Source organism: Streptomyces sp. RLA131 (assembly GCF_056270125.1).
Genome location: NZ_JBWDOQ010000002.1, coordinates 1 through 113,485 on the forward strand (window position 1 = coordinate 1; position 113,485 = coordinate 113,485).

Genomic DNA, 113,485 nt, shown 5'->3' on the forward strand with positions numbered 1-113,485 from the left:
GTGGTGGGGTTACACGCGTGGTTCGGGTCGGGGATACGGTGCGCCGTCCTGCCCAGGCGTGGAGCCCGGCCGTACGCGTACTGGTGCAGCGGCTCCGAGAGGCCGGCGTGGCGGGTGTACCAGCCTGGCATGGTGTGGACGAGCAGGGCAGGGACGTCTTCGACTATCTGCCCGGCGAGGTCGGCAACTATCCGCTGTCAAAGCAGGTGCGCACTGAGTCCGCGCTGGTCTCTGCAGCGCGGCTCCTGCGGCAGTTGCATGACGCCTCGGTGTCCCTGGCCACTGAGGAATGCCTCGCCTGGCAGTTGCCGCGGATCGAGCCTGTGGAGGTCGTCTGCCACGGTGACTTCGCCCCGTACAACTGTGTCTTTGACGGCGTCAGCGCGGTCGGGGTGATCGACTTCGACGGCGCGCGGCCCGGGCCGCGGTGCTGGGACCTGGCTTACGCGCTGTACCGCTTCGCGCCGCTCACCGACCCGGCCAACCACGACGGGTTCGGTGACACCGAGCAGCAGGCGCGCCGGGCGCGTACGTTCCTGGACGCCTACGGGTGTACGCCCGCACAGCGGCGGGTGGCGCTGGCAACAGTCCCCGAGCGGCTGCGTTCGCTCGTGACCTTCATGCAGGAAGCCGCAGCCGGCGGCGACCCGAACTTCGCCCGACACATCGCCAAAGGACACGCCGACCTGTACCTGCGCGACATCGAGTACATCGTCCGCTGCAACCAACAATGGTCAGACCTGGTAATGGAAAGCGGCCAAGAATAAGAACACGCACACGGCAGCGGAAAGGCAACAAAAAATGCCTGCAATCAAACTCAAAGAACACCAGGTAGACCAGAAAACGAGTTTCCGGAAGTGGGCTGGATTTCCTACAAGGTCGCCTGTGCCCGGAGGGGGCGCGTGCCATGGGGTGTCCGCGACCGGGTCCGGTAAGACGATCACCACCGCTGCGTCTGCTTTGGAGTGCTTCCCGGACGGGCGGATTCTGGTGATGGTGCCCACGCTGGACCTGGTCGCAGAGCGCCCAGTCCTGGCGGCGGGTCGGGCACCGCACTCCGATGGTCGCGGTCTGCTCGGTGGACAAGGACGAGGTCCTGGAGCAGCTCGGGGTGCGCACCACCACCAACCCGATCCAGCTCGCCCTGTGGGCCGGGCACGGGCCGGTGGTCGTGTTCGCCACGTACGCCTCTCTGGTGGATCGCGAGGATCCCGCCGACGTCGCTGGTCGCAAGACTGTTCCTGGGCCGCTGGAATCGGCTCTGGCTGGTGGGAAGCGGATGTACGGGCAGCGGATGGCTCCGTTTGACCTGGCCATTCTGGACGAGGGGCACATGACGGCCGGGGACATGGGTCGGCCGTGGGCGGCGATCCACGACAACGCCCGGATCCCTGTCGATTTCCGGCTCTACCTGACCGCCACCCCAAGGATTCTCGCCGCGCCCCGGCCGCAGCGGGGCCGGGACGGGCGGGAGGTGGTGATCGCGTCGATGGAGGACGACTCCAGCACCTATGGCACCCGGATTTTCGATCTCGGTCTGGCGGAGGCGGTGGAACGGCCGATCCTTGCGGGTTCGAGATTGACGTGCTGGAGATCCGCGACCCTTGACCCGATCCTGGGGCTGTCGGAGGACGCGCTGCGTGGCAGGCGCATGGCCATGCTCCAGGCCGCGCTGCTGGAGCACGCGGCGCAGCAGAATCTGCACACCACCATGGTGTTCCACCAGCGGGTGGAGGAAGCTGCGGCGTTCGCCGAGCAGATGCCGCGCACGGCCGCCGAGTTGTACGCCGCTGAGGCCTCTGCGGCGGCGCTGGACGGTGCGGAGGAAATGCCCGCGTCGTCGATCGGCGCTGAGCTGTACGAGTTGGAGATGGGCCGTCATGTGCCCGCGGACCGGGTATGGGCGGACTGGCTGTGCGGGGACCATCCCATCGCGCACCGGCGTGCGGTGATCCACCGGTTCGCCAACGGCATCGACGCCCAGAACCGGCGGGTGCACCGGGCGTTCCTGTCTTCTGTACGGGCCCTCGGAGTCGGGGTCGACATCACCGGACTACGCGGGGTCGAGGCTGTGTGCATCGTCGGCCGTGCAGCTCCCAGGTCGACGTCGTCCAGAACATCGGACGCGCCCTGCGCCCCAACCCCGACGGCACGACCAAGACCGCCCGGATCATCATCCCCGTCTTCCTCCAGCCCGGAGAGGACCCGAGGGACATGGTCGCCTCGGCCAGCTACCAGCCCTTGGTCGACATCCTCCAAGCCCTGCGCTCCCACTCGGAGCGCATGGTCGACCAGCTCGCCTCCCGCGCCCTGACCCGCGGCACCGAACGTCGGCGTATCCACGTCCACCCCTCCCACACGGCCGGGGCCGGCCCGGAAAACGGGGACATGCCCGAGGAGACCAGCCAGGCACAGCACGAGGCCGACCGGGTCACCTCGGTCGTGGTCAACTTCGCCTCCCCCCGCGACGCCGCCGACATCGCCGCCCTCACCCGCTGCCGCGTCATCCGACCCCAGTCCCTCGTCTGGCTCGAGGGTTATCAGGCCCTGGTCCGGTGGCGTGCCGAGAACGAGATCACCGGCCTGTACGCCGTGCCCTATGACGTCGAGACCGAGGTCGGAACGACGAAGGCGTTTCCGCTTGGCCGATGGGTGCATCAGCAGCGGAAATCGCTGCGCGTCGGCGAACTCGGCCTCCACCGCAAGACGCTGCTCGACGAGACCGGGATGGTGTGGGAGCCGGGCGAGGAGGCATGGGAAACCAAACTCGCCGCACTCCGCTCCTACCACCGGGCCACCGGACACCTCGCACCCCGCCAGGACACCGTCTGGGGCGAGAGCGAAGTTGAGGGCCTGATGCCCATCGGGCAGCACATGGCCAACCTCCGCCGCAGGGGCGGCCTCGGCAAGGATCCACAGCGCGCGGAGACCCGGGCCGCGCAGCTCGCGGAGATCGACCCGGACTGGAACTGCCCCTGGCCCCTCGATTGGCAACGCCACCACCGTCACCTCGCCGACCTCGCCACCGACGAAGCCGGTGGAGTGCTGCCCCACATCGCACCCGGCGTACTCATGGACGGCGACGACCTCGGGCGGTGGCTCACGCGGCAAAGAGAAGCGAGCAACTGGAGACAGCTCTCCGCCGAACAGCAGGAACGGCTGACCAGGCTGGGCGTGACGCCCGCAGAACAGCTCCACCCCGGCCCCGGCGGCCAAGGGGGGTGCCGGGAAAGCATTGGGGAAAGCAGCCGCGCCTTCCACAGGGGCGTAGCCGCCCTCACGCAGTGGGTCGAGAGGGAAGGCGCAGACCGGCCTGTACCCCGCAAGGCGGTGGAGGTCTTGCCCGATGGAACCGAGACCAAGCTCGGCATCTGGTACAGCAACACCAAATCGCGCCGGGACAAGCTCGACCAAGAGCAACTGGATGCGCTGCGGGAGCTGGGCATCGACTGGACGTAAATCAAGAGGCTGGCTTCGGAAATCGTCCCAAGTTCCAGGAAGGCAAGGTGCATGGGCACCCACATGAGGCAGACTGAACTCGCACAGCTCGTTCATTGATCAGCCCCGGGGACCTCTGAACCGCCCCGGGTTCGGTAGGGACTCGATTTCATGAAAGGATCGAGTCATGGCACGACCCTCCTCCTACCCGCTTGAGCTGCGCCGCCGTGCGGTGCGCATGGTCGCCGAAGTTCTCGGTGACTACCCGAACGAGTCCGCCGCGATGAAGGCGGTCGCCGAGAAGCTCGGCATCGGCTCTACCGAAACGCTGCGCAAGTGGGTCCGCCAGGACCAGATCGACGCCGGCTCCCGTCCCGGCATCACCAGTGAGGAATCCGCACAGGTCAAGGCGTTGAAGAAGGAAGTCGCCGAGCTGAAGCGGGCGAACGACATCCTGAAGGCCGCGGCGAGTTTCTTCGCGGCCGAGCTCGACCGGCCACACCTGCGCTCGTAGCGTTCATCGACGAGCACCGGGACCGCTTCGGCGGTGTCGAGCCGATCTGCCGCGTGCTGACCACGCACGACTGCAAGATCGCCCCTTCCACCTACTACGCCCACAAGAAGCGCCAGGAAACTCCCTCCGCCCGCAGCGTGCGCGACGAGGAACTCAAAACCCTGATCCATGAGGTCTTCGAGACCAACTACCGCGTCTACGGGGCCCGGAAGATCTGGCGGGCCCTGAACCGCCAGGGCCATGCGGTGGCCCGCTGCACCATTGAGCGACTGATGCGCGAGACCGGTATCACCGGGGCTGTGCGCGGCAGGAAGGTGATCACGACCATCGCCGATCCGTCCGCGACCCGGGCCCCGGACCTGGTGGACCGCGACTTCGTCGCCACGGCCCCGAACCGGTGCTGGGTGGCGGACTTCACCCAAATCGCCACCTCCGCCGGCGTCGTCTACGTCGCCTTCGTCGTGGACACCTTCTCCCGCCGCATCGTCGGCTGGTCCGCCTCGATGTCGAAGGAGACCCAACTCGTTCTGGACGCCCTGGACATGGGCCTGTGGCAGCGCGACCGCGACGGCCGTCCGCCCGTGCCAGGCGAGCTGATTCACCACTCCGATGCCGGGTCGCAATACACCTCGTTCCGCCTGGCCGACCATCTTGACGCGGCCCGGATCGCGGCCTCGATCGGCTCGGTCGGCGACGCCTACGACAACGCACTCATGGAATCGACGATCGGCCTGTTCAAGACCGAAGCCATCAAGCCCCAGCGGCCCTGGAAGACGCTCTCGCACGTCGAGCTCGCCACCGCCGAATGGGTCGACTGGTACAACCACCGCCGACTCCACGGTGAGATAGGGCACATCCCGCCCGTCGAATACGAAGCCAACTACTACCGAGCAACCCCGAAACACCAGGTCACAGCCACCATCTGAGTTCTCTACCGAACCCGGGGCGGTTCACCTCCCGCCACCCTGGTGAGGCGCTGAACGAGACCGCCACTGGAGGACCCGCGTGCCCGGGCCGACAGGTCGCATCTCCGTCTCACAACAAGCTGCACGCTGTGCAGTCTTCCGTTCCTGGGAGGTGACGGACACACGGCGGGCGGCAGGGGCACGCTCGCTCGCCACGTGTCCAAGCCTTCAATGCTCCATCTATCTGTGCTTGCCGACGCGTTCCCCGACTACATCGCCGGGATCGCTGTGCTGCTTACGGCCGCAGCCCCCGGTTGGATCCGTGGCAAGGTCCGTAACCGCACCGACTCCGACGACCGTCCCAACTCCGAAGGAGACAGCAACGGTAGTTCCTAATCACCCTGCAGCTACTACCACCTTCCGGCGTGACACCACGTCGGCTCCACGCCGGACGGTGGTGGCCAAGCGGACAGCAAGGGCTCCACGGCCACGAGGCTGCCCGGTGGTCGAGGCCGTCCGCGAGAGTAGGGGGCGCCTGATCGGAGACGGACGACCGTGCTCCACTCAGTGGGCAGGTTCAGTTACCTCACCCGGGCCTGAACGTGGTCCCCAGCGGTGCGCCGATGGAATTGCGAGGTCAGGGATGCGGGTGGGTACGCCAGGCATGTGAAAGGGCTTCAAGATCGCTCTGGCGTTCGGCAAGGAGATCCTGGGGGCCTTGCAGGTGGCAGTCCAGGAAGTAGGTATCTTCGCGGAAAGGGATGAAGCCGATGCGGGACCACGTGTCCGCGAGCTTGACCTTGGCTTCACGGCGTCCCGTCTTGGACAACTTGCGGCCGTCGGCCGGTGCCGGCTGGCAGACGACCGCCACGCACCCTTCGGACAGGCGGCGGATCGCCGTCCCGGCAAGCACCGGCCTGAGGCCGAACCCGCGCCAGGCCGGCTCCAAGACGACGCGGTCCATTACCAGTAGATCGCCAACCGGGTGCGCGAGCGCTTCTTCGAAGTCGGGGGCCCACTCGCCGGAGTCGCGGTCCAAGACGGCCAGGCCGATGTGGGCCAGGTCGCCGGTGTAATCATCCATGGCGTGCCAGGGATGGTCGGAACCGAACATCCGTACCCTGACGAACGACATCCTGCCCACCGGCACATCCTCGAACTCCTCCAGCGCGTCTCGGTCGACATCGGCATACGCCTCCGCCTGGGCGGCCAGAGCGTCCGCGTCAATGCGGGCGTGCACCGTCCACACCTCCCGTGTCTCCTCGAAGTCGTACGGAACGACGGGATGCTCGTGGTGATCGAGGCTCGTCACCTGACGGTGAAGGGCGTGGTTGTCTTCGGTTGCCTGTCGAAGCGTGTCTTGGAGTCGCTGATTCTCTCGGGCGAGCTGGTCTAGGCGTTCGGCCAGGTCCTTGGTGCCGAGGGCGTCGAGTTGCTGTCCGAGCTGATGTCGGAGGGCTTGCCGCATCCGCTCCTTCTCTTCCCGAAGGTCTCGGACCTCCTGCCTGGCCAGTTCGAGTTCTGTGCGCAGCGTCGCGTTGGGCGTTCGGGTGTCTGCGGGTCTGGAGGCTGAGGGTTGCTGGCGCTGCTGGGCGGCTTCGATGTGTTCGCGGATGCCTTCGGTGTAGGTGAGCCAGGTGGAGACGCCGGCGGTGCGGGCGACCGCGGTGTGCGTGATCTTCTGGCCCTGTTGTTCCAGAGTGGCGAGGGCGGTGAGGACACGCTGGCGTTTGTCGAGGCTGTCGCGGCGGCGGGCCTGGACGAGGGTGTGCGCGTTGCCGCGGGGGTTCATGCCGGGTTCGTCCTCGTGATCACGGTAAGGGGCAGGAGGGTGTGGGTGCCTGCGCGTGCTTTGCGCAGGATGGCGCTGGCTTCCTCGATCTCCTGGCGTTCGGCGTCGGGGAGGGAGGCGAGTTGGCGGCGCATGCGGTCGGTTACCTGCTCGAAGGCGCTGATCTGGGCGGTGAGGGCGGTAGTGACGAATTCGGCGGCTTCCATCGCCTGGGCTGTTTCGCGGTCGGCGCGTAGTTCGTTGATGTGCTGTTCGATCACTGTGAGGTAGGAGGGGTCGGGGCGGTAGTAGCCGCAGCCCGCGCATTGGAAGCGGATGGGGCAGGAGCTGCCGCCTGCTTTGACGTTGCTGGGTTCGGTGCAGCCGCCGTAGGGGACAGCGACGGAGCGCAGTTCGTATGCGGATTCGGAGCAGGGGCTGGGTCGGCCGTGGTTGTCGACGACGTGTGCGGAGAGTTTGGTGACGGCGTCGCGTTTTCGTTTGAGGGAGACGGTGTAGTAGCGCTGGGTGGTGCTGACGGACTTGTGGTCCATCAGTTCGCGCAGGACGTCGAGGGGGGTTCCGGCGTCTGCGTGGCGTTGTGCGTAGGAGTGACGGAAGGCGTAGGCGTAGATGAGGGCCCGGTCGAAGGGCAGGGGGTTGCCGTGTACGTCGGCGCCTTCGCCGTGGAGATCGGGGATGGAGTCGACCCAGTGGCGCAGGGTCTCGCCGAGATAGCTGGTGTGCAGGTAGGGGCGGGTGGCGAGATGGGTCAGGGCGGGGAAGAGGAAAGCTGTACCGGCTGGCGGGAGGGTGGGCTGGAGCTGGTCGCGGCGAGCTCTCCAGGTACGGATGCTGTCGGCGGTGGACGTGGTGATGGGCAGGCGTCGGCGGTGACGGCGGGTCTTGTGGTTGTTCCAGATCAGGGAGATCTGGTCGTTGCGGGTCTCCAGGCAGTCCCGGGGCAGGGAGAGGACTTCCAGGGGTCGTCGCCCGGTGTCCCTGAGCAGGACGTACAGGGTGCGGTACATCAGCTGCAGGTCTGCGGGGGCGAGGGTGCGCTGGCCTCGGGCCTTGCCCTGTCCGAGGAGGTCGAGGTGGGCATCGAGCTGGCGGATCACCGGCTCGGGGATGGCTTTGCCGATCTCGTCCTCGTTGGCTTCCTCTTGTGCGATCCGGTGGGTGGCAGAGTCGCGGACGAAGGCGGCTGAGAGGTTTTCGGTGGTCCCGGAGCGCCGGCTGTAGTCGATCAGGGCGAAAAAGTGGCTCGCGATGGACATCCGGTAGTTCCAGCCGGCGGGTTCGCCGTCCAGTTTGAGCGCCGTGCGGAACGACTCGACCACAGCGGTGACGTCGTCGTAGCGCAGCCGTGCGGGGTCGTCGCTGCCCGGGCGGGGCGCGAGGGCCCGGGAAGCGAGCTCCACCCCGCGCAGCGTGCGGCCGAACTCGTCCGCTCCGGGGCGCTGCTGAACCGTCCAAGTGCGCAGCAGATCGCGCAGCCAGCGTTGCTTGATGGTGCGCAGGTCGACGGTCTTGGGGGTTCTGATTCCCGCCGGTGTGCGGGACCGCTGGCCCAGCGCGCGCAGGTCCAGGATGTCGTCCTTGGCCGGCGCTGTTCCGGTGTATTCGGCGTGGGCGGCCTGGACCGCGGTGCGGACGCGGGTGAGGAGCCTGAGGACGGCGACGTTGGAACGCGGGCACATCTGCTCGTCGGTGACGGCACTGACGAGTGTGGCGGTGCCGGCAAGGTCGCGGACCATGCGGCGGACCTGAGAAGGCTCGAAGATCCGCAGCCAGGGTTCTGCGTGCTGCAGGCCGTAGAGGACCTCAAGGCGCAGCGGCTCGGGCAGAGGGAGGAGGCTGAACTGGTGCGGGGCGAGGTATGGGGGCTGCTGCGCAGCCCACGGGGCTGCCAGGGCGTCGGGGTGGGAACGGCGGTGTTCGCGGAAGCGCTTCGCGTGGTGACGGCACAGGCCCCGGCCGTAGAGGGCCGGAAGCGGGCAGGCGGGCGCTGGACAGGCTGGGGTGTCGGTGTAGGGGGCTGTGGTGTCTTCCCACCGGCCGGGGTGCTTCCGGCGGGTGTGGGTCTTCCACTGGGTGTAGTGCGTGAGGCACAACTGCCTGCAGTGGCGTGGGCGGACACAGCGCTGCCCGTCCTTACTGAAGCCGCATTGCTCCGGGACCCCGCCGAAAGAGACCCGGTTGCGTTCGGGCACGAAGGTGCGGGCGAACTCCTCGGCGGGCTGGAACGACGTCTTCTGTTGTTCCTTGCAGAAGGGGCAGAAGATCCCTGCTGGGGAGACCACGGTGTCGCACACGTTCGTGCGGCACAGCGACACCGAGCTCCGCGGCTCATGGACGCTGCCGGTAAACAGCCAGCAGTCCGTCCGCCACTCGGTAGGCCGCCAGACGGGGTCCAGGCGAGCCCTCAGCCACGGCCCCCACCCTGCCACGTCGGAGTCCGGCGGGACAGCGGTGCGCGGTGCGGGTACCAGTGCGGTCACGGAGGTGAGGCTCACGGATATTCCTTGAGGGAGTCGACGTGCTCGACGGCGGCGCGTGCCTCGGCGTCGTCGACATGGCGGTAGCGCTCCATCGACAGCGGTGAGGCGTGGCCCAGCAGCCGCTGCACCACATCCCGGTCCACTCCGTCGCGCAGCCATCGGGTCGCCGCCGAGTGACGCAGCATGTGCGGGCGGCACGCATGCCCCGCGGAACGGGCCAGGCGGTCGAACATCTCCTTGGTGTTCGGGTACGACATGGCGCCGCCCAGCGGTGGGCGGAACAGGTTCACGAAGACCATCTCCGACTCCGCGGCCTGGTCCACCCGGTCCCGCTCGAACTGATAGTCCGTGTACAGCGCGACCAGCTCGGCGGTGACCGGCACCATGCGGGAGAAGCGGGACTTCGCCAGGGCCCGGTTGGGGTTGTCGGTGCGGCGGCAAACATGCACGTGAGGGCCTTCGACCCCACAGCCCACCGCGCGCGAGGAGGCCAGCAGGTGCATATCGCCACGGTGCAGACCGAGCGCCTCACCGATCCGCAGACCGGTACAGGCCAGCAGCGCTACCAGGAATCGGTCCCGCGCTCTCGGGGCGATGGTGATCATGTGGCGGATCTGCTCGTCGCTGAGGTCCTCGTAGCCCGGCTCAGCGATCCTGAACCGGAATGAGGCTGCCTGCACCTCGCGTCGCTGGCCGAACTCGCCTGTGTCGTAGCCGGGTGGAGTGAAGCGCAGCAGTTTCGGCTCCGACAGCAGGGCGGTCGTGGAGGCCGGCACCCAGCCGTGCGTCGCGCCGAAGCGGAGGAACTCCGCCACCGCTGTCATCACCGCGTTCGCCGTCGCCCGGGAACGGAACCGGCTCGGCCCCGGCCGGGCCTCACCGCGGCGGGACGGCAGAGGTGCCTCGACGAGCCACTGCTGCAGCCCGGCAAGCCCGAGGAAGCCCGGCGTCTTCCAGTCCAGTCGCCGCATCAGGCAGTAGTTCAGGTAGAGGGCGACTCTGCCGGCGTAGACGCGCTCAGTGTTCGGCGAGCAGTCCCGGGCCCGCAGCGAAGCAAGACAGGCCACCGCCTCGGTCTGCAGGCCGTAAGTCCGGGAATCGACCACCACCCACCGGGTCACGCCCGTTGCCGGAGAGACAGCCCGTTCCCCTACGTAGATCCGTTCCACGTGCCGAACGTAACCACCACTCCCCCACCCCCACCCCGCAGTTCACCCGACACCATCCCCGCAGGTGACAACCCAAACAAACATCCCTCACACCCGAACCACCCCTAGATAAAGGGCCTGCGGGCCCACGACGATCGCCTCGCAGCCCGGCATCGACCCGGGCCCCGGCTACGACGGCCTGATCTGGGCTCAGCGCGCCGCTGTCGAAGGATTCGTCACCGACCACGACCTGCTGCGTCGACTGGTCGACGCAGCCAGGACTGCGGACCTGGAGTTAGCCTCGGCGTTTCAGTTGTGGCTGCTGGGCGGTTGAGCGAGGTCGTTTGAGGCCGTGTCCGCCGGTGGGCATGGTGAGGGCCCGGCGCGGGGTCGGGTTCTCCGAGGTCCTTGAGTCGAGGGTGGGCGGGGACGGCGAGTCAGCTGGGGGGCAGTGCGGCCAGGCGGTGGAATGCGGCGGCGAGTTCATGTCGCCAGGGCCAGGTCGCCGGTATCCGAAGGCGGAGGCGGAGGCCACCCCGGGTGATCCGGGCGGCGACGTGCAGGATCCGGTAGCGGAGTTTCTTGGGTTCGGCAGTCGCGAGTTCGCCGTCCAGCAGGAGGACGCGGGTCCAGGCGAGGAGGCCGATCGCGGCGAGGCTGAGTTCGAGCCAGGCGGCGTTGACCGGGAAGCGGCGGGAGGGAAAGCGTCCGAAGCCAGTGCCCTTGCCGCACCGGATGCGGTCCTCGACGGTGGCGTGTCCGCGGTGGCGGACCTCCAGGAACTGGGCCGAGCCGGAGGTGAACGGGGTGTCGGTGAGGAAGATCTGGTGCCGCAGGCCCTCGTCCTGGTCGAAGAGCGAAAGTTGGACTCCGGGGTGGGGACGTTCGCGGCGGACGATGATGCGGGTGCCGGCCGGGTAGCCGGCGAGGTCGGTCATGCCGGTGAGTTCGGCGACCTCGGCGGACGCGCGGAGGGTGCCGCCCTGGTCCAGGGCGGGTGCCAGACCTGCTCGGGCAGGGCCCGGATCGCACGGCGGACCGGTTCGGTGACCGCGTATCCCACCGAGAAGAAGGTGCGGATTCCCCGTGTCCGCAGGTCCCGGACGTGGGTGAGGAAGGCTTTCGCGGATCCGGCGCTGTCGGTGCGGACGAGGATGTCGGTGCCGTGCCGGTGGGCGTCGGGGATCTGCGCGAGAGCGTCGTCCAGCACCGCGATGTGATCCGTGGCGGTGTTTGCTCCGGCGTTCCCGGGCCGCAGCCGCCCGGACATGCCCTCGCCGGTGTTGGCCAGGAAACACAGCAGGGGATGGAAGCCGAAGCCGCCCCTTCTAGGTGGGTGCGGCCGCCTCTTTCTCGGAGTGGCAGGTGATCAGCGTGGCGTCGATGTCCAGGATCAGCCCGGGCAGTTCCCGTCCGCCGGCTTTCGCCGCCGGTATGCCGCAGCGGGCTTCGGATGCCTGCAGCCAGGCCACTTCCCTGGCCTGAGCCCGGGCTGAGCGCAGACGGTCCAGTACACGTTCGTCGACATTGGCCAGCAGCCGCCAGGCAGTCGGCATCGAGGCGACCGGGCCGAACACCTCGCCCTGGTCCCGCAGCACGGCCAGATCCGCGATCGCCTCGCCGCCATCCGCCACCATCACCGCGAGATCAGTGGCGATCCGGCCCGGGTCATCACCAGTACCGCGTGGCCGAAGTGGACTCAACGCGGTGGAGTACGAGCTGATCAGCCCGGTGGCATCGGCAAGATCAGCCAGTAGCCGCGCACGGCGCGACCAACCACCCCCGCACCGTCAGCAGAGACATGGAGCTTGGGACGCGAACCGATACCCTGCATGTAGAAAGTGCCTTCCGCCTGGACCGACCGAACCCCTAGACACAATGCCGTTGCGTTACGGGCTTGCGGGCTGGGGTCTTGTGATGAGGACCGCTTGAGGTCCGGTGCGGGTCGGCTGTGGCCAGGAACGGTGTTCAGTTCGCTTGAGGCGGTAGTTGGACATCTTGCGTTTCACCACGCGGGGCTGGCTGCGGAGGCGTCTGACGGGCAGGAGCCGTTCCAGGAGGTCCTGCTCGAGCATCACCAGTGCTCTGACCAGGAGGTCAGGGGGAAAAACTGCCCGGCGTGACGGTCACGCTGCGCCGGGCAGAGCGCAGCGTTTCGGTGAAGGAGACCCGGTCAGGGTCCAGGCCACGGGTGGCAGCCGTTCTCAGCATGAGTTCCCGCAGAGCGTGGTGGACCAGCAGGTGTGCCCAGATCTGCTGGTGAACACCGTCGGGTGTTTTACTGCTGAGCACGACGCGTGCGCCACGCTGATGGGTTTTGATCTCGGCGAAGACGGACTCGATCTCCCAGCGTTCGCGGTAGAGCGCGGCCAGCTGCCGGGCAGGATACCGTCGGGCGTCCAGCAGGCTGGTGACCAGGCGATAGTCGTCGGTCTCACCCTCACCGGCCCGGTCCTTGAGCCGGTAGGCCAGGACACGGACCACAACCGGCTCCTTGCGGGCCGGGCCGCCGCTCGCTCTGATGTGTGAGAGCCATGACCCGTCGCGGAACTGTTTGGTGACGGGCAGGACGCGGTTGGCGGGCACCCGCCACAGCAGGTCGGCGCCGGTGGCGGTGAACGCCTGCCACAACGGGACGCCAAGGAACCCACGGTCGGCCAGGACCAGCTGACCTGGGCCGGTCGAACGCGGCAGGCGGCCTACCAGAGTGACTTCCCCGGTGCGGCAGCCGGCCAGTTCCGCGTCCAGCACCGCATGGCTGCCGATCTCCACCAGAGCTGCCATCCGCACTTGCGGAAACGCGCTCCTGCCCGACCCGCGGCCACTGCCCGGACGTCCGAAGGCAGTCTCGTTGGCTTCACTGTCCGCGACGTCCCAGCACGTGCCGTCGACGGCGAGCAGCCGCAAGCCCCGCCAGAACGCGCCGGGCGTCGCCTCGGTCGCCATCGGCTTCGCGGTCGTGGCGAACAGCACCCGCAGCGGCTCGGAGCCCAGCCGCTGCCGGGCCCTGAACAGCGAGGACTTCGCCGGAACACGCCAGTTGCCCAGCAGCCCCGAGCCCCGCAAGCCCTCGACGAGATGGCGCATCACTTCCAGATACGGGGCAGGTGAGAACAGGGCCAACGCCAGCACGAAGTACACCACCAGCCGCGCGGGAAGCAGCCGCTGACGTCGCTCGGCACGGCCGCACGCCGTCACCACCCGGTCCACCAAGCCTGGCGGATACACCCAGGTCAACAGGCCGAGACCCGATAAGTCAGACACACTCGCAGCCATCCGAACCACCCCCGGGACGAACTGCCAAGCACAGTACGCCTACAGCAAAGGCAACGGCATTGCCCCTAGACAAGGTTCATCGTCCCACGCTCAGAAGGCACTTTCGCGTTCCCGCCCATGATCCGGACGGACCCCAAGTGAAAGCCCGGGGCTAATCGTTGTGGAAGACATACGACCAGGCCGGCGCGTCGCCGCCCGTGTTGTCGACGACCCAAAGGGCGCCCAGCACGTGCTGGGTCAGCAAGTACGTCTCGTCATCGTCCTCGATGGCCGCCTTGGTGCGCAGCCCGGTGATCCACAGAGCCACCATGGTGAGGAAGTTCTCCAGACCGCACGCCGCTGGAAGAGCCGCAAGGTGCCCTTCCTCGGGCTCGGTGGGGATCCGCAGTACGTGACCGGTGGGGCCGTCGACGACAAGTGCACCGCCCATCCACCAGCCGATCTGGAGGAAGGGGCCGGTCTCGTCGGGGGCCTCGATGCCCGGGTCCGAGGGCCAGGGAACTTCGGCGAGGACGTCGAAACCGTGATCGCCCGAAGGCGAGATTCCCAGCCCCCACTGGTCGTCCATGTCGGGCAGGCCGAACCGGGTCAGGGTGCGCCGCGCCGCGTCGTCGCTGAGCGTGGCGGGGAGCTCGTCGGCGGCGAAGACACGGATCGCGTCGGGTCCGTAGATCTCGGCGAGGTCGGCCGGGCCGGGCGGCGGGGCGTCCACGGGGGTGGTCTCGTCGGCGGCGGCGTACGGGCCGGAAAGCGGCGCGGTGTTCGGGGAGTTGAGGCCGGTGAACTCCGTCCCGTTGGCAGGTTCGACGGCGAAGACGCCGCCGGTGCCGCCGATGATCACCAGTTCGCCGACCGCGAGGGGAGGGCTGGGGAGCAGAGCGTGGTGGACGTCCTTGCCGTCGGGCACGGCGTCGTCGAGGTCGTCGAAGGTGACGGGCCCCTGGCCGTCGTGTTCCGAGCCGGGCGGCCAGGTCAGATCGGCGTGGTGTTCCGCCGGGATGTCCCCGCCCTCCCACGGGCCTGCGAGCAGCTCACCGGTGGCCAGGTCCCGGATGGTCATCTGCTCCGTCCAGCTGTGGAGGCCTGCCACGGCGGGGCGCCCCTGCCAGCGCACCTCGGCCAGCCCGTCCGCTCCTGGCAGGAGGTAGCGCAGGTGGTAGCCGCCCGGCGGGCGCCACTGCGTCCACTTCGCCTTCCAGGGCAGCTCCAGCCCCGAATCGGCGATCGCGGCGGCGAAGGCGTGGTCGTTGCGGGCGGTGGCCATCAGCTGGAGCCAGGACGCCCATTCGGTCTGCCGCGGCGGGATCACCCCGTACGGCCACAGGTACATCGCGTCGGCGGCGGCCGTGTTGCCGGGGGCGGCCCCGAAGCCGGGGGCGGCGTTGCGCGCGGCGTCCATCAGCGAGGTCTGCGGGATGTACGCCACAGTGCCGCCGTCGGCGAGGAGTTCCTCGAAGCGGCCGGCCTGGACGGCGTGCATGGCCAGTGCGGCGGCGGCGTACTCCCCCGAGGGCCCGGCGGCCGGCCAGCCTTCGGCGTGGCGCAGCTGTGGTGCGAGGGCACGGAGCCGGTCCAGCATGCGCTCGCCGACCCCCGTGACGACCTCGGGCTCGGTCTGCTCGCGGATCGCCTCGGCCAGGCCCTCATCCGCGAAGGCCACACCGCTCTCGTGGACGGCGAACCACTGCGGCGACTGCTCGACAAGCCGGCTCAGGGCCTCCTGGTCCTGGTCTTCGAGCCCCAGTGCCAGAGCGAGTTCCGCCCACAGATCCAGCGGTACGACCCGTGCCTCGGCGAGGGCCAGGGCACGCAGCGCCTCCGGGATGCCCTGGCGCGGCTGGCCGGTGCCCATGCCCGTGCCGGTCACCTGAAGCCCGGTGCCGGACGGCTCCAGCAGCACGGTCGTCCGCAGCTGGGCCACGACGTGCAGGCCCTCCGGGGTGCACAGGGCGGGCAGAATCCCGCGAAGGAGGCGCTCCGGCTCGTACGACCGCCGCGTCCCGCCCATCCGGTGCACGCAGGACAGCAGCACGAGCCGGCGACCGGTCAGCTTGCGCATGTCCCTCAGCCAGTTGGAGCCGCCTGCCGCGCCGGGGTCGACGCCCACCAGCTCCGACACCCTCCGCAGTACCGCCTCGCACGTCAGCCCGGTCACATCGAGCAGGACGCTGTCCGGAACCCCGTCGTGTACGCGGTCCAGGACCGTGCGCCCGTCGCCGAGCCCGTCTCCGTCCACCAGGTGTGTCCACTGCTGGCCGGGCGTCCCGTCGTGCCACCGCTGGAGGAGCCGGTCGGCGGCCTCGTCCGGTGACGTCGGTTCGAGCGCCGCTTCCGGGTCGGTCATATGGGTCGGTCCTTCCGGCGCGGGTCAGACGGCGTTGCGGGGCGAGGATACCTGGAGGCCTGGGTCTTGGCCCACAGCTCGGCGACCGCGTTGAGGTGGTGGTTCATCTCGTCGGCCATGAGCTTCTCGCTCGGCGTCCTGACCTCTTTGACCTGTCTGCTGATCTGGTCGGGCGTCAGCTGCTTGTTCCCCCCGCGAAGCCGCTTCCTCTCTGCCTCTCGGGCGGGCCGACCGGCCGTGTCCGTACGGTAGGTCGTCGAGTAATAGACAGGGAGACCCTTCGTCCGCTCGTTCAGCAGGGCGGAGCAGTGTTGGTGCCCGTCGCCCTTGCCGCAGGGTTCCCGCTCCGTGTACAGCCCCGCAATCGTGTACGGACTCTCGCTGGCGGTCACCTTGCTCGCGTTGAGCCGGTCCACCCACTCCAGCAGGTGCCGTTCGGAGTGCCGTGGCGAATACGCATTTCCGCCTGCGGGAAACGAGGCGTCCACCACGTAGGTACTTTTCCCCTGGCCGTCCATCACCTCGACCACGGCATAGTTCCTGCCCGTGAAGTCGGGGGTGTGACCGTTGGCGTCGGCGAGCATCTTCTTGATGTCGCTTGCTATGAACGTGGCTTTGGCATTCTTTTCGCGACGCTGCTTGAGGTCGGTCAGGGCAACCTCGGCAGGGCTGCCCTTCTGGCGGTGCTGCGGCGGGACTGCGTCCGTGGCCTCCGCGCGGTCCTTCGCCACCGCCGATCCGTGCTCGACGGTAGTGATCGGGTTTGGACGCGCCGGCTTCGTCTTGGTCGGCAGGAGATCAGGCGCACCCTTGTATGCGCTCTCACCATCCCGGGGCGACTCCGGGCTGCGGCCCACGCCCTGGTTTTCGTGGAAGACCTGGCTCATCCGGGCCAGGGTGGCGACGACCGCCATTCGCTGGCCATCGTTCATGCTGGCGAAGTCCGGTCCCAGGATATTCTTCAGCTGGGTTTCCGTGAACGCGGTCGACGGGATGGTCGCGTTGGGGGGCGCTGTTCCGTCCTTCTGCGCCTGCCTGGCCGCGTCAGCCGCGGCCTTCTGGGTGCCCGCATCTTGCAGAAGGGTCTTCAGCTTGCCCTCGTCGGCCCACACCCGCATTCGGTCGTGCACCGGGTCGAGGTCGATCCGGTAGACCGGGCTGTCCGCGCGGAGCATGACCTGCTCGTCGTCGGGACCCAGGTTGGCCTGCGGGTCGATCGGCGTTTCAAAGTCCGGAAGCGATTTGTTGCGTTCCTCGCGGGTGCTATCCGCCGAGCCCGCCGGAGTCTGCGTTGCCTGGGAGTCGTCCGAGAGTTGCGAGTCCTGCCTCGCCGGGGGCAGGGGGTGATCGAATTCGGAATCATCCTTGACTTCGGATTCATCGTCGGATCTGGAGTCATCCTCGACTTCGGATTCATCGTCAGATTTGGAGTCATCCTCGAATTCGGAGTCATCGTCGGATCTGGAGTCATCGTCGGCTTCGAGATTGGCGTCGCTGTCGGGTCCTGGGGAGCCGACGGCATCGATGTCCCTGGGATCTTCGGCGTCCATCTGGTCGGGATCGTCGGGGTCCATCATGGGTCTCTTGGCGCTGCGGCCCTCCTCTCGGTCCGTGTCGCTGCTCTCGTCGGATATCTCCACCCGGTTGCGCTTGTCACCTCTGGCAGCGGGAGTGGCATCCGGGCGGCGCTCCGTGGTCGCAGAACGGCTGTCGGGGCGGTTGGAGCCGGCGGCCGGGCTCGTGGGCACAGGCGCGACGGGGCGGCGGTCGCGGTTGAGGGGGACCGCGAAGACGCCGTTGTCGCCGTTGTGGAGGGGGGTGCTGGAGCGCTGGCCGGTCTGGGAGTCGATGTAGGTGATGTCGCCGTTGTGGTTGACGGCGTTCCAGGCGTGGGCGCGGCCGTTGGAGTCGGAGGTGATGATGACGGCCTGTGAGCCGTGGCCGGAGTCGCGGAGGGTGGATTCCAGGTTGGTGAAGGCGTCGCGGCCGTTGCCCATGTCGGAGAACTGTGCGCCGAGGGTGTTCTCGATGCGGTCGCGGCCTCCGGTCTCGCCCCGGTCGGAGGGGTTGCCGTCGGCGTCGGTGTCGGGGGTGCGGGAGGCGGCGGCGGTGGGGTTGCCGGAGTAGGTGTCGACGGTGGAGAGGGCGGTGTCGACGCAGTTGTTGTTGCGGCCCGGCTCGCCGGGGTCGGTGCCGTTGATGTTCTGCGTCCAGGACCCGTCGATGGGGTCGGGGTGCCGGACCGGGTTGCCGTTCTCGTCCCGGGGGACGCTGGCTTCCAGGTTGTGCTGGTCGTCGGGACGCGGACCCTCTACGCCACCGGGCTGGCCGTAGGGGCGGGAGTCGGAGGCCGGGCGTGGGGGCGCCTGGGGGGTGCCGCCGGGCTGGTTCTGCTGGGGGTGGCCGGTGGACTGCCCCGGGATGGTGGCGTGGACGTGGACGGGCGGCGGGACCGTGTGCTGGCTCTGCGAGTTGGCCGGGTTCTGCGAGTTCGGCGGACCCGACGGCGGTTGCTGGCGGTTGCCGGTGTCGGCCGCGGGCCGGTCGGGCGACTTCTGGGCCGGGGACTGCGTGGACGGGGTCTGCGGAGTGCCCGGCGTGGGCGTCGCGCCGGGCGTGGGCGTCGCGCTCGGCGGAGCGTTTCGGCCCAGGGTACCGCTGGGTTTCGCCGGGGTGGTTGTGCTCGTGCTCGCACCCGAGTTGGAGCCGGAGCCGGTGCTGGGGGTGGTGCCCGGGGTCGAGGACGGTGTCGAGTTCGTCGTCGGCGTCGCGGCCGGGGTGGCGCCCCGGCTCGGCGTACCCGTACCCGTACCCGTACCGGTGTTGGAGCCGCCGGTCGGGTTGGGGCGCGTGACCGGGGTGCTCGCCGGGGTGGGAGTCCGGGTCGGCGTGGAGTTGGACGACGACGGGGAGGCGGTGCCGGTGGCCGTCATGCTCGGGCCGCTGAGCGGGGAACCGCCGGCGGGGGTCGCCGTCGGCGTGCTCGGGCCGTTGGTGGCCGGCCGGGAGGAGGGGGCGGGGCCGACGCTGTCCAGGTTGGGGCTGGAGGGCATGCCCGAGTTGGGCGACTGGGACGCGTGGCTCGTGGAGCCGGAGTCCGGGCTCTGGTGGCCGGGGGTGTAGGTCTGGCTGAGGTCGGGCCCGGTGAAGCTGTCGGAGACCGTACGCACGGAGGAGGAGTCGGACGCCCCCGTGGAGTGCGAAACAGGCGTGTGCGTGGTCGAGTTGGGCCCGGAGAGCGAATCGGCGGACGGCGTGCGCTGGATGGGGGACGACACCGGTCCGTCGCCGGGGCCGGGACCCGCGCCGGAGCTCGGGGCCGACGTGCCCGGGTCCGCCGTGGCCAACGGCGGGTCGAACGGGCTGGGGGCGTACCCGCCGGGGGTGTTCGCGGCGGCCGGCGACGGCGTCGTGGAGCTGTCCTGGGTGCTCGCGGCGGCCGACGGCGTCGTGGAACTGTCCGGGGTGTCCGACGGCAGCGGGGAGGGGTTCGAGTCGGATCGGGCGGGGGCGTTGTCCGGCGTGGGGGTGGTGGAGGGCGTCGAGTCCGGGGTCGTCGTGCTGGGGGAGCCGGAGGGGTTCGAGGAGCCGTCGCCGTTGCCCGGGGTCCCGTTCGGCGACGTGGACGTCGTGGACGTGGACGTATCGGCATGGCTGGTGGTGCTCGGGCCCGCATTCGTGTTCGTGTTCGCGTTCGCATTCGAGCCCGAACCGCTGTTCGGTCTCTCACTCGTGCTCGGACTCGCATTCGAACCGGTCGACGACGAGGACGAGTCCGGGCTGTCATTGCTTCCGCCATTGCCATCGCCGCCGGGGCTCGCGCCCCCGCTGTCGCCGTCCCCGTCGTGCCCGTCCCCGTGCCCGCTGCTCGACCCGTGGCCGGCCGCGTTGTGCACGTGGTGCCCGGCCCGCTCCCCGAGGCCGTCGCGGAGGCCCTCGCCGATCGTCTGCGGGGTGTTCTTGATCTGATCCACGGCGGCGTCGGTGCCGGTCTTGATCGCCTGGCCGACGTCGATGCTCGTCTGGGCACCGAAGCTGACGTTCAGGGACTGGGTGATCAAGTTGGTGATCATCGCCTCGACGGCGGAGATCGCGGGCTCCTTCATGGCCTCGACGACCGCCTCGATGAGGGCGTCCTTGAGCTCTTTCAGGATCCGGCGCACGATCAGCCGTGTCGCCTGAGTCGCCCCGGCGACCGTCAGTTCGGACAGGCCGAAGCTGAACGGGGCGGCGGCCTGGGCCGCGATGATCTCGGAGGCGAGGATGGCCAACTGGACGATCACCGCGGCTTTGGCCGCGATCACGATGGCCGCCGCCGCGTCCAGCACGCCGGCGACGACCAGGGCGACGGTCTGGGCGTCGTCCAGGTACCCGGAGCCGTTGCCGGAGAACTTGTCCCAGGTGTCCTTGAAGCCGTCGATCGAGTCGCCGTAGTTCTCGGACATCACATTGCCGGCCGAGGTGACGCCCGCGTACTGGATCTGCTGCACGTCCGAGGCGAACTGCCGCCAGTGGTCGGCGGACTCGATGAGCTTGTCCTCGTCCGCCATCGGCCAGTCCATGCCGAGCATCTCGTTGAGAACCCACTCAAGCCAGTCCGGCAGCATGATGGACATGCGGTAACTCCCCCGTGGTGTGCTGTGTTGCGCTGGGAAACCGAGAAATCAGACGGCGACGTTCGGCGACTTGAACTGCTCGATCGACGTGCCCTGGACCTGTTCGTCCGCCTGCTCCTGCTGCATGAGGGCGTTGGTGAACGACTCGTTGGAGTCATGGTTCTGGCCCATGGTCTGCAGGGCGTCGCCGATGGCCCCCAGCTTGGTCGAAAGATATTCCATCGACTGGTACATGCCGTCCCGTACGCCGGTGTAGACGACGCCGAACTTCTCGCCGATGTCGTCATCGCCCCACGGAGGCGTGCCGTCCCCCTCCAAGCGGGTCAGGTTGTCCTGGAGACGGGTCAGCGCGTCGCTGAAGGACTGACCCATGCTTGTAAAGTTGGAGCCCTCCGAGTCGAGAACGTCGGTTGCCGTCTTGAGTCCGCCCTGTGGCACAACTCCCCCTCTGCGTAAGGTGATTGCGGTTGCGGTCGGTACTGGCGCACCGGCAGTTCACCGACGGTGCGGCAGCGCCGTCGGCGCGTGCATGTCACAGATTTACTCTGGGTACCGTTCAGGATTCCGCGTTGAATCGGTGGATCGCTGGACCGCCAGATCGTCCCCCGGCGCGAACGCGGGCGCAGTGGGTGGGGTTGCCACGGAGAGTGCGCAGGCCCTTGTGGAACTGGACGGCCTGGACCGGGTCCTTGGCGTCCTCCATCAGGTCGTCGGCGACCTCGCGCGCATCGCGCTCGATGCTCATGGGTGCGCCCCCGTCTCAGAAAGTACGTGCACATGTCATAGTGCCAGGCGTTCGGGGCTGAAACCATGACCATAGGATCAGCGTCCCCAGGTACCGCACGTACCGAACCCACTGACATGTGACGAACGATCTGACAGCGAAGGGCGGCAGAAGCCATGGGCGGCCAGTACGAACCGCATCCGCACATCGGCGGCCGGACGGCCGCGCTGCGCGCGCTGGCCGGATGGCGGATGGACAGACCGGGGACGCCCAGATGCGTCCTGCTGACCGGGAGTTCGGGCAGCGGGGTGTCTCGGCTGCTGACCGGCTTCCTGATGCTGTGCGACCCGGAGTACCGCGAGCGGCTGCCGCTGGACGAGCTCGACCCGGCGATCGTGCCGCCGGACCTGCCCGCGCCGGCCGTGGCGGTGCCGGAGGGGCTGACGGCGGCGCAGGTGCTGTGGGTGCTGGCGGACTACTTCGAACTCAAGGCCTCGAAGACCGAGGACGTGTACGCCGAACTGGCCGCGCTGGACACGCCGGTGACCGTCGTCGTGCCGGACGTGGACCGGGCCGGGGCGCTGCGGGTCGTGGACGAGCCGGCCCGGCTGGTGCGGGAGGTGCTGCGGCCGCTCGCGGCGACCGGGACCGTACGGCTGCTCGCCGACCTACCGCGCGAGCTGGCCGCCGAGCTGGCCGCCGGCCTGCCGCCGGGGACCGCGCAGATCATCGACCTGGACGAGCCCGAATGGGCCGACCCGGAAGGGCTGGTGCTCCAGGCTGACGCGTTGCTCGACCCTCGATTCGGTGCGCCGGAGCTGCCCTTCACCTCTGACCCGGCTGCGCGGCGGGCGCTGGCCGAGGCGATCGCCCGCCGCGCCGGGGCCGGCCGGCTGACCGTGGAGCTCGCGGTGAACGGCATTCTGATGCACCCGCAGGACTTCGACCCGTCGGACGAGAAGCTGCTGCCCGGCGGCATCGGCGAGGCCCTCGACCTGCACGCACGCCGCCTGGGCGCCGCGCCGGAGCTGCTGCGGCAGATCCTCGCGCCGCTGGCCTTCGCCGAGGGCGAGGGACTGCCGGTCGAGCTGTGGGCACCGCTGGCGAGCGCGCTCGCAGGACGGGAGATGAGCGAGGTCATCGCAGGGTCAATGGCACTGGCCGGGCCTTATGTCGCACCCGTCGAGCCCGAGGACGGCGACCCGGACGCGGACGCCGGCTCGGACGCGGACGCGGATGACGGCCGTACGCTGCTCAAGCTCCTGCACCCCGCCCTGGCCGCCGAGATCCGCTCAGGCTTCCCCGACGGCGGCCGCGCCGCCCAGGCGCAGCTCGCGGTGGCCCTGCTGGAGCAGGTGCCCGAGCAGAACTGGGCCAAGGCCGATCCGTACGTCCGCGACTACATCGCCGGCCACGCCCTCGCCGCCGGGCTGCTGCCCCAACTCCTCACCGACCCGGCCTTGTTCATTTACGCCGACCCGGTCGCCCTGCGGGCCGCCGTGGACGCCGTGCCACTGGAGGCGCTGGGCGCCCCGGCCCGTACGTACCGCAGGCTCGCCCCCCTGCTGACCCGCACCCAGGCGCCGGAGCTGCTGCGGGCGGCGCTGCTGGAGTCGGCCTTCGTGGAGGACGGACTGCGGGACTACGCGGAGGCCGTGCAGGCCCTGGGGCTGCCGCTGCCGTGGCGGACGCTGTGGAGCGTGCCGGTGCCGGGGGTGAGCGCGGTAACGGTGGGGACGCTGCAGGCGGCGGATGCGGAGGCCGAGCCCGAAGCCGGGTCCGAGACCGGGGCCGGGGCCGGCGGCGAGGCCGTGCGCGTCGCCGTGCTCGTGGTTCCCGGCGGCACACCGGGTGCGCTTCCGCTGAGCGAGGACGTGTCGGTCCAGGTCCTCGGACTGGACGACGCGGCCCCCCTCGGCGACCTCGACCCGGCCGCCGTCGTGCGCCCCGACGAGGACGAGCGGGCAGCCGCGCCGCTCGCGCTGAGCCGTGGCTCGGACTACGTACGCGTCTGGGACCGCGCCGCCGAGCAGGTCGTCGCGGCCGTGGTCTGCGACCTGCCGTTCACCGGCGCGGACCTCTCCCCCGACGGCGTACTGCTGCTGGCCACCGAGCGCGGGGCCCAGGCCCTGCGGATCAACCGATAGCCTCGTCCGTTGCCCCATGGCGTAATCGTGAGAAGGAGCCCTTCCCCGTGATCAGCCAGGCGCAAGCAGTCGCGACCGCCGAGCGTTGGCTCAACGGCCACGCCCCGCAGGAGCAGCACCGCCGGGTCGGCATCCAGGAGTTCGACCTGGGGTGGGTGGTGTGGGCGGTGCCGCCGCCTGTCGAGGTGGACCCGGTCACCGGGCGCCGCCGCCCGCCCACTTCGGCAACGCCTCCGGGGCCGTCGACCGGCGCACCGGCGAGCTGACCGTCTGGCCCTCGGTGCCGGCCGACGAAGTCGTCCGCATGTACCAGGCCAAGCACGGCTCGGGAGCCGACGCCTCCGCCGCCCCGCCGGTCACCGGTCCGGGCAACACGGCCGTCTTCTCGTACGTCGACCCGACCAACGGCGAGGAGAGCACCTTCTTCCGCACCTCCGCCCCGGGCCGGCCCCCGCCGAGTACCAGGTCTGGGCCGAACTCCAGCGCATGGGCGTGCCGGCCGGCAACGTCGTCGCCGTACACACCGATCTGCGGCCCAGCCTGCTGCCCGGCGGCTACACCGGCGAGCTGATCACCGGCGCCTTCCCCAACGCCTCCTTCTCCTGCACCCAGGACTACGGCATGCGGACCGACGAGCGCGCCGAAGGCGTCGCCGTCCTCATCGAGAGCGTCCAGTCCATGCACCACGCCGCCGGCCAGCAGCCCCCGCCCCGCCCGCATCGTCTGCCCCTGCCCTCGGGCATCGCCCCGGCGGAACCCCTGAGCGATGAAGACCTCGGCGAAGAGCTGGCCGACGCCCTGGGCGCCGACGGCGTACTGCGCTACGACGCCGGCGCCGTCACCGGCACCGAGCTCCCCCGTCGGCCGCCGCCACCCTCACCGAGGCCGGCCTCCCCGCTGACATCCCCTTCTTCTTCGCGGCCGACCGCCCCGACGCACCCCCGCCCGGCGGCTTGTTCACCGACGCCGCCACCCATCTCCGGGCCCGGGACTCCGAGGCCTCCGCCAAGGCCCTCGAGACCCTGGCCGGTCACGTCCGCATCGGCTCCGACGGCCTCTACGCCGTCACCGTCCAGTGCCGGGGCGCCGAACCCTGGCTCGGCTCCGTCTGGGCCGTCCACCCGCGCTCCGGCACCGGCCGTTTCGTCAACCAGTCCGTCGCCGCCTTCGACCGTTCCCTGGCCCTGCTCGTCGAGACCCGCGAGCAGATGGACGGCATGAACCCCGCCGAGGCAGGCGCCGCCGTCGCCGCCTTCCAGGAGCGGCTCGCCGCCCTCGACCCGACCGCCCTGGGCGACGTCGAGAACTGGCGGACGGTCGTCATCGAGCAGACGTGGCACGGGCTGTTCTGACCACGACCGACATCAACAGCGACCTGGACATCAACAGCGACTCGGCACGAAGTGCATCAGGTGCTGTTCGATCGCCTCGGCAGCCGTGCGGTAGTTCTCGGGAAGCTCCTTGACGCGCGCCTTGTACGCCCTCCAGCGCTTCTTGGGTCCGATCAGCTTCGCGACAAAGCCGTCCAGCCGTCCCCGTTGTCGTCCTCGATGTCGTAGCCGTCATCGAGAAGGTCACGAAGCTTCGGCAGGTCTTCGTGTTCGACCGCGCTGTGGCCGGCTGACCAGGACATGGGCCCCTCCAGAAGTGCAGTGCTGGTGTGTTCGAAGCGTTTCACGCAGCCGCATCATCCTTGGCCTGCCGGCGTCACGACAGCGGTTATTTGATCTTTGTGGAGTCCGGCTTGCCGCTGCCGGCGGCGTGCGGCTGTGAAGAGAGAATCTTTGACGTGGACCTGACCATTCCGTGATCGTGGTGTCCTACTGGCGGCCGGGCAGCGTCGTGTGCCGGGCCTGGCTGGGTACGGGACTGATAACTGATCCTCCTGGCAGGGCGACGGTCGGTGGCCTGCGGCGACGTTCACAGCGATGAGCCCGCCGCGGCCCGGATGCCAGGACAGCACCTCCCGTGCGGGTGCCCGTCCCGCCCCCGAACACCACACGCCTACCCCCTTCCTGAGCGCCCAGGATGCTGTCGTTCGGCAGCTGGTCGGCGCAGGACACGGTGCCGAGCTGGGCCTTTCAGCCTCCGAAGACCGTCCGGTAGGCCTCCTCGCCCTGCTGGACCACGACGTCCAGTCCGGCCGACACCGCAGTGATCGCGGCCAGGTCGCTGCGCACTCGCTCGAACGCGGCACGGACGCGGCCGGGTTCAGGGGATTCACCCGTGGTCGCTTCAGCGAGGACTTCGGCGTCGCGGATCAGCTCTGCCTGCTGGTCGTCCGGCATGCCGAAAGCCGGCGCAGCTGAGCGAGGGTGAGCAGGACATCGCCACGGATCTCCGCTTCGGCCTTCGCCGCCACCGCGGCCTTCCGGGCCCGGGACGCTTCTCCAGGTACATCAGTACTGGGAGAAGAGGAGTTGCAATCGGCCGGGACGGGCGGATAGGGGGTCTGATCAGCGACAACGGCCATACGGCGGCTCGGGGCTGCAGGGCTGGGAGAGGGGCTTGCCGCAGGGCTCGGCGGGTGGCTCGCTGTCGCAGCGGTGTCCGCCGGGGCCGACGGGGCCGGCGGCGTGTGCGGGGCGGGTGCGGTGGTCATCGCGTACTCGGGATTCTCCTGCCGTCCGCGGCCGGATCGGTGACAGGTCCGGCCCGCACGCGAAGTGGCGCGGGCCGTGGCCACCGCGCGAAGCCACCCCTTGGCTGTGTCACCTTCTCCGGGAGGCGCTTATCGCCGTCTTCGGTGTCCGTTGACAATGAAGTTGGCCCGGGGTGGGGCGGCTGACCTGCGCGGGCCTGGTTGAGTGTCAAGAGTGGCCTTGCCTGTGGCAGTGAGCCGGGCGTGCTTCCAGCGCGGGTTCCCGGTCGAGCGCGGGAACCGCGCCGCGTAGTGGCTCTTTGTTCTTGGCCGGCGGGCGATACTGTTGGGGCGTGGATCATCCCGCCCGGCAGTACTACAACCCCGTGATCTCGGCGGCCGACGAGCGCGCACTGCTGCGGAGGAACTACCTCCTGATTCAAGCTGGTCAAGCAGCGCTGGGACTGATCGGTCCGGACCTTCTCGGGATCGCGATCGAGCCTCGACCGGGCGCGATCGTCCTCCACTTCGCCATCGGCGTGCGCACTCCCGAAGTGCAAGAAGACCTTGATGACATCGTCTTCGAGCTTGAGGCATTCCTCGGCGGCGGCCCCGAACAGCGCTCGGATGTCACTGTCGAGATTCACGTCGGTCAGCCAGACGCGACGTGGTCCGGTCGCCCTCACGCTCTGCTGTTCCTCGCAAAGCCCGAGGTCCAGTAGCTGGGATCCGCTGGCTTGCGCGGCTTCTCGACCGGGTCAGGTCATGATGCAGGGCCGGTCTGCATATGGACGTAGTCCCTGATCCTGCCGTAGGAGACCGAGATGTCGTGCTCGTCCATGAGAGCCGCCCAGATGTCCTTGGGGGTGCGACCAGCTTCGATCATGGCGTCGATGAGGTGTTGGACAGGATCGATGACGCTGGAACGGCGGGGCAGCGGCTTTCGTGGACGTGGGTCCGGGTTCTCCAGGGCCGCTCGGACTGTGCGCAACCCGACGTGGTGGCGTCTGACTAGCGCTCTCATCGACAGGCCTTCAGCCTCGGCGTCATCACGGATTCGTCGGTAGAGGGCTGGCTTGTCGGTGCTCTTCGGCTTCCGGGCGGTCCCTCGCCGGCGCGGAGGGCGGGATGGTTGGGCATCGGCCAGGACGCGCTCAAGCACTTCTGGTGAGCGTCCGGTTGCGGCTGCGAGTCGTTCGAGCCGGGGCTTTCCGAACCAGTTCAGGGAGGCGGTGAGGAACCCGTGGAGGTAGCTGGGCTTGAGGTGGTTGGCGCGGGCCAGGCGGCGGATGTAGGAGTCGGTGCTCTCGCCGGACTGGAGACGGATCCGGACGGGGAGTTGTGCGACTTGATCGAAGGTCCCGAAGGGGCTGGTCATCGCTGGTTGCGGGGCTTGGTTCGGGGTCGGGTGGTCTCGGCGGTGTGGTCCAGCGGGATGGCGTCGAGGCTCTTCTTGGTGATCTTCTCGGTGCCGGTGAGGATCGCGTCGATCGCGGCTCCGCGGATCTGGTGGGACAGGGCGCCGATCATCCCTCCGGTCCGGTGGTGCAGGTAGCGGTCCAGGCCGGTTGTCGGCGTACTCGGTGAAGTGCACAGCCAAGTACAGGTGAACGGGGTCCGGCGAGCAGGAGGGGGATCTGGGCCAGCGGACTGACCGCGAACCCGATGTTGATCGTCGGTCCGATGCCGATCCGGGAGGCGATGCGCGGGGCGAGGAGGGCCCCGGCCAGGCTGCCCGCGCCGCCGACGCCCATGATCACGCCGAACGTCGTGGGGGATACGTGCAGGTCGGCGATCAAGTTTGTGTCAGCAGAGGCCGTGTCCCCCGCAGGCCGTGTCCCTTTCGGCCAGGGCCAAGCCTCTGGCGCGTGTCGCGCTAAGACGGACCATCGTGTCCGATTCTCCGTGACGGATGTGACGGACATCATGTCTCGCCGAACTTGGTGACCGACGAGGGTTCTACGGACGGGAGCCGCCCAGGCGGTTGATTGCGGTGCTGTCCGCCGGCCAGCATTCCTGCGAGTCCTGCATCCATGCCCAAGATTGTCGGGCTCTAGGGCCTGTGTGACGTCGTGATCAATCTTGCCGATCCGGATCCGCCTGGAAGGCGGATCCGGTAGGAAGACGATCGTGACGCGTAGGCAACTCACCGACGAGCAGTGGAAGTTGATCGAGCCGTTCCTGCCGATAGGCGAGTACGGCCCGTACCCCGAGCGGCTGCGTGAGCAGTTCGAGGGGGTGATCTGGCGGTTCCGTACCAGTAGTCAGTGGCGTGAGATGCCGGGCGAGTTCGGCCCGTGGCCGACGGTCTACGGCCGCTTCCGGGTCTGGAGGGACGCCGGCGTGTTCACCGCACTGCTGGAAGGCGTGATCGCTGAGGCCGCCCGCCAGGGGAAGACGGACTTGTCCCTGGTCAGCGTGGACTCCACCACCGCCCGCGCCCACCACGACGCCGCCGGGATGTGCATCGGCAGGGAGGTCATGGACGCTCTGGAGGAAGCCGCCGCCGACCAGGAGCGGGCCCGGCAAAAGGGGGCGGCCCGCCGGAACAGAACGGACAGGACGGAAGCGGCGACCCCGGCCGCGAGGCGCGGCGGCACATCAGGCGACGGCGCAAGCTCCGACTGAAGGAAGCCCTGCTCGGCAGGTCCCGTGGCGGGCTGACGAGCAAGGTTCATCTCGCCGCGGGACCGCAAGTGCCGTCCGTTGTCGTTCGTCCTGACCGCAGGACAGGCCGCCGACAGCCCTCAGTTCGTCCCCGTGCTGGAGAAGGTGCGGGTCCGGCTGCCGGTCGGCCGTCCCCGGACCCGGCCTGGGGCTGTCGCCGCGGACAAGGCCTACTCATCCCGCGCCAACCGTTCTTACCTGCGCAAACGCAACATCAAGGCCGTCATCCCGGAAAAGAAGGACCAGGCTGCCAACCGAAAGAAGAGAGGCAGCCGGGGCGGCCGGCCCCCAGGTCACGACGCCGGTCTCTACAAGGAGCGCAACACCGTCGAGCGCCTGATCAACAAACTCACGGCATGGCGGGGCATCGCGACTCGATACGACAAGACGCCCGAGAGCTACCTCGCCGGCCTCCACCTCCGCGCCTCGATGATCTGGATCAACGACCTGCTGAAGGCAACCGGTTGATCACGACGTCACACAGGCCCTAAGGGCGTGCAGATCTTTAACTCGTGGCTTTTCGTTCGGTGGTTCGTTGGTCCGGCATGAGCAAGTTGGAAGAGCAACGGGCCGTGCTGGCAGCCAAGTTCGAGGCAATACTGCCGCACCTCGACGAGCGGCAGCGTCGCCTGCTGATAGGAGCGGAGGCCCAGTCTCTCGGCCACGGCGGGATCAGAGCGGTCGCCCGCGCCGCCGGCGTCCGTGAGGCCAGGGTGTCTGCCGGAATACGCGAACTCGCCTCCGGAGAAGCCCTGTTGGGACGCATCCGTCGGCCCGGCGCCGGCCGCAAACGCGTCGCCGACCTGAACCCGGCTGTCCGCAAGGCGCTTCTCACGCTGGTCGAGCCCGACGTCCGCGGAGACCCCATGTCGCCGCTGCGCTGGACCACCAAATCCACCCGCAAGCTCGCCGAGGAACTGACCCGGCAGGGCCACCGGATCTGCGCGGATACGGTGGGCGACCTCCTGCGCGAGGAGGGCTTCAGCCTGCAGAGCAATGCCAAGACCCTGGAAGGCCGGCAACACCCCGACCGGGACGCACAGTTCCACTACCTAAACGAACAGGCCCGCGGCCACCAGGACGGCGGGGCTCCGGTGATCAGTGTGGACACGAAGAAGAAGGAACTGGTCGGCCCGTTCAAGAACAACGGCCGTGAATGGGAACCGAGAGGCGAGCCGGTACGGGTCGACACCCACGACTTCCCCGACCGCGAGCTGGGCAGAGCAGTGCCCTACGGCATCTACGACGTCGCCGCGAACACCGGCTGGGTCAACGTGGGCACCGACCACGACACCGCCGCGTTCGCCGTCGAATCCATCCGCCGCTGGTGGAACGGCGCCGGGCGGGCTGCCTATCCCACGGCCGGCCGGCTGCTGATCACCGCCGACGCGGGCGGCTCCAACGGCTATCGCACCCGCACCTGGAAGACCGAACTCGCCCGGTCGCCGCCGAGTCCGGCCTGACCATCACCGTCTGCCACCTGCCTCCCGGCACACAATGCCGTTGCTTGACTACTGAACTATTGCGGGTTGCAGGGTGATGACCTAGTAGTGCCTGGTCAGGTTGATATGGACGTTGGTATGTCGCGGTGACAGGTCGGGCAGGCGCCGGTCCAGAGGGCGAGGAGTGTCTGTAGCTCGCGGACGACTTGGTAGAGGCTCAGGCCGGCGCCGTGTCTTTTGGGGCCCGGGCCAGTCGTTGCAGGGTGCAGAAGGCGTGCGCGACGGAGACGAGGGTGACGTGGTGGTGCCAGCCGTTCCAGGTTCGGCCCTCGAAGTGGGCGAGTCCCAGGGCCTGCTTCATCTCCCGGTAGTCGTGCTCGATGCGCCAGCGGAGTTTGGCGAGCCGGACCAGCGTGGTCAACGGCATGCCGGAGGGCAGGTCGGACAGCCAGAACTGCACCGGCTCGCTCTCGCCGGCAGGCCATTCGGCCAGCAGCCAGCACACGGGCAGTTCCGGGCCGTCGACGTTCTGGCGGACCTCGCGTCCGGCGGGCCGGATGCGCAGGGCCACGAAGCGCGAGTACATCCGCCTGCGGCCCGAGCGGCCGGTGCCGGGCCGGGAGCCCTCCCGCCACTGCACCGGCCGGGCCGCCTTCCGGCCCGCCGCGGTGACCAGCTCCTTCACCGACTGCGGCTTGTCGGGATACTTCGCCACCGGCGGGCGTCCGGTCCCCGCATACGGCTCGGCCACCGGCACCGCGCCGGCGGGCTGAGCCGACAGCGTGCTGGAGATTCCCACGACGTAGTTCAGGCCGCGGGCCTGCAGTCCGTGCCGGAACGCGGCGGCGTCGCCGTATCCGGCGTCCGCGATGGCCAGCGGCACCTCGATCCCCCAGGAGCGGATCTCGTCGAGCATGTCCAGGGCCAGCTGCCACTTCTCCACATGCCCGATATCGTCCGGGATGCCGCAGGCGGCACGTCGGGCGACCTTGTCCGCATCGGCCTTCGGTGAGGCAGGGTCCCAGGTCTGGGGCAGGAACAGCCGCCAGTTGACCGCCGCCGAAGCGTGGTCGGAGGCGAGGTGGAGCGAGACGCCGACCTGGCAGTTGGTGACCTTGCCCGCGGTGCCGGTGTACTGCCGCGACACGCATGCCGAGGCCGTCCCATCCTTCAAGAACCCGGTGTCGTCGAAGACCAGGGCCTCCGGACCGATCGCCTCCTCCATCCGCCAGGCCAGCCGGGCCCGGATGTGCGCCGGGTCCCAGGGGCTGGTGGTGATGAAGTTGGCCAGTGCCTGACGATTGCCGTCCTCCCCGAGCCGGGCGGCCATCGGCTCGACCGACTTACGCTGCCCATCGGTCAGCAGCCCCCGCAGATAGACCTGCCCCCACCGACGCTGATCCTTGCGCGCAAACGGCTCGAACACCCCCGCCGCGAACGCCTCCAACTCACCACGCACCACAGCAATCTCGTCCGGAGTCACACACACTCAACGCCACACCCGACCCACAGGACACGCACCACCACAACCAACCTGACCAAGCCCTACTAGGAGCACGGCGGCGGCTCCGGCCGGGGGTGCACGGCGAGGAGAAGCTGTGCTTCAGCACGTTCGGCGGCCTGATCGTGCCTGATCGCCGGGCGGCCCATGACCGGCGGCCCGGCGATCGACTTGCTTCACGGGTCGGTCAGTGCTTCACGTAGACCTCCGGGACGTACCACCCTCCGGTTTCGAGCGGGGCGTCCTCGGTCGGCCGGTTCGACACCAGCCGGCGCCGCAGGTGCCGGCCGTCCGGGCCGTGCCGCGCGTAGTGGTCGAGCAGCAGGTCGTGACCGAGGTCGTTGTTGAGGTCACGCCAGATCGCGTGGACATGCTGGCCCGCGGCGACCGCGTTGTCGGCCTCGACGAGCAGGTCACGCGTGGAGATCCGGTAGTAGTGGGCAGTGTTCGCCTCGCGTCCGCCTGCCCAGGCGAAACGGATGTCGCGCGGGTCGGCCGCGAGAACCTGCTCGCGGTACTGCCGGGACAGCTCGTCGGGACCGGTTTCCACGTAATAAAGGAGAAGGTCGCGTACGGCATCGAGCTGATCGCCGGTCAGGTCGGCGCCGCTGATGCCCGACGGGTCGGCCTTCACGAAGCGCAGGTGCTCGCGGTCCTCGTCGGTCGTCTCGTAGCCGACGATCCCGAGGTCGACCCAGTCGGGCCATTCCTCGGCGCCGACGTAGGGCACCTGACGGGTGACGAAGTCGGCAGGCGCGACATCGTGGATGACGGCCTGCTCCTGCGCGTCGGGGGACAGTGAATGCAGGATCGTCAGAGCTCGGCGCTCGTTCTCACCGAGTGCGTCCAGCACGCCGGCGCCGACGGGCTGCGCGCCCATCGCGAGCGGCGTGACGGTGAGGTGGCGCTGCGCGACGATCGTGTAGTTGAGGGAGAGGTGGTGGCCGATGACCCGCCAGCCCCACGTGTCCTCGAAGCCCGGCCGCCCCCAGAAGCTGAACCAGTAGCCCTCGGGGTCGCGGAAGTTGCCGGCGAGGACGCCGAAGCCGCGCTCGATCACCTCGAGTTCGCGCAGCATGTGCTCTGTGGCCATCACGGAGAGCGCCTGGCTGTAGCCACGCATGCTGAGGCCGGCCTTGAGCAGCGAGTGAGCGATGACCTTCTGGTGCCGGTCGAGCGAGTGCATCGGGATGCCGGCTCGGTCGGGCTTGGGGATGAAGTCCCAGTCGACACGGCCCGGAGCGTCCATGTCGGGCACGGTCGCCGCGGCCTTGAGGTCGGGGTGGAGCGAGTCGAGCAGCGCCCAGGTGGCGAAGAGCATCCGCTTGATGGTGACGGGTGCCTCGTAGGTCACGGGGCCGGGCGAGGAGCCGCCGGGGTCGGGCAGGTGCTTCATGGTTCCTTCCTCAGTCGCTGAGCACTGCGAACAGGTCGCAGTGGACGACGGCGCCGCGGTCGAGCTGGGCCGCGATCGCCTGCCGGGCGGGGCGGTTGGCCGGGTCGGGGAACATCGCCAGCCACTCCCGGTTGAGCGCCTCGCGGTCGTTGGGGTCGGCGAGGTGGAACGTCATCTTGAGGATGTCGTCCGTCGTGCCGCCGAGCTCGGCCATCAGGGTGCGGACGTGGGCGAAGACGTGTGCGAACTGCTGGTCGGCGTCGGGGGCCATCTCGCCGGTCACCGGGTCGCGGCCGGTGAGGGCGCCGGTCGCGACGAACGGGCCGATCCGGCTGGCGGCCGGGATCGGGTTGACGTGGCAGAACCCGGGGAGGTCGATGCTGGTGCGGGTGCTCATGGCCCCTCAGCCCTCGGCGATGACGCGGTTCTCGATGTGGCCGAGGCCCTGGATCTCCGCGCGGACGACGTCGCCGATCTTGAGGAACTTGCCCTGCGTCGCGCCGATGCCGGCTGGCGTGCCGGTGGCGAGGATGTCGCCGGGCATGAGGGTGAAGACCTGCGAGAGATAGGCGATCTGCTCGTAGATGTCGTGGACCATGTCGTTCGTCGGCCAGTCCTGGCGGACCTCGCCGTTGACGCTGAGGGTCATCCGCAGGTCGTGCGGGTCGGCGATCTCGTCGTCGGTGGTCAGCCACGGGCCGATCGGGCCGTGGGTGTCGAACGACTTGCCGAGCGTGAACGTCGGCGACATCTTCTGAAGCCAGTCGCGGACCGACACGTCGTTGGTGACGAGGTACCCGGCGATGACCGAGCGGGCGTCCTCGACGGACACGTGCTTGCAGCGCCGACCGATCACCACGCCGAGCTCGATCTCGTAGTCGAGGGCGTCGGAGAGGTTGGGCTTCACGATGCCGTCGTAGGGGCCGACGATGCAGGAGACCTGCTTGTTGAACCACATCTGGTTCTCCGGTATGGGGATGCCCGCGGCGCGCGCCTCCTCGGCGTGCTCCTTGTAGTTCATGCCGATGCCGAGGTACTTCTGCGGGTTGTCGATCGGGGCCTCGAGGACCACGTCGGCCAGCTCGTGCGAAAGGCCGCCGGCCGCGAGGATCTCGTGCTTCAGCGAGGGCAGCAGGGGCAGGATCGACCGCAGCGACGTGCCCCCGACGACATCGGAAATGTCGGTGACCCGGTCACCGTCGACACGGCCCAGCCGCGTCGACCCCTCTGCGGTGTGGAAGCGTGCGATCTTCACTGCTGCTCCTCCTGAGCGATCTTGTCGAGGCCAGCCTTCTCCTCGGCGGTGGGGGTCCAGACGTGCTCGCCGTCCGGGGTCATCTGGAAGCTCACGAAGCGCCAGGCGCCGTCCTCGCAGCGCCGCAGCACCTGGATCACCTGGCCGGCGACCGTGCGCTCGGAGCCGTCCGGACTGCCGAGGCGGTTGATCAGACGGCCCGTCATGATCGCGATGTCGCCGATCACACGGATGGTGAGTTCGCCTCGGGTGGCGCCCTTGTAGGGCGCGCGGGTGGCGATGTGCTCCAGGAGTTGGGCCTTCGTGTGGGTCAGGCCGGGCGCGTGGGTGTGGATCAGCGAGTCGTCGTACAGGTCACGCAGCGTGTCGAGGTCGACCTCCAGCAGCGCCCGCTGACGGCTCTCCTCCACATCGAGGATCGCTGCGCGCGTGGCCTCGTCGGCGAGGACCACCGGGGCGACGGTCATGCCTTGGCTCCGTACTCGTCGCGGTCGTTGGTGCGGTAGCCCGTCGCCTCGCCGGCCTCGAAGCCGGGGCGGGGCGAACCGACCAGCGCGTGGTACTTGCTGAAGATCTCGTCGGCCTCCGCGAGCGGGAGAACCTCCTCGATGTCCTTGAAGGGAGCGCCCCCGGTGCGCTCGGCGACCATGCGGCGGATGACCTCGTAGCCCTCGCCGCGCATGTTCATCACGATCCGGTTGACGCCCTCGCGGCGAGCCGCGTCGTACGCGACGAAGGCCGCGCGCGGGTCGTCCGGGGTCTCGGCGAGCTTTTCCACGATGACGCGGGCGTCGAGCATCGCCTGGGTGATGCCGTTGCCGCCGCGGGGGTACATCGCGTGGGCGGCGTCGCCGAGCAGGACGACCCGGCCGTCGACCCAGTTGTCGAGCGGGTCGTGGCGGATCAGGGGGAAGAGGTATACCTCGCGGGCCTCGCGCATCATGCGCCGGACGTCGAGGAAGGGCAGCTCGACGGTGTCGAAGAGCGGGATGACCTCGCTGATGTCGCCGGCCTGGTTCCAGTCCTCGATGGTCTCCTCACCGTTGGTCTCGGCGACCCAGTTGACCAGAGTCCTGCCGGTGCCCTCGAAGTTGTCGGCGATGGGGTAGACGATCATCGAGGCGGTGTTGGGGTCCCCGATGTGCAGGATCGTGTGGCCGTTGCGGAAGGGTTCCATGACCGTGGTGCCGCGCCACATGGTGATGCCGGAGAAGTGCGGCTCGGAGAGCTCGGGGAACATCTGCTGGCGGATGGCGGACTTGATGCCGTCCGCGGCGATGACCGCCGCATGGCGCACCTGCTCCGTGCGGCCGTCGGCGTGCCGGAGGTGGAGGGTCACGCCGGTCTCGTCCTGCGAGTAGCCGGTGACACCGGTGCCGAGGCGGATCGCGTCCGTGCCGAGCCGCTCGAGCGCGACCTTGTAGAACAGCATCTGGAGGGTGCCGCGGTGCACAAAGCGCTGCTCGTGCAGGTAGCCCATGTGCACGCCGCACTTCTCGGCGTAGATCTCCTGGCCGAAGTGGTTGTAGAAGATCGAGTCCTCCGCGTCGACGGAGATCGCACGGAACTCCTCGAGCAGGCCGAGGTCGTTGATCTCGGCCGTGCCGACGGTTTTGATGTCGACGCCGACGCCGAGCGGCTTGAGCTCGGGCACGACCTCGTAGACGACCGGGCGGAAGCCTTTCTGGTGCATGCGGAGCGCGGTGAGCAGGCCGGCCGGCCCGGCGCCGATGATTGCGATGTCGAGATCGGTGGTGGTCATGTCGTTGTCCTCGTCGTTTTAGGGGGATGGATGGGTGGTCAGGAGGCCGGAGCGGAGAGCTCGGCGAGGAAGCCGGTGGTGGCCGCCCAGGCGCGCGCGGCGCTGCGCGCGTTGTAGGCGAACACCTCGGGCTCGGGGGAGGCAGCGGCCTTCGGGCTGGTGAAGGCGTGGGTGGTGCCGCTGTAGAGGTGGAACTGGTGCTCCAGCCCGGCGGAGCTCAGGTGTTCCTCGAGCCGGTGCCGCATGGGAGGCGTCGCCATCGGGTCGTCGGCGCCGATCATCAGCAGCACGGAGCCCGATCCCGGAGTGCTCCAGTCCTGGTCGAGCAGGTCGAGCCCGGGGTGCACCGCGGCGACGCCGGCGACGGCTGCCCCGGTGCGGAGGTACTCGAGCGCCGAGGAACCGCCGAAGCAGTAACCGAGGAGGGCCAGTGGACGGCCGGCGAACTCCGGCTGCGCGTCGAGCGCCGCGTGGGCCGCGGCGACGCGACCCAGCCACAGGTCGTGGTCCTGGGCCATGGCACCGATCAGCGGCCCGATCTCGGTGACTGAGGCAGGCGTGGCGCGCTCGCCCCATACGTCGGCCAGAAACACCGGATGTCCGGCCGCGGCGAGCCGCGTCGCGTTGCCGATCATCTCCTCGCTGATGCCGAAGGCGTCGTGGATGAGCAGGACCGCGGCGGCGGAGGAGTCGCCGGCCGCTCCGCCCTGAGGCGCCATGACCAGACCCAGCATGCGGGTCCCCTCGTGCTGGTACTCGACGTCACGGCCGGCTGCCTGGGTCACGGTTCCCTGCCTCTCTGCGTATGGGATATGGCATGCGCCACACGATGATCCGAAACCGTAGGCGAGATCGTGTACGATTTCAACCATGATTTGCGGTGGCGGCAGGTCTTGTGTCGCAGGCGATTCTGGATATGGTTTCGTACACGATCCTGCAGTTCGGCACCACAGCCCGTACGTACCAGCCAGGGAGTGCCCGATCCCATGTCAGAGATGCCCACGGCCGACCGGCCGACCACCGGCGTGACGTCGCCGCCTGCCCCGGCCACCGCCCCTGTGAAGCAGAGCAGCGGCGCGGTCTGGTTCGCCTCCCGCTTCGCCGTCATCGGCGTCTGGATCGCGCTCGCGGTCCTCTTCTCGGTCCTCCGTCCCGACACATTCATGACGTCGGGCAGCCTCAAGGTGATCTTCGGCAGTCAGAGCCAGGCGGCGCTCGTCTTTCTGACCGCCGCCCTGCTCTGCACGATCGTCGTCGGCGAGTTCGTCGACATGTCGGTCGCCTCCAACTTCGGGCTTGCCGCCATCATGCTGACGACCCTCCATGTCAACCACGGGTGGAGCGTCGGGGCGGCGGTGCTCGCCTCGCTCGTCCTGTCCACCGCGGTGGGCGCCGTGAACGGCTGGCTGGTGGTCAAGGTCGGCGTCAACACCATCGTGGTGACGCTCGGCATGGGAACCTTCCTCCTCGGAATCGCGCTATGGGTCTCCGACCTGATGCCGGTCAGCGGCCTCCCCACGGATTTCAAGGATGTCGCGCTCCAGCCGGTCGCCGGCCTTCCGATCAGCTTCTTCTACGGGCTCACGCTCATGCTCGGGTTCGCTTACGTTCTGCACTTCACGCCGCTGGGCCGCAACATGCGCTTCGTCGGTGAGAGCCGTGAGGTCAGCCGACTGGCCGGTGTGCGCGTGACACGGGTCCGCATCGGGGCCTTCACGACCGCGGGTCTCATCGCCAGCGTGGGAGGGGTGCTCTCCGCCGCGGCCACCGGCGGCTTCGACCCCAACGTGTCGCAGAGCTACCTGCTGCCGATCTTCGCGGCGACCTTCCTCGGCACGGCGATCCTGCAGCCGGGGCGGTTCAACCCGATCGGCACCCTCATCGCTGTCTTCTTCCTGGCGACCGGCGTGCTCGGGCTACAGCTCCTGGGCGCGACCTCGTGGGTCACGAGCGTCTTCTACGGCGGCGTCCTCGTCGTCGCCGTAACCATCTCGACCGTGCTGCGCAGCCGCTCGCGCTGATCACCTGCCGGTCGCTCTCCTGGATCAGCTACACCCCGCCACCGCGTCATTCTCAGCAAACAATGGAGTTCGCCATGAGACCCGCACGTCCCACCCCTCGTCGACGGGCCCGCACCGGGGCCGCAGCCGCAGGAATCGCCCTCCTCGCCGGTTCCCTCGCCGCCTGCGGCGCTGACTCGGAGGACACCGCGTCCGCCGGCCCCGACGGCTCGACCTCCGCAGTCGGCAACAACCTGGTCACGGCGATGAAGCCGCTGGACGCCTACCCCGTCCCGACGGAGAAGCTCGACAACGTCGACTCCGTCGACGGAAAGACGATCTTCTACGTCCCGATCACCAAGCAGGCGCCGCAGTTCACCACCACCGAGAAGACCCTCGCCGCCGCCGCCGAGACCGTGGGCCTCCGCCTCCAGGTCTGCGACGGCAAGGGAACGCCGACCGACATCGGCGGCTGCATAAGCCAGGCGACGGACGCCAAGGCCGCGGCCATCATCGCGGACGCCATCCCGTACGCGCTGGCGGCCAACGGCCTCGACGCCGCGCAGAAGGCCGGCATCCCGGTCGTCATCAGCAACCAGGTGCCCGACCCGTCCCACCCGGCCTCCAAGACGCTCACCTGGGTGCAGGTCCCCGGGAGCGAGCAGCAGATCCGCCTCTTCGACTGGATCGCCTCGGACTCCAAGGGCAAGGCCAACATCCTGGTCAACCAGAGCTCCGACGGCCTGTCGCCCGCCAGCTACGTCGCCGACGGCAAGGCCGCGCTGAAGAAGAGCTGCCCCGACTGCAAGCTGACGGTCAACAAGGTCACGTCCTCCAACTTCGCACTCATCCCCTCCTCGACCAGCGCCGTGCTGCTCAAGGAACCGACCATCAGCTACGCCGACGCGCAGTTCGAGCAGTACCTGCAGCCGACCCAGGGCGGTGTCCAGCAGACGTCGCGTACGGACATCAAGGTCGTCACCGGCGCCGCCTCCCTCGGCGGCATGAAGGCCCTCAAGTCCGGTTCGCTGGCGGCCGTCACCGCCCAGGCCGCGGCCTTCCAGGGCTGGGTCAACACCGACGCGGCGCTGCGCCTGATGCTTGGCCGGCCGGTGCCGGATTACAACATCCCGACCCGTCTGTTCACGAAGGACAACATCGGCGACATCAAGCTGACCGAGGAGGCCGAGCTCTCCGGCGAGTGGTTCGGCCCGGCCACCTTCACCGACGACTTCAAGAAGCTGTGGGGCGTCGCGTGAGCGGGCTCCGTGACCAGGACCCGGCGGGACGGACCGGTCTCCCGCCGGCCCCCCGGCTCGCTGTCGAGGGGGTCACGATGACCTTCGGCAGTGCCACGGTCCTACGCAACGTCGCCATGGATGTGCGTCCCGGGGAGATCCACGCCCTCATCGGGCAGAACGGGTCGGGCAAGTCCACCCTCGCCAAGATTCTCACCGGCCTCTACTGCCCCGACGCAGGCAGCCGTGTCACGGTCGACGGCGTCGGCCTGCAGCTCCCGATCCGGCCCGACGAGTCCCGTGCCGCGGGGGTCGCGGTCGTGCACCAGAACCTCGGCCTGGTGCCGGACGCCACCGTGTTGGAGAACACCCGGCTCGGCCGGTTCAAGGGCTCGCGCTTCCTCCGCCGGATCGACTGGAAGGCCGAGGCCGCAGCGACGCAGGCCGTCTTCGAGCGACTCGGCCCGCGCAGCGTTCCCCTCGACACCAAGGTCGCGGATCTGCATGAGGACGAGAAGGCGGTCGTCGCGATCGCCCGTGCCGTGCAGGACCTTGAGGACGGCCGCGGAGTCATCATCTTCGACGAGTCGACGCGTGCCCTCGGCCGTGAGTCGCTCGAGCGGTTCTACGCCCTGCTCGACCGCATCGTCGCGACCGGCACCTCGGCCCTGCTCATTACGCACCGCCTGGAGGAGGTCGTGGAGGCCGCCGACCGGGTCACCGTGCTCCGCGACGGCGAGATCGTCGTGGTCGGCAAGGATGTCGAGGGCATGACGAAATCCGACCTCGCTCACCTCATGCTCGGGCGCGAGGTCGAGGGCCTCGAGCACCGCACGGCGGCCGACGCCGCGAACGACGCCGCCCCCGTCGTGGTCGACCGCCTCACGGGACGCAACGTGCGCGAGCTGTCCCTGCGTATCCGACCCGGTGAGGTCGTCGGCGTCACGGGCCTCGCCGGGTCGGGCCACGACGACGTCCCTTACCTGATCAGCGGCGTCAGCAAGGCGAAAGGCGGGACCGTGACTCTGCCCGCAGGGCAGATCGCGCTCACGGGCCTGTCGCCGGCCTCGGCGATCAAGAGCGGCATCGCGCTCGTCCCGGAGGGCCGTGAGTCGGCCGGTCTCGTCGGCGGGATGACCGTGACGGAGAACATCTCGTTCCCGCAGACCTGCACCGCGAGTGCCTCCGGCAAGGTGCGGCCGCTGCGGAGCGGAGCCGAGAAGCAGCTGGCGGCCGACTGGATCGAGCGCCTCGACGTGCGACCCCCGTGGCCGCACGCGGTGCTCGAGAACATGAGCGGGGGCAACCAGCAGAAGGTGCTCCTGGCCAAGTGGCTCGCGACCGACCCGGCGCTGCTGGTGCTCCACGAGCCCACCCAGGCCGTCGACGTGGGCGCGCGCAAGACCATCGTCGAGGCGGTCCGTGGGGCTGCTCGCGAGGGCCGCGCCGTTCTCGTCGCCAGCTCCGACGAGAACGAGCTCGCGCTGCTGTGCGATCGCGTACTCGTCTTCAGTAACGGTGTCGTCGGGCGTGAGCTCACGGGTGAGCTCACGCCGCATGACATCGTCCGGACCATCTACACCGACAGCTCGCGCACCAAGCTGCGCGAGCGCAGCCCGCAAGGAGCGTCATGACCGTCGTCGACATCAACATCCACCACCTGCCCGAGGACCTCTTCACCAACGAGAAGATCCTCAACGGCTTCCTCGACAGCGCTCCGCGCGGCTTCGGCGAGATCGCCAGCGTCATCACCATGGAGGACGGCAAGAAGCAACTGGTCCTGGAGAAGCCGAAGGGCTACCCCAACCTCAACTACGTCGAGGGCGACTACTCGACCGAGGCGAAGCTGAAGGCGATGGACGACGCCGGCGTCGACTACGGCATCATGCGAGTCCCGGTCTGGCAGGAGTGGCTCGGCCTCGAGACCTGCAAGGCGGTCAACGAAAACGCCGCCAAGATCGTCGCCGAGTCCGACGGCCGCCTGTTCTCGACCGCCTGCGTCCCGCCGTGGGGAGGCAAGGAGAACATCTACGAACTCGAGCGCTGCCTCGACAACGGCGCCGTGGGCGTCCAGCTCGCCTGCCACTACGGCCAGCTCTACCTCGACGACGAGGCGTTCAAGCCCTACCTCAAGGTGCTCAACGAGAAGAAGGTCCCGGTCATCGTCCACCACACGCCGCTCCCGGTGGAGTGGAAGTCGGTCATCGACTACCAGAACTTCCGTCGTGAGTACGGCCGCATCATGGACCAGGGCATCGCGGTGGGGCGCGAGCTCTTCAGCGGCATGTTCGACGAGTTCCCCGACCTCAAGTTCATCCACACGATGCTCGGCGGCAACTGGTTCGCGGCCACGGCTCTGCTCACCCCGCGCGCACCCAAGGCCGGCGAGGCGATGCAGCGCCTGTCGACGACCGGTGGCGACAAGATCAAGCAGTACCTCGAGAACAACATCTTCTTCGACCTCACCCACCCGCACTCCTGGGGCAAGATCCAGGTCGAGGCGGCACTGCAGATCAACGGCGCCGACCACTACATGTTCGGCTCCTCGTTCCCCGTCTTCCGCTCCTGGATGAGCCAGGGCGTCGACTTCGTCAAGAACGAGCTCGACATCAGCGACGCCGATCGCGAGGCCGTGCTCCACGGCAACGCGAAGAAGATGTTCAACCTCCCGATCTGACCCGTACCCGAGCAGAGCGAGACCGATGAGCGCCACACCTGACGAGGACATCGACGGCTTCTTCACGACCTCCCGCACGACGGGCCGTGAGGAGGCGGTCGAGCTCACCGACGAGAGTTATCGCACCTTCCTGCTCGACCTCGACGACCCCAAGCTCACCGAGGTCCGCGGGATGACCTACGAGGAGTTCGCCCAGAACCGCTACCAGGCGCCCTTCCTGCGCGACCTCCTCGTCCACTGGGACGGCCTCTACCGTGAGCCGTTCGTCGGGATCACCTCCGACGGCGCGGTGCGCGAGGGGCTCTACGCCCTGCCGGGCACCGCGCCGCCGGACACCGGGAGCGAGCCCTCCGAGGCTGCCGTTCGCTTCCTCGGGATGCTCACTCCCGGTGAGCTGGACGCGGTGCGCCATGACATCGACGCACCGCAGTGGCGGGCATGGAGCAACCCCGAGTTCATGGTCTACCGCGTGGGACTGAGGATGGAGGTGCTCACCGACGACAAGACGTCGGCGATCCACGACATCCTCCGCGCGTCGCTGAGCTCCGACGGCTACGCCCAGGTCTCGGGTGCGATGGAGCTCAACGGCCACCTCGGCGAGCTGGTCGGCCTGCCCACGGTCATGAACCGGCACAGCTACTGGTTCTCAGTCTTCGGCGACCCGTCGACGGGCGCGCGGGGTGAGCCGTGGGGCTGGCAGCTCTTCGGCCACCACGTGGCCCTCAACTTCGTCTCCGTGGGGGGCCGGCACGTCATCGCACCAGTCTTCCTCGGAGGCGAGCCCGCGCTCGTGGACGACGAGGCGGGCGTCCACGAGCCGCTCTTCGTGACGCGAGAGCGGCTCGCCCTGGAACTGGCCGGTTCCCTCACGGCCGCTCAGCGCACCCGGGCCGTCGTCTTCGAGTCCGTACTCGACCCGATGATGCCGGAGGGACGACTGCACCCCGCCGACGAGCGGCACGTCGCGGGCGCGTTCCGTGACAACCGGGCGATCCCGTACGAGGGGATCCCGGCGGACGAGCTCGACGACGCGCAGCGCGACCTGCTCCGCCGCGTCGTCGCCGACTTCCTGCACCTGCTGGTCGAAGGGCAGCGCGAGCTCGCGCTGGCGGAGTACGACGCGCACGCCGACGAAACGTGGTTCTCCTGGTACGGCGCGACGGACGGCTCTCAGCCGTTCTACTTCCGGGTGCACAGCCCGGTGCTGATCGCCGAGTTCGACGACCACGCCGGGGTGTGGCTGAGCAACAAGCTGCCCGCGCGGTTCCACGTGCACACGACGCTCCGGCACCCCAACGGCAACGACTACGCCAAGGCGCTCATCGCCCGGTGGCGCGAGCGGGGCGAGTGATCCGTGCCCCAGTCAGAACCGCTGGTCGGGCAGGGCGGCCTCGTACTTCGTGACCGCCTCGATGGTGTTGATCTCGTGCTGCTTCGCGGCCGCCTCGATGGCCTCGGCCGACGCGCCCGACTCGATGAGCTCGAGGATGCCCTCGTGCTCGGCGATGGCGGCCTGCGCGCGGCCGGGGGCGTACCAGAAGGCCGACCTGCGGACGATTTCGAGCCGGGCCCACTCGTTGTCGACCATGTCGACGAGGCGACGGTCGGGGCAGCGGCACGCGAGCAGCCGGTGGAACTCCCGGTTGAGCCGGCCGAAGCGGGCCGGGTCGAAGGCGGAGAGCGCCTCCTTCATCTGCCGGTCCAGTGTGTGGGCCGCTGTCAGGTCCGCCTCGGTCAGGTGGGGCGCCGACAGCGCCGTCGCGTAGCCGCCGAGGCGCGCCACGATCTGCAGGCCCTGCTGCCACGCGTCGGTGTCGAACGTCGCCACCAGTGCGCCGACGTTGGGCACGATCTCCACCCAGCCCTCGGCCTGGAGCCGGCGCAGCGACTCACGCCACGGCACCGAGCTGATGCCGTGCTCGCGCACCAGTTGGTCGATGACCAGGCGGTACCCAGGTCCATAAGTGCCGTTCATGATCCGTTCCTTGAGGATCATGAATGCCTGCTCGGTCTTGCTCGCCATGAAGCAGATCCAACCACAATTCCGTACACGATATTGAAGCGAGCCCTCCCTTGAACACCACACCCGCCTCCTCCCTGACCCCGGCGCTGCGGGCGAAGCTCGCGTCGGCGCCCGTCGCCGGACTCTCGGCCCAGCTTCGCCGCCAGGGCCTCGAGGGCGTGTTCATCGACGGCGTCCGTCCCTTGGTGGCGGGACAGAAGTTCGTCGGCACGGCCCGGACGCTGCGTTTCGTCCCCTTCCGCGAAGACCTCTTCACCAGCCATGGCGGCGGCTACAACGCACAGAAACGTGCCTTCGACTCCGTGGAGGAGGGCGAGGTCCTCGTCATCGAGGCGCGCGGCGAGAAGGGATCGGCCACGCTCGGCGACATCCTCGCGATCCGCGCCCATGCCCGCGGCGCCGCGGCCGTCGTGACCGACGGCGGGGTGCGCGACGCCGAAACCGTCGCCACCGTAGGCATCCCCGTCTTCACGGCGGGGCCGCACCCCGCCGTGCTCGGCCGCAAGCACGTCCCCTGGGACGCCGACCTCACCATCGCGTGCGGCGGTGCCACCGTGCAGCCCGGCGACATCCTCGTCGGCGACGCCGACGGGGTCGTCGTGATCCCGCCGGGGATCGCGGCGGAGATCGCCGACGCGGCCATAGCCCAGGAGGAGGAGGACGGCTGGATCGCCCGGAAGGTCGCCGAGGGACACCCCGTCGAGGGGCTCTTCCCGATGAACGCCGAATGGCGGTCGAGGTACGAGGCCGAACGCTCCGCCCGGCCGGACACGGTGCCGACGGACACGGCACGGGCCACCTCGTGACCCGGACCCGGCCGGCACCGGCCGCGAGCAAGTCGCGGGTCGCCTACGAGTGGATCCGTGAGCGGATCACGTCCGGGTCGTTCGGTCCCGGCTACCGCCTCGTCCTGACGACGCTCGCCGCCCAGCTCGGCATGAGCGTGGTGCCGGTCCGCGAGGCCGTCAGTCACCTCACGGCCGAGGGTCTGGTGACCTCCGAGCCCAACGTCGGCGCGAGCGTCTCCATGGTCGACCTGGACCGCTACATCCACGCGATGGAGGTCATCACCGTGCTCGAGAGCGCGGCGACGGCGCTCTCGACGCCCCACCTCACCCGGCGGGACCTGGCGCACGCCCGGGAACTCAATGCGGCGATGCGCGGCGGGCTCAGCGACTTCGACTTCCGGCGCTTCGGCGCGCTCAACCAGGAGTTCCACCACACCCTCTACTCCAGGTGCCCCAACCCCCGGCTCCTCGAGATGGTCGACGCGGAGTGGTCCCGGCTGGGCCACCTGCGCGACTCGATCTTCGGGTTCGTCCCCCACCGGCCCAAGGAGTCCGTGTGCGAGCACGACGACCTGCTCGACCTCATCGAGGGGGAAGGGACGCCTGACCGGATCGAGCAGGCTGTGCGCCGGCACCGCACCGGCTCCCTCGACGCCTTCCGCACCCACAAGACCCACGGCGCCCACGGCCCTCACCGCAGCGACCGCGTCGACCAAGGAGCCTGACGATGCTTCCCGACCAGACCCTCGCCGACCTCGCCGCCGAGCTCGAGCGGGCACACGCCGATCGCACCGTGCTGCCGCGCATCACCGCCCGGTACCCCGAGGCGACGGTGGAGGACTCATATGCCGTCCAAGGGCTCTGGCGTGACCGGCGGATCGCGGCCGGCCGCCGCCTCGTCGGCCGCAAGATCGGTCTGACGTCCAAGGCCATGCAGGCGGCGACGGGCATCTCCGAGCCGGACTACGGCGTGATGTTCGACGACACCGTTTGGGAGAACGGCGCTGTCGTGCCGTTCGACGAGTTCTCCAACGTCCGCATCGAGGTCGAGCTCGCCTTCCTGCTCAAGGCGCCTCTGGAGGGCCCCCACTGCACCATCTTCGACGTGCTCCGTGCGACGGAGTACGTCGTCCCGGCGCTGGAGATCCTCAACTCGCACCTGGAACTCGAGGGACGCACGATCGTCGACACCATCGCCGACAACGCTGCCTACGGTGGCCTGGTGCTCGGCGGCACCCCCGTCGCACCCGACGCGGTCGACCTGCGCTGGATCTCCGCGCTGCTCTACCGCAACGAGACGATCGAGGAGACCGGCGTCGCCGCCGGTGTGCTCAACCACCCTGCCACGGGCGTCGCGTGGCTCGCCGACAAACTCCACCAGCACGGCACCGGCCTCCACGCCGGCGAGCTGATCCTCGCCGGATCCTTCACCCGGCCGATGTGGGTGTCGCGCGGCGACTCGGTGCTCTGCGACTACGGAACGATGGGAACGATCTCGTGCAGCTTCCGGTGAACCTCCCGGCGACCTTCCGCGCGGCGCTCGCCGCTTCCGACCACCCCCTGATCGGCATGTGGGTGTGCAGCGGCAGCCCGCTCGTCGCCGAGATCTGCGCGGGCAGCGGCCTCGACTGGCTGCTGATCGACATGGAGCACGGGCCCAGCCAGCTCGAGTCGGTGCTCGCGCAGCTCCAGGCGGTCGCCGCCTACCCGGTCAGCCCGCTCGTCCGTGCGCCGGGCCTGCTGCCGGTCATGATCAAGCAGATCCTCGACCTCGGTGCCCAGAACATCCTGATGCCGATGATCGACACTCCGGAGCAGGCAGAGGCGGCCGTGCGGGCAGTGCGCTACCCGCCGCGCGGCAACCGCGGAGTCGGATCGGCTCTCGCGCGGTCGGCCCGGTGGAACCGCGTCGACGACTACCTGGCCCACGGGGACGAGCATGTCTCGCTCTTCGTCCAGATCGAGTCGATCGCAGGCGTCGGGGAAGCCGCCGAGATCGCCGCGGTCGACGGTGTCGACGGTGTCTTCGTCGGCCCCTCCGACCTCGCCGCGTCGATGGGCCTGATCGGCCGGCAGACCCACCCCGACGTGGTGGCCGCGGTCGGGCGCGCCTTCGAGGCCGTCCGCGGCGCCGGCAAGCCCGTCGGCGTCAACGCCTTCGACCCGGCCGTCGCATCGGCCTATCTCGACCAGGGCGCATCGTTCGTCCTCGTCGGTGCCGACGTCGCCATGCTCGCCCGAGGCTCCGAAGCCCTGGCCGAGCGGTTCATCGGCGCGCCCGGCCCGGGCCGCGCCGCCAAGTGAAGGAGCACCTCTTGTCCCTCCCCCCGGACTCCGGCCGTCCCCGAGGCCAAGGCCGTCCCGGTGGCCCACGCCGCCGGCCGCCGCGCCAGGTCGAGGTCGTCGACGTCAAGCCGCTGACCCCTCGCATGGTGGCGGTGGTGTTCGCCAGCGAGTCCCTCGCCGGCTTCGCCGAGCCCACCCCGACGGCGCACATCAAGCTCTTCCTGCCCGACACCGAGGGCAACGTCGCGCGGCCGGTGGTCGGCCCGGACGGCCGCCTTGAATGGCCCGACGGCCGACCGACGATGCGGACGTACACCCCCCGACGCTTCGATGCCGAGGCCGGCACCCTCGAGGTCTGGTTCGTTCTGCACGGCGACGGGCCGGCCGCGCGGTGGGCCGCGCAGGCCGAGCCCGGCAGCCGTGCCGCCATCGGCGGCCCGGGCGGCCGCTTCTCTGTCGATCCGACGGCGACCTCATGGTGGATCGGCGGCGACGAGAGCGCCCTGCCCGCGATCGCCACGCTGCTCGAAGCGCTGCCGGACGATGTCACCGGTCAGGTGCACCTGGAGGTCGAGGGCCCCGAGGCCCGCATCGGCCTGCCGACACATGCCGGTGTCGAGGTGACCTGGCACGACCGGGCGGGCGAGCCAGGCGCCGCCCTCGTCGACGCGCTCCATCAGGCCGGCCTCGGGGACGACACGCACTTCTGGATCGCCTGCGAAGCATCGGCGGTCCGCAAGGCCCGGTCGTACCTCCTCGACGACCGGGCGCTGCCGCGCCAGCAGGTGACCACGCGTGGCTACTGGCGCGTGGGCGAGGCCAACCACCCCGACCACGACTTCGGGGACTGACGGACGTGCCCGTCGCGGGCCGGCGGATGAAGCCGTCCAGCCCCGCCCGCTGATCGCCCCCGGCCGCCCTGGCGGGGCCGTGCGAACAGTGGGGTCAGGCGTGCGCGTGCTTCCGATACCGGGGAAGTAACCTCTGAACTGCAGAGATCTTGACGTTCGCCTGACGCTCGGATCACCGGCGGATCGTGGCCTCCTGCCGCGGTGGCTGCAGGTTCTGGACCTCGGGGCACGCACGATTTTGGTGCCGATGGTGTCCTCGGCTGCACAGGCACGCGAGGTGGTCGCGGCCGCCCACTACCCGCCCCGCGGCCGGCGCGGCGTGGGTTCGGCGCTTTCGCGTTCGGCGCGGTGGAACCGCGTGGACGACTACCTGACCGAGGCAGCCGCGCACGTGTCGGTGCTGGTGCAGGTCGAAACCGTCGAAGCCGTGGCGGCCGCCTCCGAGATCGCCGCGGTGGACGGAGTCGACGGGGTCTTCGTCGGCCCGTCCGATCTGGCCGCGTCGATGGGCCTGATCGGACAGCAGACCCATCCTGACGTGATGGCAGCGGTGCACAGCGCGCTCACCGACGTAACGCCCGGCGGCGTTCCGGCCGGCGTCAACGCCTTCGATCCTGCGGTCGCCGATGCCTACATGCAGGCGGGAGCATCCTTCATCCTCGTCGGCGCCGATGTCGCGGTACTCGCCCGCGCATCCGAGTCACTGGCCACGCGCTTCATCCCGGGCGACGACACCGCGCGCTCCAGCTACTGAGAGTCGCACCGAAGTACTTGCGGCGCCGGGGCCGCCAGGTGTCACCAGGGATGCAAAAGCGCCGCTCAGGCCGACTGACGGACGACAACGCGCGCGGGCGGCGGGCGCAGGCTTCCTACGCCGAGATCAAGGGCGAGGCGGGCACTGAGCCGGCCGTGCGCCTCGGCGTCCACGTAGACAGTGGTCAACGCAGGATTGCTGTACTTGCCGTACCCGTTGTCGTCGAAGCCGATGACGGCCACGTCGTCCGGCACACGGCGGCCGAGATCTTGAAGCGCCATCAGAACGCGCAGGGCGACGTCGTCATTGAATCCAGCGATCGCGGTCACCTCAGGCTGGCGGGTCAGGTACTCCGCGACGGCTTCGGCACAGGCTGACCGCTCGGTCGGAATGACGACAGAATCAGGTCGGGGGATGCTCAGCTCACTTGCAGCAAGTCCGGTGAATTTCATGCGGGTTGCGGCGAGCGGAGATTCGCGGTCGGACAGTGCCAGGGCGATACGGGTGTGTCCGTTGTCCACCAGGTGGCGCAGCTGGAGAGCCGCGTGGGCGGCAAGGCCGTCACGCCATCCGCCGCCAAGGTCGTTGAGCTCTCGGCCAGTCAGATACGTCTCACCGAAGCGGATGACGGCACGAGGCGCGATGGCATCGAGGACCTGCTGGGTGGCCTGCGCGGTGTGGTGCCCGTGTCGCACAAGCAGGACATACCCGTGAGCGGCGAGTTCGGCATCGAGGCCATCGATGTAGCTGCGCGAGTAGTGGCTTTCCAGGCCCGCCTCGATGTTCAGGACGACGACGCGGGACGTGCCCTCCCGCAGTGCTCGAGCAATACCATGAGGTACGTAGCCAAGGGTGCGGGCGGCCTCTTTGACCCGATCGCGGGTGGCAGCCGAGATCGTCTGATGGGGATCGTCGTTGAGGACGAAGCTCACGGTGGCACGCGACACCCCGCTCGCCGCTGCCACGTCGCTCAGCGTGACCCTTCGGGAAGTGCCCATCAACTCCTGCTCTGCCGCGGTCCGCACCAACGCGCTGGTGGGACGGTGTCCCTTGATTCTAGTGACCCTGCCCACGCCCGGGATACGCCGCCGCAGCAGCGGCTCATCTTCGCGCCATTCGACGTGGAGCTTTCTGACGACCGCAGGGCCAGTTATGTCGGATTCGGACCCCGGGGGCCTTGTGGCTCGCCGAGCTCATGGATCGGGACCCAAAGTTGCCAGGTCGACGAGCGGGCCCCTCCCGCTGTCGTAAAGGAGCCTGGAGTGAGTACAGCAGTGATCAAGGAACGGACCGACCGGCGTGCGGCGACGCTGGTCATGGCATGTCTGGGGGTGTTCGTTGGTTACTTCCCGGTGACGACAGTCTCGGTGAGTCTTCCGGTCATCCAGCAGGCACTGGGCGCGTCGACCGCCGACCTCTCGTGGGTGTCCGACGCGTTTGTGCTGCCGGTGGCCGCTCTGATCTTGACCGCCGGGGTGTTCGGCGACGTGCACGGGCGCAAGAAGGTCTTCCAGGCCGGCCTCGGGTTCTGCGTGCTCGGCTCCGCAGTGGCTCTGACCGCGCAATCGATCGCACAGGTATGGGTGGGGCAGGCCTTGCTGGGGGTGGGGGCCGCGGCGCTGCTGCCGATGACGCTGGCACTCATCAGCCACGCGGTGCCCAACCCGCGCGAGCGCGGAAAGTACATCGGCCTGTGGACCACCTCCATGATGGGGTCGCTGACCGTCGGCCCGCTTATCGCAGGCGTGATCGTGGAGCATGTCGCATGGCGGTGGATCTACCTGCTGTCCATTCCCCTGTCCTTGATCACCATGGTGATCGCGTCCTTCGTGCTGACGGAGTCGAGGTCCTCGGTGCAGCGGGCCTTGGACTGGCCGGGTCAGATCACTGCCGCGCTGGCGATCGTTGCCCTGGTGTACGGCGTCATCGAAGGCGGCACGGGCTCCTTCGGCGACATTCATGTGATCGTCGCTCTCGCCATCGCGGTCTGCTCCGGCGTCGCCTTCGTCCTGGTGGAGCGACGCAGCGCCAGCCCGATGCTGGACCTGTCACTGTTCCGCAGTGCTTCGTTCACCGGGTCTGCGTTGGTTGTCATGATCAGCTTCCTCGCGCTGATCGGCTTCTTCTTCGTCCTGAGCTTGTACTTGGGCATGGTGCAGCAGCTCAGCACCTTGGATGCCGGACTGCGGCTGCTGGTGATCACCGTGCCGCCCATGGTTCTGGGCACCGCGGTGGGTCGGCTCATGCGGTTCCTGTCCGCCCGCGTGCTGATCACCGGGGGCCTGGTCATCACGGCGGTGGGTCTCTTGGTCTTGACGAACGTCGGAATCAGCACCTCCTTCGGCTCGTTGGCGTGGCGTCTGGCGCTGGTGGGTCTCGGACTCGGGCTTGCCTTCCCGTGCATCACGGCGACCGCCGTCTCGTCCGTCCCACACCATCAGGCAGGCATGGCGGCCGCGGGCAACAACGCTTTCCGGCAGGTTGGCGGCGCCCTGGGCCCCGCCATTCTGGGCGCCTTGCTGACGGGCAAGGCGGTCGACACGCTCCCCTACCACCTCGCTGCTGCCGGTGTGTCGGATGCGGCCCGCAGCCAGGTTCTGGGAGCTGTCGATGCCGACGGCCTGGGGGCTGTCGCCACTCTGCCGCTCGGCCGTTCCACGGGACCGGCCCTGGAGGCGCTGTCCCAGTCCTTCCTCGACGGGCTTCAACTGTGCCTCCTGGTATCAGCCGTGGTGGTGCTGTTCGGTGCCGCAGTAGCAGCGTGGCTGCTGCGCCCCGCGTCCAGCCAGCGGCCCGCCGCACTGGTTGCCGCCGGTGGCGCCCGGCCTCTCGCCGCAGACCAGCACCCGGTCGAGGCGGCCGCCACCGATCGGCCGTAGCCACCCAGACTCCGCGGACGCAGGGTATGCGCCTGCGGAGTTCGTCTCACTGCAGCGGAGCAGCGGACGACACCGGAACCCCCGTGGGGACGGGGACGGTTCCGGCCCAGTGGTGCCCCTGGTTCTCGGCACGAGCACGCCGAGGCCCAGGGGCACTGCGCGTGTCGAAGCAGGTGAAGAATCTCGCCATTGTGTGACGCTCCGCTTCAGACAGGTGTTCCGGAGAAAGATGGCTCGCGTGTACCAGCCCGATGCGATCGACCTGCGTCTGCTGCAAGCTCTGCAGATCGACGGTCGCGCGCCCTTCAGCCGAATCGCAGAGGTCCTCGGCGTGTCGGACCAGACCATTGCGCGCCGTTTTCGCCGGCTGCGCAACGAGACGCGGCTCAGAGTCCTGGGCATGGCCGATCACAGTCGGCTGGGACGCGCCAACTGGATTGTGCGGTTGCGCTGCACCCCCGATGCCGCCGAGTCGTTGGCGGATGCCCTCGCCCGCCGACCGGATACCTCCTACATCGGCCTGATGTCCGGCGGTACGGAGGTGATGTGCGCGATGAAACCGAGGAGCCGCCAGGACCGTGACGAACTGCTCCTGGACCAGATCCCGCGCACTCGCCGCGTCACGTCGGTCGACGCCTCCTGCGTCCTTTCTCATTTCTACGGTGGCCCGCTCGGCTGGCTGAACAAGATCGACACTCTGGACTCGGCTCAGGAGGCCGCACTGCGGCCGGACGCTCCGACGGACGCCGAAGCTCCCGTGGACCTGGAGCCTTTGGACGAGGCCGTGTTGGAACTGTTGCGCCACGATGGACGAGCCACGGTCACCGAGCTCGCGGCCGCGACCGGACAGACGGAGGCAGTGATCAAGCGGCGCGTGCGCAGACTGCGTGCGACGGGTGTTCTGTACTTCCATGTCGAGTACGACCACGAGCCGTTCGGGCACGGCACCGAGGCGGTGCTGTGGCTGAAGGTGGATCCGTCCCGACTGCGCGCGGTGGGGCAGACCCTTGCCGGCCACCGTGAGGTGCGCTTCGCCGCCGCTGTCAGCGGTAGGGCCAACGTCGTGGTCTCGGTGCTGTGCCGCACGACAGAAGAACTCTTCGCGTATCTGGCCGACCAGGTCGGAGCGATCGAGGGCGTGCAGGACGTCGAGGCGGTTCCTACATTGCGCGAGGTCAAGGCCCTCACCTACACGCCTCGCCGCTGACGCGTCGGCACGCCAGGCCCTCGTGCATCCCGCGCCTACGCGGACGAAATTTTCCCACCCGAGGGCTAGAACGATTTAGTAATCAGTTGTAACCTGCTGGCTATATCGATTTAGTGCTTGCGTGCCCGGGCAGCTGATCCGTGCACAGAGGAGGTCTCTCCAGCATGATCGACGTGAGCCAGCGCACCGTCACAGGGTGCTCACCCCCACTTCCGGGAGGATTTCCGCAGCAGGGCAGATGCCTGGTGATGGGAATCCTCAACGTCACCCCCGACTCATTCTCTGACGGCGGGCGCTACGCCGACACACGACGCGCAGTCCAGCGCGGTCTGCAGATGGCCCGCGCAGGGGCTGACCTGGTCGATGTCGGCGGAGAGTCCACCCGGCCCGGCGCCCGGCCGGTTCCACTGACCGAGGAGCTCGCACGGGTGGTGCCTGTGGTCCGGGAGCTGGCCCTGGCCGGAGTGGCGGTCAGCGTCGACACCATGCACGCCGAGGTGGCGCAAGCCGCTGTGCAGGCGGGAGCCTGTGTGGTGAATGACGTGAGCGGCGGCCTGGCCGATCCGGCCATGGCGGCCACAGTGGGCGCCGCACAGGTCCCGTACATCATCACCCACTGGCGAGCGCCGAGCCACGAGATGGACCGGCATGCCGTATACGACGACGTCGTGAGCCAGGTCGTCGGCGAGCTCCACGCCCGCGTGGAGGCCGCCATCGAAGCAGGGGTGGAAGCAGAGCGCATAGTCCTCGACCCCGGCCTCGGTTTCGCCAAGGACGCCGATCACGACTGGCAACTCCTGGCGCATCTGGGCGCGTTGAAGGACATGGGCTTCCCCTTCCTTGTCGGCGCGTCACGAAAGAGGCTGATCCGCGCCGCCCTCCAGGCGTACGGCGCGGGCGATGCTGAATCGGAGGAGCGTGACGCCGCAACGGCCGCGGTCTCAGCACTCGCGGCCGCCGCGGGAGCCTCATGCGTCCGCGTGCACGACGTCCGCTCCAGCCTTCACGCCGTGTACATGGCCGCTGCCTGGTCCGCTGAGAGCCACGCCTCCTCGATCCTGCGATCCGTGCCGCCTCACACTCGCTGAAAAAGGCGCCGCACAGACCTCGTCTGGAACGCACCTCCTCTGCTAGCTTCCGCTAGATCGATTTAGGTCACACACCCCGCACGTTCTCTGAGCCGCAGACGGCCACACACAGGAACTAGATCGATTTAGTTCCTCCTGGTCGGACCTCATCGAGGGATTGCGTCGGACCACCTCGAAAGAAGGAATCACATGACAACTCCCAGCCTTCAGGACGGCATCGACAAGGCCGGTTCCCCCATCCAGCTGCTGTGGCAGCCGGGCGCCGAGCCCTGGACGCCTGAGGTGGTCGGCCGCGAGTACGCCGGCTGGCGTGTCGAGCAGCGCGCCTGGCACGAGGGCGTGGCGCTGCTCAACCTGTCGCATCACATGTACGACATGTGGATCGAGGGCCCGGACGCCACCCAGGTCCTGGCGGACTACGGCGCTAACAACTTCGAGAAGTTCGCCGTCGGCCAGGCCAAGCAGTACGTACCGGTCAACCGCCACGGCCAGATCGTCACCGACGGGATCCTCGCCCGGGAGTCCGAGAACTCCTACTTGCTCAGCGGTGTCCCGGCCTGCCAGCACTGGGTGCAGTACCACGCCGAGAAGGGCGGCTATGACGTCGCCTTCTCCACCGACCCGTCCTCCGCGTTCCGTCCCGGCGGCGGCGACCCGAGGATCTTCCGCTACCAGATCCAGGGCCCGCTCGCGATCGAGCTGATCGAGAAGGTCTTCGGCGGTCCCATCCCGGAGACGAAGTTCTTCCACTCCACGCCGGTCACGCTCAACGGCCGCTCCTTCAAGGCCCTGCGCCACGGCATGGCCGGCCAGGCCGGCTACGAGTTCATCGGCCCCTGGGAGCACGCGGCCTACGTGCACGACGCGTTCCTGAAGGCCGGCGAGCCGCTCGGCCTGGTCCAGGTCGGTGCCCTGGCCTACACCACGCCTAGCGTGGAGAGCGGCTGGATCCCCTCGCCCGTGCCCGGTATCTACACCGACCCCGAGCTGGCGGAGTACCGGTCCTGGCTGCCGCTGTTCGGCATCGAGGGCAAGCGCCCGCTGTGCGGCAGCTTCTTCTCGAACGACATCGCGGACTACTACGTCTCTCCGTTCGAGCTGGGCTACCGCAAGATGATCCACTTCGGGCACGACTTCCACGGCCGCGACGCCCTGCTCAAGGCCAAGGAGGAGGGCGGGCTGCGCAAGAAGGTGACCCTGGTCTTCGACCCGGACGACGTGCGCCGTGTGATCGGTGGCGGCGGGGACCCGGGCTTCGTCCTCAGCTACGCCCGCCACCGGGTGGAGACGTCCTCCGGCCTGGTCGGCGTCACCATGCAGACCGCCGCGATCGACCCGGTCGGCACCGTGCTGTCCCAGACGCTGATCGACGCCGCCCACGCCGAGCCCGGCACCGAGGTGACCGTGGTGTGGGGTGACCACCCGGGCGCGGGTACCGACCCCGAGGCCGACCTCGGGTTCCCGCGCATCCGCGCCACCGTCGAGGTCAGCCCCTTCGACCGGCACGCCCGCACCGAGTACCGCCGCGACGCCTGATTCACAACGGCGTCACGCCCTGAGGCCGGTCCCCGACAGGTGATGACCGGCAGCCGCCCGACGGGCCCCATGGCCCCGGCTCCTCCCCTGCCGCAAGGCCGAGGGCCCGTCAGGCGGTCGGCCAGCCCCACCGCACACGGCGAGGGCTGCTCTCCCACCCCCGTTAGGAGCACGATGAACCCCCTCAGCTCAGCCGCTCCCGCGGTGAGTACTTCGCTGCTGGATGACTTCTCTCTCGAAATGACCGGCAAGGACATTCCGAAGCTGGAGGAGGCAGCCGGCCTCATCCCGCCGGGCACCCGGATCAACGTCACCTTCCTGGGAAACGAGGACCTCCAGATGCGGCTGGGCGCGGCCCGGGCCGTGAAGCGCCTCGGCTTCCACCCGGTCCCGCACATCTCGGCCCGGCGTCTTGGGTCCCAGGCCGACTTCGAGCAGTTCCTCGACGGACTGCGCTCCGACGCCACCGGTAGCGACGTCTTCACCGTGGGCGGAGACCCCTCCCGTCCCGAAGGTCCTTACGAGGACTCCCTGGCCCTGATCGAGTCAGGTCTGCTGTCCGAATACGGGGTGCGTCACATTGGCATCAGCGGCTACCCGGAAGGCCATCCGGCCATCGCCTCCGACGTGCTGTGGTCCGCGCTGCGCGAGAAGAACGCCGCCATCACCGCCCAGGGCCTGGAGGGCAGCGTCATCACCCAGTTCGGGTTCGACGTCGCCCCCGTGCTCGCCTGGATCGAGCGCGTCCGCAGCGAAGGCATCACCCTGCCGATTCGCATCGGCGTTCCCGGACCGGCCGGCGTGCGGCGTCTGATGTCCTACGCCACCCGCTTCGGCGTGGGCACCAGTGCCACCATCGCCAAGAAGTACGGCCTGTCCATCACCAACCTCATGGGCACGGCAGGGCCGGACCGATTCCTGCGCTCCCTGGCCGACGGATACGACCCCGGGCAGCACGGCGAAGTGAAGATTCACTTCTACACGTTCGGCGGCTTGAAGGCCACCTCTGCATGGATTGCTCAGTTCAGGAAGGAAGCTCACGCATGACGGTCACCCAGGCCTCTCCGGCCCGCACCGCCCGTACAGGCCAGGGGACGGACCACCAGGCATCCCTCATCGTCCAGGGTTCCGACGCCACCGGCATCGTCGCGGCCGTCACCGCAGTGCTCGGCCGGCACGGTGCCAACATCGTCGCTCTCGACCAGTACTCCGACAACCCGCACGGCGGCGCCTTCTTCCAGCGCACCGTGTTCTCGCTGGACGGTCTCCAGGCCGCCCTGCCCGCGCTGCGCGCCGAGCTCGACGAGAAGCTGGTCAAGAAGTACGGACTCACCTACACGCTGCGCGACATGTCGGTCCCCAAGCGCGTGGCGATCTTCGCGTCCAAATCCGACCACTGCCTGCTGGATCTGCTGTGGCGCCACCGCCAAGGGCAACTGCCGGTGAGCATCCCCATGGTGATCTCCAATCACCCGGACGTCGCCGAGGAGGTACGCAGCTTCGGTATCCCCTTCTTCCATGTGCCGTCCATGGGTGCGGACAAGTCCGCCGCCGAGGCCGAGCACCTGCGGCTCCTCAAGGGCAACGTCGACTTCGTGGTCCTCGCCCGCTACATGCAGATCCTCTCCGGCGGCTTCATCGAGAAGGCCGGCGTGCCGGTCATCAACATTCATCACTCCTTCCTTCCGGCCTTCATCGGCGCCGGCCCCTACGCCAAGGCCAAGGAACGGGGCGTGAAGCTGGTGGGTGCCACCGCCCACTACGTCACCGAGGACCTCGACGAGGGGCCGATCATCGAGCAGGACGTCGTCCGCGTCACCCATGCCGACACCGCCACCGACCTGACGCGCCGCGGCGCGGACGTCGAGCGTGCCGTGCTCTCCCGCGCCGTGCTCTGGCACGCCGAGGACCGGGTCATCCGCAACGGCAACCACACCATCGTGTTCGCCTGACGCTCTTACACACCCGGCACCTGACAGGTAAACCGCCCGGAACAGGGACAGGTGGTCTTGTCGTGCACCGGAGAGGTCACCGGGGCGACGGATACAGCGGATGGTCCGCTTTGGTGCTCACCGCCGTCGCCCCGGTCTCCGGCGCCGTACACCGTGGCCGGCACAGGCTCGCCGCGGCCCCGCATGCAGTCCTCGCCACCGGGCGAATCGTTCGCCGAGAGAAAGCGGTTCGCCACCATGACACGTACGATCAAGGGCGCGGAGATCGCCCGCCATATTCGGTCCCAGGTTGCCGAACGAGTCCGCCAGGCCAGTGCCGGCGGACGGGTTCCCGGCCTCGCAACGATTTTCGTCGGTGACGATCCGGCCAGTGCTGTCTACGTCGCCGCCAAACGCCGGGCCATCCGTGAGGCCGGGATGCGCGACGTCCACCGCCACCTGCCCCACGACTCCAGCCAGGCCGACGTCGCAACGGTCATCGACGACCTGGCCGCCGACCCGGACGTCCATGGAATCCTGCTTCAACTGCCCCTGCCCGCACAGCTCGGCGCCGCGCAGCTGATCGACCGCATTCCTGTCACCAAGGACGTCGACGGTCTCACGACCGCCAGCTCCGGCCTCCTGGCCCGTGGGGAACGCGGCCTTCGCCCCTGCACCCCCAGTGGCGTCATCGAGTTGCTCGACGCGGAAGGCATCCAGCTGCAGGGCTCATGCATCGCCGTCGTCGGCTGGGGTGAGCTCGTCGGCCGCCCGTTGGCCCAGCTCCTGCTGCGGCGCGGAGCGACTGTCACGGTCGCCCACGAGTTCACAGCCGACCTCGCGGCGGTGACCCGCCCCGCCGACGTCGTCGTCGTCGCCACCGGAGTCCGCGGCCTCATCGGCCCCGAACACATCAAGCCGGGCGCCACGGTCATCGACGTCGGCATCCACCGGACGCCTGAGGGACTGACCGGTGATGTGCGTGCGGCCGAACTCGACGGCATCGCCGGCCGCATCACACCGGTGCCGGGCGGAGTCGGCCCGATGACCATCGCCATGCTCCTCGTCAACACGCTCCAGGCCGCCGAGTGGGCAGCCGAGCGCGAAGCCGTACCCGCGTAGCCGCCGCCCCGTCTGCACGCCACGAAAGAGACCAGACATGAACAACCTCCCTGCTCTGGCGGTGTTTCGTGGCCGTGTGGCGAGCGGCCTCGTCGACGTCACCCACGATCCCGAAGCTCTCGACTCCGAGGGCTTCTGGGCCGTCGTGGCCGACTTCGAGGGCCGCCTCACTTTCGCCCGCTTCCGCCACGTCAGGCCGCTTGCGCCGGCCTCGCAGCCTGGCCCCTGGCACGGCCCCGGACCGCATCAGTGGACCAGCTCACTTGACCGCGCCTCCTATATGGCCGGCGTTGAGGAAATCCGCGATCACATCGCAGCAGGAGACGTCTACCAGGCCAACCTGTGCCGGATCCTGTCCGCTCCCGTCGGCGCCGACGCAGACATCAAGGCACTGGGCGACCGGCTGTCCGCGCGCCACCACGCCCCGTACGCCGCAATGATCCGACTGCCCGACCACGGGATAGAAGTGGCCTCAGCCTCTCCGGAGCTGTTCCTTCGCCGGGAAGGCCAGATCATCCATTCCGGGCCCATCAAAGGCACCGGCCGCACCGAGGGCGACCTCCTGGAGAAGGACCATGCCGAGAACATCATGATCGTCGATCTGGTCCGCAACGACCTCGGCCGCGCCTGTGAGATCGGCAGTGTGACCGTTCCGAGCCTGTGCGCCGTGGAGCAGCACCCGGGGCTCGTACACCTGGTATCCACCGTCCGCGGAGTGCTGGGCAAGGACACCCGTTGGGGGCAACTGCTGGCTGCCGCCTTTCCTCCAGGCTCTGTGACCGGCGCCCCCAAGCAGAGCGCTCTAGGCATCATCCGCTCTCTGGAGACCACGCCCCGCGGCCCCTACTGCGGCGGCATCGGGTGGGTCGATGCCGACAGACGTTGCGGCGAACTGGCAGTGGGAATACGCACCTTCTGGATCGACCGGGCCCAGTCAAGCCTGTGTTTCGGAACCGGGGCCGGCATAACGTGGGGATCGGATCCGGAACGCGAGTGGGACGAGACGCAGCTCAAAGCTGCCCGGCTCGTGTCCATCGCGTCAAACGGTGTGCCATCTGATCCGGACGGCCAGCATCAGTCGACCCCGGATCTTGTCCAGGTCGGCGGGGCAGCACAAAGGGGTCCGGGCAAGCCGACGGTGTCCACCACCCAGCAATAGAATGCACGAGGCCATCCGAAGGCTCGGCCCTCCGCAACGGACCCGGACCTGCGGGCCCTTCTGGGAGTGCGCCCGTTGTGGCGGCGCCGTTGCGGCGGTGCCAACAGCTCCTCCGCCCATGCGTTCGCCGGCCGCCCACGGTAGGGCCACGAGCTACCCCAGAGCTGTGTCGGCATGAAGCGTGGGCATGGGGTTCTCCTTGAACCACGTAGTGAGGAAGTCCAGCAGTTCACTCACCTTGCGCGGTACAGCGTCGCCGGGGCCGTAGATCGAGTAGAGAGATCGGTCGGCAACGCCGAATTCGGAAAGAAGAGCCTGGAGATTGCCCGACGACAAGTCGTCGTAGACCGCCCGTTCGGAAAGCAGAGCGATGCCGCGGCCGAGTGCGGTCGCTTTCTGCAACACCAGGTAGGAGTTGGACGAGTACACCACGTTGCGGATCTTGATCGGTGTAGAGGTGTGCCCCCTGCCGAGACGCCAGACCGGGTCGTTGGTATGGACGATGCAGTCATGCTCACTTAGATCGTCAGGATGGGTTGGCTCCCCGTGTCGTTCGATGTACTCCTTCGAAGCGCACAGCACGAACGGCACCGAGGCCACGCCGCGCGCCCCGTCTAAGAAGTCATCTCATTTGGTGAGTCTGCGGTAGCAGATCAGGGTGCAGGCGATGCTGGTGAAGGCCAGAAAGTGGTCGGCCTTGCGTTCGTAACGGCGGTGCAGGCGTCGGCATCCGGCGAGCCAGGACATGGTGCGTTCGATGGTCCAACGGTGGCGGCCGAGCCGTTGCGAGGTCTCAATTCCCCTGCGGGCGATGCGATGCCGGATCCCTCGGCTGGATAACCATCGACGCAGGTGGTTGTAGTCGTAGCCCTTGTCGGCGTGGAGTTTGTGGGGCCTGCGCCGCCGGGGCCCCCGGCGGGAGCGGATCGGCGGTATGCCCTTCACCAGGGGGATCAGCGCCTGACTGTCGTGCGTGTTGGCGCCCGAGATGCCGATGGACAGGGGCAGTCCCGTCCGCTCCGTGATCAAGTGGATCTTTGACCCGTACTTACCCCGGTCTACAGGATTCGGACCTGCCAGCTCCCCCTTTTCAGGGCCCGCACGTTCACCGAGTCGATCGCGCACCGCGACCAGTCCAACTCCCCACGGGATCCGAGTTCGTCAAGCACCAGGCGGTGGAGTTTGGCCCACACCCGGGCCTTCGACCACTCGGCGAAACGCCGGTGAGCCGTCGCACCGGACGGCCCGAACGACGCGGTCGGCAACTGCTGCCACGTGCAGCCCGAGGTCGCCACGAAGACGATCGCAGCCAGCACTTCGCGGTCGCCATGCCGACGTCGGCCCCCACCCTGAGGCCGCGCCGGCGCCTCCGGCACCACCCGTTGGAACAGCTCCCACAACTCATCCGGCACCAGCCGCTCAACGATCCTCGCCACGACTGGCAGCTTACCCATCCAAATGAGATGACGTCTAAGCAGCCCAGGCCGGGTAGTCAGCTACACGATCCGTACGGCGCGCTCGCTCCTGAACTGTTCGGCAGAGCACGGACATTCGACGGCGCGGCCAAGACATCGCGAAGCCGCTCGATCTCCATCCTCTGGGCGGCAATCTGCGACAGAGCCCGCTTCCTGAAGTCAGTGAGCCCACCGATCTGCGCTTCACACGCGGCGAGGCGTCCCTTCAGCCCAGCGACCTGTTCCTTGAGGCGCTCGATCTGTGCCGCCCGCGGGTCCGGGATCACGCCCGTTTCCCGGAGCTCGGCCAGCCGGCGCTCGAACTCCTCCGCCAGGTGCTGGTAGGGGCCAGGCCGCGGTGAGCCGTCTCGGTTCTTCTTGGGATAGAAACCGGTGCGGGCGACCCCGACCTGGGCCGCGAGGGCCTTGATGTCGCATTTGCCGCCCGGGGGAACGTCACCGGCAAGGAGCCGTTCCATGACGTGCCGAATGGCCGCCTCGTTGTCCCGCCGGGTTTTGTCGCTGATACGGGCCACGTCATGCCCCAGTTCCGCAGAGGGCGTCAATCTCGGCCAGCACCCGTTCATCGCGGGCGAGTTCCGTACCCAGCCGGTCCTTCTCCGTCCGCTGAGCGCGCCCGATGGTGGCGATGAACACCTTCTTGCTCTCGGCGCTTGCCGCCCACACCGGGCGATGCCCGGCATGGTGGGTGGCCTGCGGGCACCGCGCCGAATCGCACATGCCGATCAAGGGCTCTGTCGTCCCGCGGGCGTGAGCCCCTGCGAGCTTGAGGCACAGTGCCTTGGACGGGTCGAGGAACCAGCAGTAGTTCGCTGGCCCCAGGTGCAGGGCCTTCGCCCGCTTGGCGAGCAGGTTCGTTACCTCCTGGTCGCTGCGCTTGATGTTCGGCGCCCCGGAGGAATCCAGCTGTTCGTCGACGAACGCGAAGAAGTCCAGGAGGTCGTTGGCGCCAGGCCCCGCAGGGCGGATACCGTTCTGGTAGTCGTGGAAAGCGTCGAGGGCGACGCGCATCTTGTGCTCTCGCTCCTCTTGGCCGAACTCGGCCATCAGCACCGACTGGGCCCCACCGGGGCGGTCCGCGTAACCTCCGTGGTGACCACGGAAATGTGCTTGAGATGGATCTTGGCGGCCAGCAGACCACCGGGCCGGTGCGCCATTTCGACCGCGAGGGTTCTCCGTAGCATCCGCAGACTGACCGGCACCTCGGGGATCGGCGCCAGCCCAAGGCGACGGCCCTCTGGGCCATTGACCCAGGTCAGGAACCATTCGTACGGGGTGACGAAGGAGAGCGACTTGAACAGGTGACCGTCGTTTTTCACCGGGTCAGCGAGCGAGGCGGCTACGTCGGCGGTGTCGTACGCCTGCTTGATGGTCACCCACTGATCGTGTTCACCACCCAGCTTCCGGCCCTTGATGACCTTGCCCTTCAGGCGGAAGCGGACGCGGCCCTCGCCGAGCTGTTCGGGAGGCAGGCGGCAGTCGAGGGTCAGCTCAGCCAGTTCGCTCTTCCGCATTCCGGTCAGTGCGGCGAGCGCGATGAGGCAGGCTGTGCGGGCCCGGGAGAGCTGCAGTCGGGCCTCGGTGGTGTTCATCGGCAGGGTCCAGGGGACACTGCCCCGTCCGTCCGCGCGCTCCACCAGGGGGGCCGTCCGGCCCCAGCGTTTGGACAGGCCGACCTCTCTGACGGCCTTCTCCAGGTGGCCGCGCAGGGTGGGCAGCCACGTGTAGTGGAAGGCGTGCCGGCCAGTCTCGTGGGCGAGGGAGATCAGGTTCACCCGTAGCAGCAGATCGTCCGGATCCCAGCCGTCCGCCAGCCGCTCGGCTACGACGTGATCGAGGGCGACATCGAACGGATCAGCCTCCTGTATGTGGCGGTCGATGGCCTGCGGGACCTCGACCCTCCAGTCCGGACGCTCCCGGTTGTTGCGGCCCGGCCGGTTCGGCACCATCTCCTGCAACTGTTGCTGCAGCTTCATGACGTGCGGCGCCAGCACCTCCACCACGTACAGGGCCGCCGCGACGAGCGGTTGGAAGACGTCGTTGCTCAGCGGCGGTGTCGTGTTGCCCGTCCGACGGACCATCCCGGCGACGGAGTACGCCGTGCGTCGCTCCCACGGACGGAAGCGATCCAGCCTGATCACCCGCGCGCCAAAGGCGACGACGATGTCCGTAAGCGGGCTTCGGGCGGTCACCACCGCAACGCAGCTGGGGACACCGGGCAGCAGGGGCCGGACCTGGTCAACGTCGCGCGCATTGTCCAGCACCGTCAGCACACGCCTACCGGCCAGCACACTCCGGTAGAGCGCAGCCTGTCCTTCGACGCTGCTCGGACGGCAGCGCGCCGGCACCTGAAAGGAATCGAGTAGGATACCCATCGCCTCCGACGTCGACACTGGGCTTGACGGGTCGTCACCATGAAGATCGACGTACAGCTGGCCGTCCGGAAATCGATGAGCGGTCTGGTGGGCCCAGTGCACCGCGAGCACGGTCTTCCCGAGGCCCTTGGTACCGTTGATCACGACGATCCGGGCGGGCCGCACCCCTTGACCGTGCTCATCGTCGAGCAGCTTGTCCAACGTCAGGACCTCGGCCGTCCGGCCGACGAATCTGTTGACGTCGGCGGGCAGCTGACGGGGCACGACCTGAAGCGTGTGCCCGGTACCAACCGACGGGCCATCGAGTGTACGTCCTAACAATTCCTGGTAGATCTGCTGCAGCTCGGGCCCTGGATCGACCCCGAGTTCCCGGACGATCCGCACCCGGATCATCTCGTAGTACTTGAGGGCCTCGATCGGCCGGTCACACCGGTCCAGCACCGCGAGCAGCCGCGCCCACAGCGACTCCCGCAACGGAAACCGCGCCGTCAACTCCTTTAGTTGAGGCAGCAGATCGGCGCCGTGGCCCGCCGAGATCAGCCGATCGGCACGATGCTCGACCGCCGACAGGTAACGCTCGGCCATCCGCGGAGCCTCGGTATCCTCCAGCCACGCCGATTGCACGCCCTGGAAAGGGAACTCGCGCCACAGCGCCACGGCCTGGTCCGTGAGCTCCGCTTCCCGCGCGGGGTCGACGGCCCGCGCAGCGGCGTCCAAGAGATGATTGAACCGGAGGGCGTCGACATCATCCGGGCTGACCCGCAACACATAGCCGGTGGGGTCGAACACGACCGACTCCGCGCCCAGTGCGGTGCGGAGCCGGGTCATGTAGGTCGACAAGGTCCGCCGGACATCAAGAGGAAGGTTTTGCCCCCACACTGTCTTCGTAAGTTGATCGACGGTCACTGGTCGGCCCGCGGACAACGCCAGCGCCACGATGAGCGTTCGGAGTCTCCCGGTCGTCAGCTCCACCGTCCGCGCCCCGACGGTCACCTCGAGCGGTCCGAGTAATCGCACCTGAAGGCGGCTGTCTGGGGCCGGTCCATGATTGTTGGGCGATGTGGGCTTCCGACCGTCGCGATGGGACGGCATGAAAAAGTCTCCCCCGAGTCGATACGTGCGACAACGCCCTCGCGGACCCCGCAACTCCAGATTTGCCAGTACGGTCCGCGTGATCTAATCTCGAAAGATTAGCTGCCTCACGTAACAGATGTCGCCCTCGGTCGACAAAATCGAGCCGGGCCGCATGACGATCCGGACACCGCGGTTCGAGTACTGGCGGTCCACTGCCACCCCTGAATGGATGGTGGCAGTGCGTCATAACTCGCCAGGCGGCCGGACACGCCCCTTGTTGTCGCGGGTCAGGCCCCGCCGAGGTCAGTACAGTGAGCGATCGTCGCATCGTCTGCCGCCACCAAGTGACGTGCCTCCGCCTGCCGGACACGATGGATGATTTCGGCGGGTCCGCTCGACGCCAGCGTCGTCATGACTCCTGGCCAGTCGAAGAGCCGGAACCGGTCCACGATACGGCTGGCTCCATTGCTGAACAGGACGGCACTGGTCAGCTCAGAAATCGGACAGCTTCCAGTGATCGCCTCGTCTGCCGCCCGCGGGTCGTCCTTGGCCACCCAGAAACCGCCCGGCTGGTTCCGGTTGGCCCGCAGGTCTTGGAGAATTCGATGATATTCGCCGCTACCCTCAGCGGCGGCCTCGAGCGCGTGCTCGTACGACCGACTGATGATCACTTCCCGAGGATCGGAGACGACGACCGGCGCACCGTCTACTCTGTCGAGCACGAGGACTGAGTCGCCGAGCACCAGGTACTCGATGAGGCCGTCGGACAGGCGCAGGATGGCCACGGTCGCCGATGGACTGATGGGGTTGGCCACGTCGCAGGTATCTCGGTGATCGTCCGTCGCCTGCTCGATGGCCTCGGCGAGCAGCGCCGAAAGGTTGCGGTCTCGCAAGCGTGTCAAGAGGCTGAGGAGGACGCCTCCCAAGCGGCTGGCGTACCAGGCCACGCCGTGACGGCAGATCGATTCGGTGCCAGCGATTCCGGCACCGTCGATCAACACCACCGCTTTCGGTACGGCGCCGGCGAAGTCCTCGTTGGCGTGGTCAGTCCGCGCCGCAGCGCTCGCCATGATCACCCGCATGCCCTACCGCCGATCTCCCGCCGATCAAGGCGTCGACATTGTCAACTCAGAAGGCTTCGGGTGCATCCATACCCTGGTCCTTGGCCATCGCCGCGCCTGTGCCACCGTCCGCTGCGGATGGTGCACGAGCCAGCCTTCGACGGCGGGAAGACGGCTGGAGCAATTGGTCGGGAGAGGTCGCGATGAAGCCGCGGCGTCCGAGGATCTGGCGGCGCTTCACCGAGTCCTGCGAATCGGACATCCACACCCGGCAGTGAAGAGTTACGAACCGGCAACTTTTCCCATCTATCTCTGAGACAGTTGCGGCGCGGTTCGCGATGGATCATCTCGGCGCCTCACCTGGGTGTTGGTGAGACAAGAAGGGGACTGAGACATGCGAACTGTTCCTAACGGCGGTCATCTGGAGCCGACCGACACGACGCTGGTCGGCGCGGCGCTGCGGGAGTTGTCCGAGGAGACCGGCATCGACCCCGGACAGGTCGCCCTCGTCTTTGCGCACCCTGCCTATGTCGAGTTCGGCCGGGTGCCGGCCAGGCCCGCAAAGGGCGAGCCGGACCACTACCACCTTGATTTCGGCTATGTCTTCAGGACGGCCGACGCCGAGGTCGGGCGTATCCAGGAGTCCGAGGTGACCGGCGCCGCCTGGTACCCGCTGGATCTCGCGGAGCGCCTCGTCGGGCCCCGGATCGCGCGGGCGGTCACCACATCGACCGGAATCAGGTAACCCCTGCGCCACCGGAAGCTCTCGCGGCGGCCAGCTAACGGGCAGGGAACATCCCGTCGTAGAAGGCACTCGGGCGGGCGCGATCGGCGTCACGCCTCCTCCGGGAGCTCGGCGACGATCACGAGCCAACTCGTCACCGTGACGTCGTCTGGCTTGGTCCCGGCGGCGACCTCGGCGAGGATCGCCATCTTCTGCTCGTAGCCGCCTGACCTCCAGCACCCACCGGGAGCGAGACCATGAAGACCTGTGACAACACCTCGGTCGGCATCGTCATCACCGATCACCATGGCCGCTACCTGATGTTCGACCGCGCCACCTTCCCGCCCGGCACGGCACCTGCCGCCGGCCATATCGACGACCACGGGACCGCCGAGGACGCGGGCCGCGCCGAGGTTGAGGAAGAGCTCGGCCTCACCGTTACCGGCCTCACCCACGTCACCGGCGGCTGGCGGGACAACCCATGCCGCCGCCTTCCCGGCGGACGCAGCACCGACCACCGCCACGAATGGACCGTCTACCGGGCCACCGTCACCGGCGACCTCACCCCGAGCGCCCACGAGACGAAAAACGTCCGCTGGATCACTCCCGATGATCTGAAGGAGTTGGCAGACCGGACGGTCGCCTACGCCCAGGGACGCATCACGGACGCCGAGTTCGAGGCCGCGCCCGGCATCGAGCCGGTGTGGATGCAGTGGCTCGCGAACATCGCCGCGATCCATACCAGCCCCGACGACCTGCGCCGGGTGGACCAGCTCACCAGATGATCGCCGCCCCGTTCTCCTGACCGCGGCCGCCGCCCGGCTCCATCCCGAGCTCGACGCGCTGGCCCTGCGCCCTCGGCTGGCCCTTAAGTGCCCTGCTGCTACCGCGGGCCCGGACAGACGAGTTCGCTGTCCGGGGTTGCGGCTTGCGGCGGCAGTTACGCCAGCCATGGGGGTCATGAACTCAGCGAAGAGCGTCACGCAGCGCCTCCTCCATGACAGGTATTGAACTTGAACTCGTGATGTCGGCCTGACCTCGGGTGTCGGCCGACATCAATCAACTTGCAGTAGCTGACTCGGCTTACCAGGCGGGGCGCTTGTCCTGACGGTCCGTCGAGAAGCCGGTGGGCACGGTCGCTTCGGTCCGCAACAGCAGGCCCGGGTCGGGCGGAAATTCATCGGTTGTCGGCGCTGGGCCGTGCAGGCGCCTATGGCCCGGGACCGGCAATTCGACCAGCACACCGTCGCGCATCATCCACAGCCCGAAGCAGTCATCTTCCTCGTCATGGATCAGCACCTGCACGCTCGCCGGATACGGCCACGCCAGGGATTCCAAGTGCCGCAGCAGACCTGACCGCGGACGCACGCGGTTGAACTCGATCATCCACCCGTCAACAAACATGTCCAGCCGCTCGAAGTGGCCCCGCCAGCTGCGCGAGTCATCCGGCCGTGTCAGTGGCTCCATCACATCGTCCGCGTACGGCGCCAGCACGATGACCTGCGCAATTCTGCTCATGCCGAAGTATCAGCGCACTCCATGGGCCGGTGGCAATCGAATTCCGAGGCGACGGGCGAGGGAGAAGACCCGCCTGGGCAGCGGCAGCACCCAGTAAGCCGACGGGACCACATCCGCGAAGCCGATCACTTGCTGAGGGTCAGGCCCGTGCCGGCCAGGCAGCCGTCGATGACCTCCGGCCGGTACTGAAGCATCTTGAGCTTGCGTTTCACGGCGCGGGTGATCTGACTGAGGTCCGCAGCGGCAAGGTTGCCGATGTCGCGTTTGACCAGCGACCAGATGCCCTCCTGCGGGTTCAGGTCCGGGGCATACGTCGGCAGCTGGAAGACGGTGAGCCAGTCGGCATTGGCCTCGAAGAACTCCCGCAACGGCGCGACCAGATGCATGCGCAGGTTGTCCCACACGAGGACGATCGGGCCGCCCAACTGCGTGCGGGCGCGGAGAATCAGGTCGCGGTAGTCCTTCCAGCCGAAGCCCTTCGGTTCGTCCTTGCGGCCCCGGTACTCACGGATCGCGTAGATCAGCCGGGACCGCTCACCGGGCTTGTAGCAGGTCATGCCCGCCATCGACACCCGGCCCGAGCCACGTCCACGCACGCGGACAACTGGGGTACTGCCTTGGCGGCCCCAGGTCCTGGCACGCGGCGGCGTCATCGACTGGCCGGCTTCGTCCTCGAAGACCACCCAGGCGCTGTTCGCCGCCGCGGTGCTCTTACCCGCGGCCAGACCTCCCGCTTCCACAGCTCCACCGCGTCGCCATCGCGCTCGATCGCGCGCCGAGCAGGCTGCTGCCAGGACCAGCCGTGCCTCCTCAGCAGCCGCCACGTGCCCTCCACGGTGTACGAGACGTGGAACAGCCGGCCGATCATCGTCTTCACCCGGGCCAGCGTCCACCGCTGATCGGTCCACCCATGGGCCAGCGGGCCACGCTCCAACTCCCGCTCCAGCCTGGCCATCTGCGTCTCCGACAGGCGAGGCCGCCCCGGCGATCCCTTCGACGCCACACCGGCCAGGCCCTCCTCGCGCCACTGGCGCCGCCAGCGTTCCACCGACCGCTCCGAGACCCGCAACGCGGCAGCAATCTCCCGATTCTTCTCCCTGCCCTCGAAGCACGCCACGGCCTGGACCCGGACCCGCTCCCGCGCGGCCCTCTCGGCGTCGGTCAAGCCACCACCCTGCGGATATCTCACCTCACCAGGGCTACCGAGCCCACCTGCACGCTGTCCGGCGAACAGCCCGACATCACCCGATCAAGTTCAGTAGCCGGTCCAGCAGCATCAGAGCTGCCTCGTGCCGCACCCGCCCGTATGCCTCCATAGCGGCGTCGACGATGTGCGGTCGTTCAACTGGTACCGACAGCGGAAAGGCCGAGCAGAGCATGGCTGCACAGCCGACACGAAGCGAGAACAAGAGGTCGTCCACGGACGCCTTCGGGTTGGCCTCCCGGTAGGCCAGGGTGAGATCGATGTATCCGGTGAGCCAGCTTTCCGCACTGTTGTCCAGCACGCTCTTGGGGTCACAGCCAAGACGCGCAATCTCCCAGGCGAGGTACCCGCGTGTGGGCGGTCGGAAGTCCACGATCGCAGCCACCTCGTCGTTCTTGAACAGAACGTTGGGGCCGGCCATGTCGCCCTGCAGGATCTGAACGGTCAGTTGTGGAAGCGAAGCGAGGGTGCGCTCGACGTCCCCCAGGATGGCTTGTCGCCCACGCGCCGCCTGCAGCGCCCACGTCTCGAACTCCCCAAGCCTGGGTTTCTGCTGGTACGCGTGGATCAGACGCTCGAAGCGGTCCCGTGAGGCGGCCACGTCGCACACCGCGGCACCGGGTTCCAGAGTGGGCGCGGCGGCGGGGTGAGCGGCGAGCCGGCTGTGGAGGCGGCCCATCGCTGTGCCGACGGCTGCCCACCGGGCACCCCTCAGGCCGCCCTCGGCCGTCTCGGTGTGCGGCACGTACGACCACAGGGACATCGGCAGGCGGCCGTGGGTCTCGATGAGTTCGTGCTCGCGCGTGCGGGTTGCCCGCGCGGTCGCGACACCTCCGTCGGCGCAGTACTCGGACAGTTCGACCGAGGTCCGCTCCAGATTCAGGTGTTCTCGAGTGCGGTAGACCTTGGCGAAGTGCCGCCGGCCTGTCTGGTCCACGATGGCGTAGTTGTCCGTCGCGGTGCCTTCCGGGATACGCGCTATTTCTACCGGGTGCAGCCCGTACGCGAGCACCAGCGCGTCGGCGACCGCCGTGATCAACTCCTCCTCCGCGGTGCGGCTGGGTGCGGAAGAGGCGGCAGGCTTGGGAGCGGACTGGTGAGATGCGGTGGACATGGTCTCCTCGTCGAAGCGCACAGCGATAGCGGTCAGATGATGAGCGGGCGCCAGGTGGTCAGGTCGATCAGGACACGGGCACGGACCGTGGCCGCCAGTGCTCAGCGAGCCGCGGCGGGCCGCGCCGGGTGCAGCGGGGCCGCAAGATCGCCGACGGACAACACTCCGTCAATGCGGTCATCTGATCGCGCCTCCCTCGTTCGGGTTGTCCCTGCACTCGAACCCGACCCGGCACCGCCACCAGCCTGCTGGTAGGGGACCGGCCGACCAAGCCGACACCGCGGCCCCCTGCCGCGTGACGCAGCTCATCGAGACGCTGAACGCGGTAACCGGCGCCGGCTTCTCGTGGCGAAAGCGACCTGTTCGGCGTCACACAGGTGGGGCGTAGGGCCGACCGGCGGGCGCAGCGGCACCAGGTAGAGATGCTCGTCGCATAGAGTGCGGGCGCGCGGGTGGCCACGTCGTTCACGAAAAGATGATCTTGGACGCCTTCGGTCGCGTCTCCGCAGGCATCCCTCGGGCAGCACCACCAGGAGGAACAGTGACATCCCCGCAAGCGATCACCCCCGCGGACCAGCTCGCCGAGGCGAAGAAGCAGCTGAACTTCCCGCGTATCGTCGCGATCTGCGGTTCCACCCGTTTCATGGCCGAGATGGCCGAGGCCGATCTGCGGGAGACCATGGCCGGGAGGATCGTCGTCAAGCCGGGCTGCGACCTGAAGTCGCCGCACAAGCTCTGGTCCGATCCTGTCGAGGCCGAGGCGCTGAAGATTCGACTTGACGAGCTGCACCGGTCGAAGATCCTTCTCGCTGATGAGGTGCTCGTGGTCGGCGACTACATCGGAGACAGCACCAGGTCCGAGATCGCCTACGCCCGGTCGCTGGGCAGGCCCGTGCGGTTCACGCATCCCGAAGTCGACCCCGACGCCTGAGGACTCGCCCCCGCACCCTCCGCCAGCACCTCGTGAGAGTTGATCGTCTGACGGGCGGCGTGGTCGTGAGAGCGGGCTCATGGAGCTGCGGAGCGCATCGCGGCCGTGATGGCGGCGGCCAGGAGCTGCTGGTGGGTCGTCAGGTAGAAGTGGTCGCCGTCGAACCTCTCGAGTCCGCGGAAGTGCGTCGTGAACGCTCGCCAGGCAAGGAGACGGTCCTCGTCGATCAGCTTGTCGTGCACGCCCGCGAATGCCGAGAGCGGGACGGGCAGCGGCTCCGGGCTGCGGGGAGGAGCCCAGGTGTCCACGAGTTTGAAGTCGCTGCGGAACACCGGGGCGAACTTGTGCCAGACGTCGTCGTTGTCGAGGAGCTGCGGTGGGCTGCCGCCGCCGTTCCGCAGCCACGCGCGCAGTTCGGCGTCGGCCATCAGGTGAGGGCGGCTGTCGGCGCCTGCTTCGCCTTGCGGGGCGGCGTAGGCGGACACCCCCAGCCAGGTGGGGAGCGGTTCCCCCTGGCGCAGGAGTCGGCGAGTGAGCTGGTAGGCGATCAGTGCGCCCATGCTGTGGCCGAAGAACCCGAAGGGCCGGTCGAGCAGTGGTGCGATAGCGGTGTAGAAGTGGTCGACGAGCCGGTCGCAGTCGTACGCGTGAGCCGGCAAGCCGTGCAAGGTGCGGGCGACCCGGTGAGGGGCCTGGTCGGGCAGCTGCGCGGCTTCGGCGAGCGCGAGGTGCAGAGTCATCTCCTCCCCGGTGCACCCGGGCTTGGACCAGTTCCCGGCGGTGATGTCGGCGACGAGGTCGTCGAAGGCGCGGGCCATCTGCTGCCGCCAGGCCCGTCCCTGGCCGAAAGTGATCCCGGGCAGGTCGGCGAACACCCCCGCCGCCGCAGGGGCCAGTACCTCGTCCCCGAGCGCACGCGCCTCCTGCCATGCCTGCTCCGACAGGTCCTGAAGCGCCAGGCGCAGCACGGCGCCGGTGCGGGCGGTGAACTGCCACGGCTCGCCCTCGTCGTCGTCTTCGTAGGCGTCATCGGGGTCGTCGTCCTCGACGATGCCGGTGTCGAGGTCGCCGGGGCGTTGCCAGGGTTCGGTGTCGAAACCGGTCAGGGAGCGGCCGTTCAGACGGTGGCGGACTGCGGCGGAGGTGTTGATGACGGTCTGCAGGGCCGTGTCGATGAGGGCCAGGTCCTCGCCGAGGTCGTCGGCGTCAAGGAGCTGGCCGGCGTCGGGCAGCAGGTCGTCGTCGCAGGCCGGAACACGGGGCAGGACGACCGCGCAGGCGCCGCCGGCCAGGTGTTCCACGGCGTCGGCGACGATCGTGGCCGCGACGACCGGTTCGGCCCACGGGCAGGTCGGCGTCAGCGATTCGATGACCAGCACATCACCGACGGGCATGTCGACCAGGGACTCGAACGTCTTGCTGTAGCGGCCGTCGGGCATCAGCACCACCTCGGCGACCCGGGCCAGGAAAACATCGCCCTCGTCCTCCATGCGGGCCCGCAGGTTGCCTACCTGGAAGGTCCGGGCCCGGCACGCGCGCAACGTCCCCACCACAGCGGCATCGGGGTGACGGTGCCGGTCCAGCGGTGCAGGCCTCGCACCCCCGAGCGAGCAGCCCGTGACCGCTGCTGTATGTCACGGTCAGCACGGCGGGATCAGGCTGCCGCACCTGAGCCGCGACCGTGGTCTGGATGGAGTCGTCTGTCACTGGTGCGCCCTGCTGTGAACGATCGCGTAATTCCCCGGGGCTGAGTTCACGTAATTCCCCAGCTTCGGGTGGTCGAGCGTCCTGTCGTGTCTGCGTTGTGGGTCGGTGTCGGGGATCTGGTTTTCAGCCCAGCTTGTCGCCAGGTGTGGCTGGTCGTGTGGTCCAGGCTCGTATGAGTTCAGCAGCCAGCCAGTGTCCGCGAGAGTCGGCCTCGTCCGCCGGGAGGACACCGTTGGTACTGCGGAGAGGATCTGCTCCGCGGGCCAGGAGGAACGCGGTCACGTCGATGTGCAAGGGCTCGCCGCTTTGTATGTGGCCGTCGATTTCGATATCGATGGCGTGTCGCAGGAGGGTCCAGCCGTCCCCGTTGTCGTCCTCGATGTCGTAGCCGTCGTCGAGAAGGTCACGAAGCTTCGGCAGGTCTTCGTGTTCGACCGCGCTGTGGCCGGCTGACCAGGACATGGGCCCCTCCAGAAGTGCAGTGCTGGTGTGTTCGAAGCGTTTCACGCAGCCGCATCATCCTTGGCCTGCCGGCGCCACGACAGCGGTTATTTGATCTTTGTGGAGTCCGGCTTGCCGCTCGGGGTCTTGGGGCGCCGGGCGGACAGCGCCTCCACGGCCGAGTGGGACGAGATCGTGCGGGCAGGGCGGACGGTGCTGAAGACCAATCCGTCCTCGGACGAGGAGGGCTTCTTCGACGCTGGGGGCAACTCCATTCTGCTCGTCGTGTTCCAGCGGGAACCAATGAGGGAACTCGGCGTCAAGATCCCGCTGCGCGAACTGCCCGGACATCCACCAGTGTCCGGACTGCTCGCGCTGCACGGCGCTTCCGCCAATCGCAACGTCCCAGCAGTCCGCCGTCATGGCTACTCGTCGGTTGACTCCTGGGCCGTGTCTTCAAATGATCTTGGGCGGTGGATCATGGTCGGGTGATACGTCGCCATGAACTGTCCGATGTCGAGGGGGAGTTCGTCCGGCCGCTGCTGCCCGTGTCGTTGCGGGGACGGAAGCGGCTGGACGACCGAGCGGGTGCTCAACGGGATCGTGTGGAAGTTTCGCACCGGGACGGCCTGGCGGGACGTGCCCGAGCGGTACGGGTCGTGGGCTACGCTTCGCACCCGTTTCCGCCGGTGGGCGACGGACGGCACCTTCGAGCGGATGCTGCGGGCCGGCCTTGTCCGGTCTTCACATCAACCCCTGGTCTCAGCTGGCTCATACCGCTCTCCCCCGGGGCCGCATGAGCCAGCTGATGGCACCGAGAACGAGGCACGATTCCTGGACCGCTCGCGGACGCGGTCGTGGACGGTCGAAGTACGCGTCAGCTGACCCGAAGACCGACCGCCAGCGTCAGTTCCAGGACCCGGTGGGGCGATGCGAGATCCGGAAACAGCTCCCGCAGCTGCGACATCCGGTACCGGACTGTCTGGGGATGGACGAACAACGCCGCCGCCACCTCGTCCCGCCTGCCCTGGTGCAGCAGCCACGCCCGCAACGTCTCCTCCAGCCGCCGTGCGGTCGCGACGGGCAAGGTCCGCAACGGTGCGAGGGCTCGGGCACGCAGGTCTGCGAACGCGTCCGCGTCGGCGCTCAGCACCAGCTCGGGCAGGTGGTCCTCGGTGTCGCGAATGTCAGAGGAGAGGGAGCGCGCGCGTATGGCTCGTGCGTACGAGGCGGACGCACGAGTCCATGGCCGGGCCGGGCCGACCACGGCGGTGCGGTCGGTCAGCTGTCGCAAGAGATGTGATCGGTCGGCATCGGGGACGAGCAGCACACCGGTGGCGTCCGGCAGATCGTCGAGGACGAGGGTGCTCGGGTCGAGGGCGCGGTAGGCCGGCCGGGCCTGGGCGGCGGGCAGCAGGACCGCGGTCAGCGAAACCGGAGGCTGCCACCCGGCTCGTTGAACAGAGGCCAGCAGCACGTCCGGGCTCGCGCCGGCGAGGAGGTCGCGGGCCAGGTGTTCCAGGTGGCGCTCGTGGGCCCTGCCCCGGGCGGCCAGTTCGTCGGCGTGGCCCGCGGCGCTCGCGGCGGAGAGCTCGTCGATGTAGGCGAAGGTCAGCTCGGCGAACTTGGCGACCTCGGCGGCGGGCAGACCTGCGGGTACGGCACCCGCTGCCAGGCATCGCCAGGCCACGCGGGCGCCGACGCGGTAGGCGCTGAGCAGGGCGTCCATCGAACGGCCGTCGCGCACCTCGCCGCGACCCAGCTCGTAGGCTGCGTCACCGGCGTCGCCGCCCGTGGCGTTCCCGCTCGCGAGGTCCAGGTAGTGCCCCAGGGCGGTGCGGACGGCTTGGCGGATGGTGCCGCCCATGCGGCCCGAAAGGGCGTTGGCGTAGGGAGGGACCTCGTCGATGATCGCCTGGACGACCTCGTCGGCGGTGGTCTTCAGCGCGGCCCGAAGTGCGGTGACCGTCGTCTCATCCAGGGCCAGTTGGCTGGCCCTCCGGATTGCATGGTTCACGTTTTGTTCCCTGCGAACAGTTCAGCCGACCAGATTTACGTCCTGCGGTCAGGACTTTACGCCTTGAGGCGCAGCAAGCTGGAGTCATGACGAGTACAGCCCTTCGCAGCAGGGCGTGGAAACTGCTGGAGATGGTCACGACGCCGCTGCTGCCGTCGGACTACCTCGACCTGGTCAGCCCGCTGCGGGCGGGCGCTGACCTGCGTGGGCGCATCGAGGCCGTGCACCCCGAGACGGGTGACGCCGCGACTGTCGTGATCAGGCCGGGACGGGGCTGGCGCGGCCACACAGCCGGTCAGTACGTGCGGATCGGGGTCGACGTCGACGGGGTGCGCCTGTGGCGTGCCTACTCCATCACCTCGCCGACAGACCGCCAGGACGGCCGCGTCACGATCACCGTGAAGGCGATCCCGGACGGCAAGGTCAGCAACCACCTGGTCCGCAGGGCGAAACCGGGCACGCTGATCCAGCTCGACCAGCCGACCGGTGACTTCGTGCTGCCGCAGGCCAAGCCCGCCAAGGTGCTCTACCTGACGGCCGGCAGCGGCATCACGCCCGTGATGGGCATGCTGCGCGACATCGAGTTCGACGACGTCGTCATGGTCCACTGCGCGCCACAGCCGCAAGACGTGATCTTCCGCAACGAACTGCACGACCTGGTCGCGGACAAGAAGCTGCGGCTCACCGAGGTGCACACCGACACAGACGGCATTCTCGACATCGCCCGTCTCGACGAACTCGTGCCCGACTGGGCCGAGCACGAGACCTGGGCTTGCGGGCCCGCGGGCCTGCTCGACGCCGCCGAAGAGCACTGGGCCGAGCACGGCGTACAAGAGCGCCTGCACACCGAACGCTTCCGCCCCAGCATCGTCGTCGCCGGCGACGGCGGCGAGGTCACGTTCAGCGCCACCGGCAAGACCGTCGACGCGGACGGCGCCACGCCGTTGCTGGACATCGGCGAGGAGGCCGGCGTGCTCATGCCCTCCGGGTGCCGCATGGGCATCTGCTTCGGCTGCGTCACGCCGCTCAAGGCGGGTGCCGTCCGCGACCTGCGCACCGGCGAGATCACCGAGGCCGAGCCGGGTGTCCTCATCCAGACCTGCGTGTCCGCCGCGGCGGGCCCCTGCGACATCGAACGGTAGGAGCACCTTGACCGCCATCGACCCCACCGCCCACCTGACCGCGGAGCAGATCGAGGAGCTTGGCCGCGAGCTGGACGCGATCCGCGACGAGGTGATCGCCGGCCGCGGCGAGAAAGACGCCGCCTACATCCGTAAGGTCATCTCGGCGCAGCGCAAGCTCGAGCTGGTCAGCAGGGGCGTGCTGCTGTTCTCGATCTTCCCGCCCGCGTGGCTGCTCGGCACCGCCGGTCTGTCCGTGGCGAAGATCATGGACAACATGGAGATCGGCCACAACGTCCTGCACGGCCAGTGGGACTGGATGCGAGACCCGAAGATTCACTCCACCACCTGGGAGTGGGATCACGTCTCGCCGTCCGAGCAGTGGAAGCACTCGCACAACGAGCTGCACCACACGTACACCAACGTGATCGGCAAGGACAACGACCTCGGCTACGGCATCATGCGCGTCGACGAGGACCAGAGGTGGCACCCGTTCCACCTCGGCCAGCCGCTGTGGAACTTCATCAACGCCTGCTTCTTCGAGTACGGCATCGCGGCGTACGACCTGGAGCTCGCCAAGAACCTGCACAAGCGCCGCCGAAAGAACCCGGAGTTCCGCGCGCGGGCCAAGGCCGTGGGCCGCAAGATTCGCAAGCAGGTGCTCAAGGACTACGTGATCCACCCGCTGCTGTCGGGCCCGTCGTTCCTCACCACGCTCGCCGCCACGTTCACCGCGAACCTGGTCCGCAACATCTGGACCCACTCGGTGATCATGTGCGGGCACTTCCCCGAGGGAGTGCGGGTCTTCGAGCGCCGGTCGATCAAGGGCGAGACGCGCGGCCAGTGGTACCTGCGCCAGATGATGGGCTCGGCGAACATCAGCGGCAGCAGGGCCATGCACTTCATGACCGGCAACCTGTCGCACCAGATCGAGCACCACCTGTTCCCGGACCTGCCGAGCAACCGGTACGCCGACGTCGCGGTGAAGGTGCGCGCGCTGTTCGAAAAGTACGAGCTGGAGTACGTCACCGGGCCGCTGCCCAAGCAGGTGTTCTCCGCGTGGCACAAGGTCTTCCGGCTCTCGCTGCCGAACAAGAAGCCCAAGGTCAAGACGCCGGACCGCGAGCAGGAGCTCGTCGCGGCCTGATTCCCGGTATTGGTTCAGATCTTTCGGCCGTACCGGCGGCACCGCCGGGTTCGGTGAGATCCGTTGCGGACAGTGGGCGGCCGCGACATCAGACCGTACGACACGGGATCCGGGCAGCCCGGTATCCGGCTGCGCTGCCTGGACGTGCGCCAGGAGCTCAGCACACAGCCCCCGGCGAGGTGCTGTAGTGCGCTGACCTGCCGTGGTCGGGCCGGTAGCCGGGTGCGTACGCGCACTCGGTTTGCCGACGGGCGGGCTGGGTGGAAGGCATGGGCTGTGACTGTGACGTGGACACTGCCGGAACCGATGCTCACCGCCCCTGTGTCCGGCCCTGCGCTGCTGCCGGGGTGGGCGGGTGAGCCGAAATTACCGACAGGGTTTTGTGTTGTCCGTTGTCCATCGCGAACTCGGCCTCTCTGCGCCGGCCAAGGCGCCTGCATCGGGCGGTGTTGGACTGCCAGGGAGCGTTGTCCGAAGACTTTGAGCGAACGCCTGCACCCACGGGTGAAGCACGATCACCCGCTGCCAAGAGGCGCCACCGAGCGCGACGCCGGGGTCGCACGCCGGCAGTACCGGGAGACCACGGTCCCGGCTCAGCTGTCGGCCGCTGTCGGTTACCGGTAGGACCGGTCGCGCTCGCCCGTCTTCGTTGTCGGTCGAGTCACCCATACCTGCACCTGTCCCGGTAGGGCGACGTACCGGGGTCCTGGCAGCGTGAACTGGTGGTCCGGGGTTCAGGATCCGGTGCGATAGCGGGTGAGCATGAGGGCGACGGCTTCGTCCACGATCGTGGTGTCGGTGGGGTCGGGCGGGACGAAGTCGGTCCGTACGAGTTGAGGCCACAGGAGCTGGCCGCAGATCATGCCGAGGAACTGTTCGGCCACTGCGGATGCCGGCTGTGTCTGTCCGTCCGCCGAAAGGAAGTCGAGTGTGCCGGCCTGCGCTTCGGCGTCCAGGTAGTCGCGGAGCCGGTCGAAGAAGGGTCCGCGGTCGATGGCGAAGCCGGTGCCGACGATGTCGGCGAGTTCCGGCATCTGGGGAAGTTCGGTGATGATGAGGCGGCACAGCGCCGCCGTGCCGGGCCGCGAGACCAGGCAGGCGTAGTCACGGCCGATGTGGTCCAGACCGTACCGGGGATCACCGGGCGGGGGCGGTTCGGCGTACTGCACGTCCAGCTGCCACTGCTCGGAGGTGACGGCCGCGAACAGCGCGGCCTTGGAGGGATACCGCTTGAAGAGGGTGCCGGTGGAGACGCGGGCCTCCCGGGCGATCTGGGCCAGGGAGGTCTTGTCGTATCCCCGGGCGAGGAAGAGGTCGCGGGCGGCGCGGATGATGCGCGCGCGGTTCTCCGCTTTGATCTGCGCGTGATACCCGGCCTGGCACGTATCGCCACCGGTTTCCGCTCGGTCACGGTCCGCCACCGACATACCCACGCCCCTCGCCCGTCTCCCAGCCGCATCCTCGCTGTCAGAGAACGGTCTGGCCACCGTCCAGGATAAGGTCCTGGCCCACAGCGAAGGCGGAAACGTCGGAGGCCAGGTACACGACGGCTTCCGCGACCTCCTCGGGCAGACCCATGCGCCCCAGAGGAATGCCGGAGCTGATCGCCTCCAGAACCGCCGTCTGCTGCGCGGGATCCTCGATCCCGAGCTTTGAGTACAGCGGAGTGTCCACCGGGCCGGGACTGACCGCGTTGAACCGGATGCCGTGCGACCTGAGCAGGTCCGCGTTCCACGACCGCATCAGGGAACCGACAGCCGCCTTCGTCGCGGCGTAGGCGTTCGACTGCCCGTAACCGCCGTGCGCACTGTTGGACGCGTTGAGGATGACCGAGGACGGGTTGGCCAGCACGGGCACCAGGGCCTGCGTGAGAAAGAAGACGCTCTTGACGTTGATGTCGAAGAGCCGGTCGAAACTGTCCTCCGTGTGGTCCCCGAACGGCCGCCAGTCCGAGACGCCGGCGTTCAGGAACGCCACGTCCAGCTCCCCGAAATGCTCACGCACCCGCTCCGCCAGGCCGCGCTGCGCATCGAGATCGCGCGCATCGGCCTGCACCACCGGCACCTTGTCCCCGAGGATCTGCCGCGCCTTGTCGATGCTGGCCGGGGTTACGCCTGTGACCAGCACATCGGCCCCCTCCGCCACAAAACGCTGCGCGGTCTCCAGACCGATCCCACTCGTGCCGCCGGTGATGAGGGCGCGCTTGCCCGCAAGACATGTTCATTGTTCCTTGCCGAGTCGTGAGGTAAGTCGATGGACTCACCATTTGAAGGTAACTCCCGCGCCGCCCTTGAGGCAAGTCGATCCACTTACCATCGGTGGCCTGACGAGGTTCGGCCACGCCGGAGAAGGCGGCCGACACCGGCTCGAAGGCCATGTCGCTGCCGTCCGCGAGGAGCCGGGCGATGGTGGTCTTCCCGACGCCGGGCGGCCCCGCAGGATGGTGGAGCTGAGGCGCTGCTGGGCGACCGTGCGGGCCCGGCAGCGGCGTCCGCGGCCAGGAGGTGGTCCTGCCCGACGACGTCTTCCAGCTTTCTGGGGCGCAGGCGGTCGGCGACTGGCCGGGAGGGCTCCTCGCCCAGGAGCGGCAGGATCACTACGGCCGGTTCCATCGGTCTCCCGGGTCGCAGGCGGGCGTGTACGGACGGGGCGAGCCCTTTCGCGGGACGCTGACGAGCGAGGGCTCGCCGTTCGCGGGGAAGCTCGCGGCGCTCATCGGGCACCGGGGCGGTCGCGTCGCGGCAGCCGCTCGGCGACCAGGTCGTAGGAATCCTCGACCGCGTCGGTGACCAGCCGCTCGGTGATGCCGGGTCCCGGCCCCAGTGAGATCCAATGGCGTTTGTCGAGATAGCGGCCCGGTGTGATCGAGGCGTAGCCGCGTACTTGAGCGCGGGCGTGTTCGGGTTCGCACTTGACCGTGATGATCTGATCGTCCGGGTCGTCGGTGACGATCAGGAACACCTTGCCCGCGACCTTGTACACGTCGAGTCCCGGGGTGAAGGGGTAGCCGTGGCTGACGTCGGGGAGGCCCAGGGCCGCCTGGCGGGCGGCGTCCTGGAGCCGGTCACCGGCCGCGTTCACCGGGCCGCCCGCGTGCCGGTGCCGTAGGTGTGCGGGTCGACAGGCCGCTCGGCCCTGGGCAGATGGGCGACGACGAGCCGGTAGGAGTCGGTGACGAGTTCCCTGACGAGCTCCTTGTCGACGCCTTCTCCACTCTCCAGGGTGATCCAGTGCTTCTTGTTCATGTGGTAGCCGGGGGTGATGTGGCTGTACTGCTCCCGCAGGGCGTGGGCCTCGCCGGGGTCCGCCTTGAGGATCACGACGGGACGCCCCGGGACTTCGGTCATCAGCATGAACACCTTGCCGCGTACCTTGTAGACCTCCCAGTCGGGGCCGAAGGGGTGCTCCAGCCGGGCTCCGGGGAGTTCCTCCGCGCAGTCGGCGGCGGTCTTGTGCAGGGCCGATCCGTTCATGGGTGGTGAGCCTTCTCAGGTGGTGACGGACTGTGGCATCGAAGGAGGCGGAGGGCGCGCCGCGCGGGCGGGGTGGCACGTCCCATCCTTACGTCGAAGCCGACTGGAAGGGCGGTAGGCTGCGGACACGTGATGGTCGACAAGCGACACTCCGGGCCGAGCAGGCAGGCCGGACCAGCTGCGGTTCCGCTGTACGGTTTCCAGCCCCCGGTCGGTACTCCGTACGGCCTTGAGGTGAGTACCGTCGAGGATTTCTTCGCCCAGCACGACGACTGGCCGTGGAACCCGCCCCGTCCGGGCCGTGCCACCTTCCACTACCTGATCCTGGTCACCGAGGGTGAGTTGCGGCACGACGTCGACCACGTCACGCGGACCGTCGCCCCCGGCCAGTGGCTGTGGGTGCGTCCCGGGCACGCGCAGCGCTGGCATGCGCCCGGCGCGGCCCGCGGCCCGTTCATCCTGTTCGAACCTGACGTGCTGCGGCCCGACCTCGCCCGTCTCCTGGCCCCGCTCACCGCGCACGAGGCCCCTGCCGTGGTCAGCCCGCACCCCGACGACACCGCCTGGCTCCAGCAGACGGCACTCCAGCTCCTGGACGAACACCGCGCACTGGGGCGCCGCCCCCTCGACATCCACCACGCCCTGCGGCGCAGCCTGCTCGAATCGCTGCTGCTGCGCCTGGCCAACTCCCCGGGTATCGCCCCCATCGGCACGGCCACGGCCGGCGCGGGCCGCGCCGACAGGTACCGAGGCTTCCTGGACAGCTTGGAGCTGCACTTTCGCGAGTTGCACCACGCCGCGGACTACGCCGAGTTGCTCGGCTGCTCGGTCCGCACCCTGAGCCGTGCCGCCCGGGACGCCACCGGCAAGGGAGTACGCGAGCTCATCGACGAGCGGCGCCTCCTGGAAGCCCGGCGCCTGCTGGGAGGTGCCCGGTGGGACGCCCGGGCTGTGGCCGTCCACCTCGGCTTCACCGACCCCGCGAACTTCGGCCGCTTCTTCCGCGACCGCACCGGCCTCACCCCGGCCGCCTTCGCGGCCGGCGAGGCCACGACCGTCCCCCCTCCTCTCCTTGGTTGACGATCTCGGTGGTTTCCGGCTGGGTCTCAGTCGACGGCCTCGATGGTGACGTCGACCGTGCCGTCGTACTTCTTGAAGGCATCGGCCCCCGAGTCGATCTCGCCGAGGACGATGATGCCGGGGTCGGGGATGGACTGGCCGTCGTGGTCATAGAAGATGGCGATGCCGGGACCGGGTGACCAGTAGACGATGTTGCCGATCTCGTAGCTGGACCGCGGCTCGCCTCCCGCGGTGAGAGACCGGGGCAGGTGACCGTACTTCTCGCGCTTGAACAGGTCGTTCATCTGCAGCGTCAGCGGAAGCAGTGAGGCGAAGTCGCGTGCCGTCGCGTTGTCGTCGAGGGTTGCGTTGAGGACGGTTTCTCCGGCGGTCAGTCGGATTCTCATATGGGTTCTGCCCTCTGGGGTGTTGTTGGAGTGATCGTCGGTGGCCGACGGGGCTTGGAGCTGGTCGGCCATTTGTCCGGCACGGGCCGCGCCGACAGGTACGGGCGCTTTCTGGACGTCTTGGAGCCGCACTTTCGCGCACCAAGCCGCGGATTACGCCGAGTTGCTCGGCTGTTCGGTCCGCACCCTGAGCCGTGCCGCCCGGGACGCCACCGGCAAACTGGATCGTGAGTGCGTCGAGGCCGCCGGGCCGGGTGACGACGACGGCCCGCATCGTCCCCGGTGCGGCGTCACCGCCTGTTGTCGGCTGGCTCATACCGAGCTCCTTACTGTGCTCGCCCCGTGGGAAGGTCCAGCCGGGGCTCCAGGCGCAGGAACCCAGGTGATCAACCCATGGTGGCCCTGCGCTGTTCCGTATCGTCCGACGGCCGTCAGGGGCGGGCGATGTTCCCGAACAGGTCGAGGACTGCTTGGTAGTGGGCGCTGGGCTCGTAGGGAGGGTTGCCGACACTTCCCGAGGTGGGCCGGTCCGTGACGGCGGGCCACAGGCGGGTCTGCTCGCCGGTGACGAAGTCGAGGACGATGTCGCGGATACGCGTGTCACGGTCGGCCTGTTCAGGGCTGCGCCCTGGCTGTTCCTGGCCGACCAGGGCGTACATCTCGGTGCCGTGCACGGCGGGCGCACCCTCGGCGGGCCCGATCATGAGGAGATGGGCGTTGCCGCCCGCGGCGGCGTGGGCCAGAGCACCGCGAGCGGCGGGGAGCGCGAAAATGTAGTCCGTGGCTGCGGGCCCGGGGGCGGGCGATCCTGAGCCCGCCGTCAGTCCGCCAGGGCGGGGAACTGGCTGATCTTCTGCGGCAGTGGACGGCGCCGTTCGACAACGTTCCGAGCCGAGGCACACGCTTGCCCGCCCCGGCGTGTCGGAGGCGTCGCATACTAGGTGACACATACGGAGTGCCACCGCTTGCACGCCTAACGTGGCGCACCTAGCTTCGTAATCAGCGGAAACTACCCGCTCTTCGTTCGGTTTGCATAACTGATGGAGTCCTGCCGATGCCAGGCGATTCCATTAGCCCGGCTGCCAGTTATGCGCCACCTAGCCGACCACGCTGCCGCACGACCGGATCGCGGGCTGCACTGAAAGCCAAGGAGAAGGTTATGAAGAAAATGGTCCTCGTCGCGGCGGGCGTGGCAGTGGCTACGACATTCTCGGCCGTTCCCGGGCAGGCAGCTCAGGCCGTACTCGTTGTGGATGACAACGGAGCACAATGCCCGGGTGCACATTTCACCACGATCCAGGCAGCGATTACTGCGGCCTCACCAGGAGATGTGATCAGGGTCTGTGCCGGAATGTACAACGAGGTTGTCACCGTGAACAAGGCGAATTTGCAGTTGATCGGACCGGCCGCCGCCCCCACAGGGACAGCGTGCCGCCAGGCCGGAGCTCCGGATCCGTCCAGGCAGGCGATCATTCAGTCGGCGGGCGGTTCAGGCAGTGTCCGCTTGCTGGAGAACGGCATCAGATTCTCCCGCTTCACCGTTCAGAACAACACCTCCAGCTATGGCATCGTCACGAGTGCGGCACACTCAGGCCACCAAGTCCGGCAGAACATGATCCAGAACAATGTGATCGGAGTATATTTCCACTCCAGCGGCACAAGCCTTTCCGAGGTTGAACAGAACTGCATCCGCCAGAACAATAAACCAGGTTCTGCAAGCGGCAGCGGAATCTACTCAGACGCGGGCCTGAAGAAGGCGGACATCGAAACAAACACCTTTTCTGGTAACGAAAACTCCGGCGTCCTTCTGGACGCGCCGGCACCCGGAGGAGTCGACAATGTCAAAGTAAACAGCAACACCTCCTTGGAAGACAGAGCCTTTGTATTCATACTCCGGAGTAACATCATCCGGGACAACTTTGGCGCCCCCGGGATCTTCTTGGGCGATAACAACACGAACTCGAAGATCACCTCCAACATCATTGAGAGGGGATTTCTAGGCGTGCGGGCCAACGCCTTCGGCCTTTCACCCAGCACCAACGTCACCATCGCCAGCAACATCATCAGAAATTCCAAATCAAACACCGTTGGTCACGGCATCAGTGTGGCAGCGAACTCCCTCACGAACTCCGTCATCTCCGGGAACATCGCCGACGACAACGCGGGCGACGGAATCCGAATCGATGCCGGCGGCAACGGGGGCAACACCATCAAGTCCAACGTCGCCCGCCGCAACGGCATGCTCGACTGCCGCGACAGCACCAGCGGCACCGGCACCGATGGCACGGCCAACACCTGGACCGGCAACATTGGTCCGAACGCGGCCCCTCCCGGCATCTGCCTCTAGCCTCGCCCTTTCATTTGGGGATGGCTGACTCTGAAGACCGCGTTTGAGATCTGCTGAGGCGAGTGGAGACGTCGGGTAGAGATCTAGTCAGCAGGATGCTGGTGGGCGCACTCCAGCTCGGTTCCATTGCTGTCGATGACCGTATAGTCGACGATGATCTTCTTGTGGTCGCCACCTTCGAAGATCCACACGGTCACACGGTCGGCGCTGTGGACCACCATGAACTGGGCGTCGGATCCATCATCGGGCGGCACGACCGTGAACGAATCTCCAGACTTCATCCAGAAGTCCTCGCCATACGGTTCGGCGAAGGGGCAGATGAGACTCTCGCCGTCGTTCTGCACTGCAAGTTGGTTCACTCACGCCGCCCCGAGGATCGCGCCGACCAGGTCGGCCGGGTTCAGGAGGACATCCCGCACCAGATCGGTCACCAGGTCGCTGTAGACAGCGTCGAAGAGGCTGAGCTTGCTGCCGAAGTACCGGTACAGCAGAGCACCGTTCACGCCGGCTGCCCGAGTGATGCGGTCGACACGCGCGCCGGCGATGCCGTGGCGCGCGAACTCCTCCGTTGCCGCCTCCAGGATCGGCGACGTCGACGGCGGCGAGCGCGGTGTCCACCAACGGGACCCACCCGCTCCCGGATCGCCGCCCCGGCCGCCCGGCACCGCTCCAGCCCCCCGTCGACCATCTTCTGTCCGAAGCTCAGGATCGCCGACGCACGCCACCACGCGCGCAACTGCTCCAGATCCGCGCCTGTGTCGCCACCTGCGTGGCCTGCGCCCAGCCATGGACGCCTCCTGGACGGCCAGACCCTCCTCCAACGGCCGCCAGGACGCACGTCTGTGCGCGGTAGAGGGCCCGGCCGGATGAGGGCGCTACGAGCTGGTACTGCCGGTCTATGCACGAGGAGGCGTGCGTAGCGCCAGCATGGCGACGTCGTCGTCGTTGTCGCCGGGGCGGACCTGCTCCAGCAGCAGGTCGCAGAAGGAATCCAGGGGGCGGTGGGCGAGAGAGGCCGCGTGTCGGCGCAACCGTTCCAGTCCGTGGTCGATGGAGTGGTGTGGTGACTCGACCAGGCCGTCGGTGTAGAGCAGGACGGTGGTGCGGGGCGGCAGGACGGTGAAGACATCGGGGCGAGGCCGGATCATTCCGGTCCCGAGCAGAATGCCGTGGGCATCGGTGAGGTAGCGGGCACGACCGTCGTGGCTGACCAGCAGCGGAGGAGGGTGGCCGGCGTTCGTCCAGCACAGTTGCCACAGCTCGTCGTCGCCGAGAGCGAGCGTGGCCAGGATCATGGTCGCCATGGGGACCTCGGCTATGTGCTTCACGGCGTTGTCGAGCTGGGTGACGACGGCGCTGGGCGTGGCCTGGGGCTGGGACCATGTGAAGGCGCGCAGCATGTTGCGGACCTGCGCCATGCCGGCTGCGGCGTCGAGGTCGTGACCGACAACGTCGCCGATGGCCAGGGCGTGGGAGCTGTCGGTCAGGGCGAAGGCGTCGTACCAGTCTCCGCCGACGGAGGAGGCGTGCGGAGCGGGTACGTACCGCGCCGTCATGTCCACCCCGGGCACGGTGGGGAGCTGGGGCAGCAGGTGGCGCTGCATGGTTTCGGCGACCTTGCGCTGGCGCTGGTACAGCCGGGCGTTGTCCAGCGCCAGGCCGGCCCGACGGGTGATGTCCTCCAGCAGCGGCAGATCGGCGGCGGTGAAAGCGGCAGGGCGTTTCGAACGTCCCAGGGTCAGGGCTCCGAGCACGTCGCGCAGACCTCGGATGGGCGCGATGACAGCGGAGTGCATGCCCGTCTCGGTGAACAAGCGACCCTGCTCGACCGCGATTCCGGAATCGGGCGCGCCTTGATAGGTGGCAGGGCCGGCAAGAGAGGAGGCAGCGCCGCGCAGAGCTCGCGACAGAGGCATCGGGGACTCCTCCGGCACGGGGGGCATGGGCCCTTGCAGGTCCTTCCGCTCGGTCAGGATTCCGTCCTTGTGCTCCGTCACAAAGGCGCGTCGAACCTCGTCTTGTTCGGTGAGCAGATCGATCACCGCCCAGTCCGCAAGCCGGGGCACCGTCAGGGCCACCAGCCGACGCATTGCCTCGTCCACATCCAGGGTGGACGTCAGCTGAGTGGTCGTCTCCGCCAGCAAGGCCAGGCGGTCCAGCTCTGTCAGCGGTGCTGGGACCTCACCCTCGTCCGATACACCCCGATTCGATCCGTACAGCAGCACCAGCGCCCCCTCCGATCCGGAGGAGCAGGGCGCGACGAGCCAGGACAGCCGGACGAGCGTGCCGTCCCCGCGGGCGAACCACTCCGGGTCGCCGTGCTCGGTTCTCCCGGCGAGGAGCGCGTTTCTCAGCGGACAGCGCGTGCGGGGCATGGCGTGCCCGTGGCTGTCGCGGTGCAGCAGGTCGTGGGAATCCTGCCCGACGAGTTCCTCGAGGCTGCGGCCCAGCACGCTGAGGGCCGCGCCGTTGGCCGAGACGATGCGTCCGTTGGCGTTGACGACAACGACAGCCGTCTGCACGTCCTCCAGGGCTGCGGCAAGCAGGGCGCCAGAGGACGTCTGGGGACCGGGCACGGGGGAATCGCCCGTGCCGGTGCTGGCTATCTCCATGACCCTCCTCGGCGGACGCGGACCCACTCGAAAGGTACCCGCATGCGCCCGAAGGGCAAGATCAACCGCTGGGCATCTCTATCTGCTCCTGGTGGGGCGACGGTCGGTGGCCTGCGGTGATGTTCACAGCGATGAGTCGGCCGCGGCCCGGATGCCAGGACAGCACCCCCTTGCGGGTGCCCGTCCCGCCCCCGAACGCCACACACCTACCCCCTTTCCTTTTTGGCCGCCTTCCTCCGAGCGGATGCGGCCCGAGCCACTCGTTCGCCGTGCACACCGGACTCAATGCCGAGCAGCACGGGCACTACACCCAAATCTTCGGCGACCCGTTGGACTGGGTCCGCCGCAGGCACGGATACCGGTTGATCCTGACGACCTTGATCTCTCTGCACGCCCTGCAGGAGTTGGTGGCTTCGTTCACTTCAACCGACAGCGTTTGCACGTGGGTTCCGGTGGCGTTCAGTGATCATCGGCACTCTGGATGTTCACGGGAAACAGCGGCAGCGTCTTGGTCGTCCCGCTCGTCGACCTGCCTCGCAGCTCGACGTGATCGTTCAGCGAAAAAGGAGCCGTGCTGTCTGTGACAGAGGTGACACCATGCGGTGTCATGACAGATGACAGCACCAGTGCGTTTCAGGCGGGCCTGACGGGGCTCATCGTCCGGATCCCGGAGGCGGAGCCGGCCGTCCGCAGATGGCGTGAACGGCTCGACCCCTCGGCCCAGGCCGGGGTCCCAGCACACGTCACCGTGCTCTTCCCGTTCCTCGACGAGAGCCGAATAGATGCGCTCGTCTACTCCGCTCTCGCGGACGTGCTGGGTAGCCACCGCGCCTTTGACCTGCGGTTCGAGAGATGCGGACGGCTCCCGGAAGTGCTGTATCTCGTCCCCGAGCCTGACACGCAGCTGCGCCAGCTCACGGAGGCGATCGCTGATCGTTGGCCTGAGGCTCCGCCGTATGGCGGCCGGTTCCCTGAGATCGTGCCGCACCTGACCATCGCTCAAGGTCAGGAAGACGCTGTCCTGGAGGAGATCGAGGCCGACCTCGTCGGCAGGCTCCCGTTCACGTCTCACCTCGCGTCGGTTGAACTGATGGCGCACGACGGCGTGAAGTGGCAAGAACGGGCGTCGTTCGCACTACGCGATACGTCCGCCTCACTCCAGAGGGCACCGTCCTAATGGGTTGCAGTGGGGACTGTCATGGTGCGGACGGTGTGGGGTCCGGTGGTGCAGGTCCAGGCGACGCCGTCGTCCGTGGGTGCGGGGTGGGTGCCGGTGCGGTGGTCGGGGCAGACGGGCCACACGGTGAGGAGGCGTCGGGCGAGGTAGTCCTGCGTTGCGCCCGCGACTTGACCCGGGCGGGCGCGGGCCCATCCCTCCGACATGACAGACGCGGAGTGGGCGGCGGTGCGCGGCCTGCTGCCCGTGCCGGCGTGGATGAACGGAAAGGGCGGGCAGCCGGAGGGCTACTGCCACCGGCAGATGATCGACGCGGTCCGCTACCTGGTCGCGGGCGGCATCCCCTGGCGGGCCATGCCGGCCGACTTCCCCACCTGGGACCGGGTCTACGCCTTCTACCGCCGCTGGCACGACAAGGGACTGATCGCCGAGTTCCACGACCGGCTGCGCGGACAGGTCCGCGCGAGCGAGGGCCACAACTCGGAGCCGACCGCGGCGATCATCGACTCACAGTCGGTCAAGGGCGCCGCGTCGGTGCCGGCCTCCTCACGCGGCTTCGACGGCGGGAAGAAGATCAACGGGCGCAAGCGGCACGACATCGTGGACACGCTCGGCCTGCTGCTGATGGTGCTGGTCAACCCCGGCCGACACCACCGACCGCGACGCCGACCGCGAAGCCGCCTGCGGCGTACTGCCCCGGCTCCACACCCGCTATCGGAAAATCACGCTGGGTGTGGGCCGACGGCGGCTGCACCGGCCGCCTGGCCGACTGGGCCCGCGAGAAACTGCAGCTGACGCTTCAGATCGTCAAACGCAGTGACGATCAGGCCGGGTTCGTGGTGCTGCCCAGGCGCTGGGTAGTGGAGAGAACTCTGAGCTGGCTGATGCGCTCCCGGCGGCTGGCCCGGGACTACGAGGCCCTGCCCGAAAGCAGTCAGGCCGTCGTTCTGTGGTCGATGACCATACTCATGGGCCGCCGCCTCGGCCGCCACCGGGCAAGGAAGCTCACCACACCGTCCGCTGCGGCGTGAACACCCCCGGCCGTTCCTCGGCCAGCCAACCCCGCTCCACCAGCCGCTTCGCCTTGCACCGCACCCCCTCCACCTTCGCCGGCACCAGCTCCAGCCCCAGCTCCAGCCCCAGCTCCAGCCGACCGGCCAACTCCCCGGCCCGCAGCCCCGCCCCGCCCGCATCGGTCTGCAGCACGCCCACCAACTGCTGGTAGTCCGGCGCGAGCGCGTCCGCCGTCAGGCCCTCCCGCCGGTTGGGCACCATCGACCCCGCGACCGGGGCCTTCGCCACCGCCGGAACCGGCACGGGTCGCGGCGGCACCTCGGCCTCCGGCTCCGACGCGGCCAGGGCCTCGGCCAGCTCCGCACAGGCGATGGCCCGCCGCTCCAGCACGGCTTCCGCCTCCGCCAGTTCGGCCAGCACCCGGTCCGCCTCCGCGCGGAGCTCGTCGACCCGCACCCGCGAAGCCGTCTCGCGGGCCTCCAGCAGACCCATCGCCGACACCACCGGCCACCTCCGTGTCGTCCCCGATCAACCCGACGCCCAACTCTTCCTCGACACCACGGAGTTCATCCCCAACCGTCCGGAAAGACAACGGCTGCCAACTCGTGAACCGCCCTCTGCGGTCCGGCGGGTGTGGCCTGTTGGGCTGCTACTGGCTGGGTGAGGTGAACAGGGTGCGCAGGGTTTGGGTGGCTGTTTCGCGTAGCCAGGTGTGGGCGGGGTCGTTGTCGTGGCGTTGGTGCCAGAGCAGGTGCAGGGGTACTTCGGGTAGGTCGAGTGGCACTGGCAGGGTGGTCAGGCCGAGTTGGTGACGGGCGGGGCGGGTGGCCGCGTCGGGGAGGGTGACCACGAGGTCGGAGTCGCGGGTGAGTTGGAGTGCGGTGGCGGTGGTGGGGGCGGAGGCGACGACGCGGCGTCTGTGGCCGAGGGCGCTCAGGGCGTCGTCGATCCGGTTGTGGAGGAGTCCGCGCCGGGAGACGGTGAGGTGATCGGCCGCCGCGTATCTCTCGGGGGTGACGGGCTGTTGGGTGAGGGAGTGGCCTGGGCGGACGGCCAGGACGAGCCGGTCGCGGCCGATGAGGCGGTGGCGGATGTCGGGCAGGGACGGCGGGCCGGCACTGGAGGCGAGGTCGACCTCACCGCGGCGTAGCTCGGGGGTGTCGTCACCGGGCTCGGCGGTCAGTCGGAGTTGCACCCCTGGGGCCTGGCGGTGCACTGCGGCGATCAGGGCGGTTGCACAGGTGGTGGTGAGGGCGTCGTGCCAGCGGACGGTGAACACTCGCTCCAGCCTCGCCAGGTCGAGTTCCGTCTGAGCGGACAGCAGGTGGTGGGCCTGCTGCACCAAGGCGTGGACCTGGGTGCGCATGGCCAGGGCGCGGGTGGTGGGAGTCATGTGGCGTCCGGTGCGGACCAGGATCTGGTCGCCGGTGGCTTTGCGGATACGGCCCAGAGAACGGCTCATCGCCGGGGAGGTGACATGAAGGCGGGCGGCGGCACCCTGGACGCTTCCTTCCTCGAGGAGCGCGTCCAGGGCGGCGAGCAGGTTCAGGTCCAGTTGCATACCAGTAACTATATAAGTAACAACGATGCACTTGCTGTTAACAGTGATGGCTTCTACCTTCGAGGTGCGGGGCAGGGACAGCGTCCGTGAACACCCCGCTTCTACCGACCCAAGGGAATGCCCCATGCCCACAGCCATGCCTTTTGACCCCGACGCCACGCTCCTGTCCGCGGTGACCGCTGCGGTGGAGTACGCCGGAGTCACCCTGCAGGAGCGCTACACGACCCACGCCCGGGGCGTGAGCCTGGAGGAGGTCGTCGGCGAGATCCACGCGAATGACGACGCAGTCCTCGCCGTGATGCGCGAGCCGCTGCTGCGGGCGAGGGCGGGATCGCAGTGGGCGGAGGACGAGCTGGCCGGCGGGGCGCTCCCGCCGGGCGAGTGGTGGGTCGTCGACCCGGCCGAGGGCAACATCAACCACGTTCACGGCATGCCGGACTGGGCCGTGACCGCCACCCTGGTGCGCGACAACCAGCCGGTCCTCACGGTCGTTCACCTCCCGCTGACCGGCGACACCTATACCGCCACCGCCGGCGGTGGCGCCCACCTCAACGGCCGTACGCTGACGGTGTCAACGAAGAGTGACCTGGGGGCCGCGTTGATCGGCACCGGACAGGCCCGGCCCGGCGAGAGCACCGACACCTTCCGCCGCATCGGGCAATCGGTCACCGCCATGCTCACCGCCGGTCTGGTTGTACGTGTGTCCGTGCCGGCCACGCTGCAGCTCATCCACGTCGCCGCCGGACGTATGGACGCCTTCTGGCAGTTCTCCGACGTCCGCTCCGGTCTCGTCGCGGGCGCCCTACTGGTCGCCGAGGCCGGAGGCACCGTCACCGACTTGGACGGCAAGCCCTGGAATGCGGCCAGCCGCGATTTCCTGGCCGCCGCCCCCCAGATCCACACCACTGCGCTGGACGTCCTGTCCTCGATCTGATCGGCTCCCCTGCCGGACCACCCTGGCCGTGCACCCCAATTCGCAAACGCGCGGGCAGAGCCGGGTGCTGTGGCTGGTGGGGTGTTGTGGGTGTGCACGAAGGCGCGTACGCCTGGCCGTCGGGTCCGCTCCGTTCCACTTCGTTCCGCCCCGAGCAATGTGCCTCCGTGCCGTCATGCCGTGGTGCCGGACGTACGGAAAGTCCTCACCACCCAAGCGCAGTTGGTATCCGTCTTTCCGGCGCCGCTACGAACGTAGGGAAATACGCATGACGATCACCGTGCCCTGCGACGTTGCCGAGCTGACCGAGATCATGGCCTACGCCGACTTCGCGACCAGCGCTCCGGCATCAGTGCAGGAGGCCCTGGGACTCGGCACGTTGCACACCGGCGCCACGCAGGCACTGGTGATCCGCGAGGACCCGAGCCACTTCTTCAACCGGGCAGGCGGTTTCGGCACCGGCCGTCCGATCACCGTCGAGGACGTGAGCCAGGTATGCGACTTCTACCGGGAGCAGGGGGTGGCGCAGGGCTCGCTCATGATCGCACCACCCTTGCTGCCGCCCGACTGGGACGCCACTGCCTCGAAACTGGGCCTGACCGAGGGCAGCCGACACACCAAGCTCGGCCGAGACCTCGAAACGGCGCCCACCCCCACCGGCCTTCCCGTCCTGGACCCCGGCTGGCGGGTCGGCGTCGTCGATGTCCAGCAGGCCCGTGAGTGGGCCACCGTCATGATGACCACCTTCGGGTTCACCGCACCGGACATGATCGAGATGGCCGCGTCGTTCGTGGGCAAGGCGAACTGGCGGCAGTACGCGGTCTGGGCAGGTGAGCGCATTGCCGCGGTCGGGAGCGTCTTCTTCAACGCCGACTGCGCCCACATGTTCGCCGGGGCCACGCTGCCGGACGCGCGCGGCCACGGCGCCCAGTCCGCCCTACTCGCAGCCCGCCTCCGCGCGGCCGCGGACGAGGGCTGCCGATGGGTCGTCTCCGAGACGGGCGCGGCGGGCCCCGCTGAACACAACCCGTCCCTGCACAACCTGGTGCACGCCGGCTTCGAGCCGATGTATGACCGGGTCAACTGGCAGTGGCGCGCATAGAGCGAGGCCATGGTCCGTAGTGCTCCGGACAGACAGACAGGCCGGACGGCCGCACACCGCGTGTCACCCATCCGTTCAGGGCGGGCCCCGTCACAGGCTCCGACCGCTGAGCCGTAGCCGACACGATCCACAGACTAGGACAGCCATGACCACGCTTTCCACAGCGCCAACCACCCCACCGCAACGGGCTCGCCGGGTCCTGTGGAGCATCCCGGTCCGGCTGCGCAAGAGCATCCTGGTCACGCACGTCGTCTCGGCGGGAGCCTGGATCGGCATCGATGTCATCTCCATCGTCCTGGTGGCGATCGGCTGGGCACGCGCGGGCGAGGAACGCACCACCGTATATCGCGCACTCGCGGACTTTTTCGTCGTCCCTCTTCTGCTCTCAGCACTCATGGCAGGGGCGTTCTGCCTGCTCACCGGTGTCCTACTGGGGTTGGCGACCAAGTGGGGCCTCGTACGCTACTGGTGGGTCGCCGTGAAGCTGGTCCTCAACGTCATCGCCTGCGCGATGATGCTGGCGTTCCTGGGTCCCGTCACCGAACTCGCCACGGGCGAGCAGCCGTTGCAGGACATCTGGTTCGTCTCGTTCCTCGCCGCCACCGCCATGGCGCTGTTGAGCTTTGCCATGGTCCTCTCGGTCTTCAAACCGTGGGGCCGAGTTCGCAAGTGACGCGGCCCCCGGACGATCGTGGCACAGGGGGCCTTGGTCAGCGTGGCGCTGCGTGCGGTCCTCTACGTGCGTATGCCCGTGCCGGTCATCCACCAGCTGTCCCGGGTCGCCGCAGGACGTATGCCTATGCACTGGCAGTACGGGGAGCGCGCGCGGTCCGGCTCGGGCGGGATGGTGTTGTTCGCCGGAACCGGCGGCATCATCACCGGCGAAGGGCCGGCCATCGGAGCTGGCTGACGAGCATCGCGTCAGCACGTCGGCTCTCACACCGACGCCCTCGCCCTGCTCGCCGCAACCCTTTGAACCCCGCCCTCGGCCGCCTCGCGGGCAGACCTCGGTGGCGCCTCGCATCACCCGTACACGAACAACCACCGCTGAAGTAGCAGCTTCTGCTCATGTCCCTTACCTCTCGGAGATCCCTGCCATGTCTACTCCTGCCAAGTCCGCTCCTGCCGTGCCGAGCACGGTCACCGACGACTCGGCCATGCTCCCCGCCGTCGTCGAGATCGCCGAACGGATCGGCGCCCGCGTACTCGCCCGCTACTCACCAGATGCCCGACCGGTCACCCGTGAGGACATCATGATCCGCTTCGGGCCTATGGAAGAAGAAGCCGCCGAGGGCGTTCAGGCTGCCCTGGCCGCGATCCGGCCGCAGGCCACCTGGCTGGGCGAGGATGAGGAGGAACAGCACCAAGGCGGCCTGCCCGCCGGCGAGTGGTGGGTGAGCGACATCGTCGAAGGCGCGATCAACCACTTGCACGGGCTGACCGAATGGGGCACCACCATCACCTTGGTCCGCGACAACGAGCCTGTGCTCGGCGTGGTGCATCAGCCCATCGGCAACGTCACCTATACCGCCGTGCGCGGCGGCGGTGCCTTCCGCAGCGGAACTCGGCTGCAGGCGTCCGCCAAGACCGACCTCAAAGTGGCGATGATGACCACCAGCCAGGACGGCGGCGAAGAGCAGGCGCAACGCCGGCACATGGCGAAGGCATTCGCCGCCATGCTGGGCAACGCGTTGCTGGTACGCAGCACCGTTCCCACCACCTTCCCGCTGCTGGGCGTGGCCGCCGGCCAGTACGACGCCTACTGGCAGTTCCGGCCCGAGATGTCAGGGGTGGGCGCTGGTGTGTTGCTCGCCACCGAAGCCGGCGCCATAGCCACCGACCTGTACGGCGGGCCCTGGCGGCCGGGCGCCGACCTGCTGGTCGCCGCGCCAGGAGTGCACGCCGCCGCTCTGAACGTGCTGTCCAGTACCACCTGAACCGCCGCGGCGTCCGTCACCCGGCAGAAATCGCCGAACCCCCAAGTACCGCTCGTCTATAAGGAGTTCGACCATGCATCTCACTATTTTGGGCGCCTCGGGCGCCACCGGGCAGCAGCTGATCCAGCAGGCCCTTGATCGTGGCCACACCGTCACGGCCGTCGCCCGTAATCCCGACCGCCTCCCGGCCACCGGCCATGACGACCAGCTCATCCGAGTGCGCGCCGACGTACGGGACACCGACGCCATCGGCCGTGCGCTCAAAGACGCCACCACCATCATCTCCGCACTGGGTATCCCCAGCCGTGACCAGGTCGGTGTGCTGACCGCGGGTGCTCGTGGCGCCGTGGCCGCCGACCCCGAGCGCATCATCTGGATGGGGGCGTTCGGCACCGGCGCCTCCGCCGCCGCGGCCGGCGCCTTGACGCGCACCCTGCTGCGGGCCATGGGTGCCGAACTCACCGACAAGGTCACCGCCGACACCACCATCCTCGACGCCGGGGGCATGGTCTTTCACTGCGGGCCGCTGTCTGCCGGACCGCTCAGCGAACACCGTCGCACCGTGGACTTGAGCCAAACACCCCATCGGCTCTTTCCCGCCCGCGTCAGCCGCGCCACCGTCGCCGCCGCGTTGCTCGACGCCGCCGAAACACCGGACCTGCCCGGCGGCACCTACGTGCCCCTCGACCGCTGAGTGTCTGCCCGGCGTACACGCTGCTCTTTTTCGCGCCTGACCTGGCCTGACCCGGATCGACGGACAGGCGCGAGATGCTGCTGACTTGGGCTCGTCAAGGTGACACTGGCGCAGGCCGGCCTCGAGGTAGGACGCCTGGATGGCCCGCAAGAGCAGCTGGCAGCTGGCCGAGCAGGCCGGCCACGCCACCCCCGACGGCCTGCAGCACCTGCTCTCCCGCGCCCGCTGGGACGCGGACGAGATCCGTGACGACCTGCAGGACTACGTGGCCGAGCGGCTCGGGCAGCCGGACGGCGTGCTGATCGTCGACGACACCGGCTTCCTCAAGAAGGGCACCGTCTCCGCCGGGGTGCAACGGCAATATTCCGGCACGCCGGCCGAACCGAAATTTGCCGGATCGGGGTGTTCGTCGCTTATGGCTCCGCCTGGGGCCGGGCCCTGGTGGACCGTGAGCTCTATCTGCCCAGGTCCTGGACCGAGGATCCGGACCGGTGTCGCGCCGCCCGGGTCCCCGAGGGCAAGTCGTTCGCTACCAAGCCGGGTGGCTGGCTCGAGCGGGTCGTGAGCCCGGCCCCGGGCCGGAAAAGCCCCAGGCGGACGCCCAGGGTGGCGGCGAAGTCCTCGGCGCGGGCCAGCTGGAGCCGCAGCTTCTCCACCTGCTCGGCGGCGCGCTCAGCGTCGGGCCGTGGCCACTGCCGGACGCTCATGGAACGGCCGGTGCCGCAGTGGACTGCTCCGTCCACGGGGACGTCAAGTGCCACCGTCAACCACGCACCGCCATGGGGTGAAGTTTTGTCCATACATGGAGAGTCACCCCTTATGCGCTTCGGGTGCTCCTGGTTGCCGTGCGCCGGACCGTATGCCTTCGTCATACGGTCGCCCCGACAGGCAGGGGTCGTCATGAGCGAGGGTGCAACCACCAGCAGTGAACGGATCGAGCGGTGGAAGGCGTCGTTGTCCGGGCAGGATTTGAAGGGGGGTCGGAGGACGGCGCTGCGCAAGAGCGGGCCGGTGAGTCGGTGGATGGCATGAAGGGGTGAGCCGCAACCGGCCGGGCGTCTGAACGGTCCTGCCATGTGTGACCCCGAACCTGACCCGCCGCCGGACCGAACGGCGCGGCCTGCGTATGTGGCCCGTCGGCACCGTCCTCACCCTGACCTTCGTCATCGCGATCGCCGTGACTGCCACAGTGTTCTTCGCCGGGTGGGATCTACTCGGTGCCCAGGGCCTCAAGCCCGAACGCCGACTCACCTCACAGACGCTCTTCGACCTGGTGAAACTGTCGTTCGGCGTCGTCGCCGGGGCCGGTGCCCTGGTCGCCCTGGTCGTGGCCTACCGGCGCCAGCGGGTCGATGAGGACGGCGCCCTGCGCGACACCACTCGCCTGCACACCGAACGCTTCACCACCGCCGTCTCCCAACTCGGCAACGAATCCGCCGCCGTACGCCTGGGCGGCGTGTACGCCCTGGCCGGCCTCGCCGACGACGCCCCCACCCGCACACTGCGCCAAACAGCGATCGACGTCCGGTGCGCCTACCTGCGCCTGCCCTACACCGCCGAGGCCGACCTCCCACCAGGTGACACGCACGCCAGGCACGAGTACCTGGCCCGGCGGCAAGTCCGGCACACGGTCATCCGCCTCATCCGCGACCACCTCCGCCTCGCCCCCGAGCATCCCCACTCCTGGCAGGGCCACGACCTGAACTTCACCAGCGTCGTCTTCGACGGCGGAGACTTTTCCCGTGCCGTGTTCTCCGGCGGCTTCGTAGACTTCACCGGCGCAGTGTTCTCCGGCGGCGCCGTCAGCTTCCTCAAGGCAGTGTTCTCCCGCGGCGCCGTCAGCTTCACCGGCGCGGAATTCTCCGGCGGCACCGTCGACTTCACCTTCGCGGAGTTCTCCGGCGGCGTGGTCACCTTCACCGAGGCAAGGTTCACCGGCGGCACGGTCGACTTCCCCCACGCGGGGTTCACCGGCGGCGAGGTCCACTTCGACAACGCGCAGTTCTCCGGCGGCACGGTCGGCTTCGGCTACGCGAAGTTCACCGGCGGCACGGTCGACTTCGGCAACGCGGGGTTCACCGGCGGCGAGGTCCACTTCGGCAACGCGGCGTTCGACGGCGGCACGGTCAGCTTCTTCAGCGCGGGGTTCTCCGGCGGCACGGTCCACTTCGGCAGCGCGAATTTCCACGGCGGCACGGCCCACTTCACCGAGGCCACGTTCTCCGGCGGCACGGTCCACTTCGGCAACGCGAAGTTCTTCGGCGGCACGGTCGACTTCGGCAACGCGGGGTTCACCGGCGGCACGGTCCACTTCACCGGCACAGAGTTCTTCGGCGGTAACGTCGATTTCTCCCGTGCGAATGGTGTCGCGCCGTCTGGCTTGGTGCCTTCTGTCGGGCAGTCTCTGCCGACCGGGCTGAGCCTGCCTCAGGCGTGGCACCCACCGACACACGCTTAGCCCCAATGCCGTTGCCTTTGCTGTAGGCGTACTGTGCTTGGCAGTTCGTCCCGGGGGTGGTTCGGATGGCTGCGAGTGTGTCTGACTTATCGGGTCTCGGCCTGTTGACCTGGGTGTATCCGCCAGGCTTGGTGGACCGGGTGGTGACGGCGTGCGGCCGTGCCGAGCGACGTCAGCGGCTGCTTCCCGCGCGGCTGGTGGTGTACTTCGTGCTGGCGTTGGCCCTGTTCTCACCTGCCCCGTATCTGGAAGTGATGCGCCATCTCGTCGAGGGCTTGCGGGGCTCGGGGCTGCTGGGCAACTGGCGTGTTCCGGCGAAGTCCTCGCTGTTCAGGGCCCGGCAGCGGCTGGGCTCCGAGCCGCTGCGGGTGCTGTTCGCCACGACCGCGAAGCCGATGGCGACCGAGGCGACGCCCGGCGCGTTCTGGCGGGGCTTGCGGCTGCTCGCCGTCGACGGCACGTGCTGGGACGTCGCGGACAGTGAAGCCAACGAGACTGCCTTCGGACGTCCGGGCAGTGGCCGCGGGTCGGGCAGGAGCGCGTTTCCGCAAGTGCGGATGGCAGCTCTGGTGGAGATCGGCAGCCATGCGGTGCTGGACGCGGAACTGGCCGGCTGCCGCACCGGGGAAGTCACTCTGGTAGGCCGCCTGCCGCGTTCGACCGGCCCAGGTCAGCTGGTCCTGGCCGACCGTGGGTTCCTTGGCGTCCCGTTGTGGCAGGCGTTCACCGCCACCGGCGCCGACCTGCTGTGGCGGGTGCCCGCCAACCGCGTCCTGCCCGTCACCAAACAGTTCCGCGACGGGTCATGGCTCTCACACATCAGAGCGAGCGGCGGCCCGGCCCGCAAGGAGCCGGTTGTGGTCCGTGTCCTGGCCTACCGGCTCAAGGACCGGGCCGGTGAGGGTGAGACCGACGACTATCGCCTGGTCACCAGCCTGCTGGACGCCCGACGGTATCCTGCCCGGCAGCTGGCCGCGCTCTACCGCGAACGCTGGGAGATCGAGTCCGTCTTCGCCGAGATCAAAACCCATCAGCGTGGCGCACGCGTCGTGCTCAGCAGTAAAACACCCGACGGTGTTCACCAGCAGATCTGGGCACACCTGCTGGTCCACCACGCTCTGCGGGAACTCATGCTGAGAACGGCTGCCACCCGTGGCCTGGACCCTGACCGGGTCTCCTTCACCGAAACGCTGCGCTCTGCCCGGCGCAGCGTGACCGTCACGCCGGGCAGTTTTTCCCCCTGACCTCCTGGTCAGAGCACTGGTGATGCTCGAGCAGGACCTCCTGGAACGGCTCCTGCCCGTCAGACGCCTCCGCAGCCAGCCCCGCGTGGTGAAACGCAAGATGTCCAACTACCGCCTCAAGCGAACTGAACACCGTTCCTGGCCACAGCCGACCCGCACCGGACCTCAAGCGGTCCTCATCACAAGACCCCAGCCCGCAAGCCCGTAACGCAACGGCATTGCGCTTAGCCCACGATCCGACGGCCGGGCCGGTCGAGGGCTGCGAGGATGGCGGCCCGTTCGGCGGCCGACCGGTCGCGGGCTGCCTGCAGCGCGGCCGCGCCGGTCACCGTCTCCAGCCCGGCCCGCACCTCCGTCAACAGGTCGTCGGGGGCGAGGGCTTCGGCCTGGACGGTCTCGCCGTCAGGCGTCGCGTACGAACTCGACGGGGGCGGGGAGCGCTGGCGCTACGTAGACATGTGCTGCCCGGCCAGGTGAGTCGGCGAGGTACGAGGTCCGCGTCTACGCACGCTCGTCAAGGGGAGGATTCCGGCCTGCCCACACGGCCTCACCCGCGACAACCAGACCGCTTTCCTCCACCACCTCGCCGGCCGGCTGTAGCTACACCACTTCACACCCGCCACCCACGACCCCCTCTGGGCCCGCATCAACACACGCTGACCACCCCGAAACACCCGGCCACGACTCCGACCGTGCTCTCTCGGTTTCATGTGGTTGCGGAGGTGCCGGCATCGGGGTGAGGCGCGTCGGTGTCGCGGTTTTGGATTTCCGTGGCGGCGCGGTGCAACTCGGCGAGGACGGTTCGGACGGCCCGTCGTGCGGTGCGTTCCGGTCGGTGGAGGACGTCAATGTGGCGTCGCGCGTGGACTGCACCCAGCGGCCGCAGGACGAGGTTCGGGTGCTCGCGGGCTGTCCAGCGTGGCATCAGCGCCAGGCCGCCGCCGGCGGCTACGACCTCGGCGACCACGGCGAATTCATTGATGCGGTGGGCGATGTCGAGGCGACGGTTGGCGACACTGGCGATGGCTTCGATGGTGGACATGAGCGGGAAGCCGTCGTGGACGGTGATCCAGGGCTGGTCCGCCACGTCATGGGGCGAGAGCAGCGTCTTGGAGGCCAGCGGGTGGCCGGCCGGCAGGGCGACATCGAGCGGCTCCCGCAGCAGGGTGCTGGCGGTGACGGTGCGTGGCCAGGGCGGGCCGTGGTCGAGGCGGTGGGCGAGAACGAGGTCGTAGTCCCGGGTGAGGGCGGGGAAGCGGTCCTGGGCGACATCTTCGTCGGCGAGAGCCAGTCGTGGGCGGCCCGGTCCGGCGAGGCTGCGCAGCAGCAGGGGGAAGAACGCGGAGGCCGCGCTGTGGAACGCCGCCAGCGAGACGTCGCCGTCGGGCTGCTCTGCGAAGTCGGTGATGGTGTGTCGTGCCCGGGCCAGGGCTGTCTCCACCTCGATGGCCGCGCGGGCCAGGGCTTGCCCGGCTTCGGTCAGTACCACCCGGCGCCCGGCGCGCTCGGTGAGCGGGACGGGGATCGAGCGCTGCAACAGGCGCAACTGCTGGGAGATCGCTGAAGGTGTCACGTGCAGTGCCTGGGCGACCGCACTGACACTGCCCAGTTCTCCCAGTTCCCGCAGGATCTGAAGTTGCCGCTCATCCATGCTGACAGTGTAGGGCTGCTACAGCTTTGCTTTAGAGACTGGTTCTCGACTTCAACATCCTGGTGGTGCAGCGTGGGGGTATGCCCGTTGCACGCCGTACCGATGTAGTGCTGTTCCTGATCGCGCTGATCTGGGGTTCGAGCTATCTGGCGGCCAAGACGGCCACCGGTGCGCTCCCGGTCACCAGCGTGCTGTTCGCCCGGTACGCGATCTCCGTGCTCGCGTGCGGAGCCTTGGTCGTCTCCTGTCGCCGGGCGCGGCGCTGGACCCGCGCAGAGGTCCGAGCCGGGTCGCTGCTGGGGGTCACGCAGGCAGCCGTTCTGGCGCTGGAGACCTACGGGGTCGCGCGCACCAGCGCCGCGAACGCCGGGGTGATCATCAGCCTGACCATTGTGCTGACGCCGCTGCTGGACCGGACCGCGAGAAGCCGCAGACTGCCCTGGACGTTCTTCGTCGCCGCCGGCCTGTGTGTGCTGGCCGTCGGGCTGCTCTCCTCCAGCACCGGACTGCACGCGCTACAGCTCGGCGACGCCCTGGTGCTCGCCGCCGCGGTCGTACGGGCCGGGCACGTCGCGCTCGTCGGACGGCTCACCGCCCGCCGCCCCATGGACCCGCTCCACCTCACGACAGTCCAGACCGTCGTCGGCTCGGCGTTGTTCCTGGCACCCGCCCTGATTCACCTGCCCGACCTGGCCCACAGCAGCGCCACCACATGGTCGCAGCTGATCTATCTCGCCCTGTTCTGCAGCGTGTTCGCTTTCCTCGCCCAGACGTGGGCCGTGCAACGCACCTCTGCCAGCCGGGCCAGCCTGCTGCTGGGGACCGAGCCAATCTGGGCCGTCGCGATCGGGATCACTCTCGGCGGCGAACGGCTCACGGTGTGGGCCTCCCTCGGCGCCGTGCTCATGATCGCCGGAACGTACTGGGGCCAGGCCATCGAACGCACTCACCGCGCTATCACCGCCGAAACCGTGGAAGAGGACAGAACGTTCCCTACCCCGGCACCTAGCAGCGTCTGATCGCCTGCTCGACACCACCCAGATCCCCTACCGGCTCATCGGCCACGAACCGGACGGCACCACGGAATCGGTCAGTGCCGTGCGCGGTCACCCCGTGTCCCACGCAGCCATGTGCATCATCCTCAGAGTCAGGACCGACCGGCGCACCACCCGCCACGTGCTCGCGGTCGTCCCTGGCGACCGGCGCGTCGACCTGGACGCCGTCCGCCAGCTCTTCGACGCCCGCTATGTGGGATTCAGCGACGCGGCGACCGCCGAACGACTGGCCCACGCCGTCCCCGGCACGGTTCTCCCCTTCGCGTTCGATCCCGATCTCGAACTCGTCGCCGACCCTGAGATCGTCGCCCGGCCACAGCTCTACTTCAACGCCGCCCGCCTCGACCGCTCCGCCGTCATCTCCGGCGCCGATTACGTCCGGCTCGCCGACCCGCGGATCGAACGCATCGCCACCCCCGACGACGTCGGCGCCCATGCACCCACACCGGTATGAGCGCACCACCTGCACGGCCGAGGAAGTTGCCCTCGGTCTGCATGGCGGTGGCGTGCCTGCATCGACAGGCCGTCACGGCTGCGCGGGTCGCTGGTGCAGCCCCTCGCGTATCCCGCCGTCCATCTGATCTGGGCGTCCCACCGGCCCGCCGTCTTCCAACCGGCCCAGGTGCACTCCCGGGGAGGATGCCGAGACCATAGACCCGGCCCGGTGCGGACCGTTGCGGAGTCAAGATCATCCCATGGGCCCTTTTGGCCTCATCTTGGCTGGACCCCTCCACTTCATCCTCGGCGAGGATGCGGTAGACGGTGGCACCGAGGGGTGCTGACCCTTGCTCACACCCTGGCGGTCGTCGCGTTCGTTCACGTGGTCGGCCACACAAGCGGTCGGCGCACCCCGAAGCGAGCCGAGGTGGCTGCCTTCGCCCCCCGTCCGCGAATGCTTGGCTAGCCACATGATTGCTGTTACGTTGATTATGTGGCCAGCCATACTTTTGGTGGCCAAAGGGAATGGAGGCATCATGAAGGCAATCGTTTTCAACCAGTTTGGCGGCCCGGACGTGCTGCACGAGGCGGACATCGAGGTCCCGCAGCCCGGCCCCGGCCAGGTCCGGGTCCGCGTGAAGGCCGCCGGGCTGAACGCCCTGGACGGCAAGATCCGCTCCGGGATGCTGGAGGCCGTCCGCCCGACGACCTTCCCCGCCGTCCCCGGTGGCGAGCTCGCCGGCGTGGTGGACGCCCTGGGTGAGGGCGTGAGCGACGTCCAGGCCGGCGATGAGGTGCTGGGCTGGTCGGACACCGGCTCGTACGCCCAGTACGCGCTGGCCACCACCGTGGCCCCCAAGCCCGCCGGCCTCGACTGGCAGCACGCGGTCGCGCTGCCCGTCGCCAGCGAGACGGCCGAGCGGGTCCTGAACCTGCTGGGGGTCGCCGCCGGGGAGACCGTGCTGATGCACGGCGCGTCCGGAGCGGTCGGAACCCTGGCGGTCCAGCTCGCCACGGCCCGCGGAGCACGCGTGATCGCCACCGCGGGCCCCTCCAACCAGGACTACCTCACCTCGCTCGGCGCCACCGCGACCGTGTACGGCGACGGTCTGGTCGAGCGGGTGCGAGCGCTGGCCCCCGACGGCGTGGACGCGGTGTTCGATCTGGCCGGGAAGGGCGCCCTGGAGGACTCCATCACCCTGCGGGGCGGCACCGGGCGCATCGTCACCATCGCCGACTTCGGTGCACGGCAGCTGGGCATCACCTTCTCCCAGGGGTCGCAGGAACGCTCGACCGCCCGCTTGGCCGCCCTGGCCCAGGACGCCGCGGCCGGCAAGCTCGTCACCACCGTCACCGCCTACCCGCTCGACCAGGCGGCCACGGCCCAGCAGGTCAGCGACGCCGGGCACGTGCGGGGCAAGCTCGTCCTGACCGTCGACTGAGCACGCCCGCCCACCGCCTCCCCACGACCACCCGCTGCCTCTACGGTGACCGGCCGGTCACCGCCATATCGAAGGACCCCCTCATGCTGAATTCCCTGTGGACGCCGACCACTCTTGGCGGCATATCTCTGCCGCACCGCCTGGTCATGGCCCCCATGACCCGTGACCGCTCCACACCTGAAGGCGTACCGACCGAGCTGAACGCCGAGTACTACGCCCAGCGGGCCTCGCATGCGCTCGTCATCACCGAGGGAACCCAGCCCTCCGCCGACGGCCAGGGCTACCTCCTGACCCCCGGCGTCCACAATGACGAGCAGATCGCCGGGTGGCGCAAGGTCACCGACGCCGTGCACGCGGCCGACGGCCGGATCGTCATCCAGCTGATGCACACCGGACGCATCGCCCACCCCGACAACACCCCCCACGGCCGCCGGCCGGTCGCCCCTTCGGCGATCCGGCCGCAGGGCACGATGTTCACCGCGTCCGGGCCCCAGGAGATGCCGACCCCCCGTGCTCTGTCGACACAGGAGGTCGCGGCGACCGTCGAGGACTTCCGCCGCGCCGCAGCGGCCGCCGTCGCGGCCGGCGCCGACGGCGTGGAGATCCACGGCGCCAACGGCTACCTGGTGCACCAGTTCCTGTCCGACAACACCAATCAGCGCACCGATGGCTACGGCGGCTCGATCGAGGGCCGCATCCGCTTCGCCGTCGAGGTCGCCGCCGCGGTGGCCGACGAGATCGGCGCCGAGCGCACCGGTATCCGTATCTCCCCCGCCAACCCCTACAACGACATCGCCGAGTCCGACACCGCCGAGCTCTATCCGGCGCTCCTGGACGCCCTGCGCCCCCTGGACCTGGCCTACCTCCACGTGATGCACGCGGGCGACGAGGAGCTGCTGGGCACCCTGCGCGCGCTGTGGCCGACCACGCTGATCCTCAACCGGGGCGGCACCGACCTGCCCGCCCGCGCCAAGGACATCGACAACGGCACGGCCGACCTCGTCTCCGTCGGCGCCCTCGCGCTCGCCAACCCGGACCTGGTCGAGCGGCTCCGCGCCGGCGCGCCGCTGAACACCCCCGACCCGGCGACCTTCTACGGCGGCGGAGTGGCCGGCTACACCGACTACCCCACCCACACCGGCTGAGGAACGAACCATGCCCACCCCCGAACCCCGCATCCCCACGACGGCCGGCGCAGGACCGATGAGCTACGCGATCTTCCAACTCGCCCGCGCCCACCGCGCCTACGCCGCCACCCTGCTGCGCGCGATGGACCTGCATCCCGGACAGGAACTGCTGCTGATGCAGCTCTTGGACCGGGACGGCCAGACCCAGTCCGAGCTGCTCGAATGCCTCGGCGTGGACCACTCCACCATCTCCAAGGCGCTACGCCGCATGCAGGACGGCGGCCTGGTCATACGCGAGCCGGCCGCACATGACCGGCGCGTCATGGTGGTCCACCTCACCGACAAGGGCCGTGCCATGCGCGAACCCATCGCAGCCCTGTGGCAGGCCCTGGAGGAGACCTCGGCCCGGAATCTGTCGGAGCAGCAGGCGGAGTCCTTCGTCGAGACCGCGTACGCCATCACCAAGGCGATCAGCAGCCGCGCGCTGCCGGAAGAAGAGTCCGCGTGACTCCCCGGTGTGCACCCCACGCCCGCGTACGCCACACCACACGTGATGAGGGGCACGCGGACTGGGGTGCACACCGTGCCGCATGCGGCGCGACCACCTCCAGGCGGCCATACCACCCACCCCGTCCCGGCTGCCTTCGGACCCGGCACGTGGCGGCGAGGCGCACTACGGATCCGCCCCGACGGCCCGCCTCCATTGCCCCGCCCGGCACGCAGGCGCCTATGTCTGCAGCCACCGCCCACCAGCCTGATGGAAAGTGAGACCCTCATGCCTGCCACCGACTCAACGATCCTCCCGGTCCTCGTCGTCGGGGCGACCGGCTCCCTGGGGAGCAAGGTCGTCGACGAACTCCTCAAGCGCGGCAAGAACGTCCGCGCCCTGGTGAGGCCGGCCAGCGACGCCGGCCGGCTCGAAAGCCGGGGCGTTCAGATCGCCCGCGGCGACATGCTCAACGTCGACTCGCTCGTGGCAGCCATGAACGGCGCCGACGCCGTCATCACCACCGCCGCCGGCTACACCCGCGGCGGCAAGAACGCCAACGACATCGACACCATCGGCAACGCCAACCTCGCCGAGGCCGCCCACCGCACCGGCATCCGGCGGTTCGTCCTGACCAGCATCCTCACCAGCGACCAGACGCCCGATGTCCCGCACTTCTGGCACAAGAAGCTCGCCGAGGACAAGCTCGAACAGCTCGGCGTCCCGTTCGTCGCCCTGCGCCCGGGGGCGTTCCTCGACCAGGTCGCGAGCATGGCGGGCGACCCGGTCGACAAGGGCCGCATGGTGTGGATCGGCAAGGCCACCGTCCCGCTGACCTTCGTCCACACCTCCGATCTCGCGGCGTACCTGGCAGCCGCGGTCGACGCCGAGGCCGAGGCCGGTGAGCGGATCGACATCGGTTGGGACCGTCCGGTCAGCATGCGCGAGGTCGCCGACGTGATGGGCAGCCGGGCCGGAAAGAAGATCAAGGTGTGGGCCGTCCCGTCCGCCGTCGCCCGCGCCGCAGGAGCCGTCGCCGGCCGCTTCGTGCCCCTGATCAAGGACATGGCCGCGATGTTCCGCTGGTTCGAGACCGGACGCTACGTCGCCGACCCCCGCCGCCAGGAGCAGTTGTTCGGCCCCGTCCCCACGGCCGAGGAGGCCCTCGCCCGGTTCACCGACGAGCTGCGCACCGCACAGCACCGGTGACAGGCCCGCGCCCCATTCTCGTCGCCCGGCGGCCTGACCAGGACGCATGGGGCCGATCCCTCTGGACCCGAGGAAGGAAACACTCATGAACGGATCGACCCTGCAGACGTTCGCCGCCGAGTGCGCGGAGAACTTCCCGGAGCCCGGCTGGAGCATCCCTTCCGCCCGGACTGGGAGGTCTTCAAGGTACGCGGCAAGGTGTTCATGCTGATGACCGAGGTCCCCGGACGCCCCGTCGTGACCCTCAAGGCGGACCCCGGCGAGGCCCACGCTCTCCGGGAACACAACAGCCACATCACCCCCGGCTACCACATGGACAAGAAACCCTGGATCACGCTGGAGGGCGGGACAGGCGTCGACAAGAAGCTCGTCAGGGAACTCGTCACCGACTCCTACCCGCTCGTCGTCTCCCACCAGCCCAAGGCCGAGCAGCCCTCGACCCGCACACCTACGGCACCGGCACGCGGGCGGCCCGGTGAGCACGGCCGGTGACCGCCTCCAGGACACCGCCCGCCAGGCGGCCCTCGCCCTCCCCGACGTCAGCCACGGCCGCCCCTTCACCCCCGGACTCGACGTGTACAAGGTCGCGGACATCCCCCTGCACCCCCGAGCAACGGACGCCCTGCGTGAGCTCATCGACGCGGCCAAGGCCGCGAACGCCGCGGCCCGCCACGACACATGGGCCCAGCGGCCGGTCCGCTACGTGTTCATGCGGCGGGGCAGGCCCATGGGACCCGCCCGGGTTCGCAGCCGCCACCGCGCTAGGCTGCTGCGATGGCTGAGGAGCGGGGGCGGGTACAGCCGTCCGGAGTGTGGGCCACGGCGGTCGGGGTGGCCCGGGTACGGGCCCTGGAGACCGCGCGTGAGAACGCCTTGTTCCATGACCCGCTGGCGCTGGCCTTCGCCACCGCCGGCGGGCTCGGGCCGGACTCGGCCCTGCCGCCGCGCGGGGACGATGCCTCGCGGCGGCGCCGGCTGGGCGTGGCGTTCTCCATCATCATCAGGACGAAGTTCCTCGACGACCTGCTGGAGCAGGCCTCCGCGGCCGGCGTCCGGCAGGTCGTGCTGCTCGGCGCGGGCATGGACAGCCGGGCCTTCCGGATGGACTGGCCCGAGGGCACCCGGTTGTTCGAGGTCGACACCGCCGAGCCGCTGGACTTCAAGGCCTCGGTGCTGCGCCAGGAGCGGGCCGTCCCGCGCTGCACCCGGATCACCGTCCCGGTGGATCTGCGTGAGGACTGGCCCGCTGCGTTGGCCGGCGCCGGGCACGACCCCGCGCTGCCGACGGTGTGGATCGCCGAAGGGCTGCTGATCTACCTGCCCGAGGACGCGGTGGAGCTGCTGCTGACCCGGATCGGTGCCGGCTCCGCACCCGGCAGCCGGATGGGGCTGACCCTGGGCTCGCGCGGGGTGATCGACCGCTTCGGCGCGGACGCCGGACCGGGATCGGCCGCGTCCATGTGGGTCTCGGAGATGCCCGAGGACCCGGTCGGCTGGCTGGCCGGGCACGGGTGGGAGGCCGAGGGCCACACCCTGCGCGAGCGCGCCGCCGCCTACGGCCGCCCGATCAGCACCCCGCCCCAGCGGGAGGAACGGCCCGGCGGCCTGATCTCGGCCGTACGCCGACCGAACGGCTAGGGCGTGTTGCGAAAGTCCCGCCTGCTCCACGACGCCTGGCACGCACGCTCGCCGCGTTGTCGGGATCATCCAAGTACGTCCAGTACGAGGACGACCCTCCGCCTTGCGATCGCACGCACCAGACGCCGCGGAGCCCGCCCTGCGGGCGGACGGCGCTACTTTCGCAACACGCCCTAGTTGTACTGCCCAGGGAGGTTGGTCAACCTGGTGACGGGGGGGTTGCCGCCGGTTGTGGCGTGCGGGCGGTGGTGATTGTAGTGATGGAGCCAGGCCGGCAGGGCATTGTGATCGACGCGTTCAACCGGCCGCGTCACCGCGGGGACTTCGGGCTGCGCATCCCGCCGTCCCAGACGGCGATGAAGGACTTCCTTGGCCGGTGGCGCGAGGACTTGCCGAACGCGCGGAAGTACGCGGTCGCCTGCCGCGACTACGTGATGACGAAGGTCGCCTACCTCTCCGGTGTCCGGGCGGCCGAGCTGTGCGGGGTGTGCCTGGGCGACATCCACTGGGAGCACGGCCAGTGGGGCCGGTTCGTCGTCCTGGGGAAGGGCGCCCGGGGCTCCGGTCCCCGCCCGAGGGAGGCGTACCTCTTCCAGGAGGGCCGGGCCCCGCTGTGGCGGTACATCGAGGAGATCCGGGGCGAGTTCGGAGACGACGCGGAGCACCCGCGGGCGCCGCTGTGGCCCTCGGAGCGCAAGTCGAAGGCGATCGCCGACCTGAACGTGCCGATCGCCCCGGCGATCGTGCCTTCGACGTTCCGAAAGGCGTTGCATACCGCGGCCGCGCACTACCTGACGGGCCCGGTCACCGACCTGTTTCCGCACCTGCTGCGGCATGCCTGCACGACCCACAACTATGAGCGTGGGATGACACTTTGGGAGGTCCAGAAGGTCCTCGGACACGACTGGGCAACTACGACTCTTCGGTACATGGCGACCGCGCACGCTGACCCGGAGCTCGCGAATCTGGCGGCCAGCTCCCGGGCGGCTCAACGACTGGTGATGGACAAGGGGAACCTTCGGTGAAGTGGAATCTGCGGATGGTGGCCGCCCAGCGGGACCTGTGGCGGCCGACCGAGGTGCTCGCCGCCTTCCAGCAGGTCGGGTTCAACCCGTCGCTGAGCAAGGTGGCCGCGCCGTGGAGCGGCACGCCGGTCACGGTGCGCCTCGATGACCTGGACAAGATGTGCGCGGCGCTGAACTGCACGGTCGCCGACCTCCTCCAGGCGGAGCCGCTCGCGGCGGGCCAGGCCGCGCCGGAGTCCGGCCAGCGCGCGGTCGGCGCCGAGGAAGGGCCGGGGTCGGGCTCAGTACGGCCCGTGCCGCGCGGCCGTCGTGGTGCTGGTCCGCGCTCGCTCCCGCCGAGCTGAGGGGCTTGGCCGGTGGCGGTGGATCGAGGGAAAGGGCTGGCGCGGAGCTGCCCGGTGTGCCTGGGGTGGATGGTCGTGTACTGGAACCGGGTGTGCGACGGGTGCCGGCCCTGGGCGAGGAAGTACCCCGAGCGCGGGGTGTGCCCGCGGTGTCGGCATGAGGCACACCTCAATACGGACGGGCTGTGCAAGCCCTGCCTCATGGCGATCCGGGCCGAGGACGATGCCGAGTGGGCGCTGGGGCTGGAGGAGGCGCGGCCGCGGCCGGTCCAGCTCATGGTCGGGGGCACGTACGGCGACCGGTCGATGTCTGCCCGGCCGCTGCGCCGGCCCACCAAGAACGGGCTGAGCGTGGGGGTCGAGTGGTGGACGAAGCTCCGGAAGCAGCGGGCCGTTCCCGTCGGCCCGCCGGCGCTGGAGGCGCAGGTACGCGGCCAGGTCCCGCTCTTCACGGTGCCCAGGGTGCTGGGTGACGCCACGGTCAGTGCGATCATCGGCCGGCCTGTCGCTGGATGGGAGCAGGCCCGGCAGGTGATCGAGGCGATGGAGGCCGAACACGGGATGACGGCGGGCTGGCGCCGCAAGGTCGCCGAGAGGGTCCGCCTCGCCCTGGCCGTGCGCGAGGCCGAGGGGGCCGAGCGGCTTCCCGAGACCATGCTGCGGGACCTTCCGACCAACGGGGACGCGGTCCGCCTGGTCCTGCTGCGAGCCGGCTTGCTGGACGAGGCGCCCGAGCCCATGCGGTTTTCCAGGTCGGACCAGCCCTCCCGCACTCCGTATATCTCCGCTCCGGCGCCGCTACCGCCTCGCGCACCGCGCCAGTGCGCCGACTGCTACGCCTGGATTCCCGCCGGTCGGCGGGCAGGATTCGTCTGTGATCCGTGCCGGCACTGGCGGGAGCGGACGGGGCGGGGCCGGTGCTGCCGCTGTGGTCGCGACGGGCTGGCTCTGCGTGACGAGCGCTGCCGCAGCTGCCACCGCTACCGCCTGCTCGACGAAGCCCGCCCCGCCTCCCGCGGTTCACGCAACTGGTGATCTCGCTGCCGACAGGCAAGGGCGGGCCGTTCGAGGCGTTTTCGGTCGGCGACAGCGAGGTACCGGACTACGACGAGCGGCGGCCCGCTGTGCATACGAGCCGCGGGCAGGAGCCGCTGTTCACCATCCGGCGCGACTGGGCCCCCGTGCTGGCCCGGCTGCGGAGCATGCCTACGGGCGAGCCGCCGCTGACCGAGACCGCCCGCCGCCTGGTCGAGGACTTCACCCGTGATCGACCGGCGCAGCGGCCGGACTACCGGAAGAACACCCGCACGCTCACGATCCTGTTGTTCTGGCTCGGCGCCGAGACGGCCGTCTTCGAGCGCGACGTGTACGACCTGGCCCGGATCGACGTGAACCTCGCGGCCAAGCCCGTCTGCCAGTTCCTCCGCGCCTGCGGCCTGCTGGTGGGAGACCCCGACCTGCATCGGGACGCGGATCTGGCATGGATCGAGTCGGCCCTCACCGCGCTGCCAGAGTCAGTCGCGAGCGAAGTGAGGACCTGGGTGAAGGTCATGCGCGAACAGGGCCCCCGCGAGGGCGAGCCGCGCGGGTACGACGGCATCCGCCGCTACCTCACCAACCTCCAGCCCACCCTCACCGCCTGGACCACGGCCGCCGGCGTGACCTCGCTGAGGGAGATCACCAAAGACCAAGTGGAGGCCGTCGTGGACGGGTTGTCCGGTTACGCCCGCCGAGGGCCGGCCACGGCCCTGCGCAGCCTGTTCCGCGCGCTGAAGCGTGAACGCGTGATCTTCCGCAACCCCGCCCGGGACCTCCCGGTCGGCGATATCAAGGGCATCCCGAAATCCATTCCCTCCGACATCCTGATGGGGCTGCTCGATCAGGCGACGACACCGCTCGGCCGCCTGGTCGTGGCCTTCGCCGCCATCCACGCGCTGCCCGGCAAGGAGATCCGGACCCTGCGCACCACGGGACTCGACCTCTCCCGCGGCACCCTCGAAGTACGGCGCGGGCTCCTGCGGCACACCCTCTACCTGGAGGAGCTCACCCACCAACTCGCGGTCGACTGGACGGCCTACCGCCACCAGCGCTGGCCCGCCTCGGCCAATCCTCACCTGCTGGTCAGCCAGAAGACCGCGGTGGACCCCGACCACCCGGCGGTCAGCATCGGCCTTCTGAGCGGAGCCCTACCCCGCGGGCTGACTCTGAGCGGTCTGCGACAGGACCGCATTCTCAACGAAGCTGCCGAAAGCGCCGACCCGCTCAGACTGATGCGCCTGTTCGGCATCACAGAGCAGACCGCCATGCGCTACGTCGCCGCCGCCCACCCCGAGCGCCACGCCAAGCTGCCCCGGTAGCGCTACTGACTTCGGCTCGTCGGGGTGAACCTTCTCGAAGGCCGACTTCACGCTCCTCCGCGACAGCCGCGACAGCCGCGACAGCCGCGAACTCCGCGAACTCCGCGGAGGTGACCTTCTGGTCTCCGTCCCTGTCCATCATCTCGACCCGCCAGAGGAGGTCGTCGCTCTGGCAGGCGCTGATGTGCTGGTCATCGGAGAGGCGGGACAGGCAGTGGACGGCGGCGGGCAGGCGTGAGCTCGGGGGGAGGTTTCGGGGCCGACATCGCTCTGCTGCCTGGCGAACTCGGCTCGTCGTTCGGTCGGATCATGCGCAGTCGCCCGGGGCTGTGAGTCGCTCGGTCTGCTGGGCAGTCCGGCGTGATAGGACCGTGCCGCAGGCGACATGGCGCATGCCTGTGACTTCGTGAACTTCCTGCCTCTTGGGTGTCTGCCGGGCATTCTGCTGCATGTGTGTCAGCGTTCTGGACGGGGGCTCTCTTGGAGGCGGACCCCGACGATGCCAGATCTAAGAAAGTGCTGACGTTGCCCGAACAGTTTCCTGGTCCGTGTCCGTGTCCGAGGCCAAGGGTGGAGAGGTGAGAGATCAAGGAGTCCCGGCGTCCGTTCTCGTGGCTGTCGGATCGTGTTTGCCGACGCGCCAGGTGGCCAATGGAGAACTGGCCGAGCGCTTGGGCCGGTCGCCCGAATGGATGTTCCGGCGCTCCGGCATCCGATTCCGACACATCGTGGAGCCGGGTACCACCAGTGGGGATCTGGCTGTCGCGGCCGGTCGCGAGGCACTGGCCCGGTCACCTGTCGGCGATGTCACAGCTGTGGTCGTCGCCACCACGTCACCGGACAGGCCGTGCCCCGGCACTGCTCCGAGCGTCGCCTCACGGCTGGGGATGGCCGGTGTGGCCGCACTAGACGTACAGGCCGTGTGCGCCGGCTTCGTCTACGGCTTGGGTGTCGCTCAGGGCCTGATCGCTGCGGGCACGGCTGACAGCGTTCTGGTGATCGGTAGTGATGCGCTGTCGCTGAGCGTCGACCCTGAAGACCCCACGAGCATGCTCTTCGGCGACGGCGCCGGCGCTGTTGTTCTGCGCTCGGGCCACTGCGAGGAACCCGGCGCCCTGGGGCCCTGCGTGCTGGGCAGCGATGGCGGCGGCCGCGAACTGATCACTATGCGCGGCGGCGGATCCGAGGAACGCTCGCAGGCAAACGGTGCCCCGGCGGACCCCTATCTGCGTCTTGAGGGACGGGAGGTATTCC

The 113,485-nt window shown here is 68.8% G+C and carries 102 protein-coding genes and 16 pseudogenes (1 of these 118 cut by a window edge); 65 read left to right on the forward strand and 53 right to left on the reverse strand.

Features of this window, described 5'->3' with window-relative positions:
* Positions 1–134 precede the first annotated feature (134 nt).
* The 3 genes and pseudogenes from RWE79_RS00715 (at position 135) to RWE79_RS00725 (ending at position 4,878) form a co-directional block, all read left to right on the forward strand.
* On the forward strand, positions 135–767 hold the full coding sequence (locus tag RWE79_RS00715; protein ID WP_475938050.1) for a phosphotransferase: 633 nt from the start codon (positions 135–137) through the stop codon (positions 765–767).
* 34 nt (positions 768–801) lie between these two features.
* A pseudogene (locus RWE79_RS00720) lies at positions 802–3,459 on the forward strand (helicase associated domain-containing protein).
* Between the two features lie 166 nt (positions 3,460–3,625).
* Positions 3,626–4,878, forward strand: a protein-coding gene (locus RWE79_RS00725; RefSeq protein WP_475938051.1) for an IS3 family transposase whose coding sequence is annotated in 2 segments (ribosomal slippage) — positions 3,626–3,908 and positions 3,908–4,878 — 1,254 coding nt in all. Because the reading frame shifts where the segments join, the coding sequence is not laid out codon by codon here.
* Positions 4,879–5,494: 616 nt separating this feature from the next.
* Here the strand turns inward: RWE79_RS00725 and RWE79_RS00730 are convergent.
* The 9 genes and pseudogenes from RWE79_RS00730 to RWE79_RS00770 all read right to left on the reverse strand — a co-directional run bounded on the left by RWE79_RS00730 (position 5,495) and on the right by RWE79_RS00770 (position 21,261).
* Complete coding sequence (locus tag RWE79_RS00730) at positions 5,495–6,649, reverse strand: DUF6262 family protein (RefSeq protein ID WP_475938052.1); 1,155 nt, start codon at positions 6,647–6,649, stop codon at positions 5,495–5,497.
* Positions 6,646–9,147 carry a tyrosine-type recombinase/integrase gene (locus RWE79_RS00735; RefSeq protein WP_475938053.1) on the reverse strand — a complete coding sequence of 834 codons (2,502 nt, stop codon included), beginning with the start codon at positions 9,145–9,147 and terminating at the stop codon, positions 6,646–6,648. Before RWE79_RS00735 ends, RWE79_RS00730 begins: the two co-directional genes overlap by 4 nt.
* On the reverse strand, positions 9,144–10,253 hold the full coding sequence (locus tag RWE79_RS00740) for a tyrosine-type recombinase/integrase (RefSeq protein ID WP_475938054.1): 1,110 nt from the start codon (positions 10,251–10,253) through the stop codon (positions 9,144–9,146). The genes RWE79_RS00735 and RWE79_RS00740 overlap by 4 nt, the downstream gene beginning before the upstream one ends.
* Positions 10,254–10,717: 464 nt before the next feature.
* Positions 10,718–12,114: pseudogene (locus tag RWE79_RS00745) on the reverse strand (IS1380 family transposase).
* Between the two features lie 263 nt (positions 12,115–12,377).
* On the reverse strand, positions 12,378–13,556 hold the full coding sequence (locus RWE79_RS00750) for an IS4 family transposase (protein WP_475938055.1): 1,179 nt from the start codon (positions 13,554–13,556) through the stop codon (positions 12,378–12,380).
* A gap of 151 nt (positions 13,557–13,707) precedes the next feature.
* Positions 13,708–15,900 carry an SUKH-4 family immunity protein gene (locus tag RWE79_RS00755; RefSeq protein WP_475938056.1) on the reverse strand — a complete coding sequence of 731 codons (2,193 nt, stop codon included), beginning with the start codon at positions 15,898–15,900 and terminating at the stop codon, positions 13,708–13,710.
* The gene (locus RWE79_RS00760; protein WP_475938057.1) at positions 15,897–20,516 is read right to left on the reverse strand and encodes a toxin glutamine deamidase domain-containing protein; all 4,620 of its coding nucleotides are present in this window, start codon (positions 20,514–20,516) and stop codon (positions 15,897–15,899) included. The genes RWE79_RS00755 and RWE79_RS00760 overlap by 4 nt, the downstream gene beginning before the upstream one ends.
* 48 nt (positions 20,517–20,564) lie before the next feature.
* Complete coding sequence (locus tag RWE79_RS00765) at positions 20,565–20,888, reverse strand: hypothetical protein (RefSeq protein WP_475938058.1); 324 nt, start codon at positions 20,886–20,888, stop codon at positions 20,565–20,567.
* Between the two features lie 184 nt (positions 20,889–21,072).
* Positions 21,073–21,261, reverse strand: a complete 189-nt coding sequence (locus tag RWE79_RS00770; RefSeq protein WP_475938059.1) for a hypothetical protein — start codon at positions 21,259–21,261, stop codon at positions 21,073–21,075.
* Between the two features lie 155 nt (positions 21,262–21,416).
* On the opposite strand from RWE79_RS00770, the gene RWE79_RS00775 reads away from it, so the two are divergent.
* The 4 genes and pseudogenes from RWE79_RS00775 to RWE79_RS00790 form a co-directional block, all read left to right on the forward strand.
* A complete protein-coding gene (locus tag RWE79_RS00775; RefSeq protein ID WP_475938060.1) occupies positions 21,417–23,387 on the forward strand; it encodes an ATP-binding protein in 1,971 nt (656 codons plus the stop codon).
* A 47-nt stretch (positions 23,388–23,434) separates the two neighbouring features.
* The gene (locus tag RWE79_RS00780; protein ID WP_475938061.1) at positions 23,435–23,653 is read left to right on the forward strand and encodes a hypothetical protein; all 219 of its coding nucleotides are present in this window, start codon (positions 23,435–23,437) and stop codon (positions 23,651–23,653) included.
* 220 nt (positions 23,654–23,873) lie between these two features.
* Positions 23,874–23,987 (forward strand): annotated as a pseudogene (locus tag RWE79_RS00785) (SUKH-4 family immunity protein); the annotation flags it as partial.
* Between the two features lie 278 nt (positions 23,988–24,265).
* Positions 24,266–24,739: pseudogene (locus RWE79_RS00790) on the forward strand (SUKH-4 family immunity protein); the annotation flags it as partial.
* 30 nt (positions 24,740–24,769) lie between these two features.
* Here the strand turns inward: RWE79_RS00790 and RWE79_RS00795 are convergent.
* The 3 genes from RWE79_RS00795 to RWE79_RS00805 all read right to left on the reverse strand — a co-directional run bounded on the left by RWE79_RS00795 (position 24,770) and on the right by RWE79_RS00805 (position 25,675).
* Positions 24,770–24,916, reverse strand: a complete 147-nt coding sequence (locus tag RWE79_RS00795; protein ID WP_475945531.1) for a DUF1048 domain-containing protein — start codon at positions 24,914–24,916, stop codon at positions 24,770–24,772.
* Positions 24,892–25,065 (reverse strand): ankyrin repeat domain-containing protein, encoded by a 174-nt coding sequence (locus tag RWE79_RS00800; protein WP_475938062.1) that lies wholly within the window; start codon positions 25,063–25,065, stop codon positions 24,892–24,894. The genes RWE79_RS00795 and RWE79_RS00800 overlap by 25 nt, the downstream gene beginning before the upstream one ends.
* A 403-nt stretch (positions 25,066–25,468) precedes the next feature.
* A complete protein-coding gene (locus RWE79_RS00805; protein WP_475938063.1) occupies positions 25,469–25,675 on the reverse strand; it encodes a hypothetical protein in 207 nt (68 codons plus the stop codon).
* Between the two features lie 646 nt (positions 25,676–26,321).
* Between RWE79_RS00805 and RWE79_RS00810 the strand changes: the two genes are divergently transcribed.
* A complete protein-coding gene (locus RWE79_RS00810) occupies positions 26,322–26,690 on the forward strand; it encodes a hypothetical protein (protein WP_475938064.1) in 369 nt (122 codons plus the stop codon).
* A 41-nt stretch (positions 26,691–26,731) separates the two neighbouring features.
* Here RWE79_RS00810 and RWE79_RS00815 read toward each other — a convergent pair whose 3' ends face one another.
* The 4 genes and pseudogenes from RWE79_RS00815 to RWE79_RS00830 all read right to left on the reverse strand — a co-directional run bounded on the left by RWE79_RS00815 (position 26,732) and on the right by RWE79_RS00830 (position 27,767).
* Complete coding sequence (locus RWE79_RS00815; protein WP_475946425.1) at positions 26,732–26,854, reverse strand: hypothetical protein; 123 nt, start codon at positions 26,852–26,854, stop codon at positions 26,732–26,734.
* Between the two features lie 231 nt (positions 26,855–27,085).
* Positions 27,086–27,346 (reverse strand): annotated as a pseudogene (locus tag RWE79_RS00820) (TniQ family protein); the annotation flags it as partial.
* Positions 27,343–27,534, reverse strand: a pseudogene (locus RWE79_RS00825) (ATP/GTP-binding protein); the annotation flags it as partial. The pseudogenes RWE79_RS00820 and RWE79_RS00825, both read right to left, overlap by 4 nt.
* Positions 27,495–27,767 (reverse strand): hypothetical protein, encoded by a 273-nt coding sequence (locus RWE79_RS00830; protein WP_475938065.1) that lies wholly within the window; start codon positions 27,765–27,767, stop codon positions 27,495–27,497. The gene RWE79_RS00830 and the pseudogene RWE79_RS00825, both read right to left, overlap by 40 nt.
* A gap of 331 nt (positions 27,768–28,098) precedes the next feature.
* On the opposite strand from RWE79_RS00830, the pseudogene RWE79_RS00835 reads away from it, so the two are divergent.
* Both RWE79_RS00835 and RWE79_RS00840 read left to right on the forward strand, forming a co-directional pair.
* Positions 28,099–29,103: pseudogene (locus RWE79_RS00835) on the forward strand (IS5 family transposase).
* Positions 29,104–29,180: 77 nt separating this feature from the next.
* A pseudogene (locus RWE79_RS00840) lies at positions 29,181–30,130 on the forward strand (ISAzo13 family transposase); the annotation flags it as partial.
* A gap of 164 nt (positions 30,131–30,294) precedes the next feature.
* On the opposite strand, the gene RWE79_RS00845 reads toward RWE79_RS00840, so the two are convergent.
* The 7 genes from RWE79_RS00845 to RWE79_RS00875 form a co-directional block, all read right to left on the reverse strand.
* Positions 30,295–31,560: an IS701 family transposase gene (locus RWE79_RS00845; protein ID WP_475938066.1), complete on the reverse strand. Its 1,266-nt coding sequence runs from the start codon at positions 31,558–31,560 to the stop codon at positions 30,295–30,297.
* A gap of 205 nt (positions 31,561–31,765) precedes the next feature.
* The gene (locus RWE79_RS00850; protein WP_475938067.1) at positions 31,766–32,974 is read right to left on the reverse strand and encodes a DUF3500 domain-containing protein; all 1,209 of its coding nucleotides are present in this window, start codon (positions 32,972–32,974) and stop codon (positions 31,766–31,768) included.
* 10 nt (positions 32,975–32,984) lie between these two features.
* Complete coding sequence (locus RWE79_RS00855) at positions 32,985–33,371, reverse strand: RidA family protein (protein ID WP_475938068.1); 387 nt, start codon at positions 33,369–33,371, stop codon at positions 32,985–32,987.
* Positions 33,372–33,377: 6 nt separating this feature from the next.
* On the reverse strand, positions 33,378–34,229 hold the full coding sequence (locus RWE79_RS00860; RefSeq protein ID WP_475938069.1) for a fumarylacetoacetate hydrolase family protein: 852 nt from the start codon (positions 34,227–34,229) through the stop codon (positions 33,378–33,380).
* Positions 34,226–34,696: a YybH family protein gene (locus RWE79_RS00865; protein ID WP_266752244.1), complete on the reverse strand. Its 471-nt coding sequence runs from the start codon at positions 34,694–34,696 to the stop codon at positions 34,226–34,228. The genes RWE79_RS00860 and RWE79_RS00865 overlap by 4 nt, the downstream gene beginning before the upstream one ends.
* Positions 34,693–35,991, reverse strand: coding sequence for an FAD-dependent monooxygenase (locus RWE79_RS00870; protein ID WP_475938070.1), 1,299 nt, complete (start codon positions 35,989–35,991; stop codon positions 34,693–34,695). Before RWE79_RS00870 ends, RWE79_RS00865 begins: the two co-directional genes overlap by 4 nt.
* Positions 35,992–36,029: 38 nt before the next feature.
* Positions 36,030–36,776 (reverse strand): dienelactone hydrolase family protein, encoded by a 747-nt coding sequence (locus RWE79_RS00875; protein ID WP_475938071.1) that lies wholly within the window; start codon positions 36,774–36,776, stop codon positions 36,030–36,032.
* A gap of 201 nt (positions 36,777–36,977) precedes the next feature.
* On the opposite strand from RWE79_RS00875, the gene RWE79_RS00880 reads away from it, so the two are divergent.
* The 5 genes from RWE79_RS00880 (at position 36,978) to RWE79_RS00900 (ending at position 43,257) form a co-directional block, all read left to right on the forward strand.
* Positions 36,978–38,012 carry an ABC transporter permease gene (locus RWE79_RS00880; RefSeq protein ID WP_475938072.1) on the forward strand — a complete coding sequence of 345 codons (1,035 nt, stop codon included), beginning with the start codon at positions 36,978–36,980 and terminating at the stop codon, positions 38,010–38,012.
* Between the two features lie 74 nt (positions 38,013–38,086).
* Positions 38,087–39,250, forward strand: a complete 1,164-nt coding sequence (locus RWE79_RS00885; RefSeq protein ID WP_475938073.1) for a sugar ABC transporter substrate-binding protein — start codon at positions 38,087–38,089, stop codon at positions 39,248–39,250.
* A 77-nt stretch (positions 39,251–39,327) separates the two neighbouring features.
* On the forward strand, positions 39,328–40,863 hold the full coding sequence (locus RWE79_RS00890; RefSeq protein ID WP_475938074.1) for a sugar ABC transporter ATP-binding protein: 1,536 nt from the start codon (positions 39,328–39,330) through the stop codon (positions 40,861–40,863).
* On the forward strand, positions 40,860–41,906 hold the full coding sequence (locus RWE79_RS00895) for an amidohydrolase family protein (protein ID WP_475938075.1): 1,047 nt from the start codon (positions 40,860–40,862) through the stop codon (positions 41,904–41,906). The genes RWE79_RS00890 and RWE79_RS00895 overlap by 4 nt, the downstream gene beginning before the upstream one ends.
* A gap of 25 nt (positions 41,907–41,931) precedes the next feature.
* Positions 41,932–43,257, forward strand: a complete 1,326-nt coding sequence (locus tag RWE79_RS00900) for a DUF3500 domain-containing protein (protein ID WP_475938076.1) — start codon at positions 41,932–41,934, stop codon at positions 43,255–43,257.
* A gap of 12 nt (positions 43,258–43,269) precedes the next feature.
* Here the strand turns inward: RWE79_RS00900 and RWE79_RS00905 are convergent, their stop codons facing one another.
* On the reverse strand, positions 43,270–43,929 hold the full coding sequence (locus tag RWE79_RS00905) for a GntR family transcriptional regulator (RefSeq protein WP_475938077.1): 660 nt from the start codon (positions 43,927–43,929) through the stop codon (positions 43,270–43,272).
* A gap of 50 nt (positions 43,930–43,979) precedes the next feature.
* On the opposite strand from RWE79_RS00905, the gene RWE79_RS00910 reads away from it, so the two are divergent.
* The 6 genes from RWE79_RS00910 to RWE79_RS00935 all read left to right on the forward strand — a co-directional run bounded on the left by RWE79_RS00910 (position 43,980) and on the right by RWE79_RS00935 (position 48,608).
* On the forward strand, positions 43,980–44,735 hold the full coding sequence (locus RWE79_RS00910; RefSeq protein WP_475938078.1) for an RraA family protein: 756 nt from the start codon (positions 43,980–43,982) through the stop codon (positions 44,733–44,735).
* On the forward strand, positions 44,732–45,442 hold the full coding sequence (locus RWE79_RS00915) for a GntR family transcriptional regulator (RefSeq protein WP_475938079.1): 711 nt from the start codon (positions 44,732–44,734) through the stop codon (positions 45,440–45,442). The genes RWE79_RS00910 and RWE79_RS00915 overlap by 4 nt, the downstream gene beginning before the upstream one ends.
* Before the next feature lie 2 nt (positions 45,443–45,444).
* Positions 45,445–46,230, forward strand: coding sequence for an FAA hydrolase family protein (locus tag RWE79_RS00920; protein WP_475938080.1), 786 nt, complete (start codon positions 45,445–45,447; stop codon positions 46,228–46,230).
* Complete coding sequence (locus tag RWE79_RS00925; protein ID WP_475938081.1) at positions 46,215–47,021, forward strand: HpcH/HpaI aldolase family protein; 807 nt, start codon at positions 46,215–46,217, stop codon at positions 47,019–47,021. The genes RWE79_RS00920 and RWE79_RS00925 overlap by 16 nt, the downstream gene beginning before the upstream one ends.
* 11 nt (positions 47,022–47,032) lie before the next feature.
* Entirely contained in the window at positions 47,033–47,854 is an 822-nt protein-coding gene (locus RWE79_RS00930; RefSeq protein ID WP_475938082.1) for a siderophore-interacting protein, read from the forward strand.
* Positions 47,855–48,059: 205 nt separating this feature from the next.
* A complete protein-coding gene (locus RWE79_RS00935; RefSeq protein ID WP_475945533.1) occupies positions 48,060–48,608 on the forward strand; it encodes an aldolase/citrate lyase family protein in 549 nt (182 codons plus the stop codon).
* A gap of 65 nt (positions 48,609–48,673) precedes the next feature.
* Here the strand turns inward: RWE79_RS00935 and RWE79_RS00940 are convergent, their stop codons facing one another.
* Positions 48,674–49,573 carry a LacI family DNA-binding transcriptional regulator gene (locus tag RWE79_RS00940; RefSeq protein ID WP_475938083.1) on the reverse strand — a complete coding sequence of 300 codons (900 nt, stop codon included), beginning with the start codon at positions 49,571–49,573 and terminating at the stop codon, positions 48,674–48,676.
* Between the two features lie 351 nt (positions 49,574–49,924).
* On the opposite strand from RWE79_RS00940, the gene RWE79_RS00945 reads away from it, so the two are divergent.
* The 8 genes from RWE79_RS00945 to RWE79_RS00980 all read left to right on the forward strand — a co-directional run bounded on the left by RWE79_RS00945 (position 49,925) and on the right by RWE79_RS00980 (position 59,530).
* A complete protein-coding gene (locus RWE79_RS00945) occupies positions 49,925–51,487 on the forward strand; it encodes an MFS transporter (RefSeq protein WP_475945535.1) in 1,563 nt (520 codons plus the stop codon).
* 238 nt (positions 51,488–51,725) lie between these two features.
* Positions 51,726–52,694, forward strand: a complete 969-nt coding sequence (locus RWE79_RS00950) for an Lrp/AsnC family transcriptional regulator (RefSeq protein WP_475938084.1) — start codon at positions 51,726–51,728, stop codon at positions 52,692–52,694.
* Between the two features lie 164 nt (positions 52,695–52,858).
* Positions 52,859–53,782: a dihydropteroate synthase gene (folP, locus tag RWE79_RS00955; RefSeq protein WP_475938085.1), complete on the forward strand. Its 924-nt coding sequence runs from the start codon at positions 52,859–52,861 to the stop codon at positions 53,780–53,782.
* Positions 53,783–53,971: 189 nt separating this feature from the next.
* Positions 53,972–55,318 (forward strand): aminomethyl transferase family protein, encoded by a 1,347-nt coding sequence (locus RWE79_RS00960; protein ID WP_475938086.1) that lies wholly within the window; start codon positions 53,972–53,974, stop codon positions 55,316–55,318.
* 174 nt (positions 55,319–55,492) lie between these two features.
* Positions 55,493–56,365, forward strand: a complete 873-nt coding sequence (locus tag RWE79_RS00965) for a methylenetetrahydrofolate reductase (protein ID WP_375986653.1) — start codon at positions 55,493–55,495, stop codon at positions 56,363–56,365.
* Complete coding sequence (purU, locus tag RWE79_RS00970) at positions 56,362–57,270, forward strand: formyltetrahydrofolate deformylase (RefSeq protein ID WP_375986652.1); 909 nt, start codon at positions 56,362–56,364, stop codon at positions 57,268–57,270. Before RWE79_RS00965 ends, purU begins: the two co-directional genes overlap by 4 nt.
* A 237-nt stretch (positions 57,271–57,507) precedes the next feature.
* Positions 57,508–58,371: a bifunctional 5,10-methylenetetrahydrofolate dehydrogenase/5,10-methenyltetrahydrofolate cyclohydrolase gene (locus RWE79_RS00975; RefSeq protein WP_475938087.1), complete on the forward strand. Its 864-nt coding sequence runs from the start codon at positions 57,508–57,510 to the stop codon at positions 58,369–58,371.
* A 37-nt stretch (positions 58,372–58,408) separates the two neighbouring features.
* Positions 58,409–59,530 (forward strand): chorismate-binding protein, encoded by a 1,122-nt coding sequence (locus RWE79_RS00980; protein WP_475938088.1) that lies wholly within the window; start codon positions 58,409–58,411, stop codon positions 59,528–59,530.
* 153 nt (positions 59,531–59,683) lie between these two features.
* On the opposite strand, the gene RWE79_RS00985 is transcribed toward RWE79_RS00980, so the two are convergent.
* The 7 genes and pseudogenes from RWE79_RS00985 to RWE79_RS01015 all read right to left on the reverse strand — a co-directional run bounded on the left by RWE79_RS00985 (position 59,684) and on the right by RWE79_RS01015 (position 65,536).
* Positions 59,684–60,130: a LysR substrate-binding domain-containing protein gene (locus RWE79_RS00985; RefSeq protein ID WP_375986650.1), complete on the reverse strand. Its 447-nt coding sequence runs from the start codon at positions 60,128–60,130 to the stop codon at positions 59,684–59,686.
* Positions 60,131–60,157: 27 nt separating this feature from the next.
* A protein-coding gene (locus RWE79_RS00990) for an IS5 family transposase (protein ID WP_475938089.1) occupies positions 60,158–60,984 on the reverse strand; the annotation gives its coding sequence in 2 pieces (ribosomal slippage) (positions 60,158–60,619 and positions 60,622–60,984; 825 coding nt in all).
* Positions 60,985–61,022: 38 nt separating this feature from the next.
* Entirely contained in the window at positions 61,023–61,520 is a 498-nt protein-coding gene (locus tag RWE79_RS00995; RefSeq protein WP_475938090.1) for a hypothetical protein, read from the reverse strand.
* A 1-nt stretch (position 61,521) separates the two neighbouring features.
* Positions 61,522–62,058: a hypothetical protein gene (locus RWE79_RS01000; protein ID WP_475938091.1), complete on the reverse strand. Its 537-nt coding sequence runs from the start codon at positions 62,056–62,058 to the stop codon at positions 61,522–61,524.
* Positions 62,052–64,169: a BTAD domain-containing putative transcriptional regulator gene (locus RWE79_RS01005; RefSeq protein WP_475945537.1), complete on the reverse strand. Its 2,118-nt coding sequence runs from the start codon at positions 64,167–64,169 to the stop codon at positions 62,052–62,054. Before RWE79_RS01005 ends, RWE79_RS01000 begins: the two co-directional genes overlap by 7 nt.
* An 18-nt stretch (positions 64,170–64,187) precedes the next feature.
* Positions 64,188–64,472, reverse strand: a pseudogene (locus RWE79_RS01010) (AfsR/SARP family transcriptional regulator); the annotation flags it as partial.
* Positions 64,473–64,741: 269 nt separating this feature from the next.
* Positions 64,742–65,536 carry a protein phosphatase 2C domain-containing protein gene (locus tag RWE79_RS01015; RefSeq protein ID WP_402187970.1) on the reverse strand — a complete coding sequence of 265 codons (795 nt, stop codon included), beginning with the start codon at positions 65,534–65,536 and terminating at the stop codon, positions 64,742–64,744.
* A gap of 373 nt (positions 65,537–65,909) precedes the next feature.
* On the opposite strand from RWE79_RS01015, the gene RWE79_RS01020 reads away from it, so the two are divergent.
* Together RWE79_RS01020 and RWE79_RS01025 are read left to right on the forward strand one after the other, a co-directional pair.
* Positions 65,910–66,260 (forward strand): NUDIX domain-containing protein, encoded by a 351-nt coding sequence (locus tag RWE79_RS01020; protein WP_475938092.1) that lies wholly within the window; start codon positions 65,910–65,912, stop codon positions 66,258–66,260.
* A 236-nt stretch (positions 66,261–66,496) separates the two neighbouring features.
* A complete protein-coding gene (locus RWE79_RS01025; RefSeq protein WP_475938093.1) occupies positions 66,497–67,024 on the forward strand; it encodes an NUDIX hydrolase in 528 nt (175 codons plus the stop codon).
* 298 nt (positions 67,025–67,322) lie between these two features.
* Here the strand turns inward: RWE79_RS01025 and RWE79_RS01030 are convergent, their stop codons facing one another.
* From RWE79_RS01030 to RWE79_RS01040, 3 genes are all read right to left on the reverse strand, one after another.
* A complete protein-coding gene (locus RWE79_RS01030; protein WP_475938094.1) occupies positions 67,323–67,757 on the reverse strand; it encodes a hypothetical protein in 435 nt (144 codons plus the stop codon).
* Between the two features lie 125 nt (positions 67,758–67,882).
* Positions 67,883–68,946 (reverse strand): IS630 family transposase gene (locus tag RWE79_RS01035; protein WP_475938095.1). Its coding sequence is split into 2 segments (ribosomal slippage): positions 67,883–68,479 and positions 68,482–68,946, totalling 1,062 coding nucleotides; the frame shifts between segments, so codons are not numbered across the junction.
* 52 nt (positions 68,947–68,998) lie between these two features.
* Positions 68,999–70,096 carry a phosphotransferase enzyme family protein gene (locus RWE79_RS01040; protein ID WP_475938096.1) on the reverse strand — a complete coding sequence of 366 codons (1,098 nt, stop codon included), beginning with the start codon at positions 70,094–70,096 and terminating at the stop codon, positions 68,999–69,001.
* Positions 70,097–70,616: 520 nt separating this feature from the next.
* Between RWE79_RS01040 and RWE79_RS01045 the strand changes: the two genes are divergently transcribed.
* Complete coding sequence (locus tag RWE79_RS01045) at positions 70,617–71,006, forward strand: hypothetical protein (RefSeq protein WP_475938097.1); 390 nt, start codon at positions 70,617–70,619, stop codon at positions 71,004–71,006.
* Between the two features lie 77 nt (positions 71,007–71,083).
* Here the strand turns inward: RWE79_RS01045 and RWE79_RS01050 are convergent, their stop codons facing one another.
* Together RWE79_RS01050 and RWE79_RS01055 are read right to left on the reverse strand one after the other, a co-directional pair.
* Positions 71,084–72,559: a thioesterase II family protein gene (locus RWE79_RS01050; RefSeq protein WP_475938098.1), complete on the reverse strand. Its 1,476-nt coding sequence runs from the start codon at positions 72,557–72,559 to the stop codon at positions 71,084–71,086.
* A 277-nt stretch (positions 72,560–72,836) separates the two neighbouring features.
* Positions 72,837–73,220, reverse strand: a complete 384-nt coding sequence (locus tag RWE79_RS01055) for an ankyrin repeat domain-containing protein (protein WP_475938099.1) — start codon at positions 73,218–73,220, stop codon at positions 72,837–72,839.
* Here RWE79_RS01055 and RWE79_RS01060 point away from each other — a divergent pair.
* Positions 73,203–73,646 carry an acyl carrier protein gene (locus tag RWE79_RS01060; RefSeq protein WP_475938100.1) on the forward strand — a complete coding sequence of 148 codons (444 nt, stop codon included), beginning with the start codon at positions 73,203–73,205 and terminating at the stop codon, positions 73,644–73,646. The genes RWE79_RS01055 and RWE79_RS01060 overlap by 18 nt on opposite strands.
* A gap of 21 nt (positions 73,647–73,667) precedes the next feature.
* On the forward strand, positions 73,668–74,039 hold the full coding sequence (locus RWE79_RS01065; protein ID WP_475938101.1) for a transposase: 372 nt from the start codon (positions 73,668–73,670) through the stop codon (positions 74,037–74,039).
* Here the strand turns inward: RWE79_RS01065 and RWE79_RS01070 are convergent.
* Positions 74,032–75,171 (reverse strand): PucR family transcriptional regulator, encoded by a 1,140-nt coding sequence (locus RWE79_RS01070; RefSeq protein WP_475938102.1) that lies wholly within the window; start codon positions 75,169–75,171, stop codon positions 74,032–74,034. The genes RWE79_RS01065 and RWE79_RS01070 overlap by 8 nt on opposite strands.
* Before the next feature lie 86 nt (positions 75,172–75,257).
* On the opposite strand from RWE79_RS01070, the gene RWE79_RS01075 reads away from it, so the two are divergent.
* On the forward strand, positions 75,258–76,313 hold the full coding sequence (locus RWE79_RS01075) for a ferredoxin reductase (RefSeq protein ID WP_475938103.1): 1,056 nt from the start codon (positions 75,258–75,260) through the stop codon (positions 76,311–76,313).
* Positions 76,314–76,320: 7 nt separating this feature from the next.
* Positions 76,321–77,439 (forward strand): fatty acid desaturase family protein, encoded by a 1,119-nt coding sequence (locus tag RWE79_RS01080; RefSeq protein ID WP_475938104.1) that lies wholly within the window; start codon positions 76,321–76,323, stop codon positions 77,437–77,439.
* A gap of 734 nt (positions 77,440–78,173) precedes the next feature.
* Here RWE79_RS01080 and RWE79_RS01085 read toward each other — a convergent pair.
* From RWE79_RS01085 to RWE79_RS01100, 4 genes are all read right to left on the reverse strand, one after another.
* Entirely contained in the window at positions 78,174–78,866 is a 693-nt protein-coding gene (locus RWE79_RS01085; protein ID WP_475938105.1) for a TetR/AcrR family transcriptional regulator, read from the reverse strand.
* A 40-nt stretch (positions 78,867–78,906) separates the two neighbouring features.
* Complete coding sequence (locus tag RWE79_RS01090; protein WP_475945539.1) at positions 78,907–79,632, reverse strand: SDR family oxidoreductase; 726 nt, start codon at positions 79,630–79,632, stop codon at positions 78,907–78,909.
* A 519-nt stretch (positions 79,633–80,151) separates the two neighbouring features.
* The gene (locus tag RWE79_RS01095) at positions 80,152–80,520 is read right to left on the reverse strand and encodes an MmcQ/YjbR family DNA-binding protein (protein WP_475938106.1); all 369 of its coding nucleotides are present in this window, start codon (positions 80,518–80,520) and stop codon (positions 80,152–80,154) included.
* Complete coding sequence (locus RWE79_RS01100; protein ID WP_385676716.1) at positions 80,517–80,912, reverse strand: MmcQ/YjbR family DNA-binding protein; 396 nt, start codon at positions 80,910–80,912, stop codon at positions 80,517–80,519. Before RWE79_RS01100 ends, RWE79_RS01095 begins: the two co-directional genes overlap by 4 nt.
* 234 nt (positions 80,913–81,146) lie before the next feature.
* Here RWE79_RS01100 and RWE79_RS01105 point away from each other — a divergent pair, with 234 nt between their 5' ends.
* Positions 81,147–81,992 carry a helix-turn-helix domain-containing protein gene (locus tag RWE79_RS01105; RefSeq protein WP_475938107.1) on the forward strand — a complete coding sequence of 282 codons (846 nt, stop codon included), beginning with the start codon at positions 81,147–81,149 and terminating at the stop codon, positions 81,990–81,992.
* A 26-nt stretch (positions 81,993–82,018) separates the two neighbouring features.
* On the opposite strand, the gene RWE79_RS01110 is transcribed toward RWE79_RS01105, so the two are convergent.
* Positions 82,019–82,378: a cyclophilin-like fold protein gene (locus tag RWE79_RS01110; RefSeq protein WP_475938108.1), complete on the reverse strand. Its 360-nt coding sequence runs from the start codon at positions 82,376–82,378 to the stop codon at positions 82,019–82,021.
* Between the two features lie 75 nt (positions 82,379–82,453).
* Here RWE79_RS01110 and RWE79_RS01115 point away from each other — a divergent pair.
* Positions 82,454–82,619 (forward strand): annotated as a pseudogene (locus RWE79_RS01115) (helix-turn-helix domain-containing protein); the annotation flags it as partial.
* Between the two features lie 190 nt (positions 82,620–82,809).
* On the opposite strand, the gene RWE79_RS01120 reads toward RWE79_RS01115, so the two are convergent.
* A complete protein-coding gene (locus RWE79_RS01120; RefSeq protein ID WP_475946427.1) occupies positions 82,810–83,082 on the reverse strand; it encodes a hypothetical protein in 273 nt (90 codons plus the stop codon).
* 80 nt (positions 83,083–83,162) lie between these two features.
* On the opposite strand from RWE79_RS01120, the pseudogene RWE79_RS01125 reads away from it, so the two are divergent.
* Positions 83,163–83,270: pseudogene (locus tag RWE79_RS01125) on the forward strand (MarR family transcriptional regulator); the annotation flags it as partial.
* A 267-nt stretch (positions 83,271–83,537) separates the two neighbouring features.
* Positions 83,538–84,725 carry a right-handed parallel beta-helix repeat-containing protein gene (locus tag RWE79_RS01130; RefSeq protein ID WP_475938109.1) on the forward strand — a complete coding sequence of 396 codons (1,188 nt, stop codon included), beginning with the start codon at positions 83,538–83,540 and terminating at the stop codon, positions 84,723–84,725.
* An 83-nt stretch (positions 84,726–84,808) separates the two neighbouring features.
* Here RWE79_RS01130 and RWE79_RS01135 read toward each other — a convergent pair whose 3' ends face one another.
* The 4 genes and pseudogenes from RWE79_RS01135 to RWE79_RS01150 all read right to left on the reverse strand — a co-directional run bounded on the left by RWE79_RS01135 (position 84,809) and on the right by RWE79_RS01150 (position 87,337).
* The gene (locus RWE79_RS01135; RefSeq protein WP_475938110.1) at positions 84,809–85,069 is read right to left on the reverse strand and encodes a hypothetical protein; all 261 of its coding nucleotides are present in this window, start codon (positions 85,067–85,069) and stop codon (positions 84,809–84,811) included.
* A 15-nt stretch (positions 85,070–85,084) separates the two neighbouring features.
* The gene (locus RWE79_RS01140) at positions 85,085–85,228 is read right to left on the reverse strand and encodes a hypothetical protein (RefSeq protein WP_475946429.1); all 144 of its coding nucleotides are present in this window, start codon (positions 85,226–85,228) and stop codon (positions 85,085–85,087) included.
* Positions 85,229–85,513: pseudogene (locus RWE79_RS01145) on the reverse strand (hypothetical protein); the annotation flags it as partial. It abuts the gene before it with no gap.
* A gap of 108 nt (positions 85,514–85,621) precedes the next feature.
* On the reverse strand, positions 85,622–87,337 hold the full coding sequence (locus RWE79_RS01150) for a SpoIIE family protein phosphatase (RefSeq protein ID WP_475938111.1): 1,716 nt from the start codon (positions 87,335–87,337) through the stop codon (positions 85,622–85,624).
* A gap of 607 nt (positions 87,338–87,944) precedes the next feature.
* Here RWE79_RS01150 and RWE79_RS01155 point away from each other — a divergent pair.
* From RWE79_RS01155 to RWE79_RS01165, 3 genes are all read left to right on the forward strand, one after another.
* Positions 87,945–88,514 carry a 2'-5' RNA ligase family protein gene (locus RWE79_RS01155; protein WP_475938112.1) on the forward strand — a complete coding sequence of 190 codons (570 nt, stop codon included), beginning with the start codon at positions 87,945–87,947 and terminating at the stop codon, positions 88,512–88,514.
* A 204-nt stretch (positions 88,515–88,718) separates the two neighbouring features.
* Entirely contained in the window at positions 88,719–89,309 is a 591-nt protein-coding gene (locus RWE79_RS01160; protein WP_475938113.1) for a transposase, read from the forward strand.
* The gene (locus tag RWE79_RS01165; RefSeq protein ID WP_475938114.1) at positions 89,246–89,545 is read left to right on the forward strand and encodes a transposase; all 300 of its coding nucleotides are present in this window, start codon (positions 89,246–89,248) and stop codon (positions 89,543–89,545) included. Before RWE79_RS01160 ends, RWE79_RS01165 begins: the two co-directional genes overlap by 64 nt.
* On the opposite strand, the gene RWE79_RS01170 is transcribed toward RWE79_RS01165, so the two are convergent.
* Complete coding sequence (locus RWE79_RS01170) at positions 89,520–90,032, reverse strand: hypothetical protein (protein WP_475938115.1); 513 nt, start codon at positions 90,030–90,032, stop codon at positions 89,520–89,522. The two genes, RWE79_RS01165 and RWE79_RS01170, sit on opposite strands and share 26 nt — an antisense overlap.
* Before the next feature lie 145 nt (positions 90,033–90,177).
* The gene (locus tag RWE79_RS01175; RefSeq protein WP_475938116.1) at positions 90,178–91,089 is read right to left on the reverse strand and encodes a LysR family transcriptional regulator; all 912 of its coding nucleotides are present in this window, start codon (positions 91,087–91,089) and stop codon (positions 90,178–90,180) included.
* 124 nt (positions 91,090–91,213) lie between these two features.
* On the opposite strand from RWE79_RS01175, the gene RWE79_RS01180 reads away from it, so the two are divergent.
* The 9 genes and pseudogenes from RWE79_RS01180 (at position 91,214) to RWE79_RS01220 (ending at position 99,458) form a co-directional block, all read left to right on the forward strand.
* Positions 91,214–92,023 (forward strand): inositol monophosphatase family protein, encoded by an 810-nt coding sequence (locus RWE79_RS01180; protein ID WP_475938117.1) that lies wholly within the window; start codon positions 91,214–91,216, stop codon positions 92,021–92,023.
* Between the two features lie 268 nt (positions 92,024–92,291).
* Complete coding sequence (locus tag RWE79_RS01185) at positions 92,292–93,125, forward strand: GNAT family N-acetyltransferase (protein ID WP_475938118.1); 834 nt, start codon at positions 92,292–92,294, stop codon at positions 93,123–93,125.
* A gap of 145 nt (positions 93,126–93,270) precedes the next feature.
* Positions 93,271–93,798, forward strand: coding sequence for a hypothetical protein (locus RWE79_RS01190; protein WP_475938119.1), 528 nt, complete (start codon positions 93,271–93,273; stop codon positions 93,796–93,798).
* A 42-nt stretch (positions 93,799–93,840) separates the two neighbouring features.
* Positions 93,841–94,035 carry a hypothetical protein gene (locus RWE79_RS01195; protein WP_475938120.1) on the forward strand — a complete coding sequence of 65 codons (195 nt, stop codon included), beginning with the start codon at positions 93,841–93,843 and terminating at the stop codon, positions 94,033–94,035.
* Positions 94,036–94,282: 247 nt separating this feature from the next.
* Entirely contained in the window at positions 94,283–95,062 is a 780-nt protein-coding gene (locus tag RWE79_RS01200; protein ID WP_475938121.1) for an inositol monophosphatase family protein, read from the forward strand.
* Positions 95,063–95,135: 73 nt separating this feature from the next.
* Positions 95,136–95,756, forward strand: a complete 621-nt coding sequence (locus RWE79_RS01205) for an NAD(P)-dependent oxidoreductase (RefSeq protein ID WP_475938122.1) — start codon at positions 95,136–95,138, stop codon at positions 95,754–95,756.
* 139 nt (positions 95,757–95,895) lie between these two features.
* Positions 95,896–96,296, forward strand: a pseudogene (locus RWE79_RS01210) (IS701 family transposase); the annotation flags it as partial.
* Between the two features lie 538 nt (positions 96,297–96,834).
* Complete coding sequence (locus RWE79_RS01215; protein ID WP_475938123.1) at positions 96,835–98,214, forward strand: pentapeptide repeat-containing protein; 1,380 nt, start codon at positions 96,835–96,837, stop codon at positions 98,212–98,214.
* 65 nt (positions 98,215–98,279) lie between these two features.
* Positions 98,280–99,458: an IS4 family transposase gene (locus RWE79_RS01220; protein ID WP_475938055.1), complete on the forward strand. Its 1,179-nt coding sequence runs from the start codon at positions 98,280–98,282 to the stop codon at positions 99,456–99,458.
* Positions 99,459–99,682: 224 nt separating this feature from the next.
* Here the strand turns inward: RWE79_RS01220 and RWE79_RS01225 are convergent, their stop codons facing one another.
* Positions 99,683–99,817, reverse strand: a complete 135-nt coding sequence (locus RWE79_RS01225; RefSeq protein WP_475938124.1) for a hypothetical protein — start codon at positions 99,815–99,817, stop codon at positions 99,683–99,685.
* 347 nt (positions 99,818–100,164) lie between these two features.
* The gene (locus RWE79_RS01230; RefSeq protein ID WP_475938125.1) at positions 100,165–101,109 is read right to left on the reverse strand and encodes a LysR family transcriptional regulator; all 945 of its coding nucleotides are present in this window, start codon (positions 101,107–101,109) and stop codon (positions 100,165–100,167) included.
* Between the two features lie 80 nt (positions 101,110–101,189).
* Here RWE79_RS01230 and RWE79_RS01235 point away from each other — a divergent pair, with 80 nt between their 5' ends.
* The 8 genes and pseudogenes from RWE79_RS01235 (at position 101,190) to RWE79_RS01270 (ending at position 108,505) form a co-directional block, all read left to right on the forward strand.
* On the forward strand, positions 101,190–102,128 hold the full coding sequence (locus tag RWE79_RS01235; protein WP_475938126.1) for a DMT family transporter: 939 nt from the start codon (positions 101,190–101,192) through the stop codon (positions 102,126–102,128).
* A 4-nt stretch (positions 102,129–102,132) separates the two neighbouring features.
* Positions 102,133–102,618, forward strand: coding sequence for a YbaK/EbsC family protein (locus RWE79_RS01240; RefSeq protein ID WP_475945541.1), 486 nt, complete (start codon positions 102,133–102,135; stop codon positions 102,616–102,618).
* 520 nt (positions 102,619–103,138) lie between these two features.
* Positions 103,139–104,044 (forward strand): NADP-dependent oxidoreductase, encoded by a 906-nt coding sequence (locus RWE79_RS01245; protein WP_475938127.1) that lies wholly within the window; start codon positions 103,139–103,141, stop codon positions 104,042–104,044.
* 83 nt (positions 104,045–104,127) lie between these two features.
* A complete protein-coding gene (locus RWE79_RS01250) occupies positions 104,128–105,189 on the forward strand; it encodes an alkene reductase (RefSeq protein WP_475938128.1) in 1,062 nt (353 codons plus the stop codon).
* Positions 105,190–105,199: 10 nt separating this feature from the next.
* Complete coding sequence (locus RWE79_RS01255) at positions 105,200–105,679, forward strand: MarR family winged helix-turn-helix transcriptional regulator (protein ID WP_475938129.1); 480 nt, start codon at positions 105,200–105,202, stop codon at positions 105,677–105,679.
* A 267-nt stretch (positions 105,680–105,946) separates the two neighbouring features.
* A complete protein-coding gene (locus RWE79_RS01260) occupies positions 105,947–106,867 on the forward strand; it encodes an SDR family oxidoreductase (protein WP_475938130.1) in 921 nt (306 codons plus the stop codon).
* A gap of 85 nt (positions 106,868–106,952) precedes the next feature.
* Positions 106,953–107,346: pseudogene (locus RWE79_RS01265) on the forward strand (MmcQ/YjbR family DNA-binding protein).
* Between the two features lie 295 nt (positions 107,347–107,641).
* A complete protein-coding gene (locus tag RWE79_RS01270; RefSeq protein ID WP_475938131.1) occupies positions 107,642–108,505 on the forward strand; it encodes a class I SAM-dependent methyltransferase in 864 nt (287 codons plus the stop codon).
* A gap of 173 nt (positions 108,506–108,678) precedes the next feature.
* On the opposite strand, the pseudogene RWE79_RS01275 reads toward RWE79_RS01270, so the two are convergent.
* Positions 108,679–108,792: pseudogene (locus RWE79_RS01275) on the reverse strand (IS481 family transposase); the annotation flags it as partial.
* On the opposite strand from RWE79_RS01275, the pseudogene RWE79_RS01280 reads away from it, so the two are divergent.
* The 5 genes and pseudogenes from RWE79_RS01280 to RWE79_RS01300 form a co-directional block, all read left to right on the forward strand.
* A pseudogene (locus tag RWE79_RS01280) lies at positions 108,793–109,530 on the forward strand (site-specific integrase); the annotation flags it as partial. It lies immediately after the preceding pseudogene.
* Positions 109,527–109,874 carry a helix-turn-helix domain-containing protein gene (locus RWE79_RS01285; protein ID WP_475938132.1) on the forward strand — a complete coding sequence of 116 codons (348 nt, stop codon included), beginning with the start codon at positions 109,527–109,529 and terminating at the stop codon, positions 109,872–109,874. The pseudogene RWE79_RS01280 and the gene RWE79_RS01285, both read left to right, overlap by 4 nt.
* A 201-nt stretch (positions 109,875–110,075) precedes the next feature.
* Complete coding sequence (locus RWE79_RS01290) at positions 110,076–110,909, forward strand: hypothetical protein (RefSeq protein ID WP_475938133.1); 834 nt, start codon at positions 110,076–110,078, stop codon at positions 110,907–110,909.
* On the forward strand, positions 110,906–112,231 hold the full coding sequence (locus RWE79_RS01295) for a hypothetical protein (RefSeq protein ID WP_475938134.1): 1,326 nt from the start codon (positions 110,906–110,908) through the stop codon (positions 112,229–112,231). Before RWE79_RS01290 ends, RWE79_RS01295 begins: the two co-directional genes overlap by 4 nt.
* Positions 112,232–112,875: 644 nt before the next feature.
* Positions 112,876–113,485: the 5' portion of a beta-ketoacyl-ACP synthase 3 gene (locus RWE79_RS01300; RefSeq protein ID WP_475945543.1), read on the forward strand. Its footprint extends 335 nt past the window's final position; the window shows 610 of its 945 coding nt (coding positions 1–610); its start codon is at positions 112,876–112,878; its stop codon lies beyond the right edge, outside the window.

What these genes read in the sequence shown, in the direction of transcription:
- RWE79_RS00730 (WP_475938052.1), bottom strand. Translation starts at nt 6,649, where the DNA reads ATGAACCCCCGCGGCAACGCGCACACCCTCGTCCAGGCCCGCCGCCGC.
- RWE79_RS00750 (WP_475938055.1), bottom strand. Translation starts at nt 13,556, where the DNA reads ATGGCTGCGAGTGTGTCTGACTTATCGGGTCTCGGCCTGTTGACCTGG.
- RWE79_RS00755 (WP_475938056.1), bottom strand. Translation starts at nt 15,900, where the DNA reads ATGACCGACCCGGAAGCGGCGCTCGAACCGACGTCACCGGACGAGGCC.
- RWE79_RS00760 (WP_475938057.1), bottom strand. Translation starts at nt 20,516, where the DNA reads ATGTCCATCATGCTGCCGGACTGGCTTGAGTGGGTTCTCAACGAGATG.
- RWE79_RS00765 (WP_475938058.1), bottom strand. Translation starts at nt 20,888, where the DNA reads ATGGGTCAGTCCTTCAGCGACGCGCTGACCCGTCTCCAGGACAACCTG.
- RWE79_RS00770 (WP_475938059.1), bottom strand. Translation starts at nt 21,261, where the DNA reads ATGAGCATCGAGCGCGATGCGCGCGAGGTCGCCGACGACCTGATGGAG.
- RWE79_RS00775 (WP_475938060.1), top strand. Translation starts at nt 21,417, where the DNA reads ATGGGCGGCCAGTACGAACCGCATCCGCACATCGGCGGCCGGACGGCC.
- RWE79_RS00805 (WP_475938063.1), bottom strand. Translation starts at nt 25,675, where the DNA reads ATGCCGGACGACCAGCAGGCAGAGCTGATCCGCGACGCCGAAGTCCTC.
- RWE79_RS00815 (WP_475946425.1), bottom strand. Translation starts at nt 26,854, where the DNA reads ATGATCGAAGCTGGTCGCACCCCCAAGGACATCTGGGCGGCTCTCATG.
- RWE79_RS00850 (WP_475938067.1), bottom strand. Translation starts at nt 32,974, where the DNA reads ATGAAGCACCTGCCCGACCCCGGCGGCTCCTCGCCCGGCCCCGTGACC.
- RWE79_RS00855 (WP_475938068.1), bottom strand. Translation starts at nt 33,371, where the DNA reads ATGAGCACCCGCACCAGCATCGACCTCCCCGGGTTCTGCCACGTCAAC.
- RWE79_RS00865 (WP_266752244.1), bottom strand. Translation starts at nt 34,696, where the DNA reads ATGACCGTCGCCCCGGTGGTCCTCGCCGACGAGGCCACGCGCGCAGCG.
- RWE79_RS00870 (WP_475938070.1), bottom strand. Translation starts at nt 35,991, where the DNA reads ATGACCACCACCGATCTCGACATCGCAATCATCGGCGCCGGGCCGGCC.
- RWE79_RS00880 (WP_475938072.1), top strand. Translation starts at nt 36,978, where the DNA reads ATGTCAGAGATGCCCACGGCCGACCGGCCGACCACCGGCGTGACGTCG.
- RWE79_RS00885 (WP_475938073.1), top strand. Translation starts at nt 38,087, where the DNA reads ATGAGACCCGCACGTCCCACCCCTCGTCGACGGGCCCGCACCGGGGCC.
- RWE79_RS00890 (WP_475938074.1), top strand. Translation starts at nt 39,328, where the DNA reads ATGACCTTCGGCAGTGCCACGGTCCTACGCAACGTCGCCATGGATGTG.
- RWE79_RS00895 (WP_475938075.1), top strand. Translation starts at nt 40,860, where the DNA reads ATGACCGTCGTCGACATCAACATCCACCACCTGCCCGAGGACCTCTTC.
- RWE79_RS00900 (WP_475938076.1), top strand. Translation starts at nt 41,932, where the DNA reads ATGAGCGCCACACCTGACGAGGACATCGACGGCTTCTTCACGACCTCC.
- RWE79_RS00905 (WP_475938077.1), bottom strand. Translation starts at nt 43,929, where the DNA reads ATGGCGAGCAAGACCGAGCAGGCATTCATGATCCTCAAGGAACGGATC.
- RWE79_RS00920 (WP_475938080.1), top strand. Translation starts at nt 45,445, where the DNA reads ATGCTTCCCGACCAGACCCTCGCCGACCTCGCCGCCGAGCTCGAGCGG.
- RWE79_RS00945 (WP_475945535.1), top strand. Translation starts at nt 49,925, where the DNA reads ATGGCATGTCTGGGGGTGTTCGTTGGTTACTTCCCGGTGACGACAGTC.
- folP (WP_475938085.1), top strand. Translation starts at nt 52,859, where the DNA reads ATGATCGACGTGAGCCAGCGCACCGTCACAGGGTGCTCACCCCCACTT.
- RWE79_RS00960 (WP_475938086.1), top strand. Translation starts at nt 53,972, where the DNA reads ATGACAACTCCCAGCCTTCAGGACGGCATCGACAAGGCCGGTTCCCCC.
- RWE79_RS00965 (WP_375986653.1), top strand. Translation starts at nt 55,493, where the DNA reads ATGAACCCCCTCAGCTCAGCCGCTCCCGCGGTGAGTACTTCGCTGCTG.
- purU (WP_375986652.1), top strand. Translation starts at nt 56,362, where the DNA reads ATGACGGTCACCCAGGCCTCTCCGGCCCGCACCGCCCGTACAGGCCAG.
- RWE79_RS00975 (WP_475938087.1), top strand. Translation starts at nt 57,508, where the DNA reads ATGACACGTACGATCAAGGGCGCGGAGATCGCCCGCCATATTCGGTCC.
- RWE79_RS00980 (WP_475938088.1), top strand. Translation starts at nt 58,409, where the DNA reads ATGAACAACCTCCCTGCTCTGGCGGTGTTTCGTGGCCGTGTGGCGAGC.
- RWE79_RS01015 (WP_402187970.1), bottom strand. Translation starts at nt 65,536, where the DNA reads ATGCGGGTGATCATGGCGAGCGCTGCGGCGCGGACTGACCACGCCAAC.
- RWE79_RS01020 (WP_475938092.1), top strand. Translation starts at nt 65,910, where the DNA reads ATGCGAACTGTTCCTAACGGCGGTCATCTGGAGCCGACCGACACGACG.
- RWE79_RS01025 (WP_475938093.1), top strand. Translation starts at nt 66,497, where the DNA reads ATGAAGACCTGTGACAACACCTCGGTCGGCATCGTCATCACCGATCAC.
- RWE79_RS01030 (WP_475938094.1), bottom strand. Translation starts at nt 67,757, where the DNA reads ATGAGCAGAATTGCGCAGGTCATCGTGCTGGCGCCGTACGCGGACGAT.
- RWE79_RS01065 (WP_475938101.1), top strand. Translation starts at nt 73,668, where the DNA reads ATGTCGAGGGGGAGTTCGTCCGGCCGCTGCTGCCCGTGTCGTTGCGGG.
- RWE79_RS01075 (WP_475938103.1), top strand. Translation starts at nt 75,258, where the DNA reads ATGACGAGTACAGCCCTTCGCAGCAGGGCGTGGAAACTGCTGGAGATG.
- RWE79_RS01085 (WP_475938105.1), bottom strand. Translation starts at nt 78,866, where the DNA reads ATGTCGGTGGCGGACCGTGACCGAGCGGAAACCGGTGGCGATACGTGC.
- RWE79_RS01100 (WP_385676716.1), bottom strand. Translation starts at nt 80,912, where the DNA reads ATGAACGGATCGGCCCTGCACAAGACCGCCGCCGACTGCGCGGAGGAA.
- RWE79_RS01110 (WP_475938108.1), bottom strand. Translation starts at nt 82,378, where the DNA reads ATGAGAATCCGACTGACCGCCGGAGAAACCGTCCTCAACGCAACCCTC.
- RWE79_RS01120 (WP_475946427.1), bottom strand. Translation starts at nt 83,082, where the DNA reads ATGATCGGGCCCGCCGAGGGTGCGCCCGCCGTGCACGGCACCGAGATG.
- RWE79_RS01130 (WP_475938109.1), top strand. Translation starts at nt 83,538, where the DNA reads ATGAAGAAAATGGTCCTCGTCGCGGCGGGCGTGGCAGTGGCTACGACA.
- RWE79_RS01150 (WP_475938111.1), bottom strand. Translation starts at nt 87,337, where the DNA reads ATGGAGATAGCCAGCACCGGCACGGGCGATTCCCCCGTGCCCGGTCCC.
- RWE79_RS01155 (WP_475938112.1), top strand. Translation starts at nt 87,945, where the DNA reads ATGACAGATGACAGCACCAGTGCGTTTCAGGCGGGCCTGACGGGGCTC.
- RWE79_RS01160 (WP_475938113.1), top strand. Translation starts at nt 88,719, where the DNA reads ATGACAGACGCGGAGTGGGCGGCGGTGCGCGGCCTGCTGCCCGTGCCG.
- RWE79_RS01175 (WP_475938116.1), bottom strand. Translation starts at nt 91,089, where the DNA reads ATGCAACTGGACCTGAACCTGCTCGCCGCCCTGGACGCGCTCCTCGAG.
- RWE79_RS01180 (WP_475938117.1), top strand. Translation starts at nt 91,214, where the DNA reads ATGCCCACAGCCATGCCTTTTGACCCCGACGCCACGCTCCTGTCCGCG.
- RWE79_RS01185 (WP_475938118.1), top strand. Translation starts at nt 92,292, where the DNA reads ATGACGATCACCGTGCCCTGCGACGTTGCCGAGCTGACCGAGATCATG.
- RWE79_RS01190 (WP_475938119.1), top strand. Translation starts at nt 93,271, where the DNA reads ATGACCACGCTTTCCACAGCGCCAACCACCCCACCGCAACGGGCTCGC.
- RWE79_RS01200 (WP_475938121.1), top strand. Translation starts at nt 94,283, where the DNA reads ATGCTCCCCGCCGTCGTCGAGATCGCCGAACGGATCGGCGCCCGCGTA.
- RWE79_RS01205 (WP_475938122.1), top strand. Translation starts at nt 95,136, where the DNA reads ATGCATCTCACTATTTTGGGCGCCTCGGGCGCCACCGGGCAGCAGCTG.
- RWE79_RS01220 (WP_475938055.1), top strand. Translation starts at nt 98,280, where the DNA reads ATGGCTGCGAGTGTGTCTGACTTATCGGGTCTCGGCCTGTTGACCTGG.
- RWE79_RS01230 (WP_475938125.1), bottom strand. Translation starts at nt 101,109, where the DNA reads ATGGATGAGCGGCAACTTCAGATCCTGCGGGAACTGGGAGAACTGGGC.
- RWE79_RS01235 (WP_475938126.1), top strand. Translation starts at nt 101,190, where the DNA reads ATGCCCGTTGCACGCCGTACCGATGTAGTGCTGTTCCTGATCGCGCTG.
- RWE79_RS01245 (WP_475938127.1), top strand. Translation starts at nt 103,139, where the DNA reads ATGAAGGCAATCGTTTTCAACCAGTTTGGCGGCCCGGACGTGCTGCAC.
- RWE79_RS01250 (WP_475938128.1), top strand. Translation starts at nt 104,128, where the DNA reads ATGCTGAATTCCCTGTGGACGCCGACCACTCTTGGCGGCATATCTCTG.
- RWE79_RS01255 (WP_475938129.1), top strand. Translation starts at nt 105,200, where the DNA reads ATGCCCACCCCCGAACCCCGCATCCCCACGACGGCCGGCGCAGGACCG.
- RWE79_RS01260 (WP_475938130.1), top strand. Translation starts at nt 105,947, where the DNA reads ATGCCTGCCACCGACTCAACGATCCTCCCGGTCCTCGTCGTCGGGGCG.
- RWE79_RS01270 (WP_475938131.1), top strand. Translation starts at nt 107,642, where the DNA reads ATGGCTGAGGAGCGGGGGCGGGTACAGCCGTCCGGAGTGTGGGCCACG.
- RWE79_RS01290 (WP_475938133.1), top strand. Translation starts at nt 110,076, where the DNA reads ATGGCGATCCGGGCCGAGGACGATGCCGAGTGGGCGCTGGGGCTGGAG.